Here is a 115343-nt window from a genome sequence, read left to right on the forward strand (position 1 = left end):
ACCTGAGCTCAGATGTCGGGTTATAGCGCCCGGGCGGCGAGCGGCACTATGGTTCGAAAGGCTCTCCCAGCGAAGCCACGCCGTTGAGCTTGAGCAGACGCCGGTTCGAAGAAATGATGCCCAGCACGACGATTGTCACGAGATAAGGCAGGCTCGATAGAAGTTGCGAGGAAACGTCGAGCCCAGTTGTCTGGGCCGCGAGGCTTGCGAGGGACACGGCGCCGAAGAGGCAAGCACCAAGGAAGATACGGCTGGCAAGCCAAGTGCCGAAGACGACGAGCGCGATCGCTATCCAGCCGCGCCCGGCGATCATGCCATCGGCCCAGAGCGGAGTGTAGACCACGGCCGCGTAGGCACCGGCAAAACCCGCCAACGCGCCGCCGAAAGCGACCGCGGCGAAGCGCACGGCGATTACCGGATAGCCGAGCGCACGGGCCGCCTTGGGATTCTCGCCGACGGCGCGGATGACGAGGCCGGTCTTGGTGTAGGCGAACACCGCCCAAATGGCGACGGTCGCAGCGAGCGAAAGCCACACGACAATGTCTTGGCTGAACAGGCGGCCGATGACCGGGATATCTGAAAGCCAGGGCAATGAGAGCTTCGGAAGCCCTTTGACCGTGAGGCTCTCAAAACTCTTGCCGAACAGCGCCGACAGGCCCTGGCCGAGGATGCCTATGGCAAGGCCCGTCGCAACCTGGTTCGCCCGGAATCCCAGCGCCACGACCGCAAAGACAAGGGAAAGAGCGGCGCTGGCGAGACCAGCGGCGAGGAAACCCAGGAGATGCCCGCCGCCTTGATAGACGATGATGAAGGCGATGACTGCGCCGAGGGCCATCAGGCCCTCCACACCGAGATTGAGGACCCCGGCGCGCTCTGCCACCAGTTCGCCGAGCGCCGCCAGAAGGAACGGCGTAGCCGCCGCCAACATCCCGGCGATGATGAACTCCACGGCGTTCATGGCGTGCTTGCGTGGGCGGCATGGCGCCATTCGAGCCGATAGCGGACGAAGGCGATGGCGACAAGATAGGCAAGCAGCAGGCTGCCCTGGAAGACCCTGACCGCAGCGACCGGCAGATTTGCCGAGACCATGGCGTTATCGCCACCGATATAGAGGGCCGCCATGAGCAACGCGGAAAGGACGATACCGACCGGGTGAAGGCCTCCGAGATAGGCGACGATGATGGCGGCATAGCCGTAGCCGGTCGAGATGGAGCGCTGCAACTGTCCGAGCGGCCCGGCGACCTCGGCCGCTCCGGCGAGGCCTGCCGCGAAGCCACCGACGAGGAGCGAAAGCCAGATCGCGCGTCCTTCGTTGAAGCCAGCGTATCCGGCGGCGCGCGGCGCGAGGCCGCCGACCTGCAGCTTGTACCCTGCGAAACTCCTCTGCATGAACACCCAGGCGCCGAGGGAGAAGGCGCAGGCGACAAGCAGCGAGAGGTTGACGCGGGTGCCGGGGATCAGGATCGGCACCATCGCGTCGTACTGGAACATCACCGATTGCGGGAAGTTGAAGCCATTCGGATCCTTCCAGGGGCCGAGAAGCAGATAATTGAGCAATTGCGCGGCAACGAGCGCCAGCATGAGCGACACGAGAATCTCGTTTGCGTTGAGCTTCACGCGCCAGAAGGCCGTTAGCGACGCCCACAGCGCGCCGCCCAGCGCGCCGATGAACAGCATGGATGGCCAGATCCACTGGCCCGTTGCCTGCGGGAACCAGACGGGAATGGCGGATGCGAAGATCGCGCCGAGGATGAACTGGCCCTCGGCGCCGATGTTGAAGACCTTCGCGCGAAAGCCGATCGCAAGCCCCTGCGCGATCAGCAGGAGCGGCCCCGTCTTCAGCAGAACTTCCGAGAACGAGGCCCAGGACAGGAAAGGCTCCAGGAGCATCGCGTGGAAAATAGCGACCGGATCGCGGCCCATCAGGAGGTAGAGGCCGAGATTAAGCAGCGTCGCCAGGGCGAGCGCCATGGGCGGGGCGACCAGCTTCACGGTAAGCGAGGCATGCTCCCGGCGAACCAGAACCGGAAGGAACGGCCTGGAAAGAGCGCTCATGCCGGGACCTTCGTGGCCATTGATTGCGCGCCGATCATGTAGCGGCCGATCTCCTCGGGTCTGGTGTCGCGCGTCACCAGCGGCGGGCTCAGCCGGCCCTGATGGATCACCTGGATCGAATCGCAGAGTTCGAACAGTTCCTCCAGCTCCTCCGAGATGACGAGGATGCCCATGCCCTCGTTGCGCAGCGCGACAAGGCGCCGGCGGATGGCGGAGGCCGCGCCGATGTCCACGCCCCAGGTGGGTTGCGCCACGAACAGCAATTTCGGGGACAGCATGATCTCGCGGCCGACGATGAACTTTTGCAGATTGCCCCCCGAAAGCGCGCCGGCCTCCGCTTCGGAACCGGGCGTGCGCACGTCGTATTGCCGGATGCAGTCCTCGGTGAAAGCCTTCGCCCGGGCTGTGTCGACAAGGCCGCGTTTCAGCAGGCCGAACGGATGGGCGGTCAGAAGGCTGTTGAGGACGAGCGACATTTCCGGCACCGCGCCGCGGCCGAGCCGTTCCTCCGGAACGAAAGCGAAGCCCAGCCGGCGGCGGGCGGCCGTATCGAGCGCGCCGACATCCTTTCCCATCATGTAGATGCAATCGGACTTTTGGCGCGGCAGCACCGTTTCGCCCGAGATCAGCGCCGCGAGCTCGCTCTGCCCGTTGCCCGATATGCCCGCTATGCCGAGGATCTCACCGGCACGCACCGTCAGATTGACGTCGCAAAGCGGCACGGCGAAGGGATCGTCAGGCTGATGGTCCAGGCCCACGATTTCGAGGCGCTTTTCGCCGCCGGAATGCGCCAACGCCGGCATGGGCTGCGGCATGTCGCGGCCGATCATCATGCGGGCGAGGTCGTGCGCGTCATGGTCGCGCGGGTCCACGTGGCCGGTGACGCGCCCGCCGCGCAGGATGGTCGCTCGATCGCAGACCGCCCGGATCTCCTCCAGCTTGTGCGAGATGAACAGGATCGAAACGCCGCCGTCGCGCAGCCGCCGCAAAGTCTCGAACAGCTTGTCCACCGATTGCGGCGGCAGGACGGAGGTCGGTTCGTCGAGGATCAGAAGCTGGGGTTCGGTCATCAGGCAGCGAATGATCTCCACCCGCTGCCGTTCTCCCACCGAGAGCGCGTGCACATGGGCAAGCGGATCGACCTCGAGTCCGAAGTCGCGGCCGAGCGCACGGATGTGTTCCGCGAGATCCGATTTGCCCTTGGGCACGACCAGGCGGATGTTCTCCATCACCGTCAGTGTTTCGAACAAGGAGAAATGCTGGAAGACCATGCCGATCCCCTTGCGCCTCGCATCCGCGGGGGAAGCGAGGGCCAGGGGGTCTCCTTTCCAGGTCGCCATTCCGGCGTCCGGCTGCTCGACGCCGTAGATCAGCTTCATCAGCGTCGACTTGCCCGCTCCATTTTCCCCGAGGATCGCATGGATCGAGCGTGGAGCCACATCCAGATCGATGTCTCGATTGGCATGAATCTGGCCGTAGCTCTTGGAGATGCCGCGCAGCGACAGGAGCGGGACGGTCACGGTCACTTGGGCAGCGGCGTGGTGACGCCTTTGACGTGCCAGTCCATGGCAACGATCTCGGCCCCGGTCATCGTCTTGCCGGCGGGCACGCCCTCGCTGCCGTCGGCCTTGACGATCGGACCGGTAAAGGGCGAGAAGCTGCCGTCGGCGATCTTGGCTTCAACGTCCTTGATCCTGGCCATCATGTCGGCCGGGATTCCCGGGTTCCAGTCAACGACCTCGACCACCTTGTCGCCCACACCCAGGAAAGCGTTTGCGCCCTTGAAGGTGCCGGCGATGTGGGCGTCGACCGAGGCCTTGAAGAAGGGCGACCAGTCGGTCGCCACGCAGCCGAGATAGGTTTTGGGCGCGTATTTCTTCATCGACGAGTTGAGGTTGAAGGCGGGGACGCCGGCCTCTTCGCAGGCCGAGACGACGGAGGGCGTGTCCTGCGCGTTGGAGAAGATCACGTCGCATTTCTGCGCCAGCAGCGCCTTGGCGGCCTCCTGCTCCTTGGCCGGATCGAACCAGGAGTTCACCCATACGACCGAAACCTCGACATCAGGCTTCACCGCCTGCGCTCCCAGCGTGAAAGCGTTGATGGAGGTGATCAGCTCGGGAATGGCGAAGGCAGAGACCGAGCCGAGCTTGCCAGTCTTCGAAAGCGCGGCTGCCGCCATGCCCATAAGGTAGGTACCCTGGGAATATTGGGCCGCGAAGGGCGAGAAGTTCGGCGCCACCTGGAAACCGGAAGCGTGCAGCACGGTTACGTCGGGATTGCGGCGCGCGATCTGCAGGGCGCCGTTCTGATAGCCGAAGGAGCCGGCGACCAGGAACTTGTTCCCGTCGGCGACCGCCTTGTTCATGATCCGATCGGCATCGGGTCCTTCCTGTATGTTCTCGATGATGGTCACCTTCACCTTGTCGCCGTAGGCTGCCTTCACAGGCTCAAGCCCGTCGGCGAGCGCACGGCCCCAGCCGACATCGCCGACCGGCGACGGGACCACGAGCACGATGCCCAGAGGTTCGTCGGCGGCAAGCGCGCGGCCGCCCATTGCCACGACGAGCCCAGAGGCGGCCGCGCCTTTCATCAATGTTCTGCGGGTAAGATTTGTCAGCATGTCGGTTCCCCTTGTTTTGGTTTCTAAAATTCCACCGTCGCAAGCGCCGCTTCGGCTTCCGCGAACAGTCTGGCCTCGTCGAGCCCCGGGAATTCGCCTTTGGCCCAGACGATGCGGCCGTTGATCATGGTCATGTCGGTCGGCGCGCCGATGCCCACCTTGGCCAGCAGGCTCAGCGGATCGTGCCGTGTGCCGACATAGTCCATGCGCCGCGTGTCGATGGCGAAAAGGTCGGCGGCCATGCGGGGCGCCAGCCTGCCGATGTCGCCGCGTCCGAGCAATGCCGCGCCTCCGGTCGTCGCAAAACCGAGAAAATCGGCCGGCGGCGGCACCGGATGGTCGCGCGTCGACGCCGACAGGCACTGCAGCATGTAGGCGGAATGGATGCAGTGCATCAGGTTGGAATTGTCGTTTGAGGCGGCCCCGTCGCAGCCCAGACCCACACGGAGGCCGAAGGCCGACATCGCCGGAATGTCGGTGATTTCGGCGCCGACGAGATAGACCGGTTCCGGGCAGTGGGCGACGCCGGTGCCGCTCGCGGCCATCTTGCGCAGCTCGTCGTGGGTCAGTTCCCAGCAATGGGCATAGAAGGTATCCGGCCCGCAGAAGCCGATGTCCGCGCAATAGTCCACCGTGCGCATGCCGTGACGGGCCTCGATTACCGGGCTTTCGCCCTCGCCGACATGGGTATGCATGCGCACCCCACGGTCGCGCGCCAGCGCCACCGATTCCACGAAGGTGTCGCGATAGCAGTTGACTGGCTGGCAAGGCGCGACGACGACCTGCCGCATGCCGAAGGGACCGGCATCATGGTAGGCGTCGATCAGCCGGGCGCAGTCGGCGATGAATTCGTCGGTCGTTTCCAGCATGGCGTCGGGGATGGTCGAGCCTTCCGATTTGGGCAGCGTGTTGCCGCCACGTCCGGCATGGAAGCGCATGCCGAGCAGTTCGGCTGCTTGGAACTGCCGGTCGATCAGCCGCTTGCCCGCCTGCCGCGGAAAGCAATACTGATGGTCGAATGCCGTCGTGCAGCCGTGCTTTATCAGCTCGGCCATCGCCGTGACCGATGCATGGTAGAAGCATTCCTCAGTCAGCCGCGAGAAAATGGGATAGATGCGGTCGAGCCATTCGATGACCGACAGCTTCGTCCAGTCCAGATCGGCGCGGTTGCGCACGAAGCATTGAAAGAAGTGGTGGTGGGTGTTGACGAGGCCGGGATAGACGAACCAGCCAGCGGCGTCCTGCGTGATTGTTCCAACGGGCAGCTCTGCCTTGTCGAGGCCTGCGCCGATGGCCCGTATTGCCGGGCCGTCGGTCAAGACATCGACATTGCGTCGGATATCCGGACCGTTGCCCTCGTCCACGATAACCGCAGCGCAGCCCTTCAGCAAATAGCCCGCCACGTCAGGCCTCGCCGACTTCGAGGACGGGCGCGGGCGTCAGTTCGTGCAGCCGGTGGATGCCCGGCATCTCGATGAAACCCTCGAGACTGCGGACCGCCCGTGACCAGAGCCGGATCGCCGGATAGGGGTCGAGCGAAACGCCGCCGTCCGGCGCCAGCGCAACATAGGGAAAGCAGGCAATGTCGGCGATCGTCGGTCGATCCGACGCGAGGAAGCGCTGGTCGCGGATATGCTGTTCGACGAGGCCGGCTTCCAGCTCCCGCAGGGCCGCTATTCCCTGCTCCCGAAGGGCGGCGATATTGCCCGGACGCAGCAGCATCTCGTGCAAGCGCGCCGCCCCAAGGCTCGCGGTCAGCCGGTGCGAGAAGGAGAGCCATTGTTGGACGCGCGCCGCCCGCCCAACCGTATCATTGCCCAGCCATTGGGGTGCCGCCTTCACGGCGAGATAGACCAGCATGGCCGAGGATTCGGTCAGCACGAGGTCGCCATCCTCCAGGATCGGGATCGAACCGGCCGGATTGAGCGCCATGAGCTCAGGACCGCGATGCTCGCGACCGGGATGGAAGTCGACAGGACGGATGTCGAGCGTCACCCCGATCAGCGCAGCCATGAGGCGCACCTTGTAGCAGCTCGGCGACAGCACGTAGTCATAGAGCTTCATTGCGCCACCAGTTGCGCGCCGTAGGTGTAGCCGTGGCGTTTCAGCCAGCGCCGGTAGGCAACCGAGGTAAGGTCGGCGCGCGTGGGAATCTCCATGCCGGGATCGAGCGGGAGCAGCGTCGGAATTTGGTTTTCGAGGATCGATCGGTCCTGAACGAAGATCGTCTGCTGGAAATGGATCAGGTCGGCCATCGGTGTTTCGTCATCGAACAGCGCCATCCATGGCCAGACGTCGCACAGGTCTTCGGCAAGTGGCTGCACGAAAAGTGTGATGATGTCCCATTCCGCCGGGCGAGGCGGGCAGGTCTTGTAGAGCACCGAGCAGGTCGGCGCGGGCACGCGGTACATGTATTCCGTGGTGATGCCACCTTCCGCCGACTTGGCGGCCTGCGGCTGGTAGAACTTCACCTGAGTGGCCCAAACCTCGTCTTCGTCCTCTCGGATCTCGACCTTATAGTTCTGCACCTCCGTATGCGGCTCGGCCCCCAGTATGTCGGTGTGCACGAAAGGAAAATGCGCGATGTCCAGGAAATTCTCCACCGCACGCAATGGCGAGCAGCGCACGCGTACCACCCCGACATCGACGAGCCGGCGGCCCGGCTGATCGGCCTCGGGGATCGCAAACAGCGGCTTTTGTGGATTACCGAGCGACGACCAGACATGGCCATAGCGGATGCAGGCCGGCAGGTCACGTCCGTTGCCGCCCGTGACCTTCGCGTTTCCATCTTCGCCGCGCCTCACCGCGATCGGCTCGCCCATCAGGGCCGTCCTGCGCCCATGCGCATCGAGCTGGCTAGCAAGGCCGACAGGGTACCATCCGTCGATCATCGTGTTGCGGGTCATCGGGCGATCCCGGCGCGTGCAATATCCTCGGCCGCCCGCCGCAGCGCCTCGGCGGCCCTCGACGCGGCGATACGCTCGTCCGGATTGCTGTCCTCGTCCACCAAAACATGCATCAACGTGCGCGCCTGCCCATCGGGAGCAAGCAGCAGCCGGACGGTCCGGTCATCATAGGTGTAGTCGAGCAGGTCTCCAGCGGCCGTCGTGCCCGCGGCCGCCTCCAGCGCCACGATGCCCGCTTCCACCACCATGGAGCGGAGCGGCGCAAGGCCCTCGAACCGCGGCGGCCCGGCGGCGGGTTCGCCAACCGAAATCCATATGATGCCGCCGCCATCCTCGACGTGCTGCGTTGCGACACGAATCGTGTCCGGCGGCGTCAATGCCGGATGGGCCGGAATGCGCTGGCAGTTTCCCGCCTTGGCGTAGCTCCAGCCGTGATAGATGCAGGCCAGGGTCTCACCGCGTACGAAGCCGTGGGAAAGGCGCATGCCGCGATGAGGGCATCTGTCGGCGAAGGCCGCCGCACGGCCGGAGCGGGTTCGCCAAAGGGCAACCGGTCCGGCCGGGGATTGCGCCGGCATAACGGTTCCCGCCGGCAAGTCCGCGGAGAGGGCAACAGGCATCCATGAGCCGGTGGGATAAGACGGCATGCATCAACTTTCAAAACGGCACCAGCATCTTCCCGAGCGAAGCTTCGCGGTCAAGGATATGCCGATACGCCGGGTTAGGTTTGCACAACATTTCCTCACTGGCAATAATGCCTAAAAAAGGTGCATGACACCTCGGCAAGCAGAGGGCCGCAGGCCCAGAAACCTAGCCCGATTCGCTCTCGATCGGCGCCCGGCGGATGGTCTCGACCCAGACATCGATTGGTCCAAGAGAGCACCCCATCTCCATCATGTCGATGAGTTCGGCCGGACCGGCAATATCGAGTTCAATGCGGTCGGGACCGGCAAAGCATATTTCCTGCGCGAGCCCGAGCTTGGCGGCATGGCGCTCGATCCACGGAAGAAAGGATGCCACCTGGACATCGCCGAGGATCGTCATGCGCTCCCGCCAGGAACATCGATTTTGCTCGCTCATAGAAAACCTCGGCATGAAGCTGATCTGTCTATCTATCTATCTATCTACATCGTGCTCAATCGCTGAAGCATCTGCTTTTGAGAGCGTCGTCAGGCCAGACCGTCGGAGTTGGCCTCCTGCTTTGCAATGCCGAGAGACGGTTGAGCAGGTTGAGGGTGATCCTCCCCACGTCGTTCATTGCTTTGCCGGCAGGCAGCGCGCCGCACCAGGCGACCGAACTTGCTGAAAAGATCAAGCCGCCCGCAGCAAGATTTCGTAAGGTCATTTCGGCGCAGCGACGGCCGGCGCGCTCTTCATCCCCGCCCGCGTACCAGCGCGAGGGATCCTGGAAGAAGCCGGCCGGAAAGTCCGTCGCGCGGGCGATCACAATGGTGTCGGCCGACGTGCCCAGGGCCGGGTTCGTCGCATCCACCTCGTAACCCGCGGCGGCACCCAATACGATGCCTTCCGAACCGAAGGTTTCGTCCTCGATGCCTTCAAACAGCCATGCGCATTCCGGCGCGTGGCTTTCGGGCGTTCGCGTGAACGGGCGCGCGCCGTCGAAACCCATCAACGAAATCGCGCCGCCGACCAGTGAAAACTCGCCCCGGCCCCGGGAGCGAAGGTGGCCGCCAGGCTCGTTGGTTATCGACAGATATTGTTCGCTGACCGGGCCGTCCCATGTGCGGCCAGGTTCCAGGGGCGAGCGGCGCAATTCCATCAGGTCGTCCTTGAAGGCGACCGTCCCGGCAAAGCCGTTTCCGCCGAGATAGGCGATGCTGCCGCCCTCGGCCGCGAATTGCCGCAGTGCCCCTTCCATCTCGGTCGACATGTATTCCGGATGGCTTCCGGTCACGACGGCCCGATGCCCGCGGAGAGCCTCGATCCCCTGCCGATGCAGATCGTGATCGGTGACGATATCGAGCGCTATGCCGTTCTCGTTGCAGAATCTGAGGAAATGCAGATCGACCGGCAAGTTGTGAGGGCAGCCGCATAGCGGGTAGTTGTAGTCGTCCCGCAATGTCACTTTGGGTTTGCGATAGGAGCAGATCGACACGCCGCTGAGATCGGAGTGATAGTCGTAGAGCGACTTGAGGCTGTTTGCGATGGCAAAGCGGTGTCCGCGATCGTCGCACTTCCACTCATAGAGATGGTCGGGGAGATACTCGTCCGCGTAAGCGAGATAGGTCGCGGTCGGCAGCAGATAAAGCAGTGGTGAGGAGGCACGCGCGGAGGTGACGAAGAACACGATGCGCTCGTAGCCGCCGTCCCATTCCACCTGGAAAGCGTACACGCCCGGCTTTGCATTCTCGGGCACCGCGGCGCGATGGGAAGCGGGCCAGTCGAGCGGTCCCATGTCATCGTCATGGCAATGGACGGCATCGTAGTGCGAAGGCACGAGCCGGGGGTCGAAGCTCGATCCATCCCAGCGCGCCGATGTCACGCAGAATGTAGGCTGATTGATCACATCGAGCGCCAGCGCAACCGGTCCGCCTGACGACAGGATCGGTCCCGTCGGCAGCAGAGTCGGGAAATTCCAGGCGATTGGCCCCTGAGAAGTCTCCAGCCGAATAGCTGCAAATCTCGCATTGAGAGTCAGCTCGCTTCGAGAGCCGCTCGCGCCGAAGAGGATGTCGCGCCCTTGTGGATGCCATTCGGCGTCGTGCAGGCGCCGCTTGAATTCGTAAGGGGCGAGGAGGTCGTGAGATTTCAGCTTGAAGAACGGCTCGTCCTCATGCAGGCCGAGCTCGACGGTCAGCCAAACCCCTTGCGGAACCGGCGCAGACAACAGACGATCATTCCGCATCTCCAAGGCGATCGCCCCATCGCGAAGGCTCAGCAGAAAGGACCCCACTTCCAGGATCGTGCGCGGCCCCGTATTGCGGGTGAGAAACAGCTCAAAGCGGATGCCCTTGACGGCAGGCGCTTTTGCAAGCTCCTCGGCACGCAGGCGAAGGTACGATCCATGATCGAAGCTGCGATGCGCGTCGGGCTCGGATGTCGCCTCGATCGGCCAATCCACAAAATCCGCGGCGTGCGTGTCCAGCCGGCATATCCGCACGCTCTCCACTGGCCGGCTGCAGGAGAGGCCAAGTTCCACCCGCTGGCCGGGCCTTACGCTCCAGGGCGTGGCATAACCGGCAGCACTCATCGCTCCATGGTCAACCAAGCGGCGCATCGATCGTGCCTCTCAAATCCATGAATAACGGAGCGACTTCGCGGCCTCGGTTCCAGATCGACCGGTTGTCGCGCATGCCCCTCAACCACTACCGCAACCCAGTTGATTTGTATATGCTTGTATAGGTAAGTTCGATCCATTAGGCTCAAGGCGAGATCGCTAAGCCGGCCGTGCCAAGGAGGATCGCATGCGCAACGCTCCGCTCTTCGACCTGTCGGGCCGGAAAGCACTTGTCACCGGCGCAAGCCGCGGCATCGGGCGTTCCATTGCCGAGGCGCTGAGCGCGGCCGGCGCCGATGTCGCCGTCACGGCACGCAGCCTTGCCTCGCTTGGGGAGACGACGGCAGACATCCGCGCCGCCGGCGGGGTGGCGCACGCCATCGCCCTGGACGTCACCGATGTCGGCCGCTGCAGGGCGGCGATGGCCGAGGCCGCCGGCCTGCTCGGCGGTCTCGATATTCTCGTCAACAATGCCGGGATGGAGGAAGTCCGCCCCTCGCTCGATGTCGACGAGGCGCTTTGGGACAGGATCGTCGACACGAATCTCAAAGGCGCATTCTTCTGCGCCCAGGCCGCCGCGCAGCACATGAAGGACGCCGGTCGGCCCGGCGTCATCATCAATCTTTGCTCGCTCACCTCCGAAGTCGGGATTCCGACGGCTGTGCCCTATGGCTCGTCGAAGTCGGGCCTGCTCGGCATGACGCGCGCTCTGGCGGCCGAGTGGGCGGATCTGGGGATCAGGGTCAACGCCATCGCCCCCGGCTATTTCAGGACGGCAATGACGGAAGTGTTCTACGGCAACGAGGCATGGCGGCAATCGATGCTCGCCAAAATCCCGCAGCATCGCTTCGGCGACCTGTCGGACCTGCACGGGATTGCGGTATTCCTCGCCTCCGATGCCTCGGCATACATCACCGGTCAGTCCATCCCGGTCGATGGCGGCTTTCTCGCGTCGATCTGAAGATGGCCTCTCATCAGCTGAGCTCGAGTTGGCGGGACGCAGAAAATGCTGGCAGCCGTTATGTGTACATGTATATACTTTTGCAGGCTGGCAATGTTCCACCTGCGGCCCTTGCCTCGTATTGCCGGTCTCAAAGGTCTTCCAGGCGTGTGACCGGCCATCGCCAACCGCCACTGCGTTCCGGGAGAAGGAGCAGCCATGTCCGATATCAGCTTCCACGACCTGTCGACCCTCGACGCCGACCGGCGGGCCAGCTTGCTGAGGCGCGCCGAAGCCGATCTTTCGGTCTTCGTCGAAAAAGCCCGTCCGATCATCGAGGCGGTCAGGACCGAAGGTGACGCCGCCCTGCTTCGGTTCGCGCGCGAGCTCGACAAGGCCGATGTGGCCGATGGCGGGCTCAAGGTCTCGGAAGCGGAGTTCGACGCGGCATTCGACAAGGTCGAAAAGGATGTCGTGGAGAGCATCCGGTTCGGTATCGAGAACATCCGGCATTTCCACGAGGAGCAGCGTCCGGAAACGATGTGGCTGAAGGAAGTCCGGCCGGGCGCCTATGCAGGTGACAGATACACCCCGATCGCCTCCGTGGCGCTTTACGTTCCGCGCGGCAAGGGCGCCTTCCCGTCGGTGACGATGATGACCTCGGTCCCGGCTGTGATTGCCGGCGTGCCCCAGATAGCGATCGTGACGCCGCCGACTTCCGATGGATCCGTCGATGCCGCGACCCTGGTTGCCGCACGCCTCGCCGGCGTCGAGACCGTGTACAAATGCGGTGGCGCCCAGGCGGTCGCTGCTGTCGCCTATGGCACCGAGACGGTGAAGCCCGCCGTCAAGATCGTCGGGCCGGGCAGTCCCTGGGTGGTGGCGGCAAAGAGCCTGCTGTCCTCGGTCATCAACACCGGCCTTCCGGCCGGCCCTTCCGAAGCCATCATCTTTGCCGATGATAGCGTCGATGGCGGCCTTGCCGCGCTGGACCTTTTGATCGAAGCCGAGCACGGACCGGATTCCTCGGCCTATCTGGTGACGCACAGCCGCAAGGTCGCCGAGGCCGCGCTTGCCGCGCTGCCGCAGCATTGGTCCCGCATGAGCGAACAGCGCGTCGAATTCTCGCGCGCTGTGCTGACCGGAACGCGCGGCGGCATCGTGCTGACCGCGTCCCTGGAGGACAGCTATCGCTTCATCAACGACTACGCTCCGGAGCATCTCGAGATCCTGTCGAAGGAACCGTTCGCGCATCTCGGGCACATCACCGAAGCGGCCGAGATCCTCATGGGTCCGCATACGCCGGTGACGCTCGCCAACTTTGTCCTCGGGCCCAATGCCGTGTTGCCGACCAGCCGGTGGGCGCGCACCTATGGGCCGCTGTCGGTCACGGATTTCGTCAAGCGCTCGTCAGTCGGTTATGTGACGTCGGCGGCCTATCCGGAACTCGCCCGGCACGCGCGCAGGCTCGCCCGCTACGAAGGCTTCAGCTCGCATGAAAACGCGGTGTCGGAAATCCGCAGCCGCTATCTCTCGGTCTGAGCGGAAGCGAAGACGATGAAGGCCGCGCGACTTTACGGACCCGGCGACTTGCGCGTTGAGGATATCGCCGCCCCGGGCGTCCCCGATGCGGGCTGGGTGAAGCTCAAGGTGGACGCCGCGGGCATCTGCGGTTCCGACCTGCACAATTTCCGCACCGGTCAATGGATAAGCCGCTCGCCTTCGACGGCCGGCCATGAATTGACGGGCACGGTGATCGCCGTGGGTGAGGGCGTCGACACCATCGCCATTGGCGACCGGGTGGTCGCCGATTCACGCTTCTGGTGCGGAGAGTGCGCGCAATGCCGTGCCGGCAGGCGCCATCTCTGCACGTCGCTAGGCTTCGTCGGCGAAATATGCGACGGCGGATTTGCCGAACAGGCCGTGCTCCCCGCGCGCCTGTTGCATAGCGTCGATGCCGCGCTTGATGTGCGGGTGGCGGCGATGGCCGAGCCGCTCGCGGTTGCGCTGCATGCGGTGCGACGCCTGCCGAAAGCGGCGGCCTCGGTGCTTGTTCTCGGCTGCGGGACCATCGGGGGCCTTGCCGCGTTGCTGCTGTCGCGGACGCTCGCGGGCACCGTATTGATCGCCGACCGCAACCAAGGCCGCTGCGCTCGCGTCGCGCGCGTGACCGGCGCCACGATCGTCGACCTGGACGCGCACGCCATCGCCTCAGCGACTGCGAATACCCCCTTGCTCGCGGCCGTCGAGGCGACAGGCAGCGTCGCCGCGCTCAGTCAGTTGCTGGGTGTTCTCGGCCCGGGCGGCACCATTGCGATGGTCGGCATCTTCCACGGCCGGCTCGACATCGACCCCAACATGCTGGTCGAGCGGGAGATCGCGTTGCGGGGCTGCCACGCCTTCGCCGACGAGCTTCCCGATGCCATCCGGATGCTGGGTGAACTGAGCGAGCCGCTGATCAGCCTGATTGACGGCGAGATCGGCCTGGATGACGTCCCCGCAACCTACCGGCGGCTGCTGGAAGGCCAGGGCGACGGCTTGAAAACAATCATCCGGATGCGGCAATCCCTTGAGCATTCCTGATTTCCGTGCTTGCCGGAAAGGATATCTGAAATGAACACTCTGCCCGATACGGCCAGCCCCCTCTACGAGAAGGTCAAGGACTACATCCTGACGAACATCGGAACCGGCCGGTGGAGCAAGGACCGCAAGCTGCCGTCCGAAAATGAATTCGTGGCAGCGCTTGGCGTCTCCAGGATGACGATCCACCGTGCCTTGCGGGAACTGACCTCGGCGGGATTTCTGATCCGGCTGCAGGGCGTGGGAACATTCATTGCGCCGCCGCGGCCGCAATCGGCCCTGATCGAGATCAACAATATCGCGGCCGAGATCCTGGCACGCGGCAACAAGCATCGTTCCGAGGTTCTCGTCCTCGAAAAAATCATGCCGGAAAAGGAGCTTGCGCTGTCCTTCGAGTTCGCCAGGCGTTCGTCGGTCTACCACTCCGTCGTCGTCAATTTCGAGAACGATCTGCCTGTGCAACTGGAAGAGCGCTTCGTCAATCCGAGCCTGATACCCGACTACGACAAGCAGGATTTTTCCAAGACCGCGACCTACGACTATCTGATGCAGAAAACACCGGTGACCGAGGTCGAGCACATCATCTCGGCAATCCCAGCCGATGCCGAGACGGCGCGGCATCTAGGCATCGATGCCGGCAGCTGCTGCCTGCTTCTGCACCGCCGGACGTGGACGGGAGCGATCGTCGCCACGATCAGCAAGCTGACCTATGTCGGCAGCCGCTATTCGCTCGGCAGCCGGTACTCTCCTTCCAAAAGCGGCTGATCGCGGCAAGGCGAGCCCTGTTCCGGCGCAAATCGCGTGACGGACTTCCTGGATGCCATCGGCCGTAACGCCATGCGGCAAACGAATGCGGTCTGATGTTCCGAAAGTTGCGAACCCAACCTGTCCAACTTGTATATGCATGTATGTATTTTAGTCTTGACATTCACCGCCGCCGACGTCGAGTATCCTTGCGCTTCCGTTGAAGCGGCAGGTAAGACGCCGAGGCACAATGCCGCAAGAGCATAAGCCCGCATTCTCATCCAGGCCGGATATGCAGTTCAAAGAGCGGCGCGATCATAAAGGGGAACAGAGATGATGCGTAACCTAGCAGGACAATTTCGTGCACTCGTCGCGGCTGCCGTCATCGGGTTCGCCCCGGCGGCCTTTGCCGCCGACGCGGCCATTCCCGCGACGCCTGAAGCGGGCACCTTCAAGATCGGCATCGAGCCATGGCTCGGCTATGGCCAGTGGCACGTCGCCGAGGCCAAGGGCCTGTTCAAGGCAAGCGGGTTGTCGGACGTCCAAATCGTCAACTTCGCGGAAGACAAGGACATCAATGCCGCGCTCGCGAGCGGCCAGCTCGATGCCGCCAACATCGCGACCCATACCGCGATGGGCATGGTTGCGGCGGGCCTGCCGGTGAAAATCGTGCTGCTGCTCGACGTCAGCATGACGGCCGACGCCATGATCGCCGGCAAGGATATTTCCTCCGTCGCCGACCTCAAGGGCAAGCAGGTCGCCTTCGAGGAGGGCACGACCAGCGACATCCTGCTCAAATACGCCCTTGCCAAGAACGGCATGTCCATCGCCGATGTGCAGCCGGTGCCGATGCCGGCGGCCGACGCCGGCAGCGCGCTGATTGCCGGACAGGTCCCGGTCGCGGTCACCTACGAACCTTATCTCACCGCGGCCAGGGCGCAGAACAAGGACGTCAAGCTGCTCTTCACCGCCGGCGAGGATCCCGGGTTGATCAGCGACGTGCTTGTGGTGCGCGACGAGGTGATCAAGTCGCGACCCGGCCAGGTGCTTGCCATGATCAAGACCTGGGATGCGGCCCTGAAGGACTACAACGGCGATACCGCCGGTGGCCGCGCCATCATTTCCAAGGCCGTCGGTTCCAGCGTCGAGGACCTCAACACGGCCTTCGACGGCGTGCGCTATTATTCTCTCGCCGAGAACAAGAGCGCTCTGACCGGCGAGTTCTCCACCAAGACATTCGCCGATGTCGAAGCCGCCGCCAAGAATGCCGGGCTGCTCCAGGCCGACGTTACGCCGGAGCAGATGATCGACCCGTCATTCGTCAAGGCCGCGGAATGACCAAGGCTGCGTCGCGGTGGTAGCGCGGATGTCCGAGCAGCGTGCCGCCAAAACGAGCCAATCCGGTCCCGCGCAAGGACCGGCTGCGCGACCAGTGCCGCGCCGCCGATCCTCCGGAATCGGCGCGCCCATCACGCGGTCGCGTTTCCTGATGATCGCCGTGGCCGTTTTTGCCGGCCTCGGCCTTGCCTGGTGGGCGGCAACAGGCCTGGAGCTGGTGAAGCCCATCTTCCTGCCTTCGCCGGAAAGCGTGGCGGGACAGCTCGGCAAGCTCTGGAGCGACGGCACGCTGTGGCTGGACCTCAAGGCCTCGATATACCGCATCTCCGTCGGCTTCCTGATCGCCTCGGCGCTGGCGATACCGATCGGCGTGCTGATCGGCAGCTTCCGGGTCTGGGAAGCCGCCGTAGAGCCGCTGGTGGATTTCATCCGCTATATGCCGGTGGTCGCCTTCGTGCCGCTTTCCATCCTCTGGTCGGGCACCGGCGACGCCCAGAAGTTCCTGATCATCTTCATCGGCACCTTCTTTCAGCAGGTCCTGATGATCATGGACAATGTGAAGCGGGTTCCGACGGATTTCGTCGGCCTCGGCAGGACGCTCGGCCTGCCGGACCGCAAGATCCTGACGCGCATCGTGGTGCCCAGCGCCTTGCCCGGCATCTGGGATACGCTGCGCATCAGCCTGGGCTGGGCGTGGACCTGGCTCGTGCTGGCTGAGCTCGTCGCGGCGACATCCGGTCTCGGCTACCGCATCACCGTGTCGCAGCGCTATTTCCAGACCAACACCATCATCGGCTACATCTTGCTCTTGGGCGTGCTCGGTCTCATCACCGACCAGGTGATGAAGGCGCTGGGAAAGGTGCTGTTCCGGCAGGAAGGGCACGCGCAATGAGGTTCGGCCGATGAGTGTGCCCAAACTGCGCATCGAAGGCCTGCACAAGAGCTTTGGCACCGGGGAGCGGCGCACCGAGGTGCTGCGCGACATCAATCTCGATCTTGCCGATAACGAGTTCGTCTCGCTGGTGGGCACGTCGGGTTGCGGCAAGAGCACGCTGCTGTCGATCGTGGCCGGGCTGCAGGATTTCGACGCGGGCGAGCTCGACATCGACGGCTCGCCGATCCTCAAGCCCGGGCTCGACCGCGGCGTCGTCTTCCAGTCCTACACGCTGCTGCCTTGGCTGACGGCGCAGCAGAACATAGAATTTGCCCTCAAGGCCGCCGGCTATGATCGCTCGACCTGCCGCAGGATCGCGCGCGAGCATCTCGACCTCGTCAAGCTTCCGCACTGCGCCGACCTTTACCCGTCGGAACTGTCGGGCGGCATGAAGCAGCGCGTCGCCATTGCGCGGGCGCTGTCCTATCGGCCCAAGATGCTGCTCATGGACGAGCCCTTCGGCGCGCTCGACGCCTTGACCAGGCACCAGATGCAGGAGCTGCTGACGCAGATCTGGGAGGAGCACCGGCTGACCGTGCTCTTCGTCACTCATGACGTGGAGGAGGCCGTCTATCTCTCAGACCGCATCGTCGTCATGGGGATCGGCCCGGGACGCATCATGCGAACCTTCAACGTCGACATAGAGCGCCCGCGCCGGGAAGAGGTCATGGAAAGCGCGGAGTTCATGGACCTGCAGCGCAATGTCCACAAGGCGATCCGCGAAGCTTCAAGACGTCCAGAGATGGCATGAGGCGAGCCGGCCTTGCCGGGCCGCCTGCGGAATCGCCCCTCTGCGACTAACATAATCCTTATCCGTCAATAGCTTACGAAGCGGTTCGTCAAAGTTGACAAGAGCTCGCGGGCGGCGGTGTCGCAGCTTCCGATTGGGCTGAATACGCCAAGCAATTCCAAAGCAAAGCAAGCCAAATAACGGGCGAGCCTTCGCGCTTTTTTAAGCGTTTGCCGGCGTGCGGATAAGATTCGATCTGCGCGTCGGAACAAATTGGCGCCCACCACGTTCTGGAGCTTGCGGCGAATTGTATACCTCGCCGCGAGGGCGGGACTTCATCTGATCATCAGTTTCTTCACAAACAGGTGGACTGGGGAGGGGCACTGTGAACGTGCAGGCATCAAGGGCGCAACTAGATCGTCGTCAGATTCTCAATTCCTTAAAGGCCTTCAGGCGAGGCGACTTCTCCGTCCGGATCGACAACATCTACGAAGGAATCGATTCCGATATTGCCGATGCCTTCAACCAGATCGTCGAACTCAACGATCAGGTGACGAAGGAGTTTGAGCGACTGAGCAGGGTCGTCGGCAAGGACGGGAGAATTGGCGAGCGGGGTCATGTCCGCAATGCCACCGGCAGCTGGGAATCAAGCGTCAGGTCGGTCAACGACCTGATCGAAGACATGGTTCAACCGACCGCCGAAGTGGCCCGCGTCATCGGGGCAGTGGCCAAGGGCGACCTTTCCCAGACAATGATGGTCGAAATCGACGGCCGCCCGCTGCGCGGGGAGTTCCTGCGCATAGGCAAGATCGTCAACACGATGGTGGGGCAACTGGCTTCCTTTGCCTCCGAAGTGACACGTGTCGCGCGTGAGGTTGGAACGGAGGGAAAGCTCGGCGGACAAGCGCGGGTGAAGGGCGTGGCCGGCACGTGGAAGGACCTGACCGACAACGTCAATGCCATGGCCACCAACCTTACCGGCCAGGTGCGCAACATCGCCGAGGTGACCACTGCGGTGGCGTCAGGCGATTTGTCAAAGAAGATCACTGTCGACGTGAAGGGCGAGATCCTCGAGCTCAAGAACACCATCAACACGATGGTCGATCAGTTGAACTCGTTCGCATCGGAGGTGACGCGCGTCGCACGCGAGGTCGGCACGGAAGGCAAGCTCGGGGGCCAGGCGCGGGTCGAAGGCGTTGGCGGCACGTGGAAGGACCTCACCGATAATGTGAACTCGATGGCCGAGAATCTGACCGGCCAGGTTCGCAACATTGCCGAGGTGACGACGGCGGTCGCGCTGGGCGATCTGTCCAAGAAGATCACCGTCGACGTGAAGGGCGAGATCCTGGAACTCAAGAACACCATCAACACGATGGTCGATCAGTTGAACTCGTTCGCATCCGAGGTCACGCGCGTCGCGCGCGAGGTCGGCACCGAGGGCAAGCTCGGCGGCCAAGCCCAGGTTCGCGGCGTCGCCGGCACCTGGAAAGACCTGACCGACAACGTCAATTCAATGGCCGAGAACCTCACCGGCCAAGTGCGCAACATTGCCGAGGTCACGACGGCGGTTGCTTCGGGCGACCTGTCGAAAAAGATCACGGTGGCAGTGCAAGGGGAGATTCTCGAGCTCAAGGATACGATCAACACGATGGTCGATCAGCTGAACTCCTTCGCTTCCGAAGTCACGCGCGTTGCGCGCGAAGTGGGCACGGAAGGCAAGCTCGGCGGGCAGGCAGAGGTGAGGGGCGTCGGGGGCACCTGGAAAGACCTTACTGACAACGTGAACCTGATGGCGGCCAACCTGACTGGCCAGGTTCGCAACATTGCCGAGGTGACGACAGCCGTCGCCCGCGGCGACCTTTCCAAGAAGATCACCGTGGACGTCAAAGGCGAGATCCTCGAGCTCAAGGATACCGTCAATACGATGGTCGACCAGCTGAACTCCTTCGCCTCCGAAGTCACGCGCGTGGCGCGCGAGGTCGGATCGGAAGGCAAGCTCGGCGGCCAGGCCCATGTGGAAGGCGTCGGCGGCACGTGGAAAGACCTGACCGACAACGTCAACGCCATGGCCGGCAATCTGACCGTGCAGTTGCGTGACGTGTCCAAGGTCGCAACCGCGATCGCGACCGGCGACCTGACGCAGAAGATCACCGTCGATGCCTTGGGAGAGATCCTGCAGATCAAGGATGTGATCAACACGATGGTTGATCAGCTGAATTCCTTTGCCTCGGAGGTGACGCGCGTGGCGCGCGAGGTCGGTTCGGACGGCAAGCTCGGCGGCCAAGCGCAGGTCAGAGGCGTGGGCGGCACCTGGAAGGACCTGACCGACAATGTGAATGCGATGGCGGCCAACCTGACGGGCCAGGTGCGCAACATCGCGGAAGTGACCACGGCCGTGGCGCTCGGCGACCTTTCCAAGAAGATCACCGTGGACGTCAAGGGCGAGATCCTTGAGCTCAAGTCGACGATCAACACCATGGTCGATCAGCTGAACTCCTTCGCTGGCGAGGTGACGCGCGTGGCGCGCGAAGTCGGCACCGAAGGAAAGCTCGGCGGCCAAGCCCAGGTGCGAGGCGTGGCCGGTACATGGAAGGACTTGACCGACAACGTGAACTCGATGGCCGAGAATCTGACCGGCCAGGTTCGCAACATCGCCGAAGTGACGACCGCGGTCGCGCGAGGCGATCTTTCGAAGAAGATCACCGTCGACGTGAAGGGCGAAATCCTCGAGCTCAAGTCGACCATCAACACCATGGTCGACCAGCTGAACTCCTTCGCCGGCGAGGTGACACGCGTCGCACGTGAAGTCGGCACGGAAGGAAAGCTTGGCGGTCAGGCCGAAGTGCGCGGCGTGGCCGGCACCTGGAAGGATCTGACCGACAACGTCAACCTGATGGCCACAAATCTGACCAACCAGGTGCGCGGCATCGCCGACGTCGTGACTGCGGTTGCGCAAGGCAATCTCAAACGCAAGCTGACTGTGGACGCGAAGGGCGAAATCGCCTCCCTGGCGGACACCATCAACGGGATGATCGAAACGCTCGCCACCTTTGCCGACCAGGTGACCAATGTCGCGCGCGAAGTCGGCATCGAAGGCAAGCTTGGAGGCCAGGCACGCGTGCCTGGCGCCGCCGGTCTGTGGCGCGATCTTACGGACAACGTCAATCAGTTGGCGGCCAATCTGACCACCCAGGTCCGCGCAATCGCCGAGGTCTCGACAGCGGTGACGAAGGGTGATCTGACGCGCTCGATCAGCGTCGAGGCTTCCGGAGAGGTCGCCGCGCTCAAGGACAACATCAACGAGATGATCCGCAATCTCAAGGATCAGACGTTGAAAAACGCCGAGCAAGATTGGCTGAAGACAAATCTCGCGCGTTTCTCCCGCATGCTGCAGGGAGAGCGCGATCTCGCCACGGTGTCGCGTCTCATCATGTCCGAGCTCGCTCCGCTTGTGAACGCGCAATACGGCGTCTTTTATGTGACCAATCGGGACGAGGAGGAGTCCTATCTGGAACTGGCGGCGTCCTATGGTGCCGAGAGCAAGGCGGCAATCAAGCAACGCCTCGATCTGCGTGAGGGTCTCGTCGGACAAAGTGCTGCCGACAAGCGAGCCATTATGCTCGACAATGTTCCGCCGGACTTTTTGCGCGTCACATCGGGGCTTGGCAGCGCCTCGCCGGCAAACGTCATCATTCTACCTGCCTTGTTCGAAGATGAGGTCAAGGCCGTCATCGAGCTCGCATCCTTCAGCGAGTTCCGCGACACGCACCAATCGTTTCTCAATCAGCTGATGGAATCGGTCGGCATCGTCCTCAACACGATCGCGGCGACGATGCGCACCGAGGGCCTGCTCAAGCAATCGCAATTGCTGACATCCGAGCTGCAGGCGCGTCAGACCGAACTGACGAAAAAGCAGGAGGAACTGCACGCCACGAACGAGGAACTCCAGGAGAAGGCTCAACTTCTGGAGAATGAGAAGAAGCAGGTCGAAAACAAAAATCTCGAAATCGAGATGGCGCGCCGGGCGCTTGAGGAGAAAGCCGAGCAGCTGGCGCTTACCTCCAAGTACAAATCCGAGTTCCTCGCCAACATGAGTCATGAGCTCAGAACCCCGCTCAATTCGCTTCTCATTCTTTCAAATCTGCTTGCCACGAACCAGCAGGGCAACCTCAACGAAAAGCAGGTCGAGTTTGCTCGCACCATCAATTCGGCCGGCACGGATCTTCTCAGCCTGATCAACGACATTCTCGATTTGTCGAAGATCGAGTCCGGCACGGTCTCGATCGACATCAACGATATGCCAGTCGCCCATTTGCGACAGCATATGGAGCGCACGTTCCGCCAGCTTGCAGCCGACAAGGGTCTAGGCTTTACCATCAATGTCGATCCCGCTCTTCCGGAAACCGTGCGTACGGACGAGAAGCGGTTGCAGCAGATCGTGCTCAACCTGCTGTCGAACGCCTTCAAGTTCACCTCCGAAGGCAAGGTCAGCCTGAGTTTCAGAATGGAAAAGGCGGGACGCCGCAACGGCGCCAAGCTGCCCAGGAAAGCACTTGCCATAGCGGTGACCGACACCGGTATCGGCATCCCGGAAGACAAGCAGAAACTGATTTTCGAGGCGTTCCAGCAGGCCGACGGCACGACCAGCCGCAAATATGGAGGAACCGGACTTGGGCTCTCGATCAGCCGTGAGATCGCCCGTTTGCTCGGCGGTGAGCTAAGAGTTGAAAGCATTCCCGGCAAAGGATCGACGTTCACGCTCGTCATTCCGATCGATGGTCCCAGGGTTGCCGCCGCCAGCCAGCCGGAACTGCTTCCGGCCACCGAGGCAATCGCGACGACAGCGGCGCCCAGCGGTTTGCCGTCGGCGGAATTGATGGACGATCGCGACGCTATATCGGCGCAAGACAGGGTCGTTTTGATCGTCGAGGACGACCCGACCTTTGGCGGTCTGCTGCTGGGCCTGGCACGGTCTGCCGGGTTGAAAGGCGTCCTTTCGACCGCAGGCTCCGGAACCTTGGCGCTGGCCCGCAAACTGGTGCCGGACGCGATCACGCTGGACCTCGGCCTTGCGGACATCGATGGATGGGTGCTCTTCGACCTGCTGCGCCATGATCCGAAGACCGCCGGCATTCCCATTCATGTGATTTCCGGAGCGGAAGACATCGATAGCCTGGCTCGCAAAGGGGCATCGAGCATCTCGACCAAACCGGTGTCATCCGAGGAGCTGGTGAAGGTGTTCCAGGAAATTCATTCGAGGAACCTGCGCGTCCAGCGCCGGGTGCTCGTGGCTGACTCTGATCCCGAGCGCCGACTTTCCCTGGTCGAGACGATCCGGGACGGCGTCACCTCGGTCACCGCAATCAGTCGCGCGGCAACCGCGGAGGACATCGACCTCGCCTCATTCGATGCGGTTGTCCTTGGGCTTGGAAAGTCTGCCAGGGATAATGCGCGGGCCCTTGACGAGCTCACCAACCAGTTTTCAGACGGCCTTCCCCCGCTGCTGTTTTTTGCCCCTCATTCGGAGGCAGTTGAACAGGTGCTGGCGTTGAATCCCGCTTTGTCCTCAGTCCCGCGAGCTGAGAATTTTGCTCAATTGGCTCTCCATATATCTGCGACGCTTCCGGGAGGACTGCGCGAGGAAAGCGGGGCAGGTGCCGAACGAGCTGACAACAGGTCGAATCTTGCGGGCGCGAAAGTCCTGATCGTCGACGACGATATTCGAAACATCTATTCGCTGACGAGCGTCCTTGAGACCTACGATATCGAAGTCCTTCACGCTGAGCGCGGTCGCGATGGGATAGCATTGCTGGAGGAGAATGCCGACGTCGACGCAGCCTTAATCGACATCATGATGCCGGAGATGGACGGCTACGAGACGATGAGGAGTATCCGCAACACACCCTCCATCGCGCATATTCCGTTGATATCGGTGACAGCAAAGGCGATGAAAGGCGACCGGCAGAAATGCCTGGAAGCCGGGGCTTCCGACTATATTGCCAAGCCTGTCGATCTCGACCTGCTGTTGGCACTGCTGCGGGTCTGGATCGGTCGCTCTCGGGATCGGGTCGAGACATCCCAAAATCTGCTTAGGTCAGTCAGCTGACGGGATGCCCGATGCAAAGGCTGTCGCGAATACGTTCGAAGAAACTGGAGATTGTGCAGTTGGCGGATAATCAGTCAAAGGCACGCATCCTGGCAGTCGATGATGACGAACGAAACCTGTTGGCGATCGAAGAAGTTCTCACTCCACTCGCGGAAGTCGTCGCTGTGCAATCCGGCGAGGAGGCTCTGCGCTGCCTCCTAAAGGAGGATTTCGCCGTTATCTTGCTGGATGTTCTGATGCCGGGCCTCGACGGCTACGAAACAGCCGCGTTGATCCGCCAGCGCGAACAGTCCAGACGAACCCCTCTCATCTTCCTCACGGCCATCAACAAGGAAGATGCTCATATGCTGCGTGGCTACGACGCCGGCGCAGTGGACTATATGTTCAAGCCCTTCGACCCCGCGATGCTGCGATCGAAAGTGGCTGTATTCGTCGAGCTTCACGAAAAGACGCTCGAGATCCAGCGCAATGCGATCGCCGAACAGGCACTGCTGGCGAAGGCCTTGCAGGCCGAAAAACAAAAGCTCGAGGCCGAACGATCGCTGCGCGGCGCCGAAGAACGGCAGGAGGCCATTCTTGGATCCTTGCCCGTCTGTTTTCACGCCAGGGTCGCCGAGCCGCCCTTTGCAGCACGTTTTGTTTCAAAAGGTGTCGAACGTCTGACGGGATTCCCACCTGAGCGACTGACGTCCGAGCCGCGGTTTGGGCTGAGCCGGGTGCATCCGGAAGATCTACCCAGGGTGCGGGAAGCTTTATTGGCGGCAAAGGTGACAGGCTCCTACACATGCGAGTTCCGCTGGCAGTGTGCCGATGGCAAATATCGTATCTTTCTCGACCAAGGAATCCTGTCGAAAGGTGTCGACGGACGCCGACCTGAAATCCTCGGCACTTTGCTTGACGTGACCGAGCGGCGTGAGCTCGAAAATCAACTTCTTCAGTCACAGCGCCTCGAAGCGGTCGGGAAACTCACCGGAGGGCTGGCACACGATTTCAACAATCTGCTTGCCGCGGTTCTGAGCGGACTAGGATTGCTCGAGAGGCAGCTTACGCTTGACGAGCAAGCAAAGAAGATCGTTGAACTCACTCGCCGCTCCGCGAAGCAAGGCGCCGAACTTGTCAACCGCATGCTTGCCTTTTCGCGGCGTCAGAATCTGAAGCCGACGGCAGTGCGGCTGGCCGCGCTGGAAGATACGATGAACGGCTTGGTGGCTCCCGTGCTCGGCGGCCTGATCCGTTTTGAGTGGGAGGTCGACAACTCCGTTTGGCCCGCGCATGTCGACGTCGGCCAATTGGAGTTGGCGTTGATGAATCTGGTGTTCAACGCGCGCGACGCGATGCCCTCCGGCGGGACAATCGCCGTGCAGGCGCAAAATCGGGTCATCAAAATACCTTCCGAAGACCTGGCGGCCGGAGAGTATGTAGTCCTCACCGTCAAGGACACCGGTGCCGGCATCCCGAAGGAGATTCTGACCAAGGTCGTCGAACCGTTTTTCACGACGAAGCCCGTCGGGAAAGGCACCGGGCTGGGTCTCAGCACGGTATACGGTTTCATGAAGCAATCGGGCGGCGCGCTCCGCATAGACAGCCTCGTCGGGCGCGGAACATCCATGGAGCTGTGGCTGCCGCGTTCAGCGGAGCAGCCTTCCGACAATGTGGCAGATCTGGATGGAGAGAGAGTCCTGGTCGAGACTGCAGGGAAGGCTTTCCCTTCGCTTCTATTGATCGACGACAGCAGCGGATTGCGGCAGCTGACCGCGGAATCGCTTCGGCAACACGGGTTTACAGTGACATGCGCAGCAGGGGGTGCCGAGGCGCTGGCAATTATTGAACGGACACCGCATGAGTTCGACGTCATTGTCACCGATTTCGCAATGCCGCTCGTGTCCGGAGTCGAGGTAATCCGCTTCGCGCGCAACCTGCGCTCCGATTGGCCAGCGGTTATGATAACCGGCTATGCCGACGCTGACGCAATTTCAAACCGCCCATCGGACGTGCCATTGGTCAACAAGCCGTTCCGGGAAAAAGATCTCATCGAGAGCATCTTGCGGGTCAGCGCCTTGCAGCCAGTCGGCGGCCGGCCGACAGCCGGTTCCGGTTAGATCAAGACTTGGCAGTGGCCAACCGGTCTTTCGCGCCAGACGACCGCACCCACTGACGACTGAGCATTCGAGGGACGGCTGCTCATCCGTTGCCGGCGGCACCTTGGCCGACATGTGCCGGCGAGATGAGCGATGAGTCAGCGCCAGAAATCCAGAACCTCCTCCGCAGCGGCGACTTCGACATGATGCGAATATCGCGTCGTGAACAGCTTGAGTATATTTTCGTAGGCTTCGTCCGATGTGCTGCAGATCGCATCCTCGACCAGGATCGTCCTGTAACCGAAGTCGATCGCTCCGAGCAGCGTCGCCAACACGCACATGTCGGCCTCGCCTCCGCTGACGATGAGCTCGGTCACACCTTCCGCCTGAAGGCTCCGGTGGAGCTCGCCCGTCAGCCAGGGAGAGTAAACGGGCTTATCGAAAACGCGAGCCGGCGGCACGAAATCACGCAGTTCGGGCAGCAGCTCGAGGCTCCCCGGGCCGGCACATTCGATAGTCATCTGCGACCAGCGCTCATAGTATTGACGCCAATGGCCCTGGCCTTCGCCAGGTCTTCTCGCCGTTATGAACCTCGTGAAAATCGTTCGCTCCGGCCTGCCGTCGACAAGCGAAAGCACCTTCGGCAGGATGGCGGGCAGCCACTCAACCGCCCATGGCCCAGGCGGTAAGAACATCATCTGCATGTCAACGCAAATGTGGACGGCTCGTGTTGAGATTGGCGTCATCGCGATCCAAACTTCCTGCCGTGAAAGCTAAGCCTTTGTGTCACCCAATGCTTGCGCCATCGGAGCGGTGTCGACGCCCGTTTCGCGGCCGGCCTCGGCGAGGAGCGCGTCGGCGAGGTACTCTTTCAAATCGCCGACCTCATCGCTGATTTCTTCTGCGAGGATGCCTTCCCGCTCCGCGTCTGCGATGCAAGCTCTCGCCAGTCTTTCTGCCGCGGCTTCCGGGGATGCTTCGGCGGCCGGTCTAACCGCATGCCCCTCGATCCACTCCTCGACGAAGTGTCCCGGTTTGTTGACGAGGATATCGACCTGGTCTGGGTTGACTGTAGGCGCAGGGAGAGTGTCGACCTTCATGACTTGAACTCCGGATTTGTGAATTACAAACGCGGACGCTTAAGCAAGGATGCATAGTCTCTGTCCCTCTCGAAGGACTGTGATCGTAATGTGAAGGAGAGCTGATGGCGCGTTCGTCTGAAACGGCAAGAGCGTGGCCCGCGCCTTTTGTTGGATTGCGGTTGGTTTCACTTACGCTTGCGGTCGAGACGCTTGAGTGATTCGCGCAGTTTGTCAGGAAGCCAGCGGTTTACGTGAAACAAGGGCAAGCTGCGTAGATATCGGCGCATGGTTTCATTCGAGAATTGCCGCCTAAGAAGAGCGGCTGTGGATTTGTTGTCGCGTTTCTCGGCCATGGCTGCAGGTCAAACATGAGGCGGCTTGCTTGATCAAAAACTTGTTCCACACTCCGTTGTTCCCCCCAGTTACAAACAGTGAAAGGTCCACTGCCGATTTGCGCCCCCGATTTTTGACGGCCCATGGGTAGGGATCCCACGTAACCTGATCAATGGCCGGCCTTCTGATGTGGCGCCGCGACCGCCTTGCTCTGCGGCGATGCCTTCTCCCGCAGCCCGCGGAGCGTTGCAGGCCAGAGAAGGCGGGAAAATCCCATCGCTGCTCTTACCGATTTGGCGATGCCGAAATGTCGGGGCGCGAACTGGCCGACAAAAGTGAAGCTGGTCCACAGTCCTCAAAGGTGCTCTGCACCACCGGCCATCAACAACGGCACGCTAGCTTTCGCTATGCTTCGTCAAAACGACTGCCTTCCTTGGAAGGATCCCGCGACAGCACACGTTCTTCCTCGTCGTCGGGCAAGGCTTCGTCGCTCTCCTGATAGGGGTTGTCGTCATCCTCTTCGGGGAGGACGCCTTGTGCTTCGGCATCGTCCTCCGGATCGCCGTTTACGGCGACGCTGCCAGGCGGCACCCGACCATTATCAAGAGCGTCCCAGTCCTGTTGTTCGATGCCGGGAGCTTCGGTTTCATCCCGCCTTGCGGCTCGCTCTTTGTCGCGCGGATCCATTTTCTCGTCTCCAAGATAGGTGCGTCCGTGACGCGGGCTGTTCTAACCATAAACCGTTTGATGGGGTCGGTTGTTCCGGAGGGGCGCTGCTACGAGATCTGCTCGAACGTGCATTGGCGCGGCGCTTTTTCGGGCCGCCAGCGAATGAATCGAGTGCCATGCCGGAACCGCTCGCCGGTGACGTGGTCGAAACGGACTTCCACGACCAGTTCCGGCCGCAACGGCTCCCATTCGCCGCTGCGCTCGGTGCTCCAGCGGCTCGGCCCGCCCGGCGCCTTGCCGGTGAAGCCGGGCCCGCCACGCAGCGCCTCCAACTTCTTCGTGAGCGTGGCTCGTTCCTCGTTGGCGATTGTCGAGGTGAAGCCGACATGGTCAAGCAAGCCTCGTTCATTGTAGAGGCCAAGCAATAGCGATCCGACCTGCGATTTGCCGTTCAGATAACGGAAGCCGCCGACCACGCAGTCGGCAGTGCGCAGCCGCTTGACCTTGATCATCGCGCGCTCGCCCGGCTGATAGGGGTCGTTCAGCCGCTTGGCGACGACGCCGTCGGTAGATCCATGCCCGGCGTCCTCCAGCCATCGCCTGGCGGTCGCGAAACTGGTGGTGCAGGGCGAGAGCTGAAGAGCGTCCGTGTTTGCTTGCGCGACGAAGTCTTCAATTGCCGTGCGTCTTTGCGTCAATGCGACTTCGAGCAGCGATTTGCCGCCCGGCGCGACCAGCATATCGAACAAGATCAGCCGCGCCGGCGTTTCCGCGCTCAGCTTGCGGATGCGGCTCTCGGCCGGATGAAGCCGCATCTGCAGCGCGTCGAAGGATGCGGCGCCGCCGATCTCGATGACGATTTCGCCGTCGACCACGAAATTCTTGGCTTCGAGGTTTTGCATCATTGCTGTGAGTTCGGGAAAGTAACGCCCAAGCGGCTTGCCCGACTTCGCCCTGAGATCGACCGTTTTGCGATTCTTGAAAGCGAGGCAGCGAAACCCATCCCATTTCGGTTCGAACTGCCAGACGCCTTTGTCCTGCGGCAGTTTTTCGTCGATCCGAGCCTCCATCGGGGATGTATCGAGGGGGAGAGGAAACGCGTCGGTCGCGGCCGCTGCCATCGTCGGCCCTCAGGCGTCGAGATCGATCAAGGCGATGCCAAGGCCGGGGCGTTTGGTGCGCCGCAGGTGAACGGGCGATTCCGTCACCGTGACTTCGAGCGTAGGCTTGACGATGCCTTCAACAAGGTGGCCGCCGCGCGTCGATCCGTCGCTTAGACCCAGGACAGCATGGATGTGCAGGCTCGGTCTGCCGCCGTCGTCGACCGCGATGTCGCCAACAGCGCTCAGAACCTCGCATTGCTCGCCGACCGGGATCTTGCGGTAAGATTTCGAGCCGAAGTCGAACCAGCCAACGGTCGCCTTCTCGAATGCGCCGATCGCGGTCAGCGAGGCGCCGGCAATTCCTTGCTCGTCGGCGAAGTCGGACAGGGCAGCAAATGCTTCCTCGCCTGGGTCCAGCACAACCACGAATGTCCTTTGTCCAGAAGTCTGTGCGACCAGTTTCGATTTCATATCGGCCCGCCATCAGCGTTGGTATTGGCCGTAGAACTCGAACCCGGCATGCATGTTCCCGCATGATGAGCATCTTCGAAGGGCAGGATCACACTTCTGTGAGGCCTAGGATCCCGCGCCGGCCAGGCCGGAACAATGGCCTGCATGAATGGTTAGCCCCCGATGAGCAGCCAGCCAGGAGCGAGCCATGTCCCAGCCTTCCGTCCCATCCACGCTTGGCCTCAGCCGGCGCAATTTCATGACAGGCACAGTCTCGGCCGCCGCAGCACCATTGCTCGTTTCATCGGCGAAAGCCGAAGTGCCTGCCGCCGCTGGCGCGGCGCTTCGCGAGCCAGTGGTGACGTCGATGCGGATCAACAAGCAGGCCTATGAGCTGTCGCTCGATACGAGAACCAGCCTGCTTGACGCCTTGCGGGATCATATCGGGCTAACCGGCACCAAGAAGGGTTGCGACCATGGACAGTGCGGGGCGTGCACGGTTCTTGTCGACGGCAAACGCGTGCTCTCCTGTCTCAGTTTCGCGGTGATGAATGCCGGCAAGGATGTGACGACCGTCGAGGGGCTGGCATCCAGCGACGGTAAGCTGCATCCGATGCAGCAGGCCTTCATCGACCACGATGCCTTCCAGTGCGGCTACTGCACGCCGGGCCAAATCCTGTCGGCCATTGGTTGCATCAATGAAGGGCACGCAAAATCCGAAGACGACATCCGCGACTATATGAGCGGTAATATCTGCCGTTGCGCCGCCTATCCAAACATTGTTGCTGCCATCCTGCAGGCACGCGATCAGATGAAGGGAGCCTGATATGCGTCCCTTCGTCTACGAACAGCCGACCGACATTTCCGCGGCCGTCGCGATCGCATCCCGCTTCACGACCGAGGACGACCAGCCGACGCGAGCGAATGTGCAGTTCATCGCCGGGGGCACCAACCTTGCCGATTATATGAAGCTCGGCGTTGCCGAGCCGAACCGGCTGGTTGACCTCAACCGGCTCAAGGATCCAGGCCTCAGGCAAATCCGGGTGACCGACGATGGTATCCGCTTCGGGGCTCTGGTGCGGATGGGTGAGGCGGCAGATCACGCTGAGCTTAAGCGCGGCTATCCCGTTATTGCCGACAGCTTGCGGCTGGCCGCAAGCGGCCAGATCCGCAACATGGCAAGTCTCGCCGGCAATGTCCTGCAGCGCACGCGCTGCGAATATTTTCGCGAGACATCCTGGCACTGCAACAAACGCGTGCCAGGGTCCGGCTGCGCTGCGATGGAGGGTTTCAACCGGCAGCATGCGGTGCTGGGCGGCAGCGATGCCTGCATCGCAACGTATCACGGCGACTTTGCCCAGGCGCTGATCGCGCTCGATGCCGTCGTGCGTGCCGAAGGCTCGCGTGGAGCGCGAAAGATACCGCTCGCCAAGCTGCATCGTCAGCCACGCGATACGCCTGAGATCGAGACCGATCTCGCTGCTGACGAGATCATCACCGCCATAGAAGTGCCGGCTGTGCCATGGGCGCGGCGCTCGCTTTATCTGAAGATCCGAGACCGCGAATCCTACGCGTTCGCGCTGGCTTCGGCGGCCGTTGCGCTCGACCTGGACGGCGACAACGTACGCGAGGCGCGCATTGCCTTGGGCGGCGTGGCGACCGTGCCGTGGCGTGCCAAAGCCGCGGAGGAAGCCCTGCAAGGAAAGACGCTCGACGAGGTTTCAGCGGGGGCGGCGGCGGATGCCGCCTTCGCCGGGGCCGAGCCGCGCCAGCACAACGCATTCAAGATCGAGCTCGGCAAGCGAACGCTGGTGCGCGCGCTGCTCGAAACCCGCGACATGAAGGTATGACCATGGACACTGCCGCTCCGAGACCGAAAGAGAACCAGGGCCAACCGCTGCCGCGCGTCGATGCACGGCTTAAGGTCACCGGGCAGGCGCATTACCCAGCCGACCTGCCGACCGCTAACATCGCCTACGGCGCGCTGGCCATCAGCAGTATTGCCAAGGGCAAGGTAGCCAAGCTTCATCTCGACGACGCCCGTGCCGTGCCCGGGTTGCTCGACATCGTCACTTACGGCGATATGGACATTGTCGAGAAGCCGAAATTCGGCAATTCCGGCGCCACCTCGATCGGGCCGCTGCATGACCGGACGATCTTCCATGACGGCCAGATCATCGCGCTCGCGGTTGCCGAGACATTCGAAGCCGCCGAAGAGGCGGCGCAGTTGATCCGCGCCGAGTATGATGCGGAGACGCCCACGGCGAGCTTCGACAGTCCGGGCACGGCAACCATTCCTGCCGCCGGCAAGAGTCCTCTGTTCAAGGAAGACGTGAAGGCCGGCGACTTCGATGCCGCCTATAGAGAGGCCGCGGTGAAGATCGACGGGCGCTATTCGACGCCCACGCAGCACCACAATCCGATCGAGCTGTTCTCGACCACCGCCTTCTGGCAGGGCGACCAGCTGATCGTCCACGAGCCGTCGCAAAACGTGACCGGCTGGAAGGTCGAGCTTGCCAGGCAGTTGAAGATCGATCCCGCAAAGGTGCGCATCGTCAGCCCCTTCATCGGCGGCGCTTTCGGTTCCAAGGGACCGATGACGCCGCGCACCGCCATCGTCGCGGTTGCCGCCAGGCGGCTCGGCCGACCGGTGCGTTGCGTGACCAGCCGGATGCAGGCCTTCGGCACTCAGACCTATAGGGCGGAGACAAGGCACCGCATCCGGATCGGCGCCGGCAAGGACGGCCGCATCACTGCCTTCGCGCATGAAGGCTGGGAGGTCACCTCGCGGCCGGACTCCTATGTCGTGGGCGGCACGTCGGCAACCGGCCGCATGTATGCTTACGGTTCTGTGCTGACACATGTCTCGCTGGTGCAGGCGGACCGCAACACCCCAGGCTACATGCGCTCGCCGCCCGAGACGCCTTACGTCTATGCGCTGGAAAACGCCATGGACGAAATGGCGGTAGCGCTCGGCATGGACCCGGTGGAATTCCGCCGGATCAATGAACCGAAGACAGAGCCGATCGGCAAGAAGCCGTTCTCCAGCCGCTCGCTGATCCAGTGCTATGACCAGGCGGCCGAGGCTTTTGGCTGGGCGAAGCGGGACCCGAAAGTGGGAGCGATGCGCGACGGCGACTGGCTGGTCGGCATGGGCTGCGCGACGGCGATCTATCCAACCGCAGTCGCGCCATGCGCGGCGCGGGTGCGCCTGACCGTCGATGGCGATGTGCGGCTGCAATGCGGTTCGCACGAGATCGGAACCGGCGTGCGCACCGTCGCCGGTCAGATGGCGTCGGAACGTCTCGGCGTCAGCATCGATCGGATCAGCGTCGAAATGGGCGACAGCAGCCTGCCTCCCGCTCCTGTCTCGGGCGGCTCGATCTCCACCGCGAGCGTTTGCTCGGCAGTGCTGAAGGCCTGCGACGCCATCCGCACCAAGCTCTATGCCGGCGCGATTGCCGAGGGCGGTCCGCTGGCGGGCTCTCACAACGAGGAACTCGACCTCGCCGACGGAAAGATCGTGGCCAAGGGCGGCGCTTCGGCAAAGATCGAAGATGTCCTGAAGACCATGCAGGTCGGCGCGATCGAGGAATACGCCGAGTTCGCGCCCAAGGGTGCGACGCCCGAAGCGCTGAAGAAGCTCTATGCCGGCATGCCGGAATTCCACGGTGGCGAGCAGGATGAGGATTCGGTGAAATACGCCTTCGGCGCCGAGTTCGTCGAAGTCCGCATCAACCGCTACACGAGGGAGATCCGCGTGCCGCGCATCGTCGGCGCGTTCGCGGCCGGCCGCATCATGAACACGCGCACCGCGCGCAGCCAACTGATGGGCGGCATGATCTGGGGCATCGGCCAGGCGCTGCATGAAGCGACGGAAGTCGACAGCCGCTATGCCCGCTACGTCAACCGCGACCTGCAGGACTATCTTGTGCCGGTGAATGCCGACATCAAGGACCTGCAGGTGATCCTGGTTCCGGAAGTCGACCACGCGGTCAACCCGGCCGGCGTGAAGGGCTTGGGCGAACTGGGCAATGTCGGCACGGCCGCGGCTGTTGCCAGCGCAGTCTACCATGCCACCGGCAAACGCATCCGCGATTTGCCGATCAGGATCGAGCAGTTGCTCGCTTGAGCATGCCTGCGATGCATGCGCATTTTCTCTAATAGGGCGAAACCCATGTTTCACCTTGGGGTGTGGATGCTGCCCATCGCGGGTATCCCTCTGATCCTCATTCTGATCTGGATGTATTTCCTCGCCAGGCGCCGAAGCCGGCGGCCGGCGGAGCGGAAGGGCGGTCCGTCACAGCCGACGGGGCGGCGTCGCAACGACCTGAAGCGCTGAAGTCTTTAGCCCGGGTGGCCGATCTCTGTCACCCGGTCGGCAAAGCGTGGGCGATGACTTCGTGCCGACCTTGGTTTCCGTGAAGTGGCGGCCGCCGAACGCCGAACGCATGGGAGCGGCGGTGGTTGCGGATTAAATCCGCGACCTGTTCCCGGTTGCAGTCACCATTCTGTGATTCCGACGCGGGCGCGGAACCTTGGCGGCGAAAGCACCGTTAGGGGGCGTCAACTCTGGGTTTGCCTTCAGCAGAATCGGCGAGGGGATGCCGCAAATCTTCTCGAAAAACGCCAATGGCGTTGCGCGCTTTGTCATCTGGGGAAGTTGTGCGGTTCTGTTGATCGCAGCCGCGATCGGGACAATCCTTCCCCGTTCGGACCTGGTAACGGGAGTAGGTGAGCCATTGGCGCAGCCGGTGCCGTTCAGCCACAAGCACCATGTCGGCCAGCTCGGCATCGACTGCCGCTATTGCCACAATGGCGTCGAGACCTCGTCTTCGGCGGGTTTGCCGGCGACCGAGGTCTGCATGACCTGCCATTCGCAGCTTTTCACCAATGCCGGCATGCTGGCGCCGGTGCGCGCAAGCCTAGCCGGCGGCAAGCCGATCGAATGGCAGCGCGTCAACGGCGTTCCGGATTTTGTCTTCTTCAATCATGCGATCCACATCAACAAAGGCGTCGCCTGCGAGACCTGCCATGGCGAGGTCGACCAGATGCCGCTGACGATGCGGGCGCATACGCTCAGTATGGAGTGGTGCCTTGGGTGCCATCGCAATCCGGAGCCGAATTTACGTCCCCCGCAGGACGTGTTCCTGATGCGCTGGCAGCCGCCCGCCGACATCGCTGAGATCAGGCGGCAGCTGATCGGCGTGCTCGACATCCATCCCGAGACGATGACGGATTGCTATGTCTGCCATCGCTGACAGGCCTGGTTCCGCCATCGACATCAAGGCTCTGCGCAAGCGGCTGGCGCATGGCGGTGAAATGTGGCGCAGCCTCGACGAGATCGCCGGCGCTGCCGATTTCCGCCGCTTCGTCGAGGCCGAGTTCCCGGCAATCGCGGAACGCCTGCCGGCAAAGCCGAACCGGCGCACGCTGCTGAAGCTGATGAGCGCCTCGCTGTCGCTTGCCGGGCTGGCCGCCTGCAGCAGGGCGGAAAACATCGTGCCCTATGTGCGCCAGCCGGAAATCCTGGTCCCCGGCAAGCCTGTCTACTATGCGACGACGCTGTCGAGTGACGGCTTCGGTATCGGCGCCATCGTCGAAAGCCATGAAGGGCGGCCGACCAAGATCGAAGGCAATCCCGACCATCCGGCCTCGCGCGGCGCCACCGACGCGGTGATGCAGGCAGCCGTGCTGACGCTGTTCGACCCGGACCGTTCACGCACGCCGCTCAAGGACGGCCAGCCGGCATCGTACGGCGATTTCCTGAAGACAATGGCGGGGCTCGTTTCGCGATGGACGGCATCGCAAGGGCAGGGCGGGGCGTTGCTGGTTGAAGCGACCACCTCGCCGACGCTCGCGGCGCAGCTGGATGCGCTGCGGACACGCTATCCGAGGTTGAAACTCTATCGCCATGATCCGTTGGCGATGCCGGCCGCGATGGAGGCGTCGCGTACCCTGTTCGGGTCGGCGCTGACGCCGGTCTATCGCTTTGATCGTGCTAAAACGATCGTCAGCCTCGACGCCGATTTCCTCGGCGAAGGACCGGGGCGGCTCGCTTATGCGCGCGACTTTGCTGCGCGGCGACGTGTACGCGATCCGTCCGACCGGATGAGCCGGCTTTATGCGGTGGAGTCGACGCCGACAATCACCGGAGCCGCCGCCGATCACCGGCTTGCGATCAAGCCAAGCGATGTCGAAGCCGTGGCTGCCGGACTGAACGCGGCGTTGACCGGCCAAACCGGAGCTTCCGGCTCGCCGGCCGACCTGGCGTGGATGGCCGCGCTGGTCGACGACCTGATAGCGGCAGGCCGCAACGGCCTTGTCATCGCAGGGACGCAGCAGATAGCCTTCGTTCAAGCGGTCGCGCTTGCCGCCAATGCGAAGCTTGGCGCGCTTGGCAACACGGTCGAGCTGATCGAGCCGCCGGATTCGCTGTCGGTCGACGGCGATCTCGGAGCGCTGCGCGAGGCAATCGGCGATGGGGCTGTGGACACCGTCGTGGCGCTGGGTGCAAACCCGCTGCACACCGGCCCGGCAAACCTCGATATGCGCAAGGCTTTTTCGGGACTGAATCTGCTGGTCCATCACGGCCTCTACCGCGACGAGACGGCGTTCCTGGCGCACTGGCATGTGCCCGCGGCGCACGAGCTCGAAAGCTGGAGCGACATCCGCGCCTATGACGGCAGCACCTCCCTGGTGCAGCCGCTGATCACGCCGCTTTACGACGGCAAGACCGCGCATCAGCTTCTTGCCGTGCTTGGCGGCGGGTTCGAGGCCGATCCGCTTTCGCTTATGCGGCAGCATTGGACGCAACTCGATGATGATGCCTGGAGAAAGGCTCTGCGCGATGGCTTCATAGCGGACAGTGCCGCCAGACCGGTATCCGTCACAGTGCCGCCGGACCTGGCGGGACTGAAGCCGGCAGCAAAGGCAGGCAATGGCATCGATATCCGCTTCGTCGCGGACCCCTGGTTGCGCGACGGCCGTTTTGCCAACGCCTCATGGCTGGAGGAACTGCCGCGACCCTTGACGAAGATTGTGTGGGGCAACGCTGCGCTCGTCTCGCCCGCCACCGCCGAGCGACTGAAGGTCGGAAATGGCGAGGTCGTCAATGTCGCTGCCAATGGGGCGGATGTCGATGCACCTGCCTGGATCGTGCCCGGTCATCCGGACGAGACGATAACGCTGTCCTTCGGCTTCGGGCGAAAGGTTGGTTCCGTTGCTGCGCTATCGCAAGGCTACGACGCCTTCCACTTGCGCCGTGGTTCGGAATGGTTCGCGACCGGCGCGGCCATCGCGCCGCGCGGGAACAGCATGCGGGTCATCACCACGCAGCATCACCAAGCGATGGAAGGCCGCGCCATCGTGCGCCACGCGTCTCTCGATGCATTCCGAGAGAACCCGGATTTCGTGCGCAAGAATGCGCCGCCGTCGCCGACGGGATCGCTCTATCCCGACTGGCCTTACAATCAGGAAGCCTGGGCGATGGCGATCGACCTCTCGGCCTGTATCGGCTGCATGGCCTGCGTCTCGGCCTGCCAGGCGGAGAACAACATCGCGCCGGTCGGGCCCGAGGAATGCGAGCGCGGCCACGAGATGCACTGGCTGCGGGTCGACCGCTACTATGCCGGGCCGGTCGATGCGCCCGACACTTTCTTCCAGCCGGTGCCCTGCATGCATTGCGAAAAGGCGCCGTGCGAAGTGGTGTGTCCAGTCAACGCCACCGTGCATACGCATGATGGGCTGAACGCGCAGGTCTATAACCGCTGCATCGGCACGCGCTATTGCTCGCAGAATTGCCCCTACAAGGTTCGGCGCTTCAACTTCCTCGACCATCAATCCTTCGACAAGGATGAAGCCGGGCCGGAACAGGGCGTGCACAACCCGAATGTCAGCGTGCGCTCGCGCGGCGTCATGGAGAAATGCACCTATTGCGTCCAGCGCATCAGCGCCAAGCGCATCCAGGCGCAGATCGAGAACCGCGACATCACCGACGGCGAAGTTGTCACCGCCTGCCAGCAGGCTTGCCCGACGCAAGCCATCACCTTCGGCGATCGCAACAAGAAAGATGCAAAGGTCGTTCGCGAGAAGAGCGCGCCGCAGAATTACGCGCTGCTGGAGGAGCTGAACACACGGCCGCGCACCACCTATCTCGGCAAGATCTCCAATCCGAACGGCAAGCTTGCCAAGCCGGGCGAGGCGACCGATGGCTGAAGCGAGCGCGAAAAGCCCGGCTGTCCTGCGCGGTCGTCACGATTTTCCCGAGATCAGCGGCCGCATCGGCTCCATTGTGCTCAACGGCCGCCTGCCGCGCCATTTCTGGACTGCGTTCCTGCTCTGTTTCCTGCTGGTTTTGCTGCTGCTCTATTCGATCACCTATCTCATCGCGGTCGGCGTCGGCGGCCTCGGCATCAACATGCCGGTGGTCTGGGGCACGATGATCTCCAACTTCGTCTGGTGGATCGGCATCGGTCATGCCGGCACGCTGATCTCGGCGGTGCTATTGCTGCTGCGCCAACCCTGGCGCGCCTCGATCAACCGCTTCGCAGAGGCCATGACGCTGTTTGCCGTCGCCATGGCCGGCCTATTTCCGATCCTGCATCTTGGGCGACCGTGGTTCTTCTACTGGCTGCTGCCGCTGCCCAATGTGCATATGCACTGGCCGCAATGGCGCAGCCCGCTGGTCTGGGACTTCGCGGCGATCGCCACCTACGCGACCGTTTCGCTGCTGTTCTGGTATATGGGGCTGCTGCCGGATCTTGCAGTGCTGCGCGACCGCGCCAGGTCGAGACCGGCGCAGCTCTTCTACGGCATATTGGCGCTCGGCTGGCGCGGCTCGGCCTATCATTGGGCGCGCTACCAGGTTGTCTATTTCCTGCTCGCGGCCTTGGCCACGCCGCTGGTCGTTTCGGTGCATTCGATCGTCTCGCTCGATTTCACCTTCGCGATCACGCCCGGCTACCACTCGACGATCTTCCCGCCCTATTTCGTCGCCGGCGCGTTGCTCTCCGGCTTCGCCATGGTGCTCACCATCGCCATCCCCTTGCGGTGGGCCTTCTCGGTCAAGGACCTGATCACGCTAAAGCACATGGACAATGCCGCCAAGCTGATGATCGCTGCCGGGATGGTCGTCGCCTATGGCTATCTCTCGGAAGCATTCTTCGCCTGGTATTCGGGCGAGCCCTACGAGCGAACCATGATGGCGCAGCGCGCGCTGGGTCCCTATGCGCCGCTGTTCTGGATAATGCTGAGCCTGAACTGCGGCGTGCTGCAATTGCTGTGGTTCAGACGCATCCGCCGCAACATGCCGCTGCTGTTCGCGATCGCCGTCGCCATCAATGTCGGCATGTGGATCGAGCGCTACATCATCGTCGTGACGGGGCCGAGCCGCGACTACCTGCCGTCTGCCTGGGGCGAGCAGTCGCTGGCCTGGCTCGATTTCGGCATCCTGTTCGGTTCGATCGGCACCTTCTTCGCGCTCGTCTTCCTGTTCATCCGCATCCTGCCGGCGATCACCATCTTCGAGGTCGAGGAACTGGCCGAAGAGGAGGGCAAGATCCGATGAGCCTCTACGGTCTCATGGCGGTGTTTGCCGGTCCCGAAGCGCTCATCGCGGCGGCGCGCGGCATGCGCGAGCGCGGCTATCGGCGCATGGATGCGTTCTCGCCGTTTCCGATGAACGACCTGGAAGGGATATTGGAGATACCGAAGACGCGCCTGCCCTGGGCGGTGCTCGCCGGCGGCATTGCCGGCGCGGCTCTCGTTTATGCGCTGATCTGGTACTCTGTCGAAGTCGACTATCCCATCAATGTCGGCGGCCGGCCGCTGCATTCCTGGCCGCCTTTCGTCATCATCGCGTTCGAGGCCGGCATTCTCGGCGCCGCCTTCGCGGGCTTCCTGGGCGTGCTCGCGGCCAATGGGCTGCCCCGCTATCATCATCCGGTCTTCAACGCCGAGAGCTTCAGCTACGCGCGCGGCGGCAAGTTCTATCTGCTGATCGAAACGGCCGATCCCAAATACCGCAAGGGCGTGACCAGGGGCCAGCTGACACGGCTCGGCGCCGAGATGGTCGAGGAGGTCGAGGCGTGAGGCGCCTCGGCCTCACGCTAATGTTGGGTGCGCTGGGCGTCGCCGGCTGCCGGCAGGATATGGAGGACCAGCCGCGCTACGATCCGCTGGAGGCCAGCAACCAGTTCCCCGACGGCATGTCGGCGCGGACACCGGTGACTGGCACCGTCGCGCGCGACGCCGATCTGACGCCGGTCCCGGACAAAATCCCCTATCCGATCACGATCGAGCTTCTGCAGCGCGGACGACAGCGTTTCGACATCTTCTGCTCGCCCTGTCACGGCCGCACCGGCGATGGTCACGGCATAATCGTCCAGCGCGGCTTTCCGGCGCCGCCGAGCTACCACCAGGAAGCCCTGCGCAAGGCCTCGGACCGGCACTTCTACGACGTCATCACCAACGGCTATGGCGCCATGTATTCTTATGCAGCCAGGGTGCCGCCGCAGGACCGCTGGGCGATCATCGCCTACATCCGCGCGCTGCAATATTCGCGGGCCGCGCCGGTCGCCGAACTTCCGCAAAGCATGCGCGCGCGGCTCGAAGCGGAGGCCTCGCCATGAGCCGCCTCGAGCAAGGCTTTCTGTCGGCGGGCGCCGCAGGACTTGTCGTCTGCGGTCTGGGCGTATCGCTCGATGCCAAAGCGATGCTGAGCGCCTGGCTCCCCGCAATTCTCTTCGCGCTCAGCCTGCCGCTCGGCGCGCTGACCATACTGATGGTGCACGGGCTGACCGGCGGGCGCTGGGGAGAAGCGGTCCGCCAGCCGCTCCGCACCATGACGGCCCTGCTGCCGCTGGCGTTGGTTTCCCTCGTGCCCGTCCTGATAAGGCTCGACCTCGTCTTTCCGTGGGTCGGCGCCGACACAGCGAAACTGCAGGAGACTGTCCATGAAAAGCTTGTCTATCTCAACCTGCCGTTCTTCCTGCTGCGCTTTGCGGTTTGCGCGGCGATCTGGCTCGTCCTTACCTGGATAGTGCTCGGCACGACCGACGCCCCGGCCAATTCGAATGAACGCAACGGCAAGAAATTCGCCCTTGGCCTCGTTCTCCACGCGCTTGCCGTCAGCGTCTTTGCCATCGACTGGATGCTGTCGCTCGAGCCTGAATTCACCTCGACCATCTATGCGCTTTGCGAAGCTTCGGCCGAGGTGGTCGGGGCATTCGCAGTTGCCGTCCTGGTGCTGGCGGCAAGGCGGGCAGTGGAAGTCATGCCCGGCGGCGAGGAAGACGTCGCGCTCAGCGAAGATATTGCCAACATGCTGCTCGGCTTCGTGCTGACCTGGATCTATCTCATGTTCATGCAGTGGGTCGTCGTCTGGGGCGGCGACCTGCCCGACGAGATCCGCTGGTATGGCATGCGCTCCGCGGGCGGCTGGCTGTATCTTCTTTGGCTGCTGATTGCCTTGCACGTCTCGGCTTTCACGGGTCTGCTCAGCCGGAACCTAAAACGCAGCCGTGCCGGCCTCCTCTGGCTCGCCGGAATTACCTTGGCAGGCCATTTCGCCGATGTGTTCTGGCGTATCCGTCCGCCACTCGTTTCCGGCGGAGTCCCGGCATTGTGGCATGATGCGGCCGCCTGGATTGGAGTGGGCGGGCTGTGGCTCGCGCTGTTCCTTTTCCTGCTCCGCCGGCCGGACAGGGTCGTCTGGTGGAAGCGGGAGGTCGCCCATGGCTAAGGCGAACCGTCATCCCGAGACGCGCGATGTCCAGCCGCGTGTGCTGCTCGCCTTCGGCGGCGGGCTGCTGCTGTTCATCGCTTTAGCTGCGATCGGCGTGAAGCTCATCTTCAACACCGCGCCGACCTGGCTGCCGCTTCCGACGGACACCAGTCCGGAAGGCCCGGGCTTGCAGGCCGCGCCAAGGCAGGATCTGACCGCGTTCCGCGCCGAGGAGGATCGCCAGCTCAAGACGCTTGGCTGGGTCGATCGCAACGCCGGCATCGCGCGCATCCCGATCGACGACGCCATGTGGGCGGTGGTCAGCCACGGCCTGCCGGATTGGTCGCAACGGACGGCAGCGGCCACGGAGCCTGATTGCGCCCTGCTCACGGCGGCGATTCCCCGTGCGCCGCAGGCCCGGAATTGCCAACAGCAAAGCGGGGCAGGGCGATGAAGAGCTTGTTGGCTGCGCTTTGTCTGCTCGTTGCCGGCTCGGCTCTTGCCGCCGAACGACCGAGCTTCGATCCGAAGCTCGGCGCGCAGCTCAGCCTTGAGCGAGAATTGGTCGATACAAGCGGCCGGAAGCTGACGCTTGGCGAGACCCTCGATGGACGTCCGGCGCTTGTCATCTTCGGCTACGATAAATGCCCGAACCTTTGCGGCGTCACCCAGCAGGCCGTCGCGTCCGACCTGAAGAAGACATCGCTTCGCCCTGCAGATTATCGCGCGTTGTTCATCTCGATCGACCCCGAAGAGACCTCCGCCGATGCCGCCGCGGCGCGGGATGACATCGCTTCCGCCGCAGGCCCGGCGGGATTGTCCGCCTGGCGTTTTCTGACCAGCAGCGAGAGCGCCGGCGCGGCGCTCGCCAACGAGGCCGGGATCACCTTCGACCCGCGCAAAGACATCGATCAGTTCGTGCATCCGATCGCAGTTATCGCGCTCACACCGTCGGGCCGAATTTCACAGGTATTGCCGGCCTTGACCTTCACGCCGCGCGATCTCCAACTCGCGCTGGTCGAAGCATCAGCCAACAAGCTCGGGTCGATTGCCGATCATGTCTTCCTGTTCTGCGCGGGGTTCGACAGTTCGAAAGGCCAGTACACTCCCGTAGTCTGGGCGGCGCTGAAAGTGGTCAGCCTGGCAACGGTGCTCGGCCTGGGAGCAACGGTGCTCTGGCAAATGCGGGGGAGGGCAAGGTGAGCTTCGGCGTTCCCTTCTTCCCGCAGGAAGCCTCGTCGGAAGCCGGCCATGTCGATGCGCTGTTTTATACGCTGCTCGTTTTCTCAGCCGTGCTCGGGCTGGCGCTCACCGGGCTGGTCGTCGGCTACGCGGTGAAATACCGCGTCGGGTCGCCGGCGGATCGCACCGGACAGCGTTCCCGTACCCTGTGGCTGGAGATGAGCTGGACCGTCGCCAGCCTGATCATTGCCTTCATCTTCTTCGGCTGGGGCGCGACGCTTTTCGTTCGCCGCGATCATCCGCCGGCGGACGCGCTCGAGATCACCGGGCTTGGCAAGCAGTGGATGTGGGAGTTCAGGCAACCCGGCGGCCAGCGCGAGATCAACGAGCTGCACGTTCCGGTCGGCAAACCGGTGGTCGTGTCGCTCGCCTCGCAGGACGTCATCCACTCCTTCTACGTGCCGGCGTTCCGCATCAAGCAGGACGCGGTGCCTGGACGCACGACCCATATCTGGTTCATTGCCACCGAGCCCGGCCGCTACCACCTGTTCTGCGCCCAATATTGCGGCACTCAGCATTCTGAAATGGGCGGCTGGGTGACCGTGATGGCGCCCGAGCAATATGCCGCGTGGCTGAACAACCAGGGCGAAGGCGAGACGCTTGCCGCAAGCGGCGAGAAACTGTTTCGCGCGCTGGGCTGCTCCGGCTGCCATGGCGCGAGCAGCAAGGTGAGGGCGCCCTCGCTTGACGGCATCTTCGGCCGGCCGGTGGCGCTCGACAATCAGCAGACGGTGATCGCCGACGAGCGCTATTTGCGCGACTCCATCCTCAACCCGAAGAAGGAGATCGCCGCAAGCTACGAGCCGGTCATGCCGAGCTTCGATGGCCTGATCGATGAAGGCGAGCTGCAGATGCTGCTCGCCTATCTGAAGTCGCTTTCGCCTCGACCAACGGCTGGAGCCAGGCCATGACCAACGCGGCGATGCAGGGTACATATCTCGGCCAAGGCAGCGGCCTGCGGGCATGGCTTCTCACCACCGACCATAAGCGCGTCGCATGGCTCTATCTCATCTCGCTGACGGCCTTCTTCTTCCTCGGCGGCGCGATGGCGGTGCTGATGCGGATCGAGCTGGCGACACCGGCAGGCGACCTCGTCTCCGACGATGTCTACAACCGGCTGTTCTCGCTGCACGGCATCATCATGGTTTGGTTCTTCCTGGTGCCGTCAATCCCAGCGACCATGGGCAATTTCCTTTTGCCGCTGATGATCGGCGCGCGCGATCTCGCTTTCCCGCGGCTCAATCTCGCCAGCTGGTACGTCTTCATTTTCGGCAGCCTGTTTGCGCTGTTTGCAGTGGTGGCCGGCGGCGTCGATACCGGCTGGACCTTCTACACGCCGCTGTCGACGCTTTATGCCAACGGCTTCGTCTCGACCGCGGCCTTCGGCGTCTTCATCGTCGGCTTCTCGACGATCATGGCCGGCATCAATTTCATCGTCACGGTTCACACGCTACGCGCGCCGGGGCTCACCTGGTTCCGACTGCCGATTTTCGTCTGGACGCTCTACGCCACCAGCCTGGTGATGGTGCTGGCAACGCCGGTGCTCGCCGCATCGCTGATCCTGATCGTGCTGGAGCGCGTGTTCGGCATCGGCATCTTCAATCCCGATCTCGGCGGCGATCCGCTGCTCTTCCAGCATCTCTTCTGGTTCTACTCGCACCCGGCCGTCTACATCATGATCCTGCCCGGCATGGGTGTGGTGTCGGAGGTGCTGCCCTGCTTCAGCCGCCGGCCGCTGTTCGGCTACAAGGCGGTGGCGATGTCGTCGATGGCGATCGCCGTCTTCGGCTTCCTGGTCTGGGGCCACCACATGTTCGTCAGCGGACAGTCGGCCTATGCCGGCGTGGTGTTCTCGCTCCTGTCCTTCTGCGTCGCGATCCCGTCGGCGATCAAGGTTTTCAACTGGAGCCTGACGCTGCGCAAGGGCGAGATCAGCTTCGAGACACCGATGCTTTACGCGTTGTTCTTCCTGGCGCTGTTCACCTTCGGCGGGCTGGCGGGGCTGTTCCTTGCGGCGTTGGCGGTCGACGTGCATGTCCACGACACCTACTTCGTCATCGCGCATTTCCACTACATCATGGTCGGCGGCATGGTGACGGCCTACATGGCGGGCCTGCATTTCTGGTGGCCGAAATTGACCGGCCGCACGTATTCGGAAACCGCGGGGCGTATAGCGGCGACCGTCACTTTCGTCGGCTTCAATCTGACCTTCTTCCCGCAATATGTGCTGGGCTTCGACGGCATGCCGCGGCGCTATCATACCTATCCGCCGGAGTTCCAGTTCTGGAACGTGTTGTCCTCGGGCGGCGCGGTGGTGCTGGCGATCGGCTATCTGATGCCCTTGTTCTACCTCGGCTGGTCGCTGTTTCGCGGCGCCCGCGCGCCCGACAATCCGTGGAACGCCACGGGGCTCGAATGGCAGACGAGCTCGCCGCCGCCGCCGCATAATTTCGAGACCATGCCGGTCGTGACGCGACCGGCCTATGCCTACGACATGAAGGGGCTCGAGCACGAGCGCTTCAGCCCGCACCGGGAGGAAGCGGCGCGATGAGCGGCACCGAAAGCGTCGCTTTCGACACGCCCCAGCGCGAACGGCGCGCCGACAATTTTGCGATGTGGGTGTTCATCGGCTCCGAGGCGATGCTGTTCGGCGCGATTTTCCTGGTCTTCCTCATCGCGCATATCGATTTCGGCCCCGCCTTCGCGGCGGCTTCCAAGCATCTTTCGCTGCCACTCGGCACCTTCAACACGGCCGTGCTGATCACCAGCAGCTTCACCATGGCATTGGCGCACAGGTTCACGCTGCAGAGACGTTGGCGCGCGACAATTTGGGCGTTGGCCGCGACCTCGGTGCTGGGTGTCTGCTTCCTGGTTGTGAAGGGGATAGAATACGGCAAGGAGATCAGCGAAGGACTGGCCCCGCTTCTCGGCCTGCCGTTCCGCTATGCAGGACCGGATCCCGTGCACGCCCAGCTTTTCTTCGGCCTCTATTTCGCGATGACCTCGCTGCATGCGCTGCACCTGATCGGCGGCATCGTCGTCATCGCCGGCATGATCGCGCTGTGGCGGCCCTCCAGCCCCGCCAACCGCCTGCGCCGGGTGGTTGCCGTCGGCCTCTACTGGCACTTCGTCGACATCATCTGGGTGTTCATGTTCCCCGTCCTCTACCTGATCAACCGATGAGCGAATTGCGCAAACTCACCTTCGGCTATCTCGGGCTGCTCGCGCTGCTGGCACTGACGGTCGGGTCGTCCTTCGTCGATCTCAGCGGGTTCAACGTCGCGCTCAACCTGGCGATCGCCGCCGCAAAGGCGATCCTGATTGCCATGCTGTTCATGCATCTGACCGGCAGTTTGCCGCGGCTCGCCGTCGCGGCCGCCGGGCTATGGCTCGCCATTCTTTTCGGGCTGACGCTGATCGGGCGATAGGAGAGCGGCATCAATCGCGAGCGGGCACGCCGATTGGGACTGAGGTCCTGTCATCAAGCCGCAACAGGCCCAGCATCAACATGTGATCTTGCTCATAGTCTTCGGGCAGCATGATTGCGAATGAGGAACACGTCATTGGAGGTGAGCGATGCCCCTGTCCGCGGCGCTGAATGATGCCGACTTGGAATTCAAGTGCTTGGAATGTAACCATGCCTTCAAAAGGAAAGGGTCGTGGTTCAAGGTGATCTCGACCTTCAAATGCGAGGGCTGCGGAGCTGCGAACCGCATCGGGTATGCCGACAAATTGGCGTTGTTCGAAAAGCACTCAGCGGCGTTTGGCTGATCGCAAGCCGGACCGCGAAGGGCGGCTCGACAACTCGCCCGCTGGAGTGGCGTTGGTTGAACCGCCGCGCCTGGTCGGCCTCTGAGAAATCGGCCCGGTGTTGCGTATTCGCTGCTCAATAAGCGAGCGGCCCGGCACGAGAACGGGGGAGCCCACGGGCCGGGCCTGACCGGCGGGGGCACGGACTAGATACAGGGCGCCGGCTGATGTTGTTATAACAAATCTCGATGGAGCCTCCGCCGTGCGAATGAAGGACCGCTCTCAATAACACCGCCCCTGAATCACGGCCAAGCAAAGTGCCATACGGATTGTCGCGACTTCCGTAGAGCGGCCCAGCCACGCTCAGCATTACCCCTGACCCAGTTATTGCACATTGCATCGCGACGGCATCATAACGGTGCGAAAAATTGCAACTTGTCCCTCGCTTGAATGAAACATTTGCCGCCGATACCCCGTATGCAAAGGAAGCAGGGGGTAAAATATGCATGAAGCCAACGGAGACTGCGCGCTAAAGCTGAGCGAAGACGAAGCGCGCCTCGCTGAGCGCTACCGCTTTCTTTGCGGCCAGCACGATGGGCTTTCCAGATGCGGCATAGCAGCCTGGGTCGGCGCGCTCGCGGGCGGTGTGTTTATCGTCTCGGCGATTTTCTTTGGTGGCGGCGAACAGGGCGATCCTCTCTTCATATTCGGCATTGGCGTATGTTGTCTTCTTGCTGGCGGTGTCCTTTGGTTCCATGGGCGCCAAGCTGAGAAGCGTCGCTGGCAAGAGAAGAGGTCAATCGTCCATAAGTTTCGCAGCCGAGGACTCGGCATACAGCTGAACGGCCAAGTTCATCGTCTGTTCGGCTAGTCTAGAGCAATTCCAGGAAAAGTGTGAGCGGTTTTCCGTCCGGAATTGCGTAAAAAACAAAGAGATAGGGCGTTTCGCTGTTTCCGTGAAACGGTGAAACGCACTAGGTGCTGAATGGCTGATGCGCAGCAATGAGGATCTGCGTTCTGCACAGCTGGGGTACCTTGTAAAATGGTCGCAGCGATTGCTACGGCGCCGTGTTGTGCGCTTTGAACGCCAAGCGAAGTTCGAGCGCCTCAGGGCTGGCGCTGCCTAGCTTGGTGTCTCCGTTCTGCGAACCCCAGGCATAGGCAAAGTCGAATACAGGAGCCGGAGAGTAGGTGGCCCAGCGCGCGAAGATCTGCTTCGCCTGGTCCGGTGTCGGCAGTACATAGACGTCCGCAGCCGCTCCGGTACGGGTCTTCCAATTGCCGCCGCCGAAGGCCTGGTATACGGGCACAATCCTGTCGAGAGGAATGCCCGCGGCAACGGCTGCCTCGACCGTTCGATCGATGAAGTCCAAATCGAAAGCTTTGCCGCGGACCGGATATGGATCCAGGCCGAAAAGATCAATCCCCGTGTTGGCGGGATTAAAGGTATTCATGAAGGCGGGGGCTTCGAAAGACCCCATGTCCATCAAAGTAACAAATGTAACTGCCCCGGGGACATTGGCTCTGATCCACTCGGCCTCGGCCTTCAGGGCCGCCGGACTAACTGCTGGAGAATGGTATTTGCCGGTGATGTCCGGCTCATCGCAGAGGCGAAAACCGAAAAGCCGCGGATTGCCGATAAATGGCCTCACCTTGGCAATGAAGCGTGGCGTCACGCCGCTGGATTCATTTAGCCATATCAGCCCCTTCATCCCTGGCGGCAAGGCATTGAGTTGCTCTACGGATTGTACATCGGCGAGGTCGAAGCCCGCGCTCGCGATTGCAACGCCCGGCCCACCGGAGGTGTAGTGAAGCGTCTTGCCGCTGCCGCCCGCAGACAGCGCCGATTGGCTGCAGATCAGCATCATGAGCAACGCCGATATGCACAGATTGCCGATGCGTGTGAACTTTGGCGACCAAGCTGTTGGCGCGACGGGTTCCGACTTGATGGATTGCGCGGCTCCAACCGCTGCGCCATACCCGCACGTTGAACTCGTCGGCATGCTCCAACTATCCACCAAATCGCCCCGCACCGGTCTCCTTTTTAGGCTGTACGGAAAAATTCGGCTTCATCTGTTCGATCGATGGACCAGCTTCGAGGCGGAGCTGCTGCCAAGCCAGTATAGTGGTGGCATCCATGCAATCATCTATGCGCTGCAGATCCAGATGCTGGCCATTTCAGCGCCGTCTTCATGGGCGCCGACGTCGACCAGTCGCGCAATCTGACGAAGTCGGTGACGGTGGAGTAGGCATTACCGGCGAACATTCTCGCCGGTAATGCCTGCTTTGCGGAGCTTGCAGGCTCCTATCGACGGCGATCTTATGGCAGGTACGCGCTAGACCGCCAGAGCATGCCCGTCCTAGACCACAGCGAACGAGCTCGCCGTAACCCCAAGATGCGGGGAAAGGGCGGCGAACTGAATCTGAGCTGCGCCGCCTGCGCCGTCACTGTCAAAGTAGAGCGCTCCGGTCGTGCTGTTGTAGACGATATGATCGGTGCTGTCGTGAGCGGCGGTACCGGTATAGAAAGCACTGCTTGCGAGCGCCCCAACGCTGAGCCCTTTGAAGACGGCGTCATCCAAGTGGATCTTGTCCACAGACGGGCTGAAGTCGGTAACCGTGGCAACATTGCTCTTGCTGAGGGTGCTGTTGAAAACGAAGGTGTCGTGGCCGCCATTGCCGGTCAGCCAATCGCCGCCGCCGCCGCTCTTTATGACGTTGTCGCCGGCATTTCCGATGATGTGCTGACGCAGTTCGTTGCCGGTCAAATTGATTGCCGTCGTGCCGGCATCCTTCTGGGTACCGAGGACCTCAATCGACGAGCCGGCAGCAAGCGCATAACTCACCGACGTCCACACCCTGTCCTGGCCCTGGCCAGCGGCCTCGACCACCTTGCTGGCGGCATTGTTGACATAGAAGTCGTCATTGCCCCCATAGCCCGCCATCGTGTGTGCGGCGTTGTCGGCCGGGCGTAAAACGTCGTTGCCGCTGGTGCCTTTTAGGTCGGCGATCGGGGCCGTGACGGGAGGTGGGGTTGTCGTGCCGCTACTGGTGCCAGTGCCACTACCAGTACTGGTGCCAGTGTTGGTGCTGGTGCTGGTATGGGTGTTGTGATCCAGGAAAAACGCCTGCATCGACGACGTGTTGCCAAGCGAGGTCTCGCCATTTTGCGAGGACCACTTATAGGCCATGTCAAAGGCTGGCGACGGGACGAGCTTTGCCCAATGGTCCATGATGGTCTGTTCCTGGGCGGTGGTAGGCATCACATAAGACCCGCCCGTATTGGTCGACCACCCGCCGCCGCCAAACGTCTGGAACACAGGAATGATCGCACTCTGCGGAATGCCCGCCTTCTCCGCTGCAGCGACGGCTCTGTCGATGTAGTTGAAGTCGACCGCGGTCGAGCGCACGGGGTAGGGATCGAGCCCGTAATAGTCGATCCCCGTGTTGGCGGGATTGTACGTGTTGGTGTAATCGGAGGCCGTGAACGACCCCATGTCCATCAGCGTAATGAAGGTTTTCGCACCCGGGAAATGAGAGTGAATCCAGTCGGATTCAGCCTTCAGATTCGCAGCGCTGACCTGTGTGTGGTATTTGCCCGTGGGATCAGGCTCGTCAGTGAGATAAAAGCCAAAAACCTTGGAATTGCCGAGGAGGGGCGTCACCTTGTCTATGAAAGACTGGGTCACCCCGCTGCTCTCGTTGAGATATATCAAAGCCTTGGTGCCGTCAGGCAGCGCGTTGACCGATGACGCGTACTGAAGGTCGATCAAGTTGAAGCCATTAGCTATGGCGCCGGAGGCGGGGGCGCCATAGGCGTAATGCATGGTAGCCATGCGAACATCCTTCTTCTGATTGATAAGCGCCCCACCCCCTGCCTAACCGAGAGGGTACATTAGCGCCAAATCAAATACGGAAATATGTTGATAGAATGATTGATCGAGTACTTTACCAGCACCAAAAACGCCTAACCTTACAGTGATTTGCATCGAATTTCGGTGTTCGATGATGCATCAAATTAGCCGGGGATAACACGATTCCGTTACTCAACCTTCAGGCCACAAAGACCGACGATGCGGCGAGCGAAACGCTGCTGGAACCAAAACAACCCGATACCGGTAGAATCATTGATGCTGGGCACAGAACACAGCAATAAGGAAACGGTTGTCAGGATCAATTCCCGGTTTTTTGGGAAAACTTGAAATTTTCTCGGGTGTGCCCAGTGCGAGGCACTCCCTTTTTTCGAGCGAAGGACACTTCGCTTGAGTGCTCTCTTCCTCTAGGCATTTTGCTAGGAACGTATCTTCGTCGATAGCTCGTCAGATCCGGGGTTCTGCGATCAACCGCGTTCGCCGAACTTGGACTTGAGGAACGGTTGAACCGACGCAATTCAAGCTGAGGCCTTGTCACCGGCTCAGAGGCAGCCGAGCCTCGAATCCCCTCGCCGAAATGGACATTCAATTCGCGCTCCGACGCAGCCGCGCGCACCCCGAGATCGGTCCGCTCATTCAAACGGACGAGGACATTGGGCAAGCCTGCCCGTACCGTGAACCTTGGCGCAAAACATGTATCTGAGTAGCGAACCAGGATCATGGAAGCACGAAGAAATGCTGACCAGTGCACGCGACCCAAGTCAGACGGGCGGTCGGGGGAGACAGCATGAATCCGCATCTTGTGTGTGTTGGAGGCGAGGACCACGCCTTCAGGATTCCGTTTTTGCTGTCGCTGCGTCAGAAGGGCTTCCAAGTCACTGCGGTGTCGAGCGGTCCGGATACAGCATTCTCGCAGCACGACATTCCGCATCGTCGCTACGGCTTCGACCGATTTTCCAGTGGGAGTGGAGGCGCCGTAAGGACGATCAGAAAACTGATCTCGGACCTGCGCCCGGACATTGTACAGAGCTTTGATACCAAGCCTAATCTCTTGACGCCGTTGGCGATAAGGGGGGGCGTTCCTGTCATCCGCACCATCAATGGTCTTGGCTGGACGTTTTCTTCCCGTGAGCCGAGGGCTATGGCGCTGCGCCCGATCTTCTCGGGGCTGCAGTGGCTTTCGTCGCGCTGGACGGCTGCCACGGTTTTCCAAAATCGTGATGACAAGGCGTTCTTCGAGCGCTACCGGCTCATCGGGCGCGGGACTGGTCGCCTGATCTGCAGTTCCGGCATCGACATCGACGGCTTTGCCAGGGCGAGACAGAGCGCTCCGTCATCGCAGGCGATGCGCGAGCAGCTTGGGCTGTCATCGGCTGAAGTGATCATTTTTGTCGGCCGGCTGACGCGCGAGAAGGGCATCCCAACGCTGCTTAAGGCAGTACCCCGCGTTCTTGAAAAAAGGCCGAATGCGCGTTTCGTGCTTGTTGGTCCATGGGAATCCGAGGGGCCGTTCGCCGTCGACAAATCGGAAATCGAACGCCATTCCCCTCATGTCATTGCCCTGGGTCCACGGCGCGATGTTCCTGCCCTTCTTGGCATGGCGGATTTGTTTGCCTTTCCGACACAATATCGGGAGGGAGTGCCACGCGTCCTGCTCGAGGCGGGATTGGCTGGGCTGCCTATCGTGGCGTCAGATATGCCGGGCTGCAACGAAGTGGTCCAGCCCGGTTGGAACGGATACCTGGTTCCGCCTGGCGATGCCGAGGCATTTGCTTCCAGGATAAATCAAGTCTTGGCCGACCGCCCCGCCGGGGCGGCCATGGGCGCTCGTTCCATCGAATTCGTCAAGCAGCATTTCGCGCTGCCGCTGGTGGTCGCCCAGTATTGCGATCTTTACCGGCATATTCTTGATGCCAAAGCCGTTGGCGCCTCAGTTCAGGCCTCGCAGACCGAAAAGAATGCCGCATTTGGTCCGTTGGGCGAGGTGCGCCAATGATCCGAGACGTCCTGTTGGCCGGCGGCGTTGCAATGGCTTATGCATCGCAACTCGAAATTCCAGGCGCGCCGTTCGGAATCAGCGAATTGTTGTTGGCGGTTTGGATACTGATTTCGATTGGCCGCGTACTTGCCGGTGGTCGACTTGAAGCCACGCCGGCCCTGTCGATTTTTGCCGCCCTCTGGGGGATCATGGCATTCGCTCTCGGGCTAGGCATGATTGTCGGCATGCTTACGAGCGTTCAGTACATGGACGCGCCGGTTCACGACATGATTGCCTATCTGTTGCTGGCATTCGTTACATGTCTGCTTGCGGCTGATCCTCAGGCGGATCGCCATCTGCGTCGCACCGCGTGGTGGGTGATCGTCATTGCGAACGCGTGTTTTGTTTTCCAGCTGGCGCTTGGATTCGGCTTACTCCACCAGTCCGGAGTGAACCCTTGGTTTTGGAACAGGTTCACAGGATGGTCGGACAACCCAAATCAACTGGCACTTTATTGCGCGCTGTTCGGTCCCCTTGCACTATACCTTTCAATGACAACAAGTAATATGATAGCCAGGACATTTGGCATAGTAAGCATTGTTCTCATAGTATACGTCGGACGATTGACTAAGAGCGATACCTATCTATTGACAATAGTGATAACCGGTTTGGTTTTCCTGATGTTGCGCGTCCGGAGATGGGTCGCGGTTGGCGGAAGGGTCACTCTTGGTCGTCAAATCAGCCTTTTGCTGTTGCTTGCTTTGGTCCCTCTTGCAATCTCCGCAACACCCTATGTGCTTGCGGAAACGAGCACTGTTGAAAATTTCGCCAAGAGCCTGACCAAAGGCGAGGGTGGTGAGGCGACAGCCGAGACAGCCAATCTGCGCATCAATATCTGGACCAATGCTCTGGGCAAGGGGTTGGGGTCTGCTTCGCTGGGCCTCGGCCCGGGACCACATGTCGACAGATCTGTCGTGACCAAGGAGTTTATCGACCTGCCTTTCGAGGCTCACAGCACGCTACTGGACTTGTATACTCAAGGAGGCATTCTAGCGGTTCTCGCCCTGTTGTGGATCCTTGGCCTCGCGGCCATCTCTGCCTGGCGTGCAAGGCTCGACGCTCTGGTGGCACTTGCGTTGTCGATCGGCATCTTCGGCTTCCCGCATTTGGTCATTCGCCACCCGATCGTTTGGTTCTCGATCACACTTTGCCTCGTAGCCGGGCAGCCCAAGTTTATCGCGGCAACTGCAGGAGCGAGGAGCCGTTGATATGTGCGGAATCGCCGGGATCCTTCTTGCGCCAGACTCGCCCAGCACAAGGCCGCTCGCAGCTATAGCGCAGATGACAACAGCCCTCCGTCACAGAGGGCCCGACGGCGAAAGCTTCTGGAAAGATGTGGAGGCTGGTATCGCTTTCGGCCACAGCCGCCTGGCAGTCGTGGATTTGTCGGAAACCGGCGCCCAGCCCATGCGCTCGGACAGCGGCCGGTACGTCATCACCTTCAATGGGGAGATATACAATTTTCGGGACTTGCGCCGAGAGCTTGAGGATGCCGGCCACAGCTTTCGCGGAACATGCGATACAGAAGTTGTGCTTGGGGCCGTGGAGCAGTGGGGGCTCGAAGCAGCGCTTAAGCGATTTGTCGGCATGTTCGCGTTCGGATTGTGGGACGCAAAAACGAGAACTCTTCATCTGGCCCGCGACCGGATGGGGGAAAAGCCGATCTACGTCGCCCCGACCCGCCATGCCCTGGTTTTTGGCTCCGAACTCAAGGCCATTCGGTGTTTCCCGGATTTCCGTCCAGAACTCAATCCCAGCGCCGTAAGGGCTATGCTGTCGCAAGGTTGGGTGCCGGACGACAGTTGTATCTGGCGCGGCGTTTTCAAATTGCCGCCGGGATCGGCCCTATCTTTGACTGCAGCGGATTTCGCGAAAGCGCGCCGTACGGGAACTGTTCGAAACAAAGTTCGATTCTGGTGGTCGTTGGCGGACGTCGCCGCGAAGGGCCGGCAAGACCCGATCGTCGGCAGCGACGAGGATTTGACGAATGAACTCGATCGGCTGCTTCGGCTTTCTGTTCGAGAGCGCATGTGCGCGGATGTGCCGCTCGGCGCCTTCCTGTCGGGCGGCGTAGATAGCTCGACCGTAGCCGCGCTAATGCAGGTCCAATCCCGAAAATCTATTCGCACTTTCACGATCGCCTTTGGGGAGCACGGATTCGATGAAGCTCCTCATGCTGCTGCGGTCGCTCAGTACATAGGCAGCGATCATACAGAGCTGCACCTTTCCCCTGCATCCGCACGCGATGTCATTCCGGAATTGCCCAGTGCCTGGGACGAGCCGTTCGCCGACGAATCGCAAATCCCCACTCTGCTGGTGGCGCGACTTGCTCGCCAGCACGTCACTGTGGCGCTGACGGGCGACGGAGGCGATGAATGTTTCGCCGGTTACGCTCGCCATCTGATGGCGGCACAAGCAAATCGGCGTCGTCGTTTGCCTTCGTCGCTGCGTGGTTCAGTTGCCGCAAGCATCGGGCTTGTGGCGCGCGCAACCCGTTACGATTTGTTTGGCAGGCTGCCACTTTCGGCGCTCTTCGGCCATGCGTTGCGCGGTGATCGGCTGGAGCGATTGGCTCAATTGCTCGCCGCTTCGGATCAGGAAGAACTGTACCAGCGCCTGACAGGGTCATCGACGACTAGCCTGACCCGATTTGGCCACCGGGCGTCAACTCGGCGAACTCCGCGACTCGACGATTTGCTGTCCCGGCTCCTCTACAACGATATGGCAGGATATCTGCCCGGCGACATCCTGGTGAAGCTGGACCGCGCCAGCATGGCGAACGGGCTGGAAGGCCGCTGCCCGCTGCTCGACCATCGCGTCGTTGAATTCGCCTGGCGGTTGCCACCGGATGCAATGGTCCGCCATGGACGAGGCAAGTGGCTGCTTCGACAGTTGTTGCATCGCTACGTTCCCCGGCGGCTCATAGATAGGCCTAAGCAGGGCTTCGATGTTCCGATTGCGGTCTGGTTGACAGGACCGTTGCGTGCATGGGCGAGTGACCTGTTCGCCGACATGCGCCAGTCAGGAGATGGGCTTCTGGACATCGATAAGGTCCAGACGTGCTGGCGCGATCATGTCAACGGAAAGCGGGATCATTCCCGGGATCTTTGGGCAACATTGATGTTCCTGGCATGGCGCGCCGACGCCAACCGGCTTCCAGTGCCCGCGAGACAGTCGCGCATGCTTGAAATGACGGGAGTTTAAAATGGAAGGTTCGATAGCTAGGCGAACAAAGCTACCGCGCGCCACAGAGATGCGCGTCGAAGTGCGAGAGCCCAACCCGCGCATGCGGCGTCCGCTACGCGACCCTCGAGAAGACCTGACCCCTTTCGGCCAATTGTTGGTTACCTTGGCGGCGCGCAAATGGTTTTTGATCGCAATGGTCGTTTTGGGCGGTGCGGTTGCGGGTCTAGCCGGCTTCGCCCGGCCGGCGCTGTATGAGGCCACCACGCAAATCATCGTCGACAATCCGACCAGAAGCGCTCCTCAGCCGACGGGCGGTCAGGATATGCTCGATACCAGCATTGACAACCATCTGACGATGCTGGCCTCGCAATCTCATCTGCGTCGGGTAATTGACGCAATTTATAAGGCAACGCCCGATCGGCAGGCCAACCTCAATGGCCCCGCGGCGCAAAACGCCGCTTCCCCAGCCGAATCGCAATCGTTTGCAGGTGCATTCTTGGCCGGGGTTTGGCCGGATCACGCTGACATGACCCCAGAGGGCAGGGAGGCTGCGAGGCTGAAGGCGTTGAGGCGCTACGTCAGGGTCGGGCAGGAACTGCGATCGCGAGTCATTACCATCGGCTTTACCGATCCGGATCCCGTCCGGGCGGCATTCGTGGCCAACACATTCGCGCAAGTGTATGTCCAGGATCTCGCGCGGACTGCTCAGGCCGCTGATAGGTTGGAGCTCGAATCCGTCGTCGCTGCGCTGCCTGGTGTGCAGTCCGATCTCGCGCAAGCGACCGACCGCCTTGAAAAATACCGGCTAAGTCACGGGACTGTCGACCAGGGTGCCGTTGACAATGCTGTCCGCGACACGGCCGAGCTTAATCAGCAACTGTCATTGTCTCGCGCAAACCTCTCCACAGCCGAGGCTCGTGTTCAGCATATTCAAGAATTGCAACGGTCCGGTGCCACGAACGCCACGCTTGCGAGCGCAATCGGATCGCCGACGCTGAGCGATCTAATAGCCCGGCAGGGCGGCGCCGCGGCCGATGCGGATCTGAATGTTGCCGTCAAGCGCGAAATCGAACAGAGCATCGAACGCATCAAGTCGGAAGCCGACATCTATCGCGCGCAGGTTTCCGCTCTGGAGGCGCGCAAGAATGTGCTTGACGCGGTCGTAGCCGACACGGCAGGCAGGCTTTCCGGGCTTCACGCATTGGAGCCGGCAGTCACCATATTGACGCAGCGGTACAATGATCTTCTGAACAGGCAACAGGATTTGAGGAACCGCATCGCGGTTCCGTCTGCGGGAGTTTCGATAATTTCGGCGGCATGGCCACCGAGCAACCCGAAGAGCCTTTCACCGATCTTCCTCATCCCGCCGGGTATGGTCGTATTCGGCCTCATCGGGGGCGTCTTGGTTCTCTTGAAAAATCGCATGAGCCGCACAATGCGCGGTGAGGCTGAGACAGAAGCAGCGCTCGGCTTCCCTTCCGTTGGGCTATTGCCCAGGGCATCAAGAGCGAGTGCGAAGCGCTTGCAGACCCTCATTCTAAGCCAGAAAAATTCCGCCTATGGCCGCGCTGCCTTGTCGCTATTGATCAATGTGGCACCCGAACCGGCCCCCGGACGATCGTCGCAGATGGTGCTCGTCACTTCCAGCGATAAAGGTGATGGGAAAACAGAGTTGGCATGGAGCTTGGCGCTCTCGGCCACACGCCTGGGCAGCAATGTCCTGTTCATCGATCTTGACCCGCAGGATAAGCAACTGACCAACGACTTTGTGCGCGAATTCAGCATTTCCAAGCCGCATAAGTCGTTTGCGGATTATGTGAGGGGCCGCTGCGAGTTAGACGAGGCTGTTGTGAGCATGCCCGGTATCGGCATCGATTTCATGGCCTCACCCATAGTTTCGGACGATCTTTTGAAGCTGTTGGTCGACGTCGATGTGCCGCGACACTTCGCGGACAAGCTGGGCGCCGTGTACAATCTCGTCATTCTCAACGGGCCGCCAGGGTTGCACGGTCCGGAATCCCGACTGCTCAGCAGTTGGGCAGATGCCGTTATCTTTGCTGTCCGGTGGGCCAAGACACCGCGCAGTGTCGCGCGCGGTATTCTGGAATCGCTGCAGCCTGATGGTTCGAGATCCGCTCCGGTAGGGATTGCTCTCACTGGAGTAAATCTCAAGCAGCACGCCAAATATCATTTTGGGGACAGTGGCGATCTTCTGCTGTTCGGAAAACAATAAAGCACTCAAGCCCCCTGGGTCGCGAGAAATGATTATCGAACTCTTTGGACCGCCTGGAGCTGGTAAAGCACTCTTTGCCCATGCGCTCGCCAAGTCGCTGCGCGGGCAGGGCTACGCTACGAAGGTGGTCTTCAGTCACAAAGCAAGTAGAAGGTCAAGGAGTGTAGATCTCGGGATATTTATGTTCATCTATAGAGTATTTTCTGCAATATTTTCAACTGCAAAACTGTTCTTCTATACGTCGGATTTGATAAAATATCTGTCGATCGCGTCGTCGATGCTAAAGGCGATTGAACCAAGGAAATTTATTTGGCGAGCTCGGGTCTGGCAAAAAATCATAAACCTTTCCAATCGTTGGGACCAAGCGCGACAGTGCAGAGAGATTACAATATTCGACCAGGGATACGTGCAGGCTGTTGCCTCACTGTCGATTTTTCACGGGTGCGTCGACAACGTTGCGATTGCAAGAGCGCTGAAGGTCACTCCTACCGCGGATTTTACCTTGCGAGTGGTATTGCCTCGTGCAGCAGCCGAGGCGCGGTTGCGGGAGCGAATGATGCAAGCGGCTCCGGCCGAACGCATTCTCGATGCGGATTTCGAAGCGAGCATGCGAGCTTTCGGAGTGTTTCAAAATATCAACGACATCCTTGTGGCAACCGACAGGAAAACAATCTCCGTTGAAACCCTCGACGACCGATCGTTGTCGAAAAGCGTTGAACTCGTCAGCCGCAAGATCGCCTTCAAGATGGCCCGCGATCAGGTCACTCCCATGTACCGACATCAAGTTGCCCACTCATCGCAACCGCTGACGGTAGACAATGCCTATCTTGATGACGGCGTGGATACCATAACAATACAGAACTCCCTAAATCCCCCAGGCGGAAACGATGCGGTAACGCTCGGGAAGCAAGAAATAAACCGTAGCCTGGGCTATGCCACCGTTTTTGCGCTCATGATCTATGTGACCGGGGCAGGTCTAACCAGCCTGGCGCAATTGCTGATTGCTCGTATCGTAGGCTCTACCAGCTATGGTATCTACTCCTACGTCCTTTCAACCACATCGGTGCTCGCATATCTCGCAACCCTTGGCTTCAACGTATCGTTGTTGCGCTTCGTATCTGCCTATAGGGCCCAGGGGCGCCTGGACCTGGCCCACGGCATAATCAGATTTGCCTTTCAACGCTCGTTGGCAGTGGCGTCTCTATTCGGCTTGGCAGGGGCGACCTACATCTTTCTGTCTTCGTCCTCACACAACAGGGAACTTGAGATCAGCCAGCTCTTGGGTATGGCCGCCGTTCCGCTAGTCACGACTTCAGCCTTGGGCGCGGCTCTCATCCGTGCCTTCGGCGGCGGTGTTTCTGCCCTTCTGCCAGAACGCATTGTGCGTGATGGACTGCTGCTCACATTGCTAAGTGCCGCCGCCTTGTCCGGTTCGTGGACTCTGAATGCACCGTTGGTCATGCAGGCGGTGCTGACGAGTTCGGCCGTAACAGTCGCATTCGTCTTTGTCCTGTTGGCAAGATTTCAGCCGCCGGGTTTACGACATGCTGAACCTGCCGATGCATCCAAGGATTGGTGGTCGGCGGTCCCCCCTATCATGCTGATGGCGGGTCTTGACGTCTTCATCAACAGGGCGGGGGTAATGGTGCTCGGCTGGACCGGCCACATACGCGACGCAGGCATTTTCGCCCTGGGGCTCAATGTCGCGTTGCTTGTCGGTCTCTCGTTGGTGGCCGTCTCTACAATGTTCTCGCCGACGGCAGCTACGCTTTACGCAAAAAACGACCGAAGAGGTTTGCAAGAGCTGTTTTCACGAGCTGCCCTGCTTTCCTCCGGTGCCGCAATAGCAATGGCAATCCCGTTGCTCTTGATTGTTCGGCCGCTTTTAAGCTGGTTCGGTGAGGATTTCGGAACTGGAGCACCGATCGCGCGGGTGCTGATGCTCGGCTACGTATTCGTGGCCCTGTGCGGACCGCAGCTCAATCTCTTGACCATGACCGGAAACGAATGGGCGGCCGCTGTAACGATGATCCTCGGGGCAGCTTTTGGTGTCGTCGGCTGTGCCATAGGAGTAGAGATCTACGGTCCGCTGGGCGCAGCAATAGGGCTTGCGCTTGCCCTGGTCGTCTGGAACGTGGCCATGGCGATTTATATTCGCAAGCGACTGAAGATCACGCCCGGACTGATCTACGCGATCACGTCCTTTAACAGCCGCACGGTCGAAAGCACCCAGCGGACTTGGTTCTTGCGCTGACTCGATGCTCTGGGATTGGTGACCGGCGACAGACCCCGGCTGGCGCGATGTGATCCATTCTAACGCAGGCATCAAGGTACGCACGGATTGGCTGCTTGCGTATCGGCGTCTCGATGAAACGCCGAACGAAAAGAGACGCAGAGAATGCCTCGTTCTTGCCGATCAGCGAGGCGAGCGCGTTGAGAGGGATGTGAACAGGGCGCCGACAGAGCCGCACCTTCAGGCGATGCCAGTGAGCCGATCGCGCGGGTCTGAGTGAGCAGCGCGAACTGCCGGCAATCTACGCTGACACGAGCGTTTGTTGCTCCGTCTCAGGGGCCGTCGCGCTTCCATGAAAGTGTCGATACCATTCGACGAAACGGGCAACGCCATCCTGGAGCGTGGTCGCCGGCGCGAAGTCTACGGCCCGGCGAAGATCGCCTACATCGGCGCGCGTCTCGAGAACATCACCTGGAGGCAAAGGCACATCCCTCCTGAGAGCTTTGCGACCTACGGCTGTCTCTATAATCGCGATTAGACTATTGATCTCCTCTGGCCGGTCATTGCCAATGTTGTACAGGCGATATGGGGCTGAGCTGGTAGCTGGATCAGCTGCGCGACCGTCCCAATTCTGGTCGGCACACGGTGGCGTTGCGAGTATTCGAACCACCCCTTCGACGATATCGTCGATGTAGGTAAAATCTCGCCAGACACGGCCGGCATTGGACACCTCGATCACGCGTCCCTCGGCGATGGCGTGGGTAAACGCGTAGACAGCCATGTCGGGCCTGCCCCATGGTCCGTAGACGGTGAAGAACCGCAATCCTGTCACCGGCAAGCGAAATATATGACTATAGGAATGCGCCATGGCTTCATTCGAGCGCTTGGTGGCGGCATAGAAGCTTATTGGATGGTTAGCGCCGCCATGTTCGGAAAAAGGTATGGTTTGGTTGGCGCCGTAAACCGAACTGGACGAAGCGTAGACCAGATGCTTGATATCGAAGTGCCGGCAACCCTCTAGAACATTGAGAAACGCCACGATGTTGGACTGAACATAGGCATGCGGGTCGACAAGAGAGTAACGCACGCCCGCCTGGGCAGCCAAGTGGACGACATATTGCGGTTGAAAGTCGGAGAACAAAGCTTGCACCAACAATCGGTCCGCCAGATCCATACGCATCGGAGTGAAACCTGGCTCCGCGCAGAGGTGCGCAAAACGCGCTTCCTTGAGCTTTAGATCGTAGTAGGGCGTGAAATTATCCACGCCTATGACCCGCGCACCGTGACGCAAAAGCCGCGATGCCACATGAAACCCGATAAAGCCTGCGGCGCCGGTGACGACAATAGGACCTTTTCGTGCCAGCTGCATAACCGCCATGTCCGGACTGGATCGACCGGCTTTCGTTCCTGTTGAACTGGATTTGTCAGGTTGTGCGTCAAGCATGCCCGCGGTCTTGGAATTATGTCCGGCCATGACGAATTGCCCCGCTTCGAAATTTTTGCATCGAGATCGTCGGCTTATATCTGGATCAGGCAGGAACGCGCTCGCACAGACGCAATGCCAAACCAACATACCGGACACGCGCCGCCTCGCGGTCGAGGCGGCATTATCACGGCAATACGGAAATTCGTCCGAGCAGAGCTACCAGCTCACCCTGGCGCTTGGTTTCTGTTTTGGCAAAAAGCGAGGCAAGCTGGGACCGGATCGTGGTGCGGCTGAGATGCCAGCTGCGGGCGATTTCCAATGGTGCGTCCCCTTGAGCTAACCTCATGGCAAGCTGAGTTTCAGCGCTCGTGAGGCCGAACATCTTTTGCAATGTCTGCGGATTAGCCGAGGACCGGGTCTCCCGGTCTAACAACGCTACGATACTTGTACCGTCGGGCGCAATCACTCCGCCCTCATTGAGTATCACCGGCCGATCGTCAGTGGTGCGGATCACCACCCATGACAACGAACCTGGCAGGAAGTTGGTTGGAACGTTCGCGACCAGCCGCCTCAGCGCAGCCGTGAGCTCCGGAGCCGTGCCGGCCGTCTCACCCTGTCGTTCAAAGGTGCTTTGAGCGGCAATGTTCCACTCCACCACCTTTTTCTCGCGATTGAGAACCAGGAAGCCACAGCCAATGCGGTCCAGCATGCCGGTGACGGATTCCAGGCTCCGACGCTTTGACGCGCATGCTGTGCCCTGCCTGTCCGACGTGTAGCGTGCCAGGCGAGCGACACCGCCGTAAGCAGTGCTCAATTCAATATGGCGCTTATTCGCAACGGTATCGTTGTGCCTATCAATGAAAGACATTGCCTTCCCACCCCTGTTGGCCGAAAACCGCTAAGATCTCCAATCGTTACGCTTGACTCCAAGACAGATTTCTCTGCCAAAAATCTTTGATCTCAGAGGCTTGCATCGGTTTCTTCATGCTCTCTTACAAAGAGTCCAGGCGAACCGGACGCTCTTCGTAAATGATAGTAAGCTTGGATTTGAGGGCCGCAATCCGGCAGTGGTATTAGATCAGGCGGTGGAGTTCTAGGCTCGACGGACTAATCCGAAAGTTGTAGTCTGTGAGGTATGGGGCTGCATCTGCGTAGAACGGTTTCGGCCTTGAAGGGCATCTCGCTAGCTCACATGGCTTCCATGCTGGTGCTAGTTTTCACGCTAATATTCGTAATAACAAACTTAATTCAGACGGAAACTGAAGCAACCTTCATATCATCTATTCCGGCTATAATTGTCGCTGCATATCTTGTTGGCCGTCGCGGTGCAATCATTGCTACTCTCGTGACAGTCGCCGCCAGCCTCGGGGCCGAACGACTTCTGCGCGGTTCGATTCCCGCAGAGGACTGGCCGCGAGCAATCTTTCTCCTGGTTTCCGGCTTCATGATCGCCTTCATGTTCCACCGCTTGCGGCAGGACCTTAGCGAGGCCCTGAAGGTCGCCGAAACTCGACTGGCCGCCGTCGAGGCCACCGAGAGCCGCTTCCGTTCGGTATTCGAGCGTGCGGCCCTCGGCTTTGCGAACACGAATGAAAAAGGCGAGCTTCTGCAATCCAACAAACGTCTTTGTGAGCTGACGGGATATACCGAAGCCGAGCTTGCTCAATTTCCGCTTGCGCAGCTTGTTCATCCCGATGATCGCGATAGCGTTGTTGAAGCGCTTGCCGATCAAGGCAAGTCCGCGATGCCATTCGATATGGAAGCCCGATTGAAGAAGAAGGACGGGTCCACATTCTGGGCTCGCCTGAACCTATCGTCGTACCGTTCCGACGGCCTCCTTTCAGAGAGCGCGATCATCGTTGTCGATGACATCTCGGAACGACGGACGGCGCGCGAAGCGATCCGGGTCCAGAAGGAACGGCTTGATCTGGCGCTTTCGGCGGGGCGGTTGGGAACCTGGCAAGTCGACCTCAAAAGCGGCGTCGTCACGGGTTCCGACAAATTTTGGGAAATCTTAGGCCTGCCGCGCGCCACCAGCCGGCCGATAGACGAGCTAGCTGCAGTCGTCTATCCCGCGGACTGGCCAAAGCTTGCACTCCCCAAAGAATCCGGCGCGACCACGAATTACGACGTTGAGATAAGGGTGCGACGTCCGGATGGACCTATTCGTTGGGTCGCTCTGCGCGGACGGGAGGAGCGGTATCATGATCAGCAGCTGCTGATCGGGATAGCAGCTGACCTGACTGAACGTCGGCAGACCACGCTTTTGCGTGCCACGGTCAGGAGACGGGACCGTATTTTGATCGAACAGCGCCATCGATTCAGCAATCTTTTCGCGGTCGTGATAGCGCTGGTCAAAATGGTTGGTGCTCCGGCGAACAATGTCATGAAGTTCAAGGAGGACCTAATCGATCGGATACGAGCGCTTGAAGTCACGCATATGATGATCTCCGGTCGCACCGACAGTTCGGTATTGCTCCGGGATCTCGTGGTCCAGGAACTGTTGCCCTACATGGAAACGCGAAAGATAAAGACCCATGGCCCTGACGTCATGATGTCAAGCGGCGCTGCCGAAACCTTCGCAATGGTTGTTCACGAGCTTACGACGAACTCTGTCAAACACGGCGCGCTTGGCGGTTCCCGAGGGCGCCTTGAGGTTAGATGGGCCGATAGTGGAGAAAGCGATGACGTCGTCTTCGATTGGATAGAATCGGGAAGACGCAGGAAGGCCAAGAACATCGGCCATGGCATTGGTTCGATGATATTGGGCGTCAACACCGCGCCGCTTATCGGCCATGCCTCGAAGCTGGAAATATTTGAAGGCGGTCTACGATACTCGCTGCGGCTGTCTCGACGTGAAATCGCGCCCTAGTCGATATATTTCGAACGCCAGTTTTGTAGCGCGACGGCTGCCTCGGTGCGGTTGCGTACTCCCAGCTCACGCATTACCGCAGCGGCGTGAATTTTTGTCGTTGCTTCGGAAATGTCCAAATCGCGAGCTATCTCCTTGTTTGAAAAGCCTTCCGCCATCAGCTTGAGCACGTCACGTTGCCTTGAAGTCAGCTTGCTAAGGCTGGCCGCTCCCATCCGCCGTTGGGTCCATGCCCTCGCCGATTGGGGTGCGTGTGAGCCGGGTCCCCCGGAAGGTCGAGACAACAGCGCCGGCACATAGATGCGGCCTGCCAGAATCTCGCGCACTGCCGACACCACTTCTTGGTCCGTCTGAGATTTCACGATGTAGCCGTGCAGCCCGATCGACAGGGCCTTCAATATTTCCGCTCGTGAATCATTGCCGGAAACGATTGCAAAACGGGTGTCCGGATACGCTGACAAAACGTCGCCGAGCACTTGCTGGTTGAACAGTCCCGGCATGTTCAGATCCAGAATGGCAAGATGGATGTCCCGCTGAGCCAGGACACTGGCAGCGGCATCAAAACATCCAGCTTCGAATATTTCCAGTTCCGGGAGCTCGGCCTTGAGCGCCAAACTCAGCCCACGACGATACAGACCGTGATCGTCCGCAATGACGACTCGATACATTTGCATTCCACCCCAACGCAGGCCCTACAAAGCGGGCCCTGAAACGCCTAATGCGGCTAAACGATCAATCGGGGAATGGCCTTGGCGGTGGCCAACCACTCGTCGAACGCCCAGAAATCCGCACCACTTGCGCGCCGTATTGCTAATATATTCCTCTATGGCGGAAAAATCTCTTTTTTTTTCCGAGGAACGTTCAACCGGCTTGAATGGCACCGTCTCTGCCTTTGTCAGAAAGCCAACATCGCGATCAGGCGCGTCTATGGCCAACTACCAAATTCCATGTGACATCAGCTGTTTGAGCAGTAGCGAGACGTAAATTCCAGCAGGTGGATTCTGAAGTCCGCACTGGGGCATTTGAAGGTCTCGTGGCCAAGCAATTTTGCAGATGTAGGTCGGCATATTCGGTGCCATCGTGCCTCGCGGCGGACAGGGCGGACCGGCCTAGTCGCTGAACCTGCGGAGGCAATGGATTGGTGCCATTCGATTGCACGACGACATCCTTCGAACGCTCACTTACCGTTCTTCATAAGATGCTCGGGACGGACACGTGGCGACTTTTCTATCCGACCCATAGTCGGAAGAGGTCTGAACACGTCTACCCACGCACCAACCATTGAAGCGGCGTTGAACTATGGAGGATCGGATGAAAGCGGTTATTCAATGCGGTGGGATGGGAACACGACTTCGTCCCTTTACGTCGGTGTTGCCGAAGCCGCTGATGCCAATTGGTGCCCGGCCGGTGCTCGAGCTGCTTCTCAAGTGGCTGCGACGCAATGGCATTGAAGAGGTCTACATCACGACCGGGTATCTCGGCCATCTCATCCGCAGCGTGTGCGGTGATGGTTCGCAATGGAACCTGAAAATACGGTACACTCAGGAGATGGAGCCGCTGGGCACCATCGGGCCACTGTCGCTTATCCGAGATGAACTAACCGAACCCTTTATCGTGCTGAACGGCGACGTTCTCACCGATCTTAGCCTCAGCCGATTCACAGCTGCCCACCGCAAGCACAAGGATCCGGTGACCATCGCTACCGCCAACCGTCTTATAAAGATGGATTTCGGTGTCATCGACGAAGTCGACAATGCAGTGCAGATGTTCCGCGAGAAGCCGACGCTTTCTCATCTCGTTAGCATGGGCATCTACTGCATGAATCCGGATGTTCTGAGTTTTATTCCCTCCGGCATTCCATTCGGATTCGACGACCTGATGCTGCAGATGATGCAGCAAGGCACGGTCGTCCATGTCTACAAGCATGAGGGACTCTGGCTCGATATCGGCCGCGTCGACGATTTCCAGAATGCTCAAGCCATTTCCTGGGAAGAGCAGTCGGCTTCGATCGAAGTCGCGGCAGCGGCTGCCTGACAAACGGCGAGAAACTCAAACACGAATGATGATTTGGGAGTGAGGTCACCATGCTCTTGGTCAGTGCCCCGATTTTGGGTGTTCCGGAGAAGGCGGCTCTATCAAAGGTCATTGATAGCAGCTGGTTGACCATGGGCGAGCAGGTTCGATTGTTCGAAGAGTCGTTTGCCCGCATGCATGGCGCGGACGATTGCGTTGCGGTGAGTTCCTGTACCGCGGCGCTTCATCTCATTTTGCACGGACTTGGCATTGGTCCGGGCGATGAGGTGCTGGTTCCGTCGCTAACCTTCGTGGCGACCGCGAACTCAGTGCTCTATGTCGGTGCAACTCCCGTCTTTGTCGATATTGAGTCAGCCGACTTGCCGTTGATGTCGCTTGCAGAAGCCGAGGCTCGATGCACGCCGCGAACGAAGGCCATTATTCTCGTTCACTTCGCCGGGTATCTGGCCAATCGAGAACAATGGCAAAGGTTCGCTCGTGTTCGGGGACTGCACATCATTGAAGACGCGGCGCATGCTCCTGGCTTGAGAGAAGTAGGGACCTTCGGCGTTGCCGCGGCCTTCAGCTTCTACGGCAACAAGAACATGACAACCGCCGAGGGCGGCGCCGTAATCGCCCAAGACCATGAACTGCTGGAAAGGATTCGCCAAGCGCGCGGGCACGGGATGACCACCGGCACACACCAGCGGCTGAACAGCCGCACGCCGCAGTATGACGTCACCATGCTTGGGTTCAATTATCGTATGGACGAGATGCGGGCCGCAATCGGACTTGTCCAGTTAGGAAACTTGCAAGAATGGAACGAAGTAAGGCGTATCCTCGTCGTCCTTTATCGGCGACTCATTGCAATGCACTGCCCGGCAATAATCGTTCCATTCAGTGAATCGCGGCGATCGGCGCACCACATCATGCCGATACTTTTACCGCGATACGCCGACAGGCAAGCCGTTATCGACGAACTGCGCAACCAGGGAATCCAAACAACGATCCACTATCCGCCCGTGCACCGGATGACGTTGTACCGCGAGCTTTTTCCCGGGACCCAATTGCCGCGAACAGAAGACTTTGCTCAGCGGGAGCTGACGATTCCACTTCACCCTCAGATGACCTCAGCGGTGGTCGAAGCGGTTGTGGAGGCTCTGGCAACTGCGGTGAACGGCTGTACCAAAGCAGGAACGGCCGCATGAATGCGACAGATCAATCCCTCCACCGACACTACGTTGCAGTCTCGGCCCACGGGTCTGTGCGGCGTTTGATCGACATTGCCATTGCGAGCGTTGCTGCGGTCTTGTTTGCGCCACTGATGCTGCTGATCGCCATCGCCCTTCTGGCCGAGGGCGGTAGGCCGGTTTTGTTTTCACAAACCCGCTTGGGCGCCGGGGCTCAGCCTTTTCGCATGTACAAGTTCCGCAAGTTCGATGTGCGATGCGATCCCCACGGCCTCGCGCTGACGGTCGCCGACGACAAGCGCATGACAACGATAGGGCGCGTGCTCGCCGCGACAAAGTTCGATGAATTGCCGCAACTGTGGAATGTAATCATAGGCGACATGGCAATCATCGGACCGCGGCCGGAGAGCCTGGCGTTCGCCGACTGTTTCCACGGCGGCGCCGAGGCTGTTTTGCAGTACAAGCCTGGCTTACTCGGTCCGAGCCAGGTTCTCTTCCGCAACGAAGCGAATTTCTATCCGAAGTTCACGGATCCGGTGCAGTACTATCGCGAGACCCTGTTTCCCGCCAAGGCCAGGATCGACCTTTCCTATTATCCGCAGCGAACTCTGGTGGCTGACGCCGTCTGGATGGCTCGCGGTTTTCTAGCCGTTGTCGGCCGGGTACCGCCGTCGCCGATCGCGACTAAAGCGCATTCGGGCTGACACTCCGGTGAGTGTCACCGTCAGAGTGGACATGGCAAGAGGGACGATTGGTCATGGACTACAAAGGCAAAAAGGTACTGGTCACGGGCGCCGATGGATTTATCGGATCGCATCTCACCGAGGCGCTGGTCCGCAATGGAGCGGATGTCACAGCATTGGCGCTCTACAATTCGTTCGACAGTCACGGCTGGCTTGACGATTTGCCGGACAACATCCGAGCCCACCTGAAATCCGTGCGTGGCGACGTGCGCGACAGCGCGTTCCTGAACAGGATCATGCGCGGCCAAGCTGTGGTTTTTCATCTGGCTGCTCTCATCGCGATTCCATATTCGTATGCGGCTGCCCAGTCATACGTGGAAACCAATGTCATGGGCACGATGAATGTTCTCGAGGCAGCGCGTCAGTGGGACACCGAACGCGTCGTGCACACCTCGACCAGCGAGGTTTACGGCACGGCGCTGACCATGCCTATCAAGGAATCTCATCCGCTGCAGGGCCAGTCTCCATATTCGGCATCGAAGATCGGTGCCGACATGATGGCCGAAGCCTACGCCAGGTCATTTGACGTTCCCGTCGTAACTCTGCGGCCATTCAATACCTACGGCCCACGCCAGAGCGAGAGGGCGATAGTGCCGACCATAATCAGGCAGGCCCTCGACAAGAACTGTTCGGCTATCATGGTCGGGGATACGAGCCCTATCCGCGATCTAACCTTTGTTGAAGACACGGCGGCAGCATTCCTGACCGCAGGCGTGGCGGAACTCAAATTCGGCCATGCCTACAATGCCGGAAGCCAGCGTGCCGCGACGATCGCGGAAGTCCTGGACCTGGTGGTCGAGTTGAGCGGATCGAAGAAGCCTGTCTATCGAGATGAAAGCCGCTTGCGCCCACAGAACTCCGAGGTTCGCGCGTTGCTTGCAGACTCGACGCAATTCGAAACGCAGACCGGGTGGCGAGCCCGTACCAATCTGCGAGATGGGTTGGAGCGCACCATATCGTGGTGGAAAGCGCGTCTCAGCGAGGGGCGGGTGCGCCGGGAAATGGGCTACATGACATGACTTGTCGTCGCCGACATGCGTTGTCGATGATCTTCGCTGTCGCGTGCCTTGGTCCGCATGCTGCCGCAAGCCAGGCGGGCAATACGTCAACGCACTTTGTTGCGACGCCGGCGATGCAGTTGCCCGACTATCTGCGTCCTACGGTCGATCCCGCGTTTGGGGAAACATTCACCCGGATCACAAAATCCGGGCCGCTTGGAAATGGGGTCGCGTGTATAAAAAATTATTGCAGCCACCGTTATTCCAGCGCCCAAGCCTGGAATGCGGACCAGAGCCTTCTCGTTATAACCAACGGCTGCAACGGGATGTGCTTTTTCGACGGACACACATTCCTACCGCTGCTGATGCGCGATCGATCGGGCGAATGTGAGTGGCATCCCCAAAATGCGGATCTGATGATCTGCGTTCGAGGCCAGCGAATATCGACCTGGGCGCCGCGGACCAATCACGAGGATGTGCTGTTCGATTCAAAGGACTATCGGGATCTGCACTTCGGACCAGGCAAAGGTAACCCGAGCCGAGACGGTAATCGCCTGGCAGTGCGTGCACTTCGATCGGACGGTGCCGAGGTCGTCTTCGCGTACGATCTCAAGCAGCATAGCAAGTTTGCCGATATCGCACTTGGGCGGCTTGCTGGGGTCAATGAGAACTGTTCGATCTCTCCTCTGGGCGAAAATATTCTTTGCATCCAGGCACTGGCGGACGGCACCGAACAGTCGTTTATTTTTTCGATCGACGGCGCTCCAGGCCAGCAGTGGACAGAGCATCATCGGCCGGGGCATGGCGACATGACGGTCGACGCCGATGGGAGCGAGATCTACGTCGGCATCAGCAAATCCTATCCGGACAGCTATCAGGTGATCAAACGCCGGCTGTCTGACGGGAAAGTAACTTCGCTTATGAAATACGGCGAGGCCTCGCATGCTTCTCTGCGTGCTTTGAACAAACCTGGCTGGGTGTTCCTGAGCTACGGTGGCGACCCGAATGTGGTTTCGGCCCGTCCGGAAATGGCGCCCTATGCACGAGAGGTTATCGCGCTGCGCCTCGATGGCAGCGGAGAGGTTCGGCGCATAGCGCAAACGCGCAGCGTTGATTTCGACTACCGCAGCGAGACCCATGCCTCGCCATCGCCCGATGGCTCGCAGGTAATCTGGTCCAGCAACTGGGGTGTGCCCGGCGGACCTGTTTATGACTTCGTCACCCGCGTCGACTGGTCGGAAGAGGCGAAGTCGAACTGAATGGAGATGTCACCGATGGCATTCATGAACCGAAATCTTCTTGCAGCGATAGGTGTGCTGGCTGCGGTTGATGCTGCCTCCGCGGCGGACGACCGGCCAGCCTACCATCTCTCCCCCGGCGACATCGTCGAAATAGGAATCTCTTCGATACCGGAACGAACTCAACGTGCGGTAATCCAGATGGACGGTACGATCGCGCTTCCCCAAGTCGGGAAGATATCCATCGGCGGTCTGACGCCGGCCGAGCTGCAGGCCCGCATGGAAACGATCTTGCCTACCAAGATATTTCAGCAGCGTTTGCCCGATGGGCGAGAGCAGATGATCGTTGTCCAACCTGGCGATGTGACCGCGATCGTCGCGGAATATCGTCCGATCTACGTGACTGGCGAGGTGCTCACTCCTGGCCAGCAGGCATATCGGCCTCTCATGACGGTGAGACAGGCGATTGCGGTGTCTGGCGGTCTCAGCCTTTTGCGCTCACGCGTAAATCAGACCGGTCCTGACCCGGTTGATCTGCAGCGCGACTATGAATCGCTTTGGGGGGAATACACCCGCGACTATTACCACAGTGCTCGCATTCGCGCCGAACTGCAGGACCAGCCAAGTTTCGATACCAAGCCCCCCCAAGGGTCACCACTGTCTGCCGCCTTCAGCTCGGCCATTGCCGACGCCGAAAGAGAGGCGCTGAAGATCTCTCTCGATAACTTCCAGCAGGAGCAAAGCTACGTTGATCAGGGTGCAAAGGATGCCGCGGCGCAGATCGACGTTCTGACCAAGCGCCAGCAGGTCGAGAGCGACGGGGTCAAGGCGGATGAGGATGACCTGGCTCGGGTGACGAAATTGTTTCAAGCAGGCAATCTGACCAACGCCAGGCTGTCTGACGTCAGGCGCTCCGCGCTTCTCTCTTCCAATGGGCAGCTTCAGACATCGGTCGAGCTCATGCGGGCGCGACGCCAGCAGGAAGATTATCTCAGGCAACGCGAGCGCAATGAAAACCTGCGAAGGATCGGCTTGCTGACCGAGTTGAAGGATACCGATGTCCGCCTTGCCGACATCACCGCAAGGCTCCACGCCACCAGCCAGAAATTACAGCCCGCTGGCGCGTCCGCTCTGCCTTTGCCGGTAAGCGGAGAAGCTATTCAGACCCAGATCACCATCGTGCGCAAGATTGGTGAAGAATGGCGCAAACAACTCGTCGAAGAAGATTCAGAAGTGCTTCCGGGAGATACGATCGAGGTGAGGTTCAGCAGCGATCTGGGACGTGCAGCAAGCCAGTAGGGCGTTAACCGCGGGGCCGCGTTTGCGGTCCCGCTATTGCTTGAAGGCCCGGGAAATCTGATCGGTCAATGGCTTAAGCAAATACGACCAGACGCTACGCTCCTCGGTGCTTATGTGAACTTCGGCAGGCATGCCTGGCTTTAGGATTTTCTCACCCTTCAGGCAGGTGGCCTGGTTGTCGACGTGGATGCGAGCCGAAAAATAGGAAAGCTGGCGTTCCTGATCCTTGATCAGATCTGCAGAGATACGCTTCACCGAACCCTCGCAGACGGGTGTCGTTCCGACGTCGAAAGAGGGAAAGCGGATTGACACCCGCTGCCCGGGCTGGACATCGTCCATCCGGGTCGGCGGAATGAGCGCATCCACGACAAGGTTGTCGGTGTCGGGCACAACCACCATGAGCACCTCTCCCGGTCCAACTACGCCTCCGACGGTGTGGATAGAGGATTCTTGTACCGTCCCGGTCTGGGGAGATCGGATATCCGTCCTTGCGAGCTCGTCGTCCGCCACTATCTTGCGCTCTTCGAGCTCTGTGCGCTTTGCTTCGTTTTCGCGGAGCTCGCTTGTCACGTCGCTGCGCATCTGCTCGTCGAGCTGAAGCACCTGCAAGTCCGTTTCACTGATGTGGGCTTGCACCTCAGCGATTGCTGCAACAAGTCGCCCCGACTCTCCGCGAGAACGAGCCTCTTCCAGGCTGACATTGCTCAGTCGCTCCTTGGACACCAATTTCTTGGAGTAAAGAGCTTGGACGTCGGCAAGGCTGCGGGTAAGGAGGTCCAGGGAGTCGTTCGTCGCGGCAAGCTGAGCCTTGAGGCCGTCAATCTGATGTCGGAGTTGCATCGAGCGGCTCTGCAACTGCGCCTTTTGGCCAGCCAATGCCGTAGCCCGGCTTTCAAACAAGGCACGTTCTCCATTGACAAGAGCAGCCACCCGCGGGTCGCTCATTCTCACGCGCAGACTGGGTGGAACCTGCATTTCCGGCAGCCCTTGCCGCTCTGCCTCGAGCCTGGCCAGGCGGATGGTTACCCGGTCGAGGTCTTCACTGACGATCTGCAGGTTTGAGCGTGTGAGCGTATCGTCAAGCCTGACCAACACGGCGCCGGCACGCACATGATCACCATCCTGGGCGAAGATCCCGCCGATGGTGCCGCCGGTCCGATGCTGGACCTTCTTTACACTGCTTTCGACCACAACGGTCGCTGGCGCGATCACAGCGCCGGCGATCTTGGTTAATCCCAACCAGGTCCCGCCGCCAACGAGCAGAAAGGCGGTGGTTGCCAAGCCCAGAGCCAGGTTGGCACGGATGCCATCCGGATCATTGATCAGCCTGGTTCCGAGCCAACGACTTGCGTCGTCGACACGAGCATAAGAAATAGTCGCGTCAGACACGGAATAAGACCTCAAGCGTTGCCGGCATTTTTTTGCAGCGGAACGACTGCCGGCTGGGGGAAGGGGCGGACGACATTTGAGAGAACATCTTCTCGCGGGCCAAATGCGTGGACCATCCCGTTCGACATGACCAATACCTGATCGATATTGACGAGCGCAGAAGGGCGATGCGCCACGACGATCACGATACCGCCACGCTGGCGCACCGCCAGGATCGCCCCCGCCAACGCAACATCGCCGTCTGAATCCAAGTTGGAATTCGGTTCGTCGAGCACGACAAGAAACGGATCGCCATAAAGTGCCCTGGCCAATCCGACCAGTTGCCTCTGCCCGGCCGACAGGGCCGTCCCGCCTTCGCCGATTCGTGTTTGGAATCCTTGAGGCAATCGCATGATCATCTTGTCGACACCCGCCGCTCGAGCGGCTGCCATGACGCCTTTTGGGTCGCTCTGGCCACCAAATCTCGAAATGTTGTCGGCAACCGTTCCGTCGAACAGTTCGACATCCTGCGGCAAATAGCCGATATGAGCACCGAGCAGTTCCGAACTCCACTGATCGAGAGCAGCGTCGTCCAATCGAACGGTTCCGCGAATTGGCTTCCATACTCCGACCAGGGCACGCACGAGCGTTGTCTTCCCGGAACCGCTAGGGCCGACGACTGCCATCCCAGCACCGCTCGCCAGGCGAAAGCTTACATTGAGAACCGTCGGCCGTTGTGCGCCTGGAGGGGCTATCGTCAATTCCTCGACGGAGAGTTGCCCCCGCGGGCTGGGAAGCTCCATAGGAGCGCTTTGGCTACCGAAAGCATCCAGCGCTGCAGTCAAGTCGGAGTAGCTTCGGCGCGCGGCCAGAAATCCTCTCCAGTTTGCGATCGCGGCGTCGACCGGCGCCAAAGAGCGGCCAAGCAATATCGAAGATGCGATGATCACACCCGGGGAAGCGTCCCCCCCGATCACCAGATATGCGCCCAGCCCGAGTACACTCGATTGCAGGGCCATCCTGAGTGTCTTCGACAATGATCCGGTTCCGCCCACGATGTCGGAGAGCCGTTCCTGGTTCTTGAGATAGGCATGGCTGACTTCTCCCCAGCGTCGGCCAAGCCTGGCGGAGAGACCCATCGCCTGAACGACTTCCGCGTTGCGGCGGCCTGCATCGGCAAGGATGCGTTGCGCGACCAGTGTTTCGGAAGTTCGGGCCGCGGGGCCGCGGCCGGCAATTTCTGCGACCACGGTCAAAAGCACGACGACAACGGCGCCGACGGTTGCCAGTAGCCCAAGGGAAGGGTGCAACAGGTAGATGACCACCATATAAAACGGCATCCACGGGGCGTCGAAAAACACGGTCGGCCCCAGGCCGGAGAGAAAGCCGCGCAGCTGGTCCAAGTCGCGAAGCGGCTGCACCCGGTTCGCCTCCTGCCCGGCGACCAGGGGCACCGACAGCGATATGGTGAAGGCCTTGTGCTGCAGGTTTCTGTACAGGCGATTGCCGATTCGAACCAGCAAGCGAAGCCGCACGAAATCGAGCAGCCCGTATACGGCATAGAGGCCCAGCATGCCGACCGTAAATCCCACGAGCGTCGGAACGCTCTGCGAGGGAAGCACACGGTCATACACCTGCAGCATGTAGACGGAGCCGGTCAGGGCTAGAATGTTTATAACCGCCGAAAAGAGACCAATGCCAACCAGCCCGGACCAACAACCCGACATGGCTGAGAGCAAATGTTGCGTACGATGTTCCCTCACGACGCGCGATCTCTCACTCGAGATTGTCGCACGGCCTCGTGGACGCTGTCAGCGTAGGACAAGATCTTACCTTTCGTTGTGACCCGCCCACCCCGAACATTACATCAAGCTAACATTCGTCAAATTTTATCAAAATGCAGCAAAATCGTGACGCTCAGACGCTAAATCGTGAATCGCCACGAACAAGCTGGGGATAACCGACCCTGGAAAGCGAGCGTTTATTGACCATTTGAAGGTCGACGGGGTTTGCCCTTTGTCGGATCACGTTTTGATGTCTGTTGGATGAGGAAAGTGACCTCATCAGACATTCGACGCGCGTGGTTCATCGGGGTTCTTCATATGGGCGACGACGACACGGCCCTCGCCAGCTTCGTTCGAGATCGTGCCAATATTCTCGTAGGCCTTTGCGCGGTTGAGCAGACTCACGACTTGCCGGTCCTGGCCAAGGCCAACCTCGAACAGCAGTATGCCACCTGGCCGCAGGTATTGCGGTGCGTCTCTTATCACCCGCATGTGGATGCTCAGGCCGTAAGGGCCAGCAGCAAACGCCTCGCGCGGCTCGAGCTCGGTCAAGTGAGAGCGGTCGCCCTCGAGCCGCTTTTCCGAGATGTATGGCGGGTTGCAGACAATCATGTCGATCCTGCCGACAAGTTCCGGGCCGGAGAGAGGCTCAAACAGGTCGCCCTGCAGCACCGAAACGCGCCCTGCCAGTCCATGATGGTCGACGTTGCGGCGCGCGGCTTTAACGCACCCATCCGTTAGGTCGCTCGCCCAGATCCGCGCGGTGGGGGCATAGTGCGCTATGGCGCATGCCAGATTGCCGGCGCCGCAGCACATGTCGATAATGCGGGGTTCCGCAGTCCTCAACTGATCCAAGGCGGCGAGGGCGGCTGTGCCCAGCAGTTCCGTCTCCGGGCGTGGCACAAGCGCGCCAGGTGCCACGAGCAACTCCAGCCCCATGAAGATGGTGCGCCCTTTGCTGTAGGCATCCTCGACGCTGATTTCTTGGCTCACGACAACCCGCTTTTCCCAATGCTGTCGTTCGGGAGACAGCTATGATCAGTTCTTTTTTCGGATGACGTATTGTGCAATCCCTTGGATGGAATCGAGGTTCTCAGGCAGAAGCTCGCTGTCTTCGACGACAATGCCAAAGGTTTCCTCAATGAATCCGATAACCTCCAGGACTCCCGTCGAGTCGACGATACCTTGGTCGAGCAGGGACGTATTGTTTTCCAGAGCCTCAGCGTCAGCAACATAGAAGTTGGACGCCAGAAACCCCCGAATTTTCTCGCTGTAAGTCTCTATCCTGTCTTCGCTGGACAACATTTTGCTTCCCCGATTAAAACAAGAAAATCGACGTCAGGTCTCGTGGAAAACGGCTCATGACAAAGCCGTCTTCTTAAGTTTTCCCGTATCTGTCATTGGCAGGCTGGGTACAATGACAATTGATTTTGGGACCATGAAATTTTCCAGCCGCCTCTGACATTCCTTCTGCAGTTGTTTCTCGTCGATGGACTTCCCTTGCTCCATCACGACGAACGCCTTCACCGCCTGCCCAAGAAGTTCGTCCGGAACGCCTATCACGGCGGCCTCCCGCACCCCTGGAATGCCAACAAGCGCGTTCTCAACCTCTTTGGGCGCGACCTTCTCGCCACGGGATTTGATGATCTCATCGCCACGACCTACGAAATAAAGGTACCCTTCCGCGTCGATCCGGCAGTAGTCGCCGGTGTAGAGGACCTGTTCACCGGGCAGAGGACCAGGTTTAAGCTTCCTTGCGGTCGCCTCTGGCTTGCCCCAGTAGCCCTTCATCACGGTCGCGCCGCGGATGACGAGCTGGCCGACGACGTCGGGGCCGACCCGCTTGTCGTCGTCGTCGACGATCCACATTTCCGTGTTCGGGATGGCTATCCCGACGCTCGACGGCTTTCGTTCAAGGTCCTCTGGCGGCAGGTAGGTGCAGCGCTTGCACTCGGTGAGCCCGTACATTGAATAGATGCGCGCGCTCGGAAAAAGGTCCTGGAGCATGAGAATATGCTTCAACGGCAGGGCGGCCGCGGTATTCGTAACATAGCGAATGCTCGAAAAATCCTGATCCTTCAGCGATTTGAGCTCCGAGAGCGCCGCAAAAATAGTAGGCACGCCGGGGAAACCTGTGACCCGTTCTTGCTTGATCAGTCCAAGGATCTGCGCTGCAAAAGCAAACGAGCGTTCAAGCACCAGACGGGCGCCAGTGCGGAACGCCATGATCATCTGGTACAGGCCGTAATCGAATGCCAAGGGCAGGACATTGAGGATCACTTCGTCTTCGCCGAGCTCAAGGTACGATGCGATCGAGGTGCAAGCCGCCATCATGTTTGTGTGCGTCAGCATCACGCCCTTGGGCTCGCCGGTAGAACCTGACGTGTAGATTATGGCGGCGAGATCAATGTCGATGCATCGGCGCGCCGGTGCATCCTTGTTGCCGGCAATCGCAACCTTCCAGCGAACTGCATGGGGCAGTTGCATCAACTCGGCGTCATCTATTGGCCCGGAGACAATCATCCGGCGCAGTGACGGGCAGTTGCGGGCCGGCTCGCTGAAGACCGAGGTCAGATGGTTGTCCGTTATCAGCGCGGCTGGCAGGCAATCGTTGAGCAGGTAATGAAGCTTGTCGCTCTTGGTCAGCGGATTGACGATGCACACCACGGCGTTCGCCTTGAGCACGGCCCAGAAGCTGACGACCGTCTCGACGGTGTTGTCGGCGAAGATCATCACGCGATCGCCGCGCGTCACTCCGGCGTCAGCCAGGTGTTGCGCAACGCTGTTGGCACGGGTCTCGATCTCGGCATAGGTCACGCGTTGCCCGCCGCAGACCAGTGCCACCTTGTCACCCAGCCGGTCGGCCGAGTGCCTGAGATAGTCGTGCAACAGCGGTATGGCTCCATGCATCATGCCAACACCTCTTCCTTGATCTCATGGTCAACGTCGACGCTGAGCTCGATCTTCTGCCTGCCGATGGGGCGGCTTGCGATAAACTGCTGGTGAAGAAGCTGGGTGGAGAGCACGCCCACCAGCGCCATGTTGTCGGAATTGGAAAGGTCTTGGTCCACGGTCCTGGCTCGACACTTGCCCAGCAGGCGCGCGACCGACTCCGCATCGAAGACGTTTGCGTCGCGCAACGCTCTTTCCGAAAGTGCCTCGCGCACATAGGCTGGTGCATTGTCGGCAACGAAGCATTGAGCGTTCGGCGCCCTGTAGGGCTGTTTCTTGCGGGCGATGATTTCCGGCGGCAGGATCGGCTCGGCCACCCGCTTCAGCACATGCTTCTCGTCCAGAATGCGCAGCTTGTATTTGGCTGGAAGCGAGTTCGCGAGTTTTACAACGTCATCGTCGAGGAACGGGAAGCGCCCTTCGACAGAGTTGCCCATCAGCATTCGGTCTCCCTGCGAGGAGAGCAGATAGCCGGACATCAAAGTCTGGATTTCGATATACTGGTCCTGTGCCAGAGAGTCCCAGCGCGAAAATTCGTCGGGCAGGCGCGCAAGGAACGCGGCGGCCGCGTTGTACGGTTCCGTCTCGGCTTTCATGTCGGCAGAAAACAACCGCTTGAGAGCGCTGGTCGTGCGCCAACGGGTGCCATGTGCGAAGCCTGGCGCATCATGGGCGTGGATATCATGTCCGAAGAACTGACGCGCCATTGCTTGCTGATGCACCGGAGAACGAGTGAGATAGGGATACAGGCGTTCCAGCAATCGGGCGCGTCTCGTCGAGGATGGTTGATGCCCCCAGAAGCGGCGCACCTTCCCTTCCCGGAACAGGTCGTAGCCGGCGAACATTTCATCCGCGCCTTCGCCCGTCAGCACGACCTTGATTCCGTGCTCGCGTACCAATCTCGAAAGCAGAAGAAGTGGCGCCGGCGCGGTCCTCAGGATCGGACGTTCGGTGTGGTAGATCACCTCCGGAAAGACATCGGCGATATCGCTGCGAGAAACCGTCACCTCGTGGTGCTCGCTGCCGGTCGCGCCTGCCACCAATCGCTGATAGCTGGTCTCGTCATATTCAGCATCGGCAAACCGCAGCGAAAACGTCTGGAAGCGGTCGCCGGCGATGCGGCTTGCCATCATGGCGACAAGCGAGCTGTCGAGTCCGCCAGACAGGTAGCAGCCGACAGGCACATCCGCCTGGTCGATCCGCAGCGCCGTCGCCGACTGCAGAGCCTCGCGCACTTCGTCCACGGCGTCATCGAGCGACCCTGGGAATTCTCGGCGTTCGTCGAACGCCTCGGGATAGCTGGGTTTCCAGAATGCCTGCTCACGAACGGTTCCGTTCTCATAGACCCGAATGTGGCCAGGCTTGAGTTCCCGGACCCCCTTGAATACGCCTTGCGGCGGGACCACCGTCCAGAGAGTGAACGTCTGATCAATGCCGGCTGGATCGAAGGCTCGCGGCAAAGCCGCGTCGGCCGCGAAAATGGCCTTCACTTCGCTGGAAAAATAGAGGCGCCCAGCGTGCTCGCAAAAATGCAGGGGGCATATGCCGAACCGATCGCGCGATAGCACGAGGCGGCCGGCCAGCGAATCCCAGATCGCGATTGCCCATTGCCCGTTCATCCGCTCAAAAGCGGAGTCGCCCCATTCGCGATATGCATGAACCGCCACTTCGGTGTCGCTGCGGGTGCGGAAGCGATGACCGAGCGCGACCAGCTTTTCGCGAAGCTCAACGTAATTGAAAATCTCGCCGTTGAAGACAATCCAGGTCTTGCCGCTCGTGTCGGCAAGCGGCTGTTGCCCACTCGAAAGGTCGACAATTGAAAGGCGTGCGTGGGCCAGCCCCACGCGATTGTCGCGGTAGAGGCCGTGTTCGTCCGGACCGCGATGCACGAGCGACCCCGCCATGCGCAGAAGCGCCTCGCGCGAAGGCCGCGCCGCGGTAGCGTCCAGTGCCACGATTCCGGCTATGCCGCACACGCTCAGCCCTCGTCCATCTCGACGGCGGGCAGGGGTCTCGCGTGAAGATAACGCGCTGCGCGCCGCTTGCTTTCAATGTCCTTGAAGACTTTCTGAACCTGGTCGGGAGTGAGGCCGGCGACCGCTGCGATCTCGTTGGCAGAAATGCCGTGGTTCAGGCCATAGAGACACAAATCCGTCAGGTGATATGGCAATGCAAAATAGAACTCCTCCTGGCTTTGCGCCATGGAGAACGTATCCGTGGTTGGCGGCCTGCGCCGCACCTCAGGGTCTATCCCGAGATACTCCGCTAGTTGATAGACTTGCGTCTTGTAGAGGTGGACGATCGGCAGCACGTCGGCGATTCCATCGCCCTGTTTGACGAAAAAGCCTTGGTCGTGCTCCAGCCGGTTTGGCGTGCCTGCCACCGCGTAGTTGAGACGGTCCGCGTGGTAATACTCCGTCATCTTTCGCACGCGTTGCTTGTAGTTGGTGGCGGCGACGATCTGCAGATAGGTTGCGGGTGGCAGTCTGACCGTGTCGACTTTGCCATCCGGATCCTCGACCGTCAGTCTGGTAATGTTGATGCCGTTGCTTTCCAGAACCGACGCCATCACCAGCTTGCACTTCCAGCCTTGACCGTAGGCGGGAACGACGGTCCGTATCGCCTCGACCTGACGTGAATAGGCACCGATGCCCTCCAGGGCAGGCGTGATGTCTTCAACGATCGAGTCGATACCAAGTTGCGACGCAACCGTTCGGCCAAGCCGCAGCGAGTCGCCGGAAGAATGGGATTCCGGCATGAATAGGCCGAGGACCTTATCTTTCCCGAACGCGCCGACGCAGAGTGCTGCGACAACGGAGCTGTCGATGCCCCCAGAGAGGCCGACAACGACGCCTCGGCGCCTGAGTGTACCAAAGACCTGTCGACGCAAGGCTTCTACGATGCGATCGACCTCGGCACGAGCGTCGAGCACCAGGGCATCCTTGCCAAACCCGGAGATCACGTCGATGACCGTTCCTCCCCCTGGCGAGATTCTTCTGGCAGATAAGTTCGGGCCACGGCCGCCTCGATGAGCGGTCGGTTGAAGGCCACGTTAGGCTCTGAGACCATGTCGATGTGGGTGCCAATGATTGGAATCACATCCAGGTCTGCGAAAGCATTGTCCCACCCGATGGCGCGAGGCATTCCAGGACGGGCGCAGCGAAATAGGGTACCGGTGATCGGCAGTCGGGGTCTTGGCGTCTGGAGCCACTGAAAAAACGCTTTGGCCCTCAAAACTTCCTGAAGCTCCAGCTTGGCCCTAAAGCTGGTCGCGTTGAATTTCTCCTGGGCATAGCGATCAAGCAAGCGGGCCAGTTGCATCTCGTAGCCCATTCGGACCACGACTTTTGCAAGGGCGCGGCAAGCCATTCTGTAGGCGGTAATACGATTGGTTCGGATTCGATGAATTGTGCGGACGACCGTCTCTCGGTAAGTGCTCCGTTCACCGAGCAGGCTGGTGTCGAGGATGCCCAGAAATTTCACATTTCGCCCGACGGCCAGCAGCCTTGAAGCAACTTCAAAAGCAACGACGCCGCCAAGCGAATGGCCGAGAAGTCGTACGTTACCTTCAGGCTGGGCGCGGCGTATCTGGTCGAGCGCGGCCTCGGCCATATCTGCTACCGAGTTTTTTCCCTGCAATATCATTGCCAGGGCGGGATACCTGATCGGGACAACCCGGGCGGTTCTACCCATGGAGGCCGCGAAGGCGGCAAGGCTAGGGCCATAGCCGACGGACCCGGGGAGCAGGAAGAGAATTGGCGGATGCTCTTTGCGCGAGCTGGCCTGCTCGTTACCTGCTTTCGCGGCCGCGACGGCCTTCACCATTTCGTCGAAATTCATTCCGACGGTGAAAGGTTCAAGGTCGATCTCCAGGCCGAGGACGCTTTCGATCTCCATGACACAATGCAGCAGCTTCAGCGAATCGCCGCCGGCGTCATCCCAACGTCCCGCGGCAACGCGCGTGTTCAGAATCTTGGTCCAGGCACGTTGCACGATCTGCTGGATAGTCCGTTCGGGTCCTGTATTCGGAGCCTGGACAATGCGGTCCTGCCTCACGCTTGCGCCGTCCAACTCGGCAAGCCTCGCCATGTCGACCTTCCCGCCCGGCAGGCGTGGAATTTCGGCAATGGCGTGCAGTCTCAACGGGCACAGAGGCGGCGGCAGTGTCGTTCGGGCAAGATGGCGGAGATCGTCCGCGAAGTTGGAAGTGGCCGGCCCGCGAGGTACGGCGAAAGCGATGAGCTCCGTTGACGCCGTCACAATCGCTACAGCGTCCTCAACGGAAGGCGCGCCACGCAAAACCCGCTCCAGCTCCGCGGGCTCAACGCGTCGGCCATTGATTTTTATCTGACGCCCCTTGCGACCCATGATCTGCAGCAGGCCATGGTTGTCCAGTTGAACGAGATCACCCGTTTCAAAGATGCGGACGGACGGGTTTTCGGGGTCTGCAGCCACGGGCACGACGACGCCGTTCTCCCAATGGCCAAGCAAGACATACGGACTTTTTATGACAAGCTCTCCAGTCCCGCCGGCCGGCACCGGGCGTCCTTGCTCGTCGATGATCGCGAAACTGATCCCTGGAAGGAGCCATCCAACGGGAACCGAGGCGGCCTGCTCCGGCCAATCGGTCGGTACAAACCATTGTGATCCTGTCGTCTCGGTTGACGAGTAGCCGATCTGCACCAGGCAGTTGCTTGAAACGGCGTCGCGTAGCAGCTTGATGTCAGACCATGACACCTTTTCGCCGCCGATCCGAGCCACCCTGAGACTGCGGAATGCGTCTTCTGATTTGTTCGCCATAAGCGCACGCAGGAGAGCCGGCACCAGGTAAGTGACAGTCACTCCCTCGGCTTGCATCCGGTGTAAAACCGCGCGCAGGCCTACGGCTTCGACCTCAAGAAGATGCAATGTGGCGCCGGTAAGAAGGGCGGCGAGCACCTCTCGACATCCAGCGATGGTGGCCGGTCCCGTGAGAGGCAGGAATACGTCCTGCGCATTGATGTGACAGGCGTTTACATATTGCTGAACACGCCATAGCAGGCTGCGTTGACTGTTAACGATGCCTTTTGGCCGACCTGTACTGCCCGAAGTGTAAAGGACGATCGCGGGGGCATCCACGGATACCGGATGGAGCTGGGGAACGCGATCGCTCTTCGGTTCGCCGCGGGGCGAGACATTTATCCAGCCGACAGCTCGCGGCAGGCCCGTGGGTCGGACATCTCCATCCCCTATGATGGTCGATAACCGCGCCTCGGACACGATCGCATTGATCCTGGTATCCGGATCCCTCGTGTTCAGGGGTACCAAAGGCCGCCCTGCGGCCATGCTCGCCAGCATCGCCAACGGAAAGAAGGCCGTATTCGCAAGAAGAATTCCGACGGCGTTTTCGGCGGGAGTGATGGCGAGGATGCGGCTAGCCAGTGCTTCGACAGCCGAGACGAGTTCCGAATAAGTGAAGCGGTTGGTTGCGTCGGTAATCGCCAGCTTTTCGGGATACTGACTGGCCACATTTTTCAAATGATCGACAATGGCGACATCGGCATAATCAGCGTCCATCCGCTGATAGGGGCGCAAGACAGGGCCGCCTTGGTCGAGAGCGTATTCCGGGACATTCGTCCATTTGTTATTTGCCGCCGATTGAGAATCCGTCCGCGGATATTCAATCGCGAGTTCCGATCCTGAGTAGGCTGGTGACATGACGGGCTCACGCTATGGATAGCGTCAGTTATCGCCGCCCGCCCAAACCATTTCATCGATCATTCTGATGATGCTGGCGACGCTAGAGGTGTACATCGAAAAATTTCGCGCCCGCCTCATGGCGGCGGGGCGTCAGACTAAAGAACAGCCGTGCGACATGGAGAGCTGATGCCGCGGCGCTGGCCGGGGCAGATTTGCATTCTGAATGGCTCGTCTAGCGCCACGGTCTGTGTTGCCAAAAGACACGTCGCGCTCAGCCACTCGCTACACGATATCCACCGAGAAAATTTTGAAGATAGTTACAGCGCGCAGCGCGCGATCGACTCGGTTGCTGTTCTTCGGACGGTCTTTTGGAAATACCGCAATCTATGCGACCGGTTTTGCATCGATGGCACTTAGCGAGTTCCGCCGGCGATCCTGTTTGTCCACGCCGCGATGGCCAGTCCGCAGATCGCGCCTGCAAAATCAGCAATCCAGTCGAACATATCCATGTCCCGCGCCACCAGCGGGGTGGCCTGAAGAACCTCGATCGCCGCCCCTACAAAAAGGACCAATACAACCAGCCTCAATTTTTGCTTGGGCCAACCGAGACCGCCGAGGACCCCCAAAGTCGTGAAGGCGACCGCATGATTGAGCTTGTCGTGACTGAACGTGAAACCCATGCCCAGCATATCGAGAATACCGCCGGGCAGCAGAGCTAATAAAACAATTCCCACCAACGCGAATGGAAAGGTCATTCTCGCCACCAGCGAGCAGGTGTCCGTTGCCGGCAAACGCGTCAGTCCTTCAATCGAGCCTGCTGAAGCTTTCTCAAGTCGCGGCAATTAACCTCATCTATTCTCCCGCTTAGAACCTCCGCCATGCCGGCGCATCGGCTAAATGAATGAGGGCCTCGGAGGTGGAAGCTCATTCGGTCTAATAACACCGGGATATGCCTGCGTTGCCGCAGCGGACCCGATCATCCGCTATGTGAAAAGGTTCACCTAGCCAGGCGTTTAGTTGCGCTATGTACGAGAGGAGAGTCGCAACGGTTTGGGGAACACGGCGTCTGGAGCAGCGGGTGGCAGCGGCTAGCCGCCGGGCCTAGCCAGCAAGGTTTTCGCAATCTCGCCAGAACGAACATATCCGTTCGGACCAATTGTGGGCGAACATGCGAACGAACCAGGTGGGTATCTAAATTTGCTACCCAGTGCGTGCTCTCGGGGTGGCAGGTGTGCAAGCTGGCGCGGAGATATTCGTGGAAGAAACGGCTGTCGACAATCACTTCACCCTACCAGGGGAGTGTCACTTGGAACGAGGAAGCCGCCTTCTAGCAGGTCCAGAGCGTCCAGCGCTTCTTCGACCCGCAAATGCGCCAAAGGAATTCCGTCAACGAGCAAAACTTTTTGGTCGCCTACGTCGTAGACCTCCCAAAGCCTGTCGATTCCCCGCCGGATGGCGTGCCGTCGTTCCATGCGCGGACAATATGAGCCATATGCGAGTTTGAATAGGGAACGATCCCGGCGGTGACAAATTATAGCGTGGATAAACTGGTCAAGCTTGGTTGCACTTAATCATGGATACAACCCTGGAATGGTTTTACAGTGAGTGAACGAGGCCTGAAATTCCTCCAGGAGTGGATGGATAGCAATCTGCCGCATCATTCATCATCTGACACGATCTTAGCGCAAGAGCTTGCAAGGCGACTAACCAGCGACGCAAAAAAGGCTGGAATTCGATCAGAAGAGATCTCGGAGGAGGTCGGCAGCATCTTCTCAACGATGCTCGAGGCGCTTGGAAGTAGGGATCCCGTGCCGGATTGAGAGCAGAATGTGGGCTGCGCAACCGAAGAAGCGCTCCGGCCCACAACGATAGGAACTACAGCTGCCCTGTCGGACATGTTGAAGTAAGATGCCTGGTTGGCGCCCTCATGCCGCCATCCTGCCGATCGAGAAGTATTCGATGCCGTAGCGCGCGATCACCTTGGGATCGTAGAGATTGCGGCCGTCGAAGATGACCGGCGTCGTCAGCGCGTCCTTGAGCGCGTCGAAGGACGGCGCGCGGAAGCTCTTCCATTCGGTGCAGATCAAAAGCGCGTCGGCGCCGCGCAGCGCCGCTTCCTTGGTGCCGCACAAAAGCAGATCCTCGCGCAGGCCGTAGATCGCTTGGCACTCCTGCATCGCCTCGGGATCGTAGGCCTGCACCTTGGCGCCGGCCGCCCACAACGCTTCCATCAGCGTGCGCGCCGGCGCCTCGCGCATGTCGTCGGTGTTGGGCTTGAAGGCGAGCCCCCAGACGGCAAACGTCTTGCCCCTCAGCGCGCCCTTGAAATAGTGGTTGACCTTGTCGAACAGGACCGACTTCTGCGCATTGTTGCGCTCCTCGACGGCGCGCAGCAGCTTGGCGTCGAACTTCACGCCCTCGGCGGTCTTGATCAGCGCGCGCACATCCTTCGGGAAGCAGGAGCCGCCATAGCCGAGGCCGGGATAAATGAAGTGATAGCCGATGCGCGGATCCGAGCCGATGCCCTTGCGCACCTCCTCGATGTCGGCGCCCAGTTGCTCGGCGAGATTGGCCATCTCGTTCATGAAGCTGATCTTGGTCGCCAGCATGCAGTTGGCGGCATATTTGGTGAACTCGGCGCTGCGCACATCCATCACGATCATCTTCTCGTGGTTGCGGTTGAACGGCGCGTAGAGCTCGCGCATCACCATCTCGGTGTCCTCGCTGGAGGTGCCGACGATGATGCGGTCCGGCTTCATGCAATCGGCGACCGCCGAGCCTTCCTTGAGGAATTCGGGGTTCGAGGCGACGTCGAAGGCGAGATCCTCGCGGCCGCGCTTCTTCAGCGTTTCGGCAATCCTGGCCTTCACCTTCTCGCAAGTGCCGACCGGCACGGTCGACTTGCCGACGACGATCTTGGCGCTGTCCATCTCACGGCCGATGGTCTCGGCGACGGCCAGCACATATTTCAGATCGGCCGAGCCATCCTCGCCGGGCGGCGTGCCGACCGCGATCATCTGGATCTGGCCATGCCTGACCGCCGCCGCCGCGTCGGTGGTGAAGCGGATGCGACCGGCCGCGTGGTTTTCCCTGACGAGAGCCTCCAGGCCCGGTTCGAAAATCGGCACCAAGCCCTGGTTGAGCCGCTCCACCTTCTTCTCGTCAATATCGACGCACACCACCTCATGGCCGACCTCGGCCAGCACAGCGGCCTGCACGAGACCGACATAGCCAATCCCAAATACCGTCAAATTCATTTGGTTCTATTCCTGTCAAAGGCCGGGCCGCGGTCCGGTAAACTGGATATGCCGAAAAGGTGGGCTGTTCGACAACACTCCGCGTCATATCCGCTCTTGAGACGCTGCCGACCAGAGCGGCCCGACAGTCCGCCGTTTTGGGGTGGATCGGGATGAACCGCCGGGCCTAACCGACTTTAAAAAAGTCGGCTGGCGGCCTCTATATCAACTCTGGCTAATGGTTACGCCCTTTGAACGAAGGACGTCGGGCAGCTCTTCTACAGCTGGGAGTGCTGCACCATCAGGAGAGGCAATGCTTGCCATGATTAAAATTCGGCGTAACAAAGAGCCCGTGACCGAAGCCGACGGGCCGCTACTGGGTGCCCAGGAATGCGCAAACTGGCAACGTGTGCGGCAGGCGATTTGGCAACGAGGGAGAGCCTGCGCTGTTGCGCGAACAGCTGTGCTTGTCCGTCAGTCGGACCCTGAGTGAGACCAACGTCCTACCCGGCAACTCATAGGTCCCGGCCACGAAACATCTTCCAGAGAAGTCCATTGGTGGGTGCTGGCGAGCATAGTCTCTTCATTGCCAGTTCGTGGATGCCCACCATCACCTGCGATGGGGGATCTGCATCAATCGGGGGTAATTTGATTGCCGATCCCAGAGAGCTTAAATCACGAATATCTCAGATTTGATTGTCCAAGATGCGAGCATCCAATCATCCGCAAGGGCTCATGGTTCAAGGTCATTGCCACTTTCAGATGCCCCCGCTGCAACACGACGCTGCGGCTAGGATACCCTGAAAAGTTACGCATTTTCGAGACCCACAGGCATCTGACAGACGGACCACCGCCAGCCGGAGCCAGCGGGTGAAGGCGGTTGGCGTCGGTCGGCAGCGCCGACTCGTGGCCTGATCCGACAGTCGGGGTGCAGCAACAGCAACGCTGACGCGCCACGGCGTGGCAAGGTCGTCGACTAGATCGGCGACGTGCGCATAGAGCCGGGAACGCTCCTCTTTGGCGCGACTCCCGGTAAAGGCCAAGATCGATCTTCATGGTCACTTCACGCCGATGCCGGCGGTCAGGCCGCCATCTATCTTGTAGTCCGCGCCGGTGCAAAAGCCGGCCTTGGAAGAGCACAAAAAGGCGATCAGCTCCGCCACTTCCTCGGGCTCGCCGATGCGGCCGAGCGGATGGGCCGCGCCGAAGCGCCTGTAGGCTTCCTCGACGTCGGCATCGCTGCCGTTGTCGCCGCGCGCGGCCTTCTCGAGGATCGGCGTGCGGATCGAGCCGGGGCTGACCGAATTGACCCGGATGCCGGCTGCCGCATAGTCGAGCGCCAGCGAACGCGTCAGCGTGTGGATGGCGCCCTTGGTGGTGGCATAGGCGGCGACGTTCTGCTGGCAGGCGAAACCCTGCACCGAGGCGACGTTGACGATGGCGCCGCCGCCGCGCTTGATCATTTCCGGAATGCCGAAATGGGCGGTCAGATAGATCGAGCCGACATTGACCGTCATCGCGTTGTTCCAGGTTTCCCAGTCGGTCGTCGTCGCGGTTCCATAGGGATGGACCGCCGCCGAATTGACGATCACGTCGAGGCCGCCGAAACGCTCGACGCCGGCCGCGATGGCCCCGCGGACCTGGTCCGGCACGGAGACGTCGGTGTCCACTACCAGCGCGCCGGCCCCGGAGCTTTCCAACTGCGCTCGCATCGCGGCATTGGCCGAACGGTCGATGCCGCAGGCGACGATCGCAGCGCCCCCGGCGGCGAGGCGCCTGGCAGTTGCGAGACCGATCCCGGTCGTTCCGGTCACCAGCGCGACCTTGCCGTCAAAATCCTTCATTGCTGAACTCCTTTGGTCACGTCTCGGGGCCGGTTCTTTCGGCAGAAAACGCAGGGCGAAATCGAGATGGCGGCTCATCAGATAGGCGTAAGCCAGCCTGTCGCGGGCCTATTTGACTCTCGTTGTCGTCCAACAATAAGTTGCCCACCTCGCGGAGGAAAGCGGCAATGGAACAGTGCTGGCGCTGGTATGGCCCGGACGATCCGGTAACACTCGATCATGTCAAGCAGGCGGGTGCGACAGGCGTGGTCTCGGCCCTGCACGACATCTATGACGGGCGTGTCTGGCCGCTGGAAAACATCCTCGAGCGCAAGCGCATCATCGAGGCGGCGGGGCTGACCTGGTCGGTGGTCGAGAGCATTCCGGTCCACAACTCGATCAAGATCGGTTCGCCGGAGCGGCTCCGCTATGTCGGTTTCTACAAGGACACGATCCGCGCCCTGGCGAAGGCCGGTATCGCGACGATCTGCTACAATTTCATGCCGGTGGTCGACTGGACGCGGACGGATCTGGCCTACCGCCTGCCGACGACGGGTTACGCGCTGCGCTTCGATGCGATCGATTTCGCCGCTTACGATCTGTTCGTGCTGAAGCGCCGGAATGCCGAGGCCGGCTACACGCCTGCCCGCATCGCCGAGGCGGAAGCGCGGCTGAAGGAGCTCGGCGACGAGAAGATCGACAGGATCGAGCGCAATCTCATCGCCGGCCTGCCCGCCACCGAGCGCGCCTATAACCGCGACAGCTTTCGCGAGGCCCTGGCTGACTATGATGCAATCGGACCGAAGGAATTGCGCGAGAGCCTCGCCTGGTTCCTGCGCGAGATCATTCCGGTGGCCGAGGAGGAGGGGGTGCGCATGTGCATCCATCCCGACGATCCGCCATTCTCGCTCTACGGTCTGCCGCGCATCGTCTCGACCGCCGAGGATGCGCGCTTCATCCTCGATGCCGTCGACAGCCCGGCCAACGGGTTGACGTTCTGCACCGGCTCCTACGGTACGCGCGCCGACAACGACATTGTCGCCATGGTCAAGGAGTTCGCCGAGCGCATCCATTTCGTCCATCTGCGCAACGTCACCATCGAGGGCGACGGCTCCTTTTATGAAGCCGAGCACCTCGAGGGCGGCACCGACATGGCGCATGTCATCCTCGCGCTGATGCAGGAAGAAGCGCGCCGCCGCAAGGAAGGCCGCGCCGACTGGCGCATTCCGATGCGGCCGGACCATGGGCACCTCCTCGCCGACGACATCGGCAAGACAAGGATCAATCCGGGCTATTCGCTGATCGGCCGGCTCAAGGGCCTCGCCGAACTGCGCGGCATCATGCGCGCCGTCGAGCGGTTCGGGCTGGCTTGACTTCCAAACGGGCTCGGCTTCGCGCCCGGCTCTCGAAATCCGCAAAGACATAATGGCGCCGCCAATGGGCGATGGTATCCTTCGGGCCGCCATCGGCAGGCTGGCTCGAGTGCGCGTGTCAGGTCGTGGTTGCGCGCCGGCCGCCGGAACATGAAACAGGCCGATAGTCGCGGCGGACGGGGAGAAAAGCAATGCGCACCAGAACCAGCATCCGCGTCGTCGGCTGCCACGCCGAGGGTGAGATCGGCGATGTCATCGTAGGCGGCGTGCTGCCGCCGGCAGGCCGCACGATGATGGAAAAGATGATCACGATGGAACGCGATCACGACCATATAAGGCGCATGCTGATCTGCGAGCCGCGCGGCAGCGTTGCCCGTCATGTCAATCTGCTGCTGCCCTCGACGCGCGAGGATTGCGCCGCGGGCGCCATCATCATGGAGCCGACCGAATATCCGCCGATGTCCGGCTCCAACACGATCTGCGTCGCCACGGTGCTGCTCGAGACCGGCATGGTGCCGATGCAGGAGCCGGAGACGCGGTTCAAGCTCGATATGCCCGGCGGCGTCATCGAGGTGCGCGCCGAATGCAGCGACGGCAAATGCCTGTCGATCACCTTCCGCAACGCGCCAGCCTTCGCCGAGCGCCTCGATGCCCATATCGAGGTGGAAGGGCTCGGCACGATCAAGGCCGATATCGCCTATGGCGGCATGTTCTACGCGATTGTCGATGCGCCCGCGCTCGGCTTCTCGGTGACGCCCGACGAGGCGCGTGACTTGGCCGTGGTCGGCGAGAAAGTCCGCCGTGCGGCGCGCGAGCAGCTCGATGTCGTGCATCCGCAGTTCGACAATGTGCGCGGTGTGTCCATCGTGCAATTCGTGATGCCGTTCCAAGGGCCGGGCAACGTTACGCGCAACACCTGCATCGTCTCGCCTGGGCGCTCGGACCGCAGCCCGACGGGAACCGGCACCTCGGCCCGTATGGCTGTGCTGCAGGCGCGGGGCCAGATGAAGGAAGGCGAGGTGCTGATCCATGAATCGATCATCGGCTCGCGCTTCACCGGCAAGATCCTCGACCTCACCGAAATCGCCGGGCGCAAGGCGATCGTGCCGCAGATCACGGGCAGAGCCTGGATCACAGGAGAGCACAACTACTATCTCGATCCGACCGATCCCTATCCGCAAGGCTACGTGCTGTCGGACACCTGGGGCACCTCGACTTCGGTGACGCAATAGAATTTCTTGCAACGACGCCGGCTCGAATCATCCGGGCGTCCAGACGCTTTCCAGCTCCCGGCCGGAGCGTTTGCGCTTGCAGAATGTCAGCGGACCTTGCAGGGAGGCGCCTGCTCTGATTCCCTGCGGTTGGTGGGGATCGCCTGATTCGTGTGCTTGTTGTTCCGGTTCCGCACGATCGTGCGGCGGAGCAGCAGTACCTACGGTAGAAAGATGAGAACATGACCGCCAAGCCGGAAATCCTGGAGATGAGGCCCAAGATCACTGTTGTCGGGGTCGGCGGCGCCGGCGGCAACGCCGTCAACAACATGATCGCCGAAGGGCTGCAGGGCGTCGAGTTCGTCGTCGCCAACACCGACGCGCAGGCGCTCACCATGTCGAAGTCGTCGCGGCTGATCCAGCTGGGCGCGCATGTGACCGAGGGCCTCGGCGCCGGATCGCTGCCCCAGGTCGGCAGCGCCGCCGCGGAGGAATCCATCGACGAGATCATGGATCACCTTGCGGGAACGCATATGTGCTTCATCACCGCCGGCATGGGCGGCGGCACCGGGACGGGCGCCGCGCCCGTGATTGCGCGTGCCGCACGCGACGCCGGCATCTTGACGGTGGCCGTGGTCACCAAGCCTTTCGTGTTCGAAGGCAAGCGCAGAACCCAGGCGGCCGAGGAAGGCATAGAACGGCTGCGCGAGAGCGCCGACACGGTGATCGTCATTCCAAACCAGAACCTCTTCAGGGTCGCGGACGCCAGGACAACATTCGCCGACGCCTTCGCCATGGCGGACCGCGTTCTCTACGCGGGTGTCGGCTGCATCACGGACCTGATCGTCAAGGAAGGCCTGATCAATCTCGATTTCGCCGACGTGAAGTCGGTGATGCGCGACATGGGCCGGGCGATGATGGGAACCGGCGAGGCCTCCGGGGAGGGGCGCGCCAAGATCGCAGCCGAGGCGGCGATCGCCAATCCGCTGCTCGATGAAGCCTCCATGTCCGGCGCCAGGGGGCTGCTGGTATCAATCTGCGGCGGCATGGACATGACGCTGTTCGAGGTCGATGAAGCCGCGACACGGATAAGGGAAGAAGTCGACGCCGATGCCGACATCATCGTCGGCGCTATCTTCGACCACGCACTGGCCGGAAAGTTCCGCGTGTCCGTCGTCGCGACGGGTCTGCGCAAGAGCGCGGATATCGCGCAGTTCGAGCAGCGGATCGCCTGACGTCACGGCGATCTCGCGGCTGCGCTTGTTCCCGACCGCACGACGCGATCGGTCAATATCCGCTTCCGGCCGCGAACAATCCCGGACCGCGCACGCTGTCGGTCAGCGCGCCTCTTCGTCGCAAGCCGTCACGACGGCATCCGGCTAGCGTCTGTCCATATTGGACACTAATTGACCGATCCGTTCAATGCCGCCAATGTCTGGCAAAGCGTCGGCATCAATCCCTTCCTGCTGCGTGTCGAGAATCGCGGCTGACGGAGGAGAGGCTCGATGAAAAGCTTCGTCTATAACAGCCAGCCGGCACGCGTCGTCTTCGGATCTGGCACCATCGCAAGATTGCCGGAAGAGATCGACCGGCTCGGGCTGAAACGCGTGCTCGTGCTGGCAACGCCGCCGCGCGAGGCTGATGCCCGGCGTCTTGCCGGATCGCTGGGCGGCACCGCTGCCGGGATCTACGCCAAGGCGACGATGCATACGCCGGTGTCGGTGACCGAGGACGCGCTGCGGGTCTTGAAGGAACTCCAGGCCGACGGCCTGGTTGCGGTGGGCGGCGGCTCCACGACAGGCCTCGCCAAGGCGATCGCCTTGCGCACAGACCTGCCGCAGATCGTGGTGCCCACGACCTATGCCGGCTCGGAAATGACGCCGATCCTCGGCGAGACGAAGGATGGCGTGAAGGTCACCCAGTCGAGCCCGAAGGTGCTGCCGGAAGTGGTGATCTACGACGTCGACCTGACGATGACGCTTCCTGCTTCCTTGTCGGGAACGAGCGGCATGAACGCCATCGCCCATGCGGTCGAGGCGCTCTATGCCAGGGAAAGCAACCCGCTGATAAATCTGATGGCCGTTGAGGCCATCGGCGCATTGGTAGGCGCCTTGCCGGTCATCGCCGGGAGCCCGCATGACCGCGACGCTCGCTCCGAGGCGCTTTACGGCGCCTGGCTCTGCGGCATCTGCCTCGGCTCGGTCGGCATGGCGCTGCACCACAAGCTCTGCCACACGCTCGGCGGCAGTTTCGATCTGCCGCACGCGGAGACCCATACGATCGTGCTGCCGCATGCGCTGGCCTATAGCGCGCCCGCGGTTCCGGCCGTCATGGAAACGCTGCGGACCGTGCTGAAGGCGGATGATCCTGCCACGGCTCTCTACGATCTCGCCGGCCGGATCGGCGCCAGGCGCGCCCTGTCCGAGATAGGCATGCCGTCAGACGGGATCGACATCGCCACGGATCGTGCGCTGGCCAATCCGTACTGGAATCCGCGGGCGCTGGAGCGGGAACCGATCCGGGCTCTCATTGCGCGCGCCTATGCCGGCGAGCCGCCGCAGGCCTAAGAAACCGAGCGTCGCGGGCCGGCTTCACCTGAATATCAATCTGTCTGGATCCAGACCGCCTTCGTCTCAAGGTATTCGTGCAGATGCTCGATGCCGCCTTCGCGGCCGTAGCCGGACATCTTCATGCCGCCGAACGGCACGGCCGGGTCGATGGCGTGATACATGTTGACCCAGACCGAGCCGGCCTTGACGCGACGTGCGAGCTTGTGCGCGGCGCCGAGATTGGTGGTGAAGATGCCGGCCGCGAGGCCGTAAGGCGTCGCGTTGGCACGCGCGACAGCCTCATCCAGCGTGTCGAAGGGCATCGCGGAGATGACCGGCCCGAAAATTTCTTCGCGCGCGATCGTCATCTTGTCCGACACCGCGCCGAAGACGGTCGGGGCGATGAAGTTGCCGCCGTCATAGAGCTCGCCCGTCAGCCGCGAGCCGCCGGCGACCAGTTTGGCGCCTTCGTCGCTGCCCGCCTTGATGTAGCCTTCCACCTTCCCGGCCTGCCTTGCATTGATCAGCGGCCCGATCTCCGTCTCCGCCTCGATGCCGTGGCCGACGCGAAGCTTGCCGGCAAACTCGGCGACCCGGCGCACGAACTCGTCATGGATCTCGCGCGCCACGAACAGGCGCGAGCCGGCAATGCAGATTTGACCGGAATGCACAAACACCGCCATCGCCGCGACCGGGACGGCCTTGTCGATATCGGCGTCGCGGCAGACGATGATCGGCGACTTGCCGCCGAGCTCGAGCGAGATGCGCTTGAGGTTGGCGACGCCGGCGCGGGCGATCGCCTGGCCGGTCAGCGTCGAGCCGGTGAAGACGATCTTGTTGACGTCCGGGTGCTCGGCAAGCCGCGCGCCGGCCTCGGCGCCCGTCCCGGTGACGATGTTGACGACGCCGTCTGGGACGCCGGCCTCCTGCATCAGCCTCGCGATCAAGAGCGGCGTCAGCGAGGCATCCTCCGACGGCTTCAGCACGATGGTGCAGCCGGTTGCCAGAGCCGGCGCGATCTTCCAGATCGAGGCGGCAGTGGGCGCATTCCAGGGAATGATCGCGCCGACGACGCCGACCGGCTCGCGCCGGGTGAAGGTGACGATCTCGCCGGGGATGGAATTGTCGATCGTCTCGCCGTGCAGTGCGGTCGCCATGCCGCCATAGAAGCGCAGCATGCCGATGACCCGGCGCCGGTTGGCCAGCGTGCGGGTGATCGGCAACCCCATGTCGAGCGTGTCGGAGACGCTGAGCTCTTCCCAATGCTTCTCGAACAGGTCGGCGATCCGCAGAAGCACGCATTGCCGCTCATAAGGCGAGAATTTCGACCAGGGGCCCTCGAAGGCCGCGCGTGCCGCGGCCACCGCAGCGTCGATATCGGCGGCTCCGCCGCGCGGCACCGTCGCCAGCACTTCGCCCGTCGCCGGGTTCAGCGCCTGCATCTGCTGGCCGGATTGCGCCGCGACCCACTTGCCGCCGATGAACATCGGCCGGAATTCGCCATGGTAGAGCATGGCGGCCTTCGCCCTCGGGTCGAAGTTCAGCGTCATTGTCTCCTCCTCATGAATTCCGACGCGACTATTACTCCCGCGGCCGACGACCTCAAACAAGGAAAGCCAGAAGGGCGTTCAGATAATCGGACGTGCAACGCGCGTCTTCCCCTCGGCGATGCATCGATGGGCGGCGGCACAGGCCGCTGTTGCTCCGGCGGGGCTAACGAGCGCCGGGCTGTTCCATCGCCTCGACAGTTTTGCCAAGCGTACGGTTGCGCAGGCTCCGACCGGCGGTTATGCCGGATTGAGATTTTCCCGCGAGAGGCAGGGCTGATGAAGGTCGTTTCCATCTCCAAATCGCATGGCGGAATCCAGGGCGTCTATTCGCACGCTTCCGAAGGCTGCGCCTGCGACATGACCTTTGCGGTATTCGTACCGCCGCAAGCCAAGGACGGGCGGCTCCCGGTCCTGTGGTACCTGTCGGGCCTCACCTGCACGCACGCAAATGTCATGGACAAGGGCGAGTACCGGCGGATGGCGTCCGAGCTCGGGCTGGTCGTCGTGTGTCCCGACACCAGCCCGCGCGGACCCGACGTTCCGGACGAAAAGGACAATTGGCAGTTCGGCTGCGGCGCCGGCTTCTATCTCGACGCGACGCAAGAGCCCTATGCGAAGAACTACCGAATGTATTCCTATATCGCCGAGGAATTGCCGGCGCTCGTCGCCGCCAACTTCCCCGCCGACATGTCACGCCAGGCCATCTTCGGCCATTCGATGGGCGGACATGGCGCGCTGACGATCGCGCTCAAGAATCCGCACCGCTACCGGAGCTGCTCGGCCTTCGCGCCGATCGTGCAGCCGTCGACGGCCGGGTGGTCGCGGCCGGCTTTCGAAAAATATCTCGGATCGGACGAAAAGACCTGGCGCGCCTATGACGCGACACTGTTGATCGAGGATGGCAAGCGATATCCGGAATTCCTGGTGGACCAGGGTACGGCGGACGGCTTCCTGCAGGATGGCCTCCGCCCATGGCTGCTCGAAGAGTCCTGCAAGAAGGCAGGGATCGACCTCACCCTGCGCATGCAGGAAGGCTACGACCATTCCTACAACTTCATCTCGACCTTCATGGACGATCATCTGAAGTGGCATGCAGCGCGGCTTGCGTGATCTATGACGTGACGACGCGCGCCACATGGTCGGCGATCGCCAGGCTGGAGGTCAGGCCGGGACTTTCAATGCCGAACAGATTGACAAGGCCCTCGATGCCATGCGTCGTGGCACCCTGGATCACGAAGTCGCTGTTGGCGTCGCCCGGCCCTGACAATTTCGGCCGGATGCCGCTATAGGCTGCCTGCAGGCTGTCGTCGGCCAGATCGGGCCAGTATTTGCGGATTTGGGCATAGAAGCGCTCGCCGCGCGCCGGGTCCACGCGATAGTCGATTGTGTCCGTCCACTCGACGTCGGGTCCGAAACGCGCGATGCCGGCAAGGTCGAGGGTCAGATGGACGCCGAGGCCGCCAGGCTCGGGCACGGGATAGACAAGATGTGAAAACGGCGCCCGCCCGGCAATCGAGAAATAATTGCCCTTGGCGTAGCGAAGCGCCGGCAGGAATTGCCGGCCGAAGCCTTCGATCGAGCCGGCAAGCGCGACCGCGCCGAGGCCGGCCGCGTTGATGAGACGCGGTGCGGCGATCTCGAACTCTGCGCCGCTCGCGGAATCCATCGTCCGCAGCACGATGCGGCCGGGCTCGACGCGGCCGGAGACGATGCGGGTGTTGAGCGAGAGCATTGCGCCGCTCCCCTCGGCATCGCCGAGCAGGGCAAGCATCAGCCCGTGACTGTCGACAATGCCGGTCGAGGGCGAGAGTAGTGCTGCGGTGCAATGCAGCGCCGGCTCCAGCGCTTGCGCCTCCTCGGCGGTGAGGAAGCGCAGGTCATCGACACCGCAGGTGTTGGCGTTGGCGCGAATGGCGGCCAGCACCGGTTCCTGCGTCTCGTCGGTCGCAACAATCAGCTTGCCGCAGCGGCGATGAGGGACCGAATGGTCGGCGCAGTAGCGATAGAGCATATCGCGTCCCGCGACGCAGAGCCGGGCTTTCAGCGAACCCTGCGGGTAATAGATGCCGGCGTGGATGACTTCGGAGTTGCGCGAACTCGTTTCGGTGCCGATGGCGTCCGCCGCTTCGACGATCAGGGTTTCGAGGCCCAGCGCCGCCAATTTGCGCGCAATCGCCAGACCGATCACGCCGGCGCCCGCGATGATGCAATCGACCTGCTCCACGTCCTGATCCTGCTGCGCGTCACTTATATCATTGCCGAGACAGGCCGAAGCTTGTTGGCGCTATCGATCCCGACGTCGCGGCTCTTGCGATCAGCCAGCGCGATGAGGCATCAACCGCCACAATGCAAGGCGGAATCTTAGGACTTTTCGATCAGAGGAGCGGTCCTATTTCCGCTTTGACGCCTGCACACAGGAGCCATCACGATGGACGCCACACCGAATTCGCCTGAAGCCCGCGACATCCGCTATCACATGCATGGCTATACCAACGCCCGCAAGCATCAGGAAACCGGTCCGCTGATCATCGAAAAGGGCGACGGCATCTATGTCGAGGACATTGCCGGCAACCGCTACATCGAGGCGATGGCGGGCCTGTGGAGCGTCGCCGTCGGTTTCTCGGAAAAGCGGCTGGTCGAGGCGGCGACAAAACAGATGTCGAAGCTGCCCTTCTATCACGACTTCGGCTCCAAGGCGCATTCGCCGCTGATCGATCTCGCGGAGAAGCTGGTGCAGATGGCGCCGGTGCCGATGAACAAGGCCTATTTCACCAATTCCGGCTCCGAGGCCAACGACACCGCGATCAAGATGATCTGGTATCGATCGAACGCGCTTGGACAGCCGGCGCGCAAGAAGATCATCAGCCGCAAGCGCGGCTATCATGGCGTCACCATCGCGTCGGCAAGCCTGACCGGCCTGCCCAACAACCATCTCTCCTTCGACCTGCCGATCGCCAATATCCTGCACACGTCGACACCGCACCACTGGCGCGACGCCGAGCCTGGCGAGAGCGAGGAGCAGTTTTCCGCGCGACTCGCCGAGGAGCTGGAAAAGCTTATCCTTGCCGAGGGTCCCGAAACGATCGCCGCCTTCATCGGCGAGCCGATCATGGGCGCCGGCGGGGTCGTCGTTCCGCCCGCCGGCTATTGGGAAAAGATCCAGGCGGTGCTGGCGAAATACGACATCCTGCTGGTGGCCGACGAGGTGATCTGCGGCTTCGGCCGTACCGGCGAGATGTTCGGTTCGCACACCTTCGGCATCAAGCCCGACATCATGGTGCTGTCGAAGCAGATTTCGTCATCGTACCTGCCGATCTCGGCGCTGCTGATCAACGATCGTGTGTTCGAGCCGATCGCCGACGAGAGCGACCGCATCGGCACCTTCGGCCACGGCTTCACCGGCGGTGGTCATCCGGTCGCAGCCGCCGTGGCGCTGGAGAATATCAAGCTGATCGAGGAGCGCGACCTGGTCGGCAATGCGCGCAAGGTCGGCGCGCATCTGCAGGCGCGACTCAGCCAACTCGCCTCGCATCCGCTGGTGGGCGAGGTGCGCGGCGTCGGTCTCATCGCCGCCGTCGAGCTCGTCGCCGACAAGGCAACCAAGGCTCCCTGGGGCAAACCGGCAGCGCTCGGCGCGCTGGTCAACGGCTTGCTGCAGCGGAACGGCGTCATCTCGCGCAATATGGGCGATGCGATCGCCTTCTGTCCGCCGTTGATCATCACCGAGGCGCAGGTCGACGCCTTGGTCGATGCGTTCGAGCGCTCGCTCGACGAGGTGATACCGCAGGTCCACCCGCGGAGCTGACCAAGCCGCGAAGGCCTAGCCAGCGGTAGCCTGCGGGCTGACAATCGGTCGTTCACCTTCCAGTGAGCGCGAGAAATTCCGGCGGAACATTCGCGTTTTTGCGCTGTTACATCCAAGCTGCAGCGCGGAAAGGAGCTTCCGCATGGAAAATCCGCAATCCACGGCGAGCATTGCCGGCCATCCCATCCATCCGATGCTTGTCACCATCCCGATCGCCTGTTTCGTCGGGACCTTGCTCACCGATATTGCCTACTGGCGGACAGCGGAAATGACCTGGGCCAATTTCTCGGCCTGGCTGCTGACCGTGGGTGTCATTGTCGCCATCTTGGCCGCCATTGCAGGGCTTACCGATTTTCTTGGGGACCGCAGGATACGCGCTCAGCCGACTGCATGGCTGCACATGGGGGGTAACCTCGTCGTGCTCGCGCTGTCCTTCTTCAACATGCTCGTCCACACGCGCGACGCCTGGACATCCGTGGTGCCGACCGGGCTGATCTTGTCGGCGCTGGTGGTGATCATCCTGATCTTCACCGGCTGGCTCGGCTGGGCTCTGGTCTATCGCCATCATGTAGGAGTGGCCGATGAGACGACTTGACAGCGCAATCAAATGGACGACGGCGGCGCTTTGCTGCGCAATGATCCTGGGCGTCGCCGGCTGCAGCGACGACAACACCGACCCGAGCGCGCAGATCGGCCCGAATCCGAAACTGCCGGAGATAAAGCAATACCTATTCCCGCCGATGCATCTGGCCTCGGTGGTCGGCTGGAAAAACGATGAAAAGCCGACGGTCGCGCAAGGCCTGCAGATCGAGGCGATGGCCAAGGGGCTTCAGCATCCGCGTTCGGTTTACATGCTGCCCAATGGCGACATCCTGGTTGTGGAGTCCAAGGCGCCGAAAGAAGCGTCGGTCAAGCGGCCGAAGGACATCGTCATGGGTCTGGTCGAAAGCTGGGTCACCTCCGGCGGCGACACCGGCCCGAGCAACCGCATCACGATCTTGCGCGACACCAATGGCGACGGCAAGCCGGATTACCAGGGCGTGTTCCTCGACCATCTCAACGCGCCCTTCGGCGTGGCGCTGGTCGGCAACGACTTCTATGTCGCCAACACCGATGCCATCATGCGCTATCCCTATCAGCCGGGCGACACGAAGATCACGGCGCCGGGCAAGGTGCTGACGGAACTGCCGGGCGGGCCGATCGATCACCACTGGACGAAGAGCCTGGTGGCGAGCCCAGACGGTTCGCTGCTCTATGTCGGCGTCGGCTCGAACTCCAACATTACCGAGAACGGCATCCAGGCCGAGAAGGACCGCGCTGCGATCTGGGAGGTCGACCGCGCCACCGGCCGCTCGCGCATTTTCGCCAGCGGGCTGCGCAATCCAAACGGCCTGACGTTCGAACCTGAAAGCAAGGCGCTTTGGACGGTGGTCAACGAGCGCGACGAGCTCGGGCCGAACCTGGTGCCGGACTACATGACCTCGGTGAAGGACGGCGCCTTCTATGGCTGGCCCTACAGCTACTATGGCCAGCATGTCGATCCGCGCGTGATGCCGCAGCGGCCCGACATGGTGGCGAAGGCCATCCCGCCGGACTACGCGCTGAGCTCGCATGTCGCGCCGCTCGGGCTTGCCTTCTATACCGCGAACAACCTGCCGCAATCCTATCGCGGCGGCGCCTTTGTCGGCGAGCATGGCAGCTGGAACCGCTCCCGCTTCAACGGCTACAAGGTCGTCTTCGTGCCGTTCAGCGGCGGGCATCCCAACGGCATGGCGCAGGATGTCGTCACCGGCTTCCTCAACGACAAGGGCGAGGCGAGAGGCCGTCCGGTCGGTGTTGCCGTTGATAAGTCCGGCGCGCTGCTGATCGCCGACGATGTCGGCAACACGGTGTGGCGGGTGACCGCTGCGGCACCCGGTTCCTCGTAGGAACCTGGCTCAACGCCGACGTGTCAGCCCACCGGCTTCTGCAGCACGTCGAATTGCGGGTTGGTTTCCGAGAAGATCGGCAGGGCCGCGGCGCCGAGGACGGATGTGTCCTTTCCCGCGGCGCCGACCACGACGCGCGGCGTGGTACGGGCGCTGGTCGAGCTCACCGAGAGATGGAGCGGTTCCAGCCGGCCGGCCAGTGCCTCGATCACCGGCAGCGGCATGAAGCCGCCGAGCACGACGGTCTCGGGATCGAGCGCCATTTCAAGGACGTCGATCGCCTGCCGCAACGGCTCGACCGCCTCGGCGAGCCATGCTTCGAAGCGGCTGTCGCCGCTTGCCAGAAGCTCTTCCAGCAGGTCGGGTGAGGCATGATCGGGATCCGGCAGGTCGAGCTTGTCATAGGCGGCGCGCAGCGAGACGTAACGCTCCAGGCAGCCGCGCTTGCCGCAGTCGCAGGGCAGGCCGCCCGGCCGCACGATGATGTGGCCGATCTCGCCGGCATTGTGGCGGCTGCCCTTGTAGAGATGGCCGTCGAGGAAGAGGCCGGCGCCGAGGCCTGTTCCGATGAAGAGATAGACGAAGCTGTCGAGCTTGCGGGCAACGCCATAAAGTCGCTCGCCTACTGCCGCCGCTGTGGCGTCGTTCTCGACGATCACGGCGATGCCGGTCAGGCGCTCCAGTTCTTCGGCCACCGGAAAGTCCTGCCAGCCGGGAAGGGCGGTCGGGCCGACCGAAGTCATGCCTTCAACGCCGAACGGCCCGGGCATTGCCATCCCTATGCCGAGCAGTCTCGTGCGGTCCAGCCGGCTGGTTGCGATCAGGTCGCTCGAGATCGCAGCTAGCAGCGGCATGGCCTGCGTGGGAGTCGGGCGGTCGACATCTCTCTCGATGCGCGCGCGCACGGTGCCGGAGAGATCGGTGACGACGCCGACGGCCAGCTGGTGGTCGAGCTGCAGGCCGATCGAATAACCGCCATCGGGGTTGACCGAGTAGGGGATGGCGGGTTGGCCGCGCGCGCCTTTCAGCGTTGCTTCAGGTTGCAGCAGCCCGGCCGCTTCCAATTCCTCGACGATGTTGGAAATGGTCTGCGACGACAGCGCCGTCAGCCTCGCGATCGCCGCCCGCGACAGCGCGCCATTGATGCGGATCGCTTCGATCACCACACGCCGGTTGTGCGATTTCGCCTGCTCGAGATTGGTGCCGGAGATGGCTTTCTTGGGGATCATGAGATAGTTACCAACCCTAGAATGCCACTTTAGAAAATCAAGTTGATTTGATTATCGGCTGGCCGAAAGCTTAGGCCGCTCCACAGGCTCGCACTTCCACATATCGGAATCGATTGCCAGACTCGGCCGTTCAGCCGAAACGCGCCGCGGAAAAATCGGCGGCCGATGGCAGGGATCGGCCGGCGATTAAGCTGGCGACCCAGCGTGCTGTCACCGGGGCCAGCGTCAGCCCCAGATGGCCATGGCCGAAGGCATAGATCACATCAGGCGATTTCGTCGAGGGTCCGATCACTGGGCGAGAGTCCGGCAGCGAGGGCCTGAAGCCCAGCCATTGCGACGAAGGCTTGCCGATGTCGGGGAAAAACTGCCGCACGCCGCGACCGAGCAGCGCCAGCCGGCGCGGATTGGGCGGCGCATTGAGCCCGCCGAGCTCGACAGTGCCGGCAACCCGGAGCCTGCCGTCCATCGGCGTCATATAGAAACCGAGATCGACCGGGCAGACCGGGCGGTTGAGCAAAGGTGCCGTGGTCGGAAACTCCAGATGGTAGCCGCGCTCGGTGTCCAGTGGGATGCGGTCGCCGGCCTGGGCCGTGAGCGGGCGGGATCGCGCGCCAGCCGCAATCACCACTTTTTGCGCCGCGATGACAAGCCCTGGGCCGCTCAGCCGCACGCCGGCACCCGCTGCGAGGCCGGTCACGCTCGCGCGCATGAATTGAGCGCCCTTGGCGGCAGCGGCTGCCGCCAGCCGCGCCATCACCGTCCTGGGATCGCTGACATTGATCGAATCCGGGAAATAGAGGCCTTTGGCCTCGAACGCCGCGAGCCGCGGCTCCAGCGCGGCCACCTCATCGGCGGTCAGAACCTGCTGATGGACGCCGAGTTCGGCCCGCAAAGCCCGTCCGCCCTCGGAGGCGGCAAAATCGCTGTCGCGACGGTAGACATAGAGGCAGCCGTTTCGGCGCATCAGATCCTGAAGCCCGGCCTCCTGCACCATTTCGCCCCAGGCCGGCAGGGCTTCGGCGAGGAGGCCGGCTAGCGCCAGCGCATTGGCTCGGGTTGCCGCCGGCAGCGATTGGCGAACAAAGCGAACCAGCCATGGCGCGAGCTGGAAAAGGGCTGCCCAGCGCAGCGAGAACGGGCTGTCGGGATCGAGCAGCAGTTTCGGTAGCGCGCGCAGCACACCAGGATTACCGACCGGCATGCAGGCATATTCGGCGATCGTGCCGGCATTGCCGAACGAAGCGCCCGAGCCGGGCTCGTTCGGGTCGATGACCAGGACCTCGCGTCCTTCGCTTGCAAGGCGCAAGGCCGTAGCCAGCCCGACGACGCCGGCGCCGATGATGGCGATCTCGACTGATTTCGGCGCGGAGGTCATGGCCTCAGACGAAGCCCGGCAATTGCAGATGGCCAGCGGCGAGCAGCTCGGCCATGATGGTCAGCGCCGAACGCAGGTCCTCCTGCGATCGCGCCGCGCCGACATTGATGCGCACGCCGTGCTGCACCGGCTCGCGCCCGACGGCGAAAGCGTCGCCCGGCAGCACGGCGACGCCGCGCTCCAGGCAGGTGCGGGCAAAGCCGGCGCCACGCCAGGGCTCGGGCAGGCGCAGCCAGGCATGCGTCGAGATCGGGTTGCTTTGAACGTCGAAACGGCCGAGGATTTCGCTCAAGATCGCCTGGCGCTGGCGCAACTCCTGCTTCTGGATGTCGATGATGCGGGCGGCAGCCCCTTCCTCGATCAGCCTGGCGCCGATCAACGCCGTGAGCGGGCTGATGCTCCAGCAATTGATGCGGAGCGCCGCGGCGACCTGGCCGGCGATCGGGCGCGGGGCGATGACGAAGCCGAGGCGCAGGCCGGGCGCTAGGCATTTCGACAATGCGCCGAGATGGATCGTCAGCTCCGGCTCGAGGCTGGCGAAGGAGGGCGGCGGATCGTCGGCCAATGGACGGTAGACGTCGTCCTCGATGATCAGCACGTTGTGACGGCGTGCGACGGCCGCCAATTCGTGCCGCCGCTCCTCGCTCAGCGTGATCGTCGTCGGATTGTGCAGTGTCGGCACCAGAAAAACGGCACGGGGGCGGAGCTGAACGCAAGCTGCCTCGAAGGCATCCGGACGCATGCCGCCGCGATCCATCGCGACGCCACGCAGATCGAGACCATGGACGCGACACAGCGCGTTGATGCCCTGATAGGTCACCTCGTCGGCAAGTATCACTTCGCCATCCCTGGTGACGGCGCCGAGCACGCAGTCGAGGCCGTGTTGGGCGCCGGCTGCGAGCACGACGCGGCCGGGATCGCCATCGCCGGCGACCGATTTCAGCCAATCGGCGACCGCGACACGGCCCCAAAGCGGCCCCTCTGGCGGATGATAATCCTGCAGCGAGGCGTAGTGACGATCCTTGGAAAGGCGCGGCATCAGCGCCGCGACGGCGTCGAGATAGGCTGACGTGGGCGGCCTGTTGACGGAAAGATCGACGATGCCGCTCTGGTCGCTCGGCGCCGACACGAATCCCGGACGTTCGACAATGTCGCGGGCGGCGACCGTGGTGCCGCGCCCGGGGCGCGCCTCGAGCAAGCCTTGCTCCTGCAAGGTGGACAGTGCCCGCGTCACGGTCGTGACATTGATGCCCAATGCACGGGCGATCTCGCGTTGCGGCGGCAGCCGGTCGCCGACGGCAAGCGTGCCCTCGGCAATGCGTTCGGCGATCGCGTCGGCAAGACGGCGATAGACCGGACTTTCATCCTCGGTGAGGCGAAGATTTTCGAGCATGAGGGATTCGAACTGTGGCTGACGTCTCACTTGTCGGGCATCTAGCATAAGACAACGATCCATACAATAGAGATTGTACGGCACTCAATCCGATCAAAATTATCACACAACGTCGCATTTTTGCGCTTGACGGTGAAAGTTGTCTGCATCTATGGTCGCTTTCAGCCTTATTGTGTGATCATACAAGCCGGACGCTTCCTGTTCAGCGGGCCGGTTCCGGGAGGACGAGGCATGGATCGCAAGCAGCAGACCGAATCGCCCCGCGGCAGCCGGGAAGGCGCGCGATGAGCGCCGGCCAGACCGTCGTGTCGGCAAGCGCCAACCAAGACTTTGTCGAATTCGCCGACGTCGAGAAGTCCTATGACGGACGCAGCTTCGCGGTGACGCGGATGAACCTTGCCGTCGCGCGCGGTGAGTTCCTGACGCTGCTCGGCCCATCCGGCTCCGGCAAGACCACCACGCTCAATATGCTCGCCGGCTTCGAGCGACCGACGCATGGCACGATCACGCTAGAGGGCCAGCCGGTCGATCGGCTGCCGCCTTACCAGCGCAATATCGGCATGGTGTTTCAGAACTATGCGCTGTTCCCGCATATGACGGTAGAGGAGAATGTCGGCTTTCCGCTTTCCGTCCGCCAGGTGAGCAAGGCCGACATCGCGGCCCGTGTGGGCCGCGCGCTCGACATGGTTCGGCTGAAGCAATTCGGCGATCGCCGCCCGACGCAGCTTTCCGGCGGCCAGCAGCAGCGCGTGGCGCTGGCTCGCGCGCTGGTCTTTCAGCCGAACCTGGTGCTGATGGACGAGCCGCTCGGCGCGCTCGACAAGAAATTGCGCGAGCATATGCAGCTCGAAATCAAGCAGATCCACACCATGCTCGGCGTCACCATCGTCTATGTCACGCACGACCAGAGCGAGGCGCTGACGATGTCGGACCGCATCGCGGTGTTCAACAATGGCGGCATCGCCCAGTTGGGCTCGCCAGACGATCTCTACAACACCCCGCAAAGCTCATTCGTGGCGAGCTTCATCGGCGAGAACAACACGCTGGAAGGCGTGGTCGAACGCGTCTCGGGTGGAGAGTGCCGCGTCAGGCTGAATGGCGGCGGCGAGATCACCGCGCTGGCGGTCGGCGTCGCGGAAGGCAGCGCCTGCCATGTCGCGGTCCGGCCCGAGCGGCTCAGCCTGTCGAGTGCCGCCAATGGCGGCAACGCGCTGGCCGCGACAGTCGATGGGCGCATCTATCTCGGCGATCACCTGCGCCTGCTGGCCAGGCTCGCCAACGACCAGGTGCTGACCGTCAAGGTCGGCCCCGAAGTGACGATGGCGAATGGCGAGACCGTGGCGGTCTCCTGCGCGCCCAACGATTGCCGCGCCTTCCCGGCCGATGCCGGAACGGGCGGCGCCATTCCAAAACAGGGGAAAATGCAATGACACAGTTGAGAACACGCCTATTCGCGCTCGCGGCCGCCACAGCCTGCATGGCTATGACCGGCGCCGCCTTCGCAGACGAATTGTCGATCATGGCGAGCGGCGGCGCCTGGCAGGACGCGCAGCGCAAGGCCTGGTTCGAGCCCTTCAGCAAGGAGACCGGCGCGAAAATCCTGGAGCAGGAGTATCTTGGCGATCTCGGCAAGGTCAAAGCGATGGTTGAGACCGGCAATGTGCCGATCGACTTGGTGACGGTCGAGACCGCGACGGTGCTGCAGGGTTGCGACGCCGGCATCCTCGAGCGGCTCGACTATTCCAAGATCGGGCCGCGCGACAAATTCATCGAAGGCTCGGCGCTGGATTGTGGAGTCGGTCTCGATGCTTACGGCGATATCCTTGCTTATGACCCCACCGTGCTGAAGGAAGCTCCGACCTCGGTCCTCGACCTCTTCGACACGACGAAATTCCCGGGCAAGCGCGCCATGCGCAAGTTCCCGGCGCAGAACCTCGAATGGGCGCTGATGGCGGACGGCGTCGCACCCGCCGAGGTCTATAAGGTACTGGCCACGCCGGAAGGCGTCGACCGTGCGTTCAAGAAGCTCGACACCATCAAGAAGGACATCGTCTGGTGGGACGCCGGCGCGCAGCCGGCACAGCTTCTCGCTTCCAGGGAAGTGGTGATGACCACCGCCTGGAACGGCCGCATCCAGAACGCGATCGACACCGACAAGAAGCCGTTCAAGATCGTCTGGAACAACCAGATCCTCGAATACGACATGATCAGCATTCCGAAGGGCGCGCGCAATCCGGAGCTTGCCTACAAATATCTCGCGTATATCAGCAAGCCCGAGAACAACGCCAAGCTCGCAAGCTACATCACCTATGGGCCGGTGCGCACCGACGCGGCGTCCTTCGTCGCAACCGACGCGCTGCCGAAACTACCCAATGCTCCCGATCATCTCGCCGGCGCCTATCTCGTCGCCGACACTGAGTTCTGGGGCGACTACGGCGAGGATCTCGTCAAGCGCTTCAACGCTTGGCTTGCGCAGTAGGAAGGCGAGATGTCGGCGCTCCAGCCCAGCGAAATCGACCGGCCGACGCTGGCCCGCGACCGGTCAGCCGCCGACGCGGATCTGAAATCCGTGTCGGCGGCGCTCCGGCGCGCCGAATTCGGCGACCGGATGCGCTCGCTGCTGCTGGCGGCGCCGCTGCTGGTCCTTCTGGCGCTGAGCTTCGGCATACCGATCGTGCTGCTCTTATCGCGCGCGGTCTATGATCCGACAATCGCGGATGCATTGCCCAAGACGACCGAGGCCCTGGCCGGCTGGAACGGCCAGGGCCTACCCGGCGACGAAGCCTTCGCCGCGTTGGCGGCGGACCTCAAGGAAAACCAGGCCAAGGGCACGGCCTATGAACTGGCCAAGAGCCTGAACGCGCGGCTGCCTGGGGCCCGCAGCCAGGTGTTGAAGACGGTGCGCAAGCTCGAAAGCGCCGATGGCCAGGCCGCGCTCGACGCCATGAAATCGGTGCCGTTCTGGTCGGCGCCATCGACCTGGCCGGCGATCCGGAGCGGCACAAGCAGCCTCACCTCGTTCTACCTGCTCAGCGCGCTCGACCTGCGCTGGAACGCCGATGGCGGCATCGAGCGGGAGCCGCCCGAGCAGGCGATCTTCATCCAGGTGTTCCTGCGCACCTTCTTCGTCGCGGCGTCGGTGACGTTAGCAACGTTGATCCTTGGCTTTCCGCTCGCCTATCTCATCGCCAACGTGCCGAAGGGGCTAGCCGCCATCCTGATCGTCGCGGTGCTGTTGCCGTTCTGGACATCGATCCTGGTGCGTACCGCGGCCTGGACGGTGCTTTTGCAGAAGTTCGGCCTGGTTAATGATTTCCTGCTCCTGATCGGCGTCACCAGCGACCGGCTAGACCTGATGTACAGCCGCGTCGGCCTGATCATCGCCATGACGCATATCCAGCTGCCGTTCACGTTGCTGCCGATCTACAGCGTCATGCGCACCATTCCGGCCTCGCAGATGAAGGCCGCCTACTCGCTGGGCGCCAGGCCTTTCACCGCCTTCCGTCGCGTCTATATCCCACAGGTGTTCCCTGGCGTAATGGCCGGTTGCATGCTCACCTTCATCCTGTGCCTGGGCTACTACATCACGCCGGCGCTGATAGGCGGGGCAAGCGACCAGTTGATCAGCAATTTCATTGCCAACTACGTCAATGTCGAACTGAACTGGGAGATGGCGGCGGCGCTGTCCTTCATCCTGCTCGTCTTCACCTTGGCGCTGTTCGGCATTTTTGCCCGCGTCCTCGGCCTCGACCGCCTGAAGCTGGTGTAGCCCATGCTGCTCTCTCCCTATCCCACAACAGGCGAACGCATCCGCATCACACTGCTGTGGATTTGGTGCGGGCTGGTCATCCTGTTCCTGTTGGTGCCGATCCTCATCCCGGTGCCGCTCTCCTTCAACAGCGGCGCCTTCTTCATCTTCCCGCTGGAGGGCATCTCGACGCGCTGGTACGAGGTCGTGCTCGGCACCCAGCGCTGGCAGTCGGCGATCGGCAATAGCCTGATCATCGCCCTCGGGACGACGGTGATTGCGACGACGCTCGGGACACTAACGGCGATCGCGCTTTCCGACGAGAAGTTTCCGGGTCGGCGCATTATCATGCCGCTGCTTCTTTCGCCGCTGATCGTGCCGGTGGTGATCACAGCCGTCGGTTCCTATCTATTCTACGCCCGCGTTGGGCTCGCCAGCACTTATGCCGGCATCATCCTGGCGCATACCGCCTTGGCCAGCCCCTTCGTGGTGGTGACGGTAGGCGCTAGCCTGACCGGCTTCGACCGCAATCTGATGCGAGCCGCGGCGATCTCCGGCGCCAAACCCCTGACGTCGTTCTTCCGCGTCATGCTGCCGCTGATTCTGCCCGGCGTGCTTTCGGGCGCGGCCTTCGCCTTCGTCACCTCCTTTGACGAAGTGGTTGTCGTGCAGTTCCTGGCCAGCGCCAGCCAGCGCACCATGCCGCTCGAGATGTTCATCGGCCTGCGCGAAAAACTCTCGCCCGCCATCACTGCCGCGGCGACCCTAATGATGGCGCTATCCATCCTGCTTTTGCTGGTGGCGAACATTTTGGCACGGCGCAGCCGTAAGTCCTGAGGCTAACCCGCGACCAATTGGGCAGGAACGATCTCGCGGCTGACGCATTTTGCCTCGCGTCAACAGCTGAGGGACCAGATGCGCATAGCCCATGTCGCGCCGCTTTATGAAGCCGTGCCGCCGAAACTTTACGGCGGCACGGAACGGATCGTCTTCTACATCACCGAGGCACTCGTCGAGCTCGGGCATGACGTCACGCTGTTCGCGAGCGGTGACAGCGAGACATCGGCGCGACTGGTGCCAGGCCGCGACCAGGCGATACGCCTCGATCCGCGGCCGAAGAAATCGGAAATCGCCGCGCATCTGGCGATGCTCGCCGATGTGCGCGAACGCGCCGGCGAATTCGACGTCATTCATTTCCATCTCAGCCATTTCCTGCATTTTCCGTTCTTCGAGCAGATCGCGGGTCGCACGGTGACGACGCCGCATGGCAGGCTCGACTATGTCGACCTGGCGCCTGCCTACAAGCGTTTCCCGCGTTTCCCGATGATCTCGATCTCGCACAGCCAGAAGCGCGGTTTGCCGGATGCGAACTGGCTGGCCACGATCCATCACGGACTGCCGCTCGATGCCTACCGGCCGACCTATGAACCACATGGGGAAGAGCCGTATCTCGCCTTCCTCGGCCGCCTGTCGCGCGACAAGCGGCCGGACCGCGCCATCGAGATCGCGCGTCGGTCCGGATTGAAGCTGAAGCTGGCGGCCAAGATCGGCGACGACGACCGCGCCTATTTCCGCGACAACATCGAGGCGCTCATCGATGGCGACCGCATCGACTATGTCGGCGAAATCACCGAAGATGAGAAGGCCGGGTTTCTCGGCAATGCGGCGGGCCTGCTGTTCCCCATCGACTGGCCGGAGCCGTTCGGCCTCGTCGCGATCGAGGCCATGGCCTGCGGCACGCCGGTGATCGCCTGGGACCAGGGCGCCTTGCCAGAGATCGTCGACGATGGCATCACCGGCTTCGTCGTCGACAATGTCGACGATGCGGTCGCATCGATGCCCGCGCTTCTCGAACTCGACCGGCGGCAGGTGAGGGCGGTCTTCGAGAAAAGGTTCTCGGCGACAAGAATGGCGCGCGACTACCTTTCTGCCTATATGCGGCTGACCGGCATGCCGGAGGCCAGGGCCTCTTGACCGACTGCCTAGAGCCGGATGATTTCAGGTCTGTTCGAGCTGAGATCTGAATCCGGCTCCAAATCAAAGAGATAGAGCATGATGTCGTCCGAAAACCGCCTCACACTTTTCGGCATCATGCTCTAGAGTGGGGCAACCGAGGAGGTGACGAATGACGGAGCTCGACGAGCGCAAGCTCGATCCTGCCGTGGCCCTTTCCTCGCTCGACGAGACGGCGCCGCGAGAACCGCACCGGCTTTTTGCCCTCAAGCAGGGCGACTGCTTCGCCGTCGCCGACGCCTATGGCGACATCAGGGGTTCGGGCGACGGGTTCTTCCGCGACGACACGCGCGTGCTGTCCGAATTTCGGCTGACCATCGGCGGCAGGCCGATGTCGCTGCTCGGTGCATCGCTCAGCCAGGACAATGTGCTGTTCACGTCCAACCTGACCAACCTGCCTATTCAAAGCGCTGCCGGCCGCGATATGCCGCAGGGCGCGATCCATATCGAGCGCGTCAGGCTGATCTGGCAGGACAGGCTGTTCGAGCGCATCACCCTTTCCAACTACAGCCGCGAGCATTCCACCATAACCGCGTCGCTGCATTTCGCCGCCGACTTTCGCGACATGTTCGAGGTGCGCGGCTCGACCCGGGTGAAGCGGGGCACCACGCATATCGCCAAGACCGACAAGACCACGGTCCTGCTCGGCTATGACGGCCTGGACGGCTTGCCGCGACTTTCGGCAATCTCCTTTTCGCAGGCGCCAGACCAGTTGAGCGACAATCGCGCCGATTTCCTCATCGCCGTGACCAAGCGCAGTCGAAAAGTGCTTTATGTCGAGGTCGGCCCCGCGATCGCCGACCCGCCCGATCGCGACCGCTTCCGCGCCGCGGCGGCGCGCGCGCGGTTCGGCATGCGCGCCAAGCGCAGGCACGGCGCCACGGTGCACAGCTCGGGGCGCGTGTTCAACGATTGGGTCGAGCGCGCCCGCGCCGACGTGGCGCTGCTTACCACCGAGCTTCCGACCGGCCCCTATCCCTATGCCGGCATCCCGTGGTTTTCGACCGCATTCGGGCGCGACGGCGTGATCTCAAGCCTGCAGATGCTTTGGCTCAATCCCGGCCTGGCGCGCGGGGTGCTTGCTTTTCTAGCCGAGCACCAGGCGACCGAAACGTCGCCCTTTTCGGATTCGCAGCCCGGCAAGATCATGCATGAGACGCGCAAGGGCGAGATGGCGGCGCTGCGCGAGCTTCCTTTCGGCCGCTATTACGGAGGCGTAGACACCACGCCGCTCTATATCCATCTGGCTTCCGCCTATGCCGACCGCACCGGCGACATGGCCTTCATCGACAAGCTTTGGCCTTCGCTGAAAGCCGCTGCCGACTGGACGGAGGAGGCGAGCCGCGCCACCGGTTTCGTCACCTACCAGCGCGCCGCCGAGTCCGGACTCGCCAACCAGGGGTGGAAGGACAGCTTCGATTCGGTCTTCCACGCCGATGGGCGCATCCCAAAGGGGCCGATCGCGCTGGTCGAGGTGCAGGGCTATGTCTTTGCCGCCTTCCGCGGCATGGCGGCGCTCGCACGCCGCCGCGGCGAATTCGCCGACGCCGAGCACTGGGAGGGCCGCGCCGAGGAAATGCGGATCGCCGTGGAACGCGATTTCTGGCTGGACGACCTGAATTTCTACGCCTTGGCCATCGATGGCGAGGGCCAGCCCTGCAAGGTTCGAACGACAAATGCCGGGCACCTGCTTTTCGTCGGGCTGCCGCAGCCCGACCGCGCCAAGCTGGTCGCCGAGCAGCTGCTGTCGGCCGCCTTCCATTCCGGCTGGGGGCTGCGGACGCTCGCCGACGATGCGGTGTTCTTCAACCCGATGTCCTACCACAACGGCTCGATTTGGCCGCACGACACCGCGCTTTGCGGCGTGGGCCTCGCGCGCTACGGCGAACGCGACAGCGTTGTGCGGCTGATGAGCGGCACTTTCGAATCGGCCGTGCATTTCAATATGCGGCTGCCTGAATTGTTCTGCGGTTTCGCCCGGGCGCCGGGCGAAGCGCCGATCGCCTATCCGGTGGCCTGCCTGCCGCAAGCCTGGTCGGCAGGCTCAACCTTCATGCTGATGCAGGCCTGTCTGGGCCTGGAAATCGATGGCTGGAAAGGCGAATTGCATGTCACGCGCCCGAGGCTGCCGATCGGTATCGACACCCTGATGCTCCGGCATCTGAGTGTCGGGGATAAGGTCGTCGACGTGACCTTCCAGCGGGTCGGCGACCGTGTCGCCGCCTTCCTTTCCGATCGTCATGAAGGCCAGGTGCCGCTTATCGTGCGGACTTAGAAGAAGGCGTCGCAAGCCCGCGTTCACCAATCGAAAAATGTCGGAACCCAGGGCCGGCTTGTGCGTTGCACAGGTGGACCGGTCTGCCGTCCGCAGCCGGCAAGAACGAAAATAATGAGCGGACAGCCGGAGGCAGCCTGGCATTTCAATGACACAATACAGCGTTCTGTTACTGGTCCTTATTCTCGCAAGCCTTGGACTTTCCGCATTTGCCATTTTCGTTTCGATATCCCGGTACCGTCGCAATCACCCGAGGATTTCGGCTGTGGCAGGCCCCGGCGACGACTTCGCCACAGAGGCCGCGCGCAAGGTGCTGCGCGAATTCGAAAAGAACGGGCAATCGGTCGACGCGGCCCTGGTCACATGGTCGCCGGAGACGTTGCGCAAGATCCTCGCTGACGAGTTGCCGGATGCGCAGGTCATCATCGTCTCCAATCGCGAGCCTTATATCCACAACGAAACCAGGAACGGCGACGTCGAGCTTGTCGTGCCGGCGAGCGGACTGGTCTCGGCGCTGGAACCGATCACGCGCGCTTGCGCCGGCACCTGGATCGCCTATGGCGGCGGCACTGCCGACCGGACGGTGGTGGACAGGAACGACCGCGTGCAAGTGCCGCCCGGCAATCCTTCCTACACGCTGCGCCGCGTCTGGCTGAGCGACGACGAATATCAGGGCTATTATCTTGGCTTCGCCAATGAGGGCCTGTGGCCGCTCTGCCATATCGCGTTCACGCGCCCGATCTTCCGCGAATCCGATTGGGAGGCCTATGAGGCCGTCAACCGTAAATTCGCGGAGACGGTGGTTGCCGAAGCGCGCAACGAGCGGCCGATCGTGCTGGTCCAGGACTATCACTTTGCGCTTCTGCCGCGCATGATCCGCGAGCGCCTGCCGGAGGCGATCGTCATCACCTTCTGGCACATACCGTGGCCGAACTCGGAAGTGTTCAGCATCTGCCCGTGGCGCGAGCGTATCCTCGACGGCCTGCTCGGCAGCTCGATCGTGGGCTTCCACACCCAGTTCCACGCCAACAACTTCACCGAAAGCGTCGATCGTTTCATGGAAAGCCGGATCGAGCGAGCCGACGCGGCCATTTCCTATGGCGGCCAGGTGACGCTCGTGCATTCCTATCCGATCTCGATCGAGTGGCCGGTCGAGCTGCTGAAAACTCTTCCGAGCGTCGAGGAGTGCCGGGCGCGCGTGCGCAAGCGGTTCAGAATTCCAGCTGGCGCCAAGCTTTGCGTCGGCGTGGAACGCCTCGACTACACCAAAGGCATCCTCGATCGCTTCCATGCGCTTGAGGAACTGTTCATCCGTCATCCAGAAACGATCGGTAACGTCGTATTCCTGCAGATCGCTGCACCAAGCCGGGGCACGCTGCCTGCCTACAAGCAGCTTCACGAAGAATGCCTGCGCTATGCCGACGAGCTCAACCAGCGCTACGGCAACAAATCCTATCAGCCGGTCGTCATGGTGGCCGAGCACCATTCGCAAGCCGCGGTCTATGAGCTTTATCGCGCCGCGGACATCTGCCTCGTCACCAGCCTGCATGACGGCATGAATCTCGTCGCCAAGGAGTTCGTGGCGTCGCGCGACGACGAGCAGGGCGTGCTGCTGCTCAGCACCTTCGCGGGCGCCTCGCGCGAATTGCTGGAGGCGCTGATCGTCAATCCGTACGACGCGGCGATGATGAGCGAGGCGATGCTGCAGGCGATGACCATGGGGCCGGACGAGCAGCACGAGCGCATGCGGCGCATGCGCGACATCGTGCGCGACAACAATGTCTATCGCTGGGCCGGCAGCATGCTGCTCGACGCGGCGCGGCTCAGGAAGCGCGGCGACCTCGACCGGGTCACGGCCCTATACGACCGGCCGGCAAGTCCCACCGGCGACAATGTCGTTTCCATGTTCGAACGCAAGCAGGCAGTCGGATTCCGATGAATAGTCAAGCAGACCTTACCCCGCCGCTTCCCGAAGGCCGGTGGGCGCTTTTCCTCGACATCGACGGCACCTTGCTGGAGCACGCGGCGCATCCCGACGGCGTGTCGGTCAGCGCCGAGTTGCGGCAATTGCTGCAGACGATCGAACGG

90 protein-coding genes (1 of these 90 only partly in view) are annotated in these 115343 nt (G+C 61.6%); 54 read left to right on the forward strand and 36 right to left on the reverse strand.

Features of this window, described 5'->3' with window-relative positions:
* Positions 1 to 46: 46 nt before the first annotated feature.
* The 10 genes from LB529_RS04040 to LB529_RS04085 all read right to left on the reverse strand — a co-directional run bounded on the left by LB529_RS04040 (position 47) and on the right by LB529_RS04085 (position 10819).
* Complete coding sequence (locus LB529_RS04040; protein WP_224630782.1) at positions 47 to 958, reverse strand: ABC transporter permease; 912 nt, start codon at positions 956 to 958, stop codon at positions 47 to 49.
* The gene (locus LB529_RS04045) at positions 955 to 2055 is read right to left on the reverse strand and encodes an ABC transporter permease (RefSeq protein ID WP_224710267.1); all 1101 of its coding nucleotides are present in this window, start codon (positions 2053 to 2055) and stop codon (positions 955 to 957) included. Before LB529_RS04045 ends, LB529_RS04040 begins: the two co-directional genes overlap by 4 nt.
* Positions 2052 to 3575, reverse strand: a complete 1524-nt coding sequence (locus LB529_RS04050) for an ABC transporter ATP-binding protein (protein ID WP_224710407.1) — start codon at positions 3573 to 3575, stop codon at positions 2052 to 2054. Before LB529_RS04050 ends, LB529_RS04045 begins: the two co-directional genes overlap by 4 nt.
* A gap of 2 nt (positions 3576 to 3577) precedes the next feature.
* Complete coding sequence (locus LB529_RS04055; RefSeq protein ID WP_224523351.1) at positions 3578 to 4672, reverse strand: BMP family ABC transporter substrate-binding protein; 1095 nt, start codon at positions 4670 to 4672, stop codon at positions 3578 to 3580.
* A 26-nt stretch (positions 4673 to 4698) separates the two neighbouring features.
* A complete protein-coding gene (locus LB529_RS04060; RefSeq protein WP_224710268.1) occupies positions 4699 to 6078 on the reverse strand; it encodes an amidohydrolase in 1380 nt (459 codons plus the stop codon).
* A 1-nt stretch (position 6079) separates the two neighbouring features.
* Entirely contained in the window at positions 6080 to 6739 is a 660-nt protein-coding gene (locus tag LB529_RS04065; protein ID WP_224710269.1) for a glutathione S-transferase family protein, read from the reverse strand.
* The gene (locus LB529_RS04070; RefSeq protein WP_224710271.1) at positions 6736 to 7581 is read right to left on the reverse strand and encodes an aromatic ring-hydroxylating oxygenase subunit alpha; all 846 of its coding nucleotides are present in this window, start codon (positions 7579 to 7581) and stop codon (positions 6736 to 6738) included. The genes LB529_RS04065 and LB529_RS04070 overlap by 4 nt, the downstream gene beginning before the upstream one ends.
* Complete coding sequence (locus LB529_RS04075; protein WP_224523004.1) at positions 7578 to 8228, reverse strand: Rieske 2Fe-2S domain-containing protein; 651 nt, start codon at positions 8226 to 8228, stop codon at positions 7578 to 7580. The genes LB529_RS04070 and LB529_RS04075 overlap by 4 nt, the downstream gene beginning before the upstream one ends.
* A 163-nt stretch (positions 8229 to 8391) precedes the next feature.
* Positions 8392 to 8661: an acylphosphatase gene (locus tag LB529_RS04080; RefSeq protein WP_224523003.1), complete on the reverse strand. Its 270-nt coding sequence runs from the start codon at positions 8659 to 8661 to the stop codon at positions 8392 to 8394.
* A 55-nt stretch (positions 8662 to 8716) separates the two neighbouring features.
* Positions 8717 to 10819 (reverse strand): N,N-dimethylformamidase beta subunit family domain-containing protein, encoded by a 2103-nt coding sequence (locus LB529_RS04085; protein ID WP_224710272.1) that lies wholly within the window; start codon positions 10817 to 10819, stop codon positions 8717 to 8719.
* Positions 10820 to 11006: 187 nt separating this feature from the next.
* Here LB529_RS04085 and LB529_RS04090 point away from each other — a divergent pair, with 187 nt between their 5' ends.
* From LB529_RS04090 to LB529_RS04135, 9 genes are all read left to right on the forward strand, one after another.
* On the forward strand, positions 11007 to 11780 hold the full coding sequence (locus tag LB529_RS04090; RefSeq protein WP_224710273.1) for an SDR family NAD(P)-dependent oxidoreductase: 774 nt from the start codon (positions 11007 to 11009) through the stop codon (positions 11778 to 11780).
* A gap of 198 nt (positions 11781 to 11978) precedes the next feature.
* The gene (gene hisD / locus LB529_RS04095) at positions 11979 to 13301 is read left to right on the forward strand and encodes a histidinol dehydrogenase (RefSeq protein ID WP_224630774.1); all 1323 of its coding nucleotides are present in this window, start codon (positions 11979 to 11981) and stop codon (positions 13299 to 13301) included.
* Between the two features lie 15 nt (positions 13302 to 13316).
* Complete coding sequence (locus LB529_RS04100) at positions 13317 to 14342, forward strand: zinc-dependent alcohol dehydrogenase (protein WP_224710274.1); 1026 nt, start codon at positions 13317 to 13319, stop codon at positions 14340 to 14342.
* Between the two features lie 30 nt (positions 14343 to 14372).
* Positions 14373 to 15104 (forward strand): histidine utilization repressor, encoded by a 732-nt coding sequence (gene hutC, locus LB529_RS04105; RefSeq protein ID WP_095768633.1) that lies wholly within the window; start codon positions 14373 to 14375, stop codon positions 15102 to 15104.
* Positions 15105 to 15419: 315 nt separating this feature from the next.
* A complete protein-coding gene (locus LB529_RS04110) occupies positions 15420 to 16421 on the forward strand; it encodes an ABC transporter substrate-binding protein (RefSeq protein WP_095768689.1) in 1002 nt (333 codons plus the stop codon).
* Positions 16422 to 16449: 28 nt separating this feature from the next.
* Entirely contained in the window at positions 16450 to 17313 is an 864-nt protein-coding gene (locus LB529_RS04115) for an ABC transporter permease (RefSeq protein ID WP_411962427.1), read from the forward strand.
* 10 nt (positions 17314 to 17323) lie between these two features.
* Positions 17324 to 18106 (forward strand): ABC transporter ATP-binding protein, encoded by a 783-nt coding sequence (locus LB529_RS04120; RefSeq protein WP_095768634.1) that lies wholly within the window; start codon positions 17324 to 17326, stop codon positions 18104 to 18106.
* Positions 18107 to 18476: 370 nt separating this feature from the next.
* The gene (locus LB529_RS04130) at positions 18477 to 24191 is read left to right on the forward strand and encodes a HAMP domain-containing protein (RefSeq protein WP_318012036.1); all 5715 of its coding nucleotides are present in this window, start codon (positions 18477 to 18479) and stop codon (positions 24189 to 24191) included.
* A gap of 11 nt (positions 24192 to 24202) precedes the next feature.
* Complete coding sequence (locus tag LB529_RS04135) at positions 24203 to 26290, forward strand: response regulator (protein WP_224710275.1); 2088 nt, start codon at positions 24203 to 24205, stop codon at positions 26288 to 26290.
* 137 nt (positions 26291 to 26427) lie between these two features.
* Here LB529_RS04135 and LB529_RS04140 read toward each other — a convergent pair whose 3' ends face one another.
* The 5 genes from LB529_RS04140 to LB529_RS04160 all read right to left on the reverse strand — a co-directional run bounded on the left by LB529_RS04140 (position 26428) and on the right by LB529_RS04160 (position 29927).
* The gene (locus tag LB529_RS04140) at positions 26428 to 27015 is read right to left on the reverse strand and encodes a cysteine hydrolase family protein (protein ID WP_224610024.1); all 588 of its coding nucleotides are present in this window, start codon (positions 27013 to 27015) and stop codon (positions 26428 to 26430) included.
* Between the two features lie 27 nt (positions 27016 to 27042).
* Positions 27043 to 27369 carry a hypothetical protein gene (locus LB529_RS04145; protein ID WP_224710279.1) on the reverse strand — a complete coding sequence of 109 codons (327 nt, stop codon included), beginning with the start codon at positions 27367 to 27369 and terminating at the stop codon, positions 27043 to 27045.
* A 720-nt stretch (positions 27370 to 28089) separates the two neighbouring features.
* Positions 28090 to 28371 (reverse strand): hypothetical protein, encoded by a 282-nt coding sequence (locus LB529_RS04150; RefSeq protein WP_224710280.1) that lies wholly within the window; start codon positions 28369 to 28371, stop codon positions 28090 to 28092.
* A gap of 89 nt (positions 28372 to 28460) precedes the next feature.
* Positions 28461 to 29474 (reverse strand): ATP-dependent DNA ligase, encoded by a 1014-nt coding sequence (locus LB529_RS04155; protein WP_224710281.1) that lies wholly within the window; start codon positions 29472 to 29474, stop codon positions 28461 to 28463.
* Positions 29475 to 29483: 9 nt separating this feature from the next.
* On the reverse strand, positions 29484 to 29927 hold the full coding sequence (locus LB529_RS04160) for a PPC domain-containing DNA-binding protein (protein WP_095768692.1): 444 nt from the start codon (positions 29925 to 29927) through the stop codon (positions 29484 to 29486).
* A gap of 187 nt (positions 29928 to 30114) precedes the next feature.
* On the opposite strand from LB529_RS04160, the gene LB529_RS04165 reads away from it, so the two are divergent.
* The 16 genes from LB529_RS04165 (at position 30115) to LB529_RS04240 (ending at position 47494) form a co-directional block, all read left to right on the forward strand.
* On the forward strand, positions 30115 to 30732 hold the full coding sequence (locus LB529_RS04165; RefSeq protein WP_224706838.1) for a (2Fe-2S)-binding protein: 618 nt from the start codon (positions 30115 to 30117) through the stop codon (positions 30730 to 30732).
* A gap of 1 nt (position 30733) precedes the next feature.
* Positions 30734 to 31756 (forward strand): FAD binding domain-containing protein, encoded by a 1023-nt coding sequence (locus LB529_RS04170; RefSeq protein ID WP_095768641.1) that lies wholly within the window; start codon positions 30734 to 30736, stop codon positions 31754 to 31756.
* Between the two features lie 2 nt (positions 31757 to 31758).
* A complete protein-coding gene (locus tag LB529_RS04175; protein WP_140839071.1) occupies positions 31759 to 34038 on the forward strand; it encodes a xanthine dehydrogenase family protein molybdopterin-binding subunit in 2280 nt (759 codons plus the stop codon).
* A 610-nt stretch (positions 34039 to 34648) separates the two neighbouring features.
* Entirely contained in the window at positions 34649 to 35167 is a 519-nt protein-coding gene (locus tag LB529_RS04180) for a cytochrome c3 family protein (protein WP_263482418.1), read from the forward strand.
* Positions 35151 to 38123, forward strand: coding sequence for a TAT-variant-translocated molybdopterin oxidoreductase (locus LB529_RS04185; RefSeq protein WP_224710282.1), 2973 nt, complete (start codon positions 35151 to 35153; stop codon positions 38121 to 38123). Before LB529_RS04180 ends, LB529_RS04185 begins: the two co-directional genes overlap by 17 nt.
* Positions 38116 to 39474 (forward strand): NrfD/PsrC family molybdoenzyme membrane anchor subunit, encoded by a 1359-nt coding sequence (nrfD, locus tag LB529_RS04190; RefSeq protein WP_224637465.1) that lies wholly within the window; start codon positions 38116 to 38118, stop codon positions 39472 to 39474. Before LB529_RS04185 ends, nrfD begins: the two co-directional genes overlap by 8 nt.
* Positions 39471 to 39998: a DUF3341 domain-containing protein gene (locus LB529_RS04195; RefSeq protein WP_224637464.1), complete on the forward strand. Its 528-nt coding sequence runs from the start codon at positions 39471 to 39473 to the stop codon at positions 39996 to 39998. Before nrfD ends, LB529_RS04195 begins: the two co-directional genes overlap by 4 nt.
* A 20-nt stretch (positions 39999 to 40018) precedes the next feature.
* The gene (locus tag LB529_RS04200; RefSeq protein ID WP_263483690.1) at positions 40019 to 40537 is read left to right on the forward strand and encodes a c-type cytochrome; all 519 of its coding nucleotides are present in this window, start codon (positions 40019 to 40021) and stop codon (positions 40535 to 40537) included.
* Complete coding sequence (locus LB529_RS04205) at positions 40534 to 41649, forward strand: hypothetical protein (protein WP_224710284.1); 1116 nt, start codon at positions 40534 to 40536, stop codon at positions 41647 to 41649. Before LB529_RS04200 ends, LB529_RS04205 begins: the two co-directional genes overlap by 4 nt.
* Positions 41642 to 42085 (forward strand): hypothetical protein, encoded by a 444-nt coding sequence (locus LB529_RS04210; protein WP_224710286.1) that lies wholly within the window; start codon positions 41642 to 41644, stop codon positions 42083 to 42085. The genes LB529_RS04205 and LB529_RS04210 overlap by 8 nt, the downstream gene beginning before the upstream one ends.
* 8 nt (positions 42086 to 42093) lie before the next feature.
* Positions 42094 to 42834: an SCO family protein gene (locus LB529_RS04215; protein ID WP_224710288.1), complete on the forward strand. Its 741-nt coding sequence runs from the start codon at positions 42094 to 42096 to the stop codon at positions 42832 to 42834.
* Positions 42831 to 43784, forward strand: a complete 954-nt coding sequence (gene coxB / locus LB529_RS04220) for a cytochrome c oxidase subunit II (RefSeq protein WP_224710290.1) — start codon at positions 42831 to 42833, stop codon at positions 43782 to 43784. The genes LB529_RS04215 and coxB overlap by 4 nt, the downstream gene beginning before the upstream one ends.
* Complete coding sequence (gene ctaD, locus LB529_RS04225) at positions 43781 to 45424, forward strand: cytochrome c oxidase subunit I (protein WP_224710299.1); 1644 nt, start codon at positions 43781 to 43783, stop codon at positions 45422 to 45424. Before coxB ends, ctaD begins: the two co-directional genes overlap by 4 nt.
* Positions 45421 to 46056 carry a cytochrome c oxidase subunit 3 gene (locus tag LB529_RS04230; RefSeq protein WP_224710301.1) on the forward strand — a complete coding sequence of 212 codons (636 nt, stop codon included), beginning with the start codon at positions 45421 to 45423 and terminating at the stop codon, positions 46054 to 46056. The genes ctaD and LB529_RS04230 overlap by 4 nt, the downstream gene beginning before the upstream one ends.
* A complete protein-coding gene (locus LB529_RS04235; RefSeq protein ID WP_224710303.1) occupies positions 46053 to 46301 on the forward strand; it encodes a cytochrome C oxidase subunit IV family protein in 249 nt (82 codons plus the stop codon). Before LB529_RS04230 ends, LB529_RS04235 begins: the two co-directional genes overlap by 4 nt.
* Positions 46302 to 47125: 824 nt before the next feature.
* The gene (locus tag LB529_RS04240) at positions 47126 to 47494 is read left to right on the forward strand and encodes a hypothetical protein (protein WP_224710305.1); all 369 of its coding nucleotides are present in this window, start codon (positions 47126 to 47128) and stop codon (positions 47492 to 47494) included.
* A 187-nt stretch (positions 47495 to 47681) separates the two neighbouring features.
* Here the strand turns inward: LB529_RS04240 and LB529_RS04245 are convergent, their stop codons facing one another.
* Positions 47682 to 48491: a hypothetical protein gene (locus LB529_RS04245; RefSeq protein ID WP_224710307.1), complete on the reverse strand. Its 810-nt coding sequence runs from the start codon at positions 48489 to 48491 to the stop codon at positions 47682 to 47684.
* On the opposite strand from LB529_RS04245, the gene LB529_RS04250 reads away from it, so the two are divergent.
* Positions 48490 to 48849: a hypothetical protein gene (locus tag LB529_RS04250; protein ID WP_224710309.1), complete on the forward strand. Its 360-nt coding sequence runs from the start codon at positions 48490 to 48492 to the stop codon at positions 48847 to 48849. The genes LB529_RS04245 and LB529_RS04250 overlap by 2 nt on opposite strands.
* A 134-nt stretch (positions 48850 to 48983) precedes the next feature.
* Here LB529_RS04250 and LB529_RS04255 read toward each other — a convergent pair whose 3' ends face one another.
* Positions 48984 to 50459, reverse strand: coding sequence for a calcium-binding protein (locus tag LB529_RS04255; RefSeq protein ID WP_224710311.1), 1476 nt, complete (start codon positions 50457 to 50459; stop codon positions 48984 to 48986).
* Between the two features lie 823 nt (positions 50460 to 51282).
* Here LB529_RS04255 and LB529_RS04260 point away from each other — a divergent pair.
* The 5 genes from LB529_RS04260 to LB529_RS04280 are packed head-to-tail and all read left to right on the forward strand — an operon-like array spanning position 51283 to position 60206.
* The gene (locus tag LB529_RS04260; protein ID WP_224710313.1) at positions 51283 to 52491 is read left to right on the forward strand and encodes a glycosyltransferase family 4 protein; all 1209 of its coding nucleotides are present in this window, start codon (positions 51283 to 51285) and stop codon (positions 52489 to 52491) included.
* Positions 52488 to 53741, forward strand: a complete 1254-nt coding sequence (locus tag LB529_RS04265) for an O-antigen ligase family protein (protein WP_224710314.1) — start codon at positions 52488 to 52490, stop codon at positions 53739 to 53741. The genes LB529_RS04260 and LB529_RS04265 overlap by 4 nt, the downstream gene beginning before the upstream one ends.
* A gap of 1 nt (position 53742) precedes the next feature.
* The gene (asnB, locus tag LB529_RS04270) at positions 53743 to 55737 is read left to right on the forward strand and encodes an asparagine synthase (glutamine-hydrolyzing) (protein ID WP_224710316.1); all 1995 of its coding nucleotides are present in this window, start codon (positions 53743 to 53745) and stop codon (positions 55735 to 55737) included.
* A 1-nt stretch (position 55738) separates the two neighbouring features.
* Entirely contained in the window at positions 55739 to 57952 is a 2214-nt protein-coding gene (locus tag LB529_RS04275) for a GumC family protein (protein WP_224710318.1), read from the forward strand.
* A 28-nt stretch (positions 57953 to 57980) separates the two neighbouring features.
* Positions 57981 to 60206, forward strand: a complete 2226-nt coding sequence (locus LB529_RS04280) for a lipopolysaccharide biosynthesis protein (protein WP_224710320.1) — start codon at positions 57981 to 57983, stop codon at positions 60204 to 60206.
* Between the two features lie 280 nt (positions 60207 to 60486).
* Here the strand turns inward: LB529_RS04280 and LB529_RS04285 are convergent, their stop codons facing one another.
* Together LB529_RS04285 and LB529_RS04290 are read right to left on the reverse strand one after the other, a co-directional pair.
* Positions 60487 to 61554 carry an NAD-dependent epimerase/dehydratase family protein gene (locus LB529_RS04285; RefSeq protein ID WP_224710408.1) on the reverse strand — a complete coding sequence of 356 codons (1068 nt, stop codon included), beginning with the start codon at positions 61552 to 61554 and terminating at the stop codon, positions 60487 to 60489.
* Positions 61555 to 61795: 241 nt separating this feature from the next.
* Positions 61796 to 62479 (reverse strand): helix-turn-helix transcriptional regulator, encoded by a 684-nt coding sequence (locus tag LB529_RS04290; RefSeq protein WP_224522975.1) that lies wholly within the window; start codon positions 62477 to 62479, stop codon positions 61796 to 61798.
* 324 nt (positions 62480 to 62803) lie between these two features.
* Between LB529_RS04290 and LB529_RS04295 the strand changes: the two genes are divergently transcribed.
* Entirely contained in the window at positions 62804 to 64483 is a 1680-nt protein-coding gene (locus LB529_RS04295) for a PAS domain S-box protein (protein WP_224548584.1), read from the forward strand.
* Here LB529_RS04295 and LB529_RS04300 read toward each other — a convergent pair.
* Positions 64480 to 65151, reverse strand: coding sequence for a LuxR C-terminal-related transcriptional regulator (locus LB529_RS04300; RefSeq protein ID WP_095768696.1), 672 nt, complete (start codon positions 65149 to 65151; stop codon positions 64480 to 64482). The genes LB529_RS04295 and LB529_RS04300 overlap by 4 nt on opposite strands.
* A gap of 643 nt (positions 65152 to 65794) precedes the next feature.
* On the opposite strand from LB529_RS04300, the gene LB529_RS04305 reads away from it, so the two are divergent.
* From LB529_RS04305 to LB529_RS04330, 6 genes are read left to right on the forward strand one after another with little or no spacing between them, the layout of a single operon-like run.
* Positions 65795 to 66517 carry an NDP-sugar synthase gene (locus LB529_RS04305; protein WP_095768666.1) on the forward strand — a complete coding sequence of 241 codons (723 nt, stop codon included), beginning with the start codon at positions 65795 to 65797 and terminating at the stop codon, positions 66515 to 66517.
* 50 nt (positions 66518 to 66567) lie between these two features.
* Positions 66568 to 67704 carry a DegT/DnrJ/EryC1/StrS family aminotransferase gene (locus tag LB529_RS04310; protein WP_095768667.1) on the forward strand — a complete coding sequence of 379 codons (1137 nt, stop codon included), beginning with the start codon at positions 66568 to 66570 and terminating at the stop codon, positions 67702 to 67704.
* Positions 67701 to 68390: a sugar transferase gene (locus LB529_RS04315; protein WP_224710322.1), complete on the forward strand. Its 690-nt coding sequence runs from the start codon at positions 67701 to 67703 to the stop codon at positions 68388 to 68390. The genes LB529_RS04310 and LB529_RS04315 overlap by 4 nt, the downstream gene beginning before the upstream one ends.
* 53 nt (positions 68391 to 68443) lie before the next feature.
* Complete coding sequence (locus tag LB529_RS04320) at positions 68444 to 69448, forward strand: SDR family NAD(P)-dependent oxidoreductase (protein ID WP_140839031.1); 1005 nt, start codon at positions 68444 to 68446, stop codon at positions 69446 to 69448.
* 26 nt (positions 69449 to 69474) lie between these two features.
* Positions 69475 to 70686: a hypothetical protein gene (locus tag LB529_RS04325; RefSeq protein WP_224710323.1), complete on the forward strand. Its 1212-nt coding sequence runs from the start codon at positions 69475 to 69477 to the stop codon at positions 70684 to 70686.
* A 15-nt stretch (positions 70687 to 70701) separates the two neighbouring features.
* On the forward strand, positions 70702 to 71964 hold the full coding sequence (locus LB529_RS04330; RefSeq protein ID WP_224710325.1) for a polysaccharide biosynthesis/export family protein: 1263 nt from the start codon (positions 70702 to 70704) through the stop codon (positions 71962 to 71964).
* A 33-nt stretch (positions 71965 to 71997) separates the two neighbouring features.
* Here LB529_RS04330 and LB529_RS04335 read toward each other — a convergent pair whose 3' ends face one another.
* The 11 genes from LB529_RS04335 to LB529_RS04385 all read right to left on the reverse strand — a co-directional run bounded on the left by LB529_RS04335 (position 71998) and on the right by LB529_RS04385 (position 88827).
* Positions 71998 to 73353, reverse strand: a complete 1356-nt coding sequence (locus tag LB529_RS04335; protein ID WP_224625625.1) for an HlyD family type I secretion periplasmic adaptor subunit — start codon at positions 73351 to 73353, stop codon at positions 71998 to 72000.
* An 11-nt stretch (positions 73354 to 73364) separates the two neighbouring features.
* On the reverse strand, positions 73365 to 75059 hold the full coding sequence (locus tag LB529_RS04340) for a type I secretion system permease/ATPase (protein ID WP_224707154.1): 1695 nt from the start codon (positions 75057 to 75059) through the stop codon (positions 73365 to 73367).
* A gap of 336 nt (positions 75060 to 75395) precedes the next feature.
* Positions 75396 to 76109 (reverse strand): N5-glutamine methyltransferase family protein, encoded by a 714-nt coding sequence (locus tag LB529_RS04345; RefSeq protein ID WP_224710328.1) that lies wholly within the window; start codon positions 76107 to 76109, stop codon positions 75396 to 75398.
* Between the two features lie 45 nt (positions 76110 to 76154).
* On the reverse strand, positions 76155 to 76421 hold the full coding sequence (locus tag LB529_RS04350; protein ID WP_095768673.1) for an acyl carrier protein: 267 nt from the start codon (positions 76419 to 76421) through the stop codon (positions 76155 to 76157).
* A gap of 54 nt (positions 76422 to 76475) precedes the next feature.
* Complete coding sequence (locus tag LB529_RS04355) at positions 76476 to 78029, reverse strand: class I adenylate-forming enzyme family protein (RefSeq protein ID WP_224710330.1); 1554 nt, start codon at positions 78027 to 78029, stop codon at positions 76476 to 76478.
* Positions 78026 to 80044 (reverse strand): asparagine synthase (glutamine-hydrolyzing), encoded by a 2019-nt coding sequence (gene asnB, locus LB529_RS04360; protein ID WP_224710331.1) that lies wholly within the window; start codon positions 80042 to 80044, stop codon positions 78026 to 78028. The genes LB529_RS04355 and asnB (LB529_RS04360) overlap by 4 nt, the downstream gene beginning before the upstream one ends.
* 2 nt (positions 80045 to 80046) lie before the next feature.
* A complete protein-coding gene (gene nadE, locus LB529_RS04365; RefSeq protein ID WP_224710332.1) occupies positions 80047 to 81030 on the reverse strand; it encodes an NAD(+) synthase in 984 nt (327 codons plus the stop codon).
* Positions 81027 to 83765 (reverse strand): non-ribosomal peptide synthetase, encoded by a 2739-nt coding sequence (locus LB529_RS04370; protein WP_224710333.1) that lies wholly within the window; start codon positions 83763 to 83765, stop codon positions 81027 to 81029. Before LB529_RS04370 ends, nadE begins: the two co-directional genes overlap by 4 nt.
* Positions 83766 to 84160: 395 nt before the next feature.
* Complete coding sequence (locus LB529_RS04375) at positions 84161 to 84589, reverse strand: hypothetical protein (RefSeq protein WP_224710334.1); 429 nt, start codon at positions 84587 to 84589, stop codon at positions 84161 to 84163.
* 1083 nt (positions 84590 to 85672) lie between these two features.
* Positions 85673 to 87004, reverse strand: a complete 1332-nt coding sequence (locus LB529_RS04380; RefSeq protein ID WP_140845616.1) for a UDP-glucose dehydrogenase family protein — start codon at positions 87002 to 87004, stop codon at positions 85673 to 85675.
* A gap of 1037 nt (positions 87005 to 88041) precedes the next feature.
* The gene (locus tag LB529_RS04385) at positions 88042 to 88827 is read right to left on the reverse strand and encodes an SDR family NAD(P)-dependent oxidoreductase (RefSeq protein ID WP_224710335.1); all 786 of its coding nucleotides are present in this window, start codon (positions 88825 to 88827) and stop codon (positions 88042 to 88044) included.
* A 167-nt stretch (positions 88828 to 88994) separates the two neighbouring features.
* On the opposite strand from LB529_RS04385, the gene uxuA reads away from it, so the two are divergent.
* From uxuA to LB529_RS04405, 4 genes are all read left to right on the forward strand, one after another.
* On the forward strand, positions 88995 to 90179 hold the full coding sequence (gene uxuA / locus LB529_RS04390; protein ID WP_224710336.1) for a mannonate dehydratase: 1185 nt from the start codon (positions 88995 to 88997) through the stop codon (positions 90177 to 90179).
* Between the two features lie 191 nt (positions 90180 to 90370).
* Positions 90371 to 91411, forward strand: coding sequence for a proline racemase family protein (locus LB529_RS04395; RefSeq protein ID WP_224710337.1), 1041 nt, complete (start codon positions 90371 to 90373; stop codon positions 91409 to 91411).
* A gap of 221 nt (positions 91412 to 91632) precedes the next feature.
* Positions 91633 to 92625 (forward strand): cell division protein FtsZ, encoded by a 993-nt coding sequence (gene ftsZ / locus LB529_RS04400; protein WP_095769817.1) that lies wholly within the window; start codon positions 91633 to 91635, stop codon positions 92623 to 92625.
* A gap of 270 nt (positions 92626 to 92895) precedes the next feature.
* Positions 92896 to 93957 (forward strand): maleylacetate reductase, encoded by a 1062-nt coding sequence (locus LB529_RS04405; RefSeq protein ID WP_224710338.1) that lies wholly within the window; start codon positions 92896 to 92898, stop codon positions 93955 to 93957.
* Between the two features lie 35 nt (positions 93958 to 93992).
* Here the strand turns inward: LB529_RS04405 and LB529_RS04410 are convergent, their stop codons facing one another.
* Positions 93993 to 95489: an aldehyde dehydrogenase family protein gene (locus LB529_RS04410; RefSeq protein ID WP_224710339.1), complete on the reverse strand. Its 1497-nt coding sequence runs from the start codon at positions 95487 to 95489 to the stop codon at positions 93993 to 93995.
* Between the two features lie 276 nt (positions 95490 to 95765).
* Here LB529_RS04410 and fghA point away from each other — a divergent pair, with 276 nt between their 5' ends.
* Positions 95766 to 96599 carry an S-formylglutathione hydrolase gene (fghA, locus tag LB529_RS04415; RefSeq protein ID WP_224710340.1) on the forward strand — a complete coding sequence of 278 codons (834 nt, stop codon included), beginning with the start codon at positions 95766 to 95768 and terminating at the stop codon, positions 96597 to 96599.
* 1 nt (position 96600) lies between these two features.
* Here fghA and LB529_RS04420 read toward each other — a convergent pair whose 3' ends face one another.
* Positions 96601 to 97713, reverse strand: a complete 1113-nt coding sequence (locus LB529_RS04420; protein ID WP_224710341.1) for an NAD(P)/FAD-dependent oxidoreductase — start codon at positions 97711 to 97713, stop codon at positions 96601 to 96603.
* Between the two features lie 204 nt (positions 97714 to 97917).
* On the opposite strand from LB529_RS04420, the gene LB529_RS04425 reads away from it, so the two are divergent.
* The 3 genes from LB529_RS04425 (at position 97918) to LB529_RS04435 (ending at position 101222) form a co-directional block, all read left to right on the forward strand.
* On the forward strand, positions 97918 to 99294 hold the full coding sequence (locus LB529_RS04425; protein WP_224710342.1) for an aspartate aminotransferase family protein: 1377 nt from the start codon (positions 97918 to 97920) through the stop codon (positions 99292 to 99294).
* A 142-nt stretch (positions 99295 to 99436) separates the two neighbouring features.
* A complete protein-coding gene (locus LB529_RS04430) occupies positions 99437 to 99889 on the forward strand; it encodes a DUF2231 domain-containing protein (protein WP_224710343.1) in 453 nt (150 codons plus the stop codon).
* A gap of 40 nt (positions 99890 to 99929) precedes the next feature.
* Positions 99930 to 101222 (forward strand): PQQ-dependent sugar dehydrogenase, encoded by a 1293-nt coding sequence (locus tag LB529_RS04435; RefSeq protein WP_411962432.1) that lies wholly within the window; start codon positions 99930 to 99932, stop codon positions 101220 to 101222.
* Positions 101223 to 101245: 23 nt separating this feature from the next.
* Here LB529_RS04435 and LB529_RS04440 read toward each other — a convergent pair whose 3' ends face one another.
* From LB529_RS04440 to LB529_RS04450, 3 genes are all read right to left on the reverse strand, one after another.
* The gene (locus tag LB529_RS04440) at positions 101246 to 102451 is read right to left on the reverse strand and encodes an ROK family transcriptional regulator (protein ID WP_224710345.1); all 1206 of its coding nucleotides are present in this window, start codon (positions 102449 to 102451) and stop codon (positions 101246 to 101248) included.
* Between the two features lie 130 nt (positions 102452 to 102581).
* A complete protein-coding gene (locus LB529_RS04445) occupies positions 102582 to 103826 on the reverse strand; it encodes an NAD(P)/FAD-dependent oxidoreductase (RefSeq protein ID WP_224710346.1) in 1245 nt (414 codons plus the stop codon).
* A gap of 4 nt (positions 103827 to 103830) precedes the next feature.
* The gene (locus LB529_RS04450) at positions 103831 to 105219 is read right to left on the reverse strand and encodes a PLP-dependent aminotransferase family protein (RefSeq protein ID WP_224710347.1); all 1389 of its coding nucleotides are present in this window, start codon (positions 105217 to 105219) and stop codon (positions 103831 to 103833) included.
* Positions 105220 to 105503: 284 nt separating this feature from the next.
* Here LB529_RS04450 and LB529_RS04455 point away from each other — a divergent pair, with 284 nt between their 5' ends.
* From LB529_RS04455 to otsB, 8 genes are all read left to right on the forward strand, one after another.
* The gene (locus tag LB529_RS04455; RefSeq protein WP_224710348.1) at positions 105504 to 106649 is read left to right on the forward strand and encodes an ABC transporter ATP-binding protein; all 1146 of its coding nucleotides are present in this window, start codon (positions 105504 to 105506) and stop codon (positions 106647 to 106649) included.
* A complete protein-coding gene (locus tag LB529_RS04460; RefSeq protein ID WP_224710349.1) occupies positions 106646 to 107698 on the forward strand; it encodes an ABC transporter substrate-binding protein in 1053 nt (350 codons plus the stop codon). The genes LB529_RS04455 and LB529_RS04460 overlap by 4 nt, the downstream gene beginning before the upstream one ends.
* Positions 107699 to 107707: 9 nt before the next feature.
* Positions 107708 to 108988, forward strand: a complete 1281-nt coding sequence (locus LB529_RS04465; RefSeq protein ID WP_224710350.1) for an ABC transporter permease — start codon at positions 107708 to 107710, stop codon at positions 108986 to 108988.
* A 3-nt stretch (positions 108989 to 108991) separates the two neighbouring features.
* Complete coding sequence (locus tag LB529_RS04470) at positions 108992 to 109804, forward strand: ABC transporter permease (RefSeq protein ID WP_140838984.1); 813 nt, start codon at positions 108992 to 108994, stop codon at positions 109802 to 109804.
* Between the two features lie 78 nt (positions 109805 to 109882).
* On the forward strand, positions 109883 to 110941 hold the full coding sequence (locus LB529_RS04475) for a glycosyltransferase family 4 protein (RefSeq protein ID WP_224710351.1): 1059 nt from the start codon (positions 109883 to 109885) through the stop codon (positions 110939 to 110941).
* Between the two features lie 151 nt (positions 110942 to 111092).
* On the forward strand, positions 111093 to 113255 hold the full coding sequence (locus tag LB529_RS04480) for an amylo-alpha-1,6-glucosidase (protein ID WP_095769803.1): 2163 nt from the start codon (positions 111093 to 111095) through the stop codon (positions 113253 to 113255).
* A gap of 148 nt (positions 113256 to 113403) precedes the next feature.
* A complete protein-coding gene (locus LB529_RS04485; protein WP_224710352.1) occupies positions 113404 to 115194 on the forward strand; it encodes a trehalose-6-phosphate synthase in 1791 nt (596 codons plus the stop codon).
* On the forward strand, positions 115191 to 115343 hold the 5' end (the start) of the coding sequence (gene otsB, locus LB529_RS04490) for a trehalose-phosphatase (RefSeq protein ID WP_224710353.1). 630 nt of this gene lie beyond the right edge of the window; the window shows 153 of its 783 coding nt (coding positions 1–153); its start codon is at positions 115191 to 115193; its stop codon lies beyond the right edge, outside the window. The genes LB529_RS04485 and otsB overlap by 4 nt, the downstream gene beginning before the upstream one ends.

It is taken from the genome of Mesorhizobium sp. CA5, from assembly GCF_020165105.1.
GTDB lineage: Bacteria > Pseudomonadota > Alphaproteobacteria > Rhizobiales > Rhizobiaceae > Mesorhizobium.

Bases quoted from the DNA above. Each gene is read 5' to 3' on its own strand.
- LB529_RS04040 (WP_224630782.1), bottom strand. From the start codon at position 958: ATGAACGCCGTGGAGTTCATCATCGCCGGGATGTTGGCGGCGGCTACG.
- LB529_RS04045 (WP_224710267.1), bottom strand. From the start codon at position 2,055: ATGAGCGCTCTTTCCAGGCCGTTCCTTCCGGTTCTGGTTCGCCGGGAG.
- LB529_RS04065 (WP_224710269.1), bottom strand. From the start codon at position 6,739: ATGAAGCTCTATGACTACGTGCTGTCGCCGAGCTGCTACAAGGTGCGC.
- LB529_RS04070 (WP_224710271.1), bottom strand. From the start codon at position 7,581: ATGACCCGCAACACGATGATCGACGGATGGTACCCTGTCGGCCTTGCT.
- LB529_RS04075 (WP_224523004.1), bottom strand. From the start codon at position 8,228: ATGCCGTCTTATCCCACCGGCTCATGGATGCCTGTTGCCCTCTCCGCG.
- LB529_RS04080 (WP_224523003.1), bottom strand. From the start codon at position 8,661: ATGAGCGAGCAAAATCGATGTTCCTGGCGGGAGCGCATGACGATCCTC.
- LB529_RS04085 (WP_224710272.1), bottom strand. From the start codon at position 10,819: ATGCGCCGCTTGGTTGACCATGGAGCGATGAGTGCTGCCGGTTATGCC.
- LB529_RS04090 (WP_224710273.1), top strand. From the start codon at position 11,007: ATGCGCAACGCTCCGCTCTTCGACCTGTCGGGCCGGAAAGCACTTGTC.
- hisD (WP_224630774.1), top strand. From the start codon at position 11,979: ATGTCCGATATCAGCTTCCACGACCTGTCGACCCTCGACGCCGACCGG.
- LB529_RS04100 (WP_224710274.1), top strand. From the start codon at position 13,317: ATGAAGGCCGCGCGACTTTACGGACCCGGCGACTTGCGCGTTGAGGAT.
- hutC (WP_095768633.1), top strand. From the start codon at position 14,373: ATGAACACTCTGCCCGATACGGCCAGCCCCCTCTACGAGAAGGTCAAG.
- LB529_RS04110 (WP_095768689.1), top strand. From the start codon at position 15,420: ATGCGTAACCTAGCAGGACAATTTCGTGCACTCGTCGCGGCTGCCGTC.
- LB529_RS04115 (WP_411962427.1), top strand. From the start codon at position 16,450: ATGTCCGAGCAGCGTGCCGCCAAAACGAGCCAATCCGGTCCCGCGCAA.
- LB529_RS04120 (WP_095768634.1), top strand. From the start codon at position 17,324: ATGAGTGTGCCCAAACTGCGCATCGAAGGCCTGCACAAGAGCTTTGGC.
- LB529_RS04135 (WP_224710275.1), top strand. From the start codon at position 24,203: ATGCAAAGGCTGTCGCGAATACGTTCGAAGAAACTGGAGATTGTGCAG.
- LB529_RS04140 (WP_224610024.1), bottom strand. From the start codon at position 27,015: ATGACGCCAATCTCAACACGAGCCGTCCACATTTGCGTTGACATGCAG.
- LB529_RS04145 (WP_224710279.1), bottom strand. From the start codon at position 27,369: ATGAAGGTCGACACTCTCCCTGCGCCTACAGTCAACCCAGACCAGGTC.
- LB529_RS04150 (WP_224710280.1), bottom strand. From the start codon at position 28,371: ATGGATCCGCGCGACAAAGAGCGAGCCGCAAGGCGGGATGAAACCGAA.
- LB529_RS04155 (WP_224710281.1), bottom strand. From the start codon at position 29,474: ATGGCAGCGGCCGCGACCGACGCGTTTCCTCTCCCCCTCGATACATCC.
- LB529_RS04160 (WP_095768692.1), bottom strand. From the start codon at position 29,927: ATGAAATCGAAACTGGTCGCACAGACTTCTGGACAAAGGACATTCGTG.
- LB529_RS04165 (WP_224706838.1), top strand. From the start codon at position 30,115: ATGTCCCAGCCTTCCGTCCCATCCACGCTTGGCCTCAGCCGGCGCAAT.
- LB529_RS04170 (WP_095768641.1), top strand. From the start codon at position 30,734: ATGCGTCCCTTCGTCTACGAACAGCCGACCGACATTTCCGCGGCCGTC.
- LB529_RS04175 (WP_140839071.1), top strand. From the start codon at position 31,759: ATGGACACTGCCGCTCCGAGACCGAAAGAGAACCAGGGCCAACCGCTG.
- LB529_RS04185 (WP_224710282.1), top strand. From the start codon at position 35,151: ATGTCTGCCATCGCTGACAGGCCTGGTTCCGCCATCGACATCAAGGCT.
- nrfD (WP_224637465.1), top strand. From the start codon at position 38,116: ATGGCTGAAGCGAGCGCGAAAAGCCCGGCTGTCCTGCGCGGTCGTCAC.
- LB529_RS04195 (WP_224637464.1), top strand. From the start codon at position 39,471: ATGAGCCTCTACGGTCTCATGGCGGTGTTTGCCGGTCCCGAAGCGCTC.
- LB529_RS04200 (WP_263483690.1), top strand. From the start codon at position 40,019: ATGTTGGGTGCGCTGGGCGTCGCCGGCTGCCGGCAGGATATGGAGGAC.
- LB529_RS04205 (WP_224710284.1), top strand. From the start codon at position 40,534: ATGAGCCGCCTCGAGCAAGGCTTTCTGTCGGCGGGCGCCGCAGGACTT.
- LB529_RS04210 (WP_224710286.1), top strand. From the start codon at position 41,642: ATGGCTAAGGCGAACCGTCATCCCGAGACGCGCGATGTCCAGCCGCGT.
- ctaD (WP_224710299.1), top strand. From the start codon at position 43,781: ATGACCAACGCGGCGATGCAGGGTACATATCTCGGCCAAGGCAGCGGC.
- LB529_RS04230 (WP_224710301.1), top strand. From the start codon at position 45,421: ATGAGCGGCACCGAAAGCGTCGCTTTCGACACGCCCCAGCGCGAACGG.
- LB529_RS04235 (WP_224710303.1), top strand. From the start codon at position 46,053: ATGAGCGAATTGCGCAAACTCACCTTCGGCTATCTCGGGCTGCTCGCG.
- LB529_RS04240 (WP_224710305.1), top strand. From the start codon at position 47,126: ATGCATGAAGCCAACGGAGACTGCGCGCTAAAGCTGAGCGAAGACGAA.
- LB529_RS04250 (WP_224710309.1), top strand. From the start codon at position 48,490: ATGAGCAACGCCGATATGCACAGATTGCCGATGCGTGTGAACTTTGGC.
- LB529_RS04245 (WP_224710307.1), bottom strand. From the start codon at position 48,491: ATGATGCTGATCTGCAGCCAATCGGCGCTGTCTGCGGGCGGCAGCGGC.
- LB529_RS04255 (WP_224710311.1), bottom strand. From the start codon at position 50,459: ATGGCTACCATGCATTACGCCTATGGCGCCCCCGCCTCCGGCGCCATA.
- LB529_RS04260 (WP_224710313.1), top strand. From the start codon at position 51,283: ATGAATCCGCATCTTGTGTGTGTTGGAGGCGAGGACCACGCCTTCAGG.
- LB529_RS04265 (WP_224710314.1), top strand. From the start codon at position 52,488: ATGATCCGAGACGTCCTGTTGGCCGGCGGCGTTGCAATGGCTTATGCA.
- asnB (WP_224710316.1), top strand. From the start codon at position 53,743: ATGTGCGGAATCGCCGGGATCCTTCTTGCGCCAGACTCGCCCAGCACA.
- LB529_RS04275 (WP_224710318.1), top strand. From the start codon at position 55,739: ATGGAAGGTTCGATAGCTAGGCGAACAAAGCTACCGCGCGCCACAGAG.
- LB529_RS04280 (WP_224710320.1), top strand. From the start codon at position 57,981: ATGATTATCGAACTCTTTGGACCGCCTGGAGCTGGTAAAGCACTCTTT.
- LB529_RS04285 (WP_224710408.1), bottom strand. From the start codon at position 61,554: ATGCAGCTGGCACGAAAAGGTCCTATTGTCGTCACCGGCGCCGCAGGC.
- LB529_RS04290 (WP_224522975.1), bottom strand. From the start codon at position 62,479: ATGTCTTTCATTGATAGGCACAACGATACCGTTGCGAATAAGCGCCAT.
- LB529_RS04295 (WP_224548584.1), top strand. From the start codon at position 62,804: ATGGCTTCCATGCTGGTGCTAGTTTTCACGCTAATATTCGTAATAACA.
- LB529_RS04300 (WP_095768696.1), bottom strand. From the start codon at position 65,151: ATGTATCGAGTCGTCATTGCGGACGATCACGGTCTGTATCGTCGTGGG.
- LB529_RS04305 (WP_095768666.1), top strand. From the start codon at position 65,795: ATGAAAGCGGTTATTCAATGCGGTGGGATGGGAACACGACTTCGTCCC.
- LB529_RS04310 (WP_095768667.1), top strand. From the start codon at position 66,568: ATGCTCTTGGTCAGTGCCCCGATTTTGGGTGTTCCGGAGAAGGCGGCT.
- LB529_RS04315 (WP_224710322.1), top strand. From the start codon at position 67,701: ATGAATGCGACAGATCAATCCCTCCACCGACACTACGTTGCAGTCTCG.
- LB529_RS04320 (WP_140839031.1), top strand. From the start codon at position 68,444: ATGGACTACAAAGGCAAAAAGGTACTGGTCACGGGCGCCGATGGATTT.
- LB529_RS04325 (WP_224710323.1), top strand. From the start codon at position 69,475: ATGATCTTCGCTGTCGCGTGCCTTGGTCCGCATGCTGCCGCAAGCCAG.
- LB529_RS04330 (WP_224710325.1), top strand. From the start codon at position 70,702: ATGGCATTCATGAACCGAAATCTTCTTGCAGCGATAGGTGTGCTGGCT.
- LB529_RS04340 (WP_224707154.1), bottom strand. From the start codon at position 75,059: ATGTCGGGTTGTTGGTCCGGGCTGGTTGGCATTGGTCTCTTTTCGGCG.
- LB529_RS04350 (WP_095768673.1), bottom strand. From the start codon at position 76,421: ATGTTGTCCAGCGAAGACAGGATAGAGACTTACAGCGAGAAAATTCGG.
- LB529_RS04355 (WP_224710330.1), bottom strand. From the start codon at position 78,029: ATGATGCATGGAGCCATACCGCTGTTGCACGACTATCTCAGGCACTCG.
- LB529_RS04370 (WP_224710333.1), bottom strand. From the start codon at position 83,765: ATGTCACCAGCCTACTCAGGATCGGAACTCGCGATTGAATATCCGCGG.
- LB529_RS04380 (WP_140845616.1), bottom strand. From the start codon at position 87,004: ATGAATTTGACGGTATTTGGGATTGGCTATGTCGGTCTCGTGCAGGCC.
- LB529_RS04385 (WP_224710335.1), bottom strand. From the start codon at position 88,827: ATGAAGGATTTTGACGGCAAGGTCGCGCTGGTGACCGGAACGACCGGG.
- uxuA (WP_224710336.1), top strand. From the start codon at position 88,995: ATGGAACAGTGCTGGCGCTGGTATGGCCCGGACGATCCGGTAACACTC.
- LB529_RS04395 (WP_224710337.1), top strand. From the start codon at position 90,371: ATGCGCACCAGAACCAGCATCCGCGTCGTCGGCTGCCACGCCGAGGGT.
- ftsZ (WP_095769817.1), top strand. From the start codon at position 91,633: ATGACCGCCAAGCCGGAAATCCTGGAGATGAGGCCCAAGATCACTGTT.
- LB529_RS04405 (WP_224710338.1), top strand. From the start codon at position 92,896: ATGAAAAGCTTCGTCTATAACAGCCAGCCGGCACGCGTCGTCTTCGGA.
- LB529_RS04410 (WP_224710339.1), bottom strand. From the start codon at position 95,489: ATGACGCTGAACTTCGACCCGAGGGCGAAGGCCGCCATGCTCTACCAT.
- fghA (WP_224710340.1), top strand. From the start codon at position 95,766: ATGAAGGTCGTTTCCATCTCCAAATCGCATGGCGGAATCCAGGGCGTC.
- LB529_RS04425 (WP_224710342.1), top strand. From the start codon at position 97,918: ATGGACGCCACACCGAATTCGCCTGAAGCCCGCGACATCCGCTATCAC.
- LB529_RS04430 (WP_224710343.1), top strand. From the start codon at position 99,437: ATGGAAAATCCGCAATCCACGGCGAGCATTGCCGGCCATCCCATCCAT.
- LB529_RS04435 (WP_411962432.1), top strand. From the start codon at position 99,930: ATGATCCTGGGCGTCGCCGGCTGCAGCGACGACAACACCGACCCGAGC.
- LB529_RS04440 (WP_224710345.1), bottom strand. From the start codon at position 102,451: ATGATCCCCAAGAAAGCCATCTCCGGCACCAATCTCGAGCAGGCGAAA.
- LB529_RS04445 (WP_224710346.1), bottom strand. From the start codon at position 103,826: ATGACCTCCGCGCCGAAATCAGTCGAGATCGCCATCATCGGCGCCGGC.
- LB529_RS04450 (WP_224710347.1), bottom strand. From the start codon at position 105,219: ATGCTCGAAAATCTTCGCCTCACCGAGGATGAAAGTCCGGTCTATCGC.
- LB529_RS04455 (WP_224710348.1), top strand. From the start codon at position 105,504: ATGAGCGCCGGCCAGACCGTCGTGTCGGCAAGCGCCAACCAAGACTTT.
- LB529_RS04460 (WP_224710349.1), top strand. From the start codon at position 106,646: ATGACACAGTTGAGAACACGCCTATTCGCGCTCGCGGCCGCCACAGCC.
- LB529_RS04465 (WP_224710350.1), top strand. From the start codon at position 107,708: ATGTCGGCGCTCCAGCCCAGCGAAATCGACCGGCCGACGCTGGCCCGC.
- LB529_RS04470 (WP_140838984.1), top strand. From the start codon at position 108,992: ATGCTGCTCTCTCCCTATCCCACAACAGGCGAACGCATCCGCATCACA.
- LB529_RS04475 (WP_224710351.1), top strand. From the start codon at position 109,883: ATGCGCATAGCCCATGTCGCGCCGCTTTATGAAGCCGTGCCGCCGAAA.
- LB529_RS04480 (WP_095769803.1), top strand. From the start codon at position 111,093: ATGACGGAGCTCGACGAGCGCAAGCTCGATCCTGCCGTGGCCCTTTCC.
- LB529_RS04485 (WP_224710352.1), top strand. From the start codon at position 113,404: ATGACACAATACAGCGTTCTGTTACTGGTCCTTATTCTCGCAAGCCTT.